We start from the raw sequence: 115,343 nt of genomic DNA on the forward strand, positions 1-115,343 counted from the left end.
CCAAACGCTTTAAATGGACATTGTTCTCTCCTGCAAACACGTTGATAACCTCGGCTCCTGCTTGAATCTCAACCATTTCATGGTCACTTCTTTGATATTCCCATAATTCACGCTCAAGCTTAAATGCCACACTTTCTGCACTCATGACAGAGCCTGTACCATCACAGACTGGACATTTAGTCTTAACTGCTTCCGCTAATGGAATGATTGTTTTTTTGCGGGTGATTTGTAGTATGCCAAGCTCTGTAAAGCCGACCACACGCGTTTGTCTGCTATCCTTCTGCAGCTCATTTTTGATGATTTCTTCAATTTTCTTTTGGTTTTCCTTTGGCATATCAATAAAATCTATTAAGATAATCCCTGAAAGATCCCTGATTTTCAGCTGTCTCGCCGCTTCTATTGCAGCAAAACGGTTTGCCTCAAAAGCCGTCTGCTCTAAATCATGCTTACCTTCAAATTTACCTGTATTGACATCTATAACTGTCGCTGCCTCTGTTTCATCAATAATAAGATAAGCACCTTTATCAAGCCATACAATTCTCTTCAGGGCATCTTGAATATCTTTGTCCACGTGAAAGGCAGAAAATAAACTTTCTTTATCAGCATGATAGTGGAACTTTAAGTGGGGAAATGCAGTGCTCCATGCTTTTGCTTCTTCTGGAACATCTACAAACACCTCTCCAGATTCCATCTGCTCAAAAACCCGAAACAGCTCTTTTGTAAAATCATCCTTTTCTAACAGCAATGCCGGCCTTTTTGTGCTGGCAGCTTTCTGCATTAAGCGGAGATGCTCCTGTCGTAGACTATCAACTTCTGCTGCAAGCTGGTCTTCTAGCATATCAGCAGCACTTGTTCGGAAAATGAGACCTTCTGGTGCTGATGTCAGTTTTTTGCCAATTGCCCGCATTTGCTTTTGCTTTTTGGGGTCAGCGATTTTTTTTGAAACAGCTATGTAACGTCCTTGCGGCATATAAACAAGATTTTCCTTCTGCAGTTCAATGATGCCTGTCAGCTTCGGCCCCTTCGTACCAGTCGCATCTTTGACAACTTGAACGAGCAGCTTTTCACCCTGTTTCACATATGCGGAGATGCTCCTGCCTTTTTTATCTTCTAATGCCCTATCGTCCGCAGAATAGGAGCTGAGCTTATCCTTTTGCAAATAGCAATTTTTTTCTTCTCCAATATCGACAAATGCAGCATTCATGCCAGGTATAACCTTTGTTACGAAGCCCGCATAAATATTGCCAACAGCTGACTTTTGCTGGGGCTGCTGAATATACAATCTTTCTAGTCTAGAATCAAGGAGATAAGCAAATCGCTTTTCCCTCGTTTTCATATTCACTAACACCTTTTTCAATACATTCATCCTTTTTTCCCATGATTCTTCTATTGTACCTGAAATAGCTAGATGAAAGGAAGCAGCATAAAGAGATGTCTGGATTGTACCAGACATCTCTTTATTTACCGGTAGAGCAAATCCCCGATTTTTGCCGTAACTAGCTTTTCTGCAAAATAAGCATGAAGCACTTCATTCTCATCTAAGGAGTGACTCACCTTGCCTTTTTTCAGAATAATCGGATGCTTGCAGCCGCGATGGAACCGTTCTAGCACATGAAATACTAGCTCCTCTTCCTTCACCTCTATCGGCATTAGCTTTCTAAGTTCATTTGTCTTGCCATAATATCTCTCCAGCAGAAACCGCAAGAATATATAGCGTCTTTGCTTCCATTCATAAAAAATAGAAAACCACAGAAACAAAAGGATGATCCAGGCATTAAGATTGACGGGCATAAATAAAAGGACGCAAACTAAAAACAGCATAGTGCCTGTAAGAGATAAAAGCAGCGTCCATTTATGAGCAGCAGGAAATGACTTCTTTAAAGATAAGAACAAAAACAGGATTTTCCCTCCGTCCAAAGGCCAGATCGGCAGCAAATTAAAACAGAAAATCATCAAGTTAAATTCTAGAAAGCTGTCAAAAAGATATTCAGACATTAAGCCTTGTTCATGAAGCAAATAACCTAAACCTACCATCCATATATGCTGGATTGGACCTGCTGCTGTAACGATTGCTTCCTCCTTCAACGGTCTGTTTCCATGCTCATCCATTTCTGCCACACCGCCAAAGGGGAGCAGGGCAATCCGTTTAATTCTCCAAGAGAAGGATGCAGCCGCCATTGCGTGTCCTAGTTCATGAACTAAAATGATGAACAGCAGCAAACATAATTCATAAAAATGGGCAGTTATGACGCCTATGCCAATAACAGCCCATAAGAATGGATGTATATAAATGGATTGAAATACTCGGAGGTACTTATTCAAACTCAATCACCTGTATAGGATCGATAAAATCATTGTCTTTTTTAATCGCAAAGTAGAACAAGCCTAATGTCTCATTTGTTCCATACCCGGAAGCTAACCCAACCTTGCTCCCCTTTTTGACAGATTGATAAATATTCACATCAACTTCTTCTAAGTTTCCATACCATGACTCACTTTTGTCACTATGCTGTATAACCACGGTGTTTCCGAACCCCTCTTTCTCGCCGATAAAAGTAACTGTTCCTTCATTCAAAGCCTGAACGCTTGTGTCAATGCCTGTTTCAATTGCCACTCTCTGCCCTGTGTCAGCAAAGTCCTCTAGGATTTTCCCAGACGCCGACAAGGCATACTGCTGTAATTGTTCTTCTCCGGTTGAGTCATCCTCTGCAGTTGACGGTAAAAAAGCAAGCGGCTTTCCAAACTGATCCTCATACCAATTAGAAACAAACGCAAAATTAAACTCCTGATTCATTGCCTGCCTTATTGATGTTTCAGCTTTTTGAAAGGAAGGAGATTGATTCCTCACGACAATTGCCACTATTAAAAACAGGACAGCAGCACCGAGGATTTTTAATAAAAATAAGTCCTTCCGAAACAGCGGATGAAAATCATCCTCTTTTTTATCGTTTTCAAAATAGAAAGTATTGTGGTCGCCAGATTCCTCCTCATCATTCCAAAGAACCCTTCTCTCCACATTTTTCTGCATTCTCTCTCGTTCTTTCTTTCTCTTTTCGATTCTTCTTCGGATTTCATCTGCCCGTGAACTCACAAATCTCTCCTCCCTAACACTTGTCCTAATACTCCCATTCTATGAAAAGGCTGAACAGAGTATGACAGGACAATCATAATTTTCTATAGCTAAAATCATGAAGTTATCTGTTAATGTTGGCATTATCACAAGCAATTTTGTTATTATTAATGTAACTGTTTATGGAATTCAATGGCTAAGGCAAGCGATTCGTAAATGTCTTACGTCAATTTACATAATCGTTAATTAGAAGGAGGTCTTTCATGGACAATTGGATTACACATACAATGGAGGAATTTGGTTACATCGGGATACTATTACTAATAACTTTGGAAAATATCTTTCCTCCAATTCCGTCCGAAATTATTCTGACATTCGGTGGTTTCATGACAACCTATACAGATATGACAGTATTAGGAGTTGTTGCAGTCTCCACAATCGGTTCCGTGCTTGGTGCTGTTATTCTTTATTGGGTTGGAACACTATTAAACATGGAAAAGATAGAGAGTATAGTAGATAAATGGGGACATATTATAAGACTGACAAAAGAAGACGTACATAAAGCAAACGGCTGGTTTGAAAAATACGGGTATTGGACTGTCTTTTTCTGCCGTTTTATCCCGCTGATTAGAAGCTTGATTTCTTTGCCGGCAGGAATGGCAAAAATGAACTTCGCCATCTTCCTTGTGTTGACTTCCCTCGGTACACTGATATGGAACTTTGTGCTGATTCGAATCGGAGCTGCTGTAGGTGATTCATGGGAAACAATTGTCGGCTATATGGACATTTACTCGAACATCATTTATGCCATTATTGCGATTGCAATCATTGCTTTCCTATTCTTGTATATTCGCAAACGCCTTGTAAAATCATAAGAAAGCAACAGCCCCCTGAGTAATAATAGGGGGCAAGCTTCATCCATTTAATTACATACTTTAGAGGAGGAATAGCATGGAGGTTTTCGCCGAATATTTAGCAAATATTGATAACCCGCAGCATCGGGAGCGCACAGAAGAAGTATTAAATTGGGTAGGAGAAAAATATCCAAATTTAGTGCCCAAAGTAGCATGGAAGCAGCCGATGTTTACGGATCATGAAACATTTATAATCGGCTTCAGCATTGCAAAGCATCATATGGCGGTAGCTCCTGAAAAGGTTGTTATCGAGCGGTTTACAAACGACATTAAAGAGTCTGGCTATGATCACACAAACCAATTAATACGCATGAAGTGGGATAGTCCAGTTGATTACTCATTGCTTGAAAAACTAATTGAATTTAATATTGCTGATAAAGCGGACTGCACAACTTTTTGGCGGAAATAATGAAACAGCTTTGAGTAAAGCTGTTTTTATTTTGCTCTTATTCGGATTCATAAAACGATAGCTTGAAGGTCATAATAATAGAATGTTTTGGAGGTGGGTTAATGGATAATAAAGACTTTCAACAAATTTATAAAGAATATAAACACCAAGGAGAAGAACAAGCCCAATTAGAAGTTGTTGAAGAGATTAATGCGGGAGTAGAACAAATAGTAGCTGTTCGGAAGAATGACGATGATGATATTATCGCTTTTAAAACAAGCAGCGGAAGAGAATTAGATTACCTTACTGCTCTGGATGAAGCAAAAGCAGGAAAGTTAGCTCATGTCGACGTGTTTCATAAGTATGGCAGGGATATTATACGCAGTGAACCTGATGGTATTAAAGAAAATAATTTAGATCAGTTACCTTCCTTTTAACAGCTGATGATTGTAAGTTGCTATTGTCTAAATAAAAAAACTGCCGACAAACTAAGTTTGTCGGCAAGCTTATTATTTTGCGCCAAAGAACATTTTAATGCGGGCAAATACACCTTTTGATTCTTCTTCTAAGTGCTGAAGCGGTACAGTTTCCCCTAAAATTCTTCTTGCGATACTGCGGTATGCAAGGGATGATTTGCTGTTCGGATTAAGTGCGATTGGCTCGCCGCTGTTTGAAGCTTTAATGACTTCATCATCATCTGCTACTATTCCAAGCAAATCAATGGAAAGATGTGAAGTTACTTCATCGATGTCAAGCATGTCACCGCTTTTCATCATATGATTTCTAATACGGTTAATAACAAGCATCGGTCTTTCAATATGATCTTCTTTTTCTAAAAGGCCAATAACCCTGTCAGCGTCACGGACAGACGATACTTCCGGTGTTGTAACAACGATCGCTTTATCCGCACCTGCAACGGCATTTTTATAGCCTTGTTCAATCCCTGCCGGACAATCGATGATTATATAATCATAATCCTGCTTTAATTTAAGGACAAGCTCCTTCATTTGCTTTGGCTGAACTGCTGTTTTATCACTTGTTTGCGCAGCAGGAAGCAAATAAAGCAAATCATCAAATCTTTTATCTTTAACCAGCGCTTGATGAATTTTGCATCTTTCCTCCACAACATCCACCAAGTCATAAATAATTCTATTTTCCAATCCCATTACAACATCAAGATTGCGAAGACCTATATCTGTATCTATTAAACACACTCTTTTTCCTTGCAATGCAAGAGCAGTTCCTATATTAGCTGATGTGGTGGTTTTTCCGACTCCACCCTTTCCAGACGTTACAACGATAGCTTCACCCATTATTTTGTCCCCCTTCCAATTTTGTCAAATTCGGCCTTAGGTGTGTCAACACTTGTAATCTATCAATCATTATTTCACTGTTATCGACATAAGCGCATTCCATATCCCGCTTTTCACCAGCAGGATACTCATCAGGAGCACGGGTAATTAAGTTATGAATTCGCAGCTGTGTGGGCCTCATGACAGATGCTGCGACAATCGCTTTCTCATTACCATTGACACCTGCATGTGCCACACCCTTCAAGCTTCCCATAATATAAATATTGCCTCCTGCTACTACTTTCCCGCCAGGATTGACATCACCTATCAGCAGTAAATCACCTGGAACCTCCAAAACTTGCCCCGACCGGACAATGCTGGCAACGGATACAATGTCCGACTCTTCAACCATTTTTTCCGCTTCCGATTTTGTGATAATATTGCTGTTTATATCTTGGACAGAGAGATTTTTCTTCGATTGAATCGCCTCAATCAGCTCTTCTTTCTGATCCTCTGTTATGTATCTATTGCCAAGCTCTACATTAACCGTAATGTTCTGCTTTTCCCCGTGCATGTTTGAGCTTTCACGAAGCTTGCCATCAAGCTCCCTCATCATGTCTTCATAGGAACAGTTATCATGGAGATGAAGGCTTAAGCCATTTTTTGTCCCCTTAATGGTTACTAACTGCTTTCTTTTCATTTCAAGATGTTCACCTCTGCTAGAAAAAGGAATGATCCTTATTAAGTCTATCTAAAAAAATTAGTCTTGTTCCTGCTATATATTCGACAAAACATTATAAAAATCCTCTTTTATGGTGAGGAAGAATTGAAAAATAGGCATTAAATGATGGCAATACTAGAAAAATCCCTTCCCATAAAGCAAAAAAACGCTTTATGAAAAAGGGTTATTTCCGTACCATTAACATGCAATATTAATCATTGCTTTCCCCAGCATACTTTTCAAAAATACGCTTATATGGGTATGCTGCAATCACAAGAAAAATCGCGTTTAATAATAACGTTGGGACAAGGCGTAATTTAAGAAAGTCAGCAAATTCCATGCTTGTCAAATGAATAAGAAAGTTCATTTCATATACAATCAGTTCTAATATGCTGATACCCAATAAAGATATCACGGAAACCACTAGCAAATTGGCATGCAGCACCTTCATTATTTTGCTGAGCAAATAGATGGTGAATGGAAATACAAAAAAATAGATTCCAAGTACTTCCGTATACACAACATCTACTAGCAACCCAAAAACAAATGCATAGATGATGGCCAAGTTGCGGTTTGCATAAATGGAGAAAAAGAAAATAGTAATAATTAAAAAGTGCGGCACTAAAATTTTATTTGATAAAATTTCCCCAGGCAGCAGCTCGACAAAGATGCTCTCGAGGATGAACATTAACGCAATTAGACATCCGATCCGAAACTTCCTCATTTGTCTTCCTCGCCGCTCTCCCGTTTTACGACAAGAACATGTTCAATATCATAAAAATCTGCTGACGGCTCAATATAAGCCTTTTTCGCTAAACCGTATTCGTCCGATTCAACCTTGACTACTTTCCCGATTGCTAAATCAGGTGGGAATACTCCGCCAAGACCTGATGTGGAGACGATTTGTCCCTTTTTCACTTTCAGACCGTCGGGAACTTCCTCCCATGTCATAATAAGGTTTTTCGATTCTTTATCATAATCTTCGATTAATCCAAATACAGATGTTTTTTTATTTTTATCTTTTGTGTTCTCATCCTTTTGTATATAGGCAGAGATTCTGTTTGAAGGGTCTTCCGAACTTAACAGCTGGACAGTGGCTGTATTAGCACTGACAGATTTCACCTTTCCGATTAAACCTGCAGATGTGATGACAGCCATATCGGCTTCCACGCCATCGTTTTTACCTCTGTTAATCGTAATCAGTTCATTCCATTGGTAAGGGTCTCTGCTGACGATTGTTGCCTTTAGGTAACCACTGTCATTTAAAGAAGGATATTCGTCGACAATCTTCTGCAATTCTTCATTATCCTTTTGCAAACCCTGCACCTGTGCTTTTAAAACTCCATACTCTTCTATCTTTGCTTTTAATTCTTTGTTTTCTTGATATGTATCTTGCAAGTCTTTTACATTATCAATGACACCTGCCACATAGTGGACAGGCCTTGAAACTAGGGTTTGCACCCAGCCGGTCGTGTCTTTAATAAACTGTTCCGGCCAGGTAAGCTTTGAACGGCTCAAAGAAAACCCTATCAATGCCACGAGAATAATAATGCTAACAAGCAAAATAATCAATCGTTTATTCATAAAAAACTGTGGCATGACAAAACACCTCTAAAGGAATTATCGTGAATCTTTTGCTTTGTTTTTGAACAGATGGATGTGATCAAGGGCTTTTCCAGTTCCGGTTGCCACACAATCTAGTGGATCCTCTGCAATAACGACAGGCATTTTTGTCTCTTCACTGATAATCTTATCCAAGTTGCGAAGAAGCGCACCGCCTCCAGTAAGGACGATACCTCTGTCCATAATATCAGCAGCAAGTTCTGGAGGAGTTTTCTCCAATGTTACCTTCACTGCGTCCACAATTGCTGCAACTGTGTCTTTTAAGGCAATCGCAATTTCTTCTGCCGTGATTTTGATTGTTTTTGGAAGACCTGTCAGCAAGTCTCGGCCGCGGATATCCATGTTTTCCATTTCTCCCGGGCTGCCTGCACTGCCGATTTCCACTTTGATGCTTTCTGATGTTCTTTCACCGATCATCAAGTTATATGTTTTGCGGATATAATTTACAATAGCATCGTCCATTTCATCACCGGCGATACGGATTGATTGGCTTGTTACGATACCACCCAATGAAATGATTGCCACTTCGGTTGTACCTCCACCAATGTCAACAACCATGCTACCTGTCGGCTCCCATACAGGAAGGTTAGCTCCAATCGCTGCTGCAAACGGCTCTTCGATTGTATATGCATCTCGGGCTCCCGCTTGGCGTGTCGCGTCGATAACAGCCCTTTCTTCTACTGCTGTGATGCCTGAAGGCACACAAACCATCACATAAGGTTTTCCAGAGAAATACCCTTTGTTTTTTGTAGCTTGTTTAATATAGTACTTCATCATTGTAGCTGTTGTTTCGTAATCAGCAATAACTCCATCTTTCATTGGTCGAAGTGCAACCACATTTCCAGGTGTTCTTCCGATCATGTTCTTTGCATCATTTCCGACTGCAACGATGCTTTTCGTATCTGTTTGCAGTGCGACAACAGATGGCTCTCTTACAACAATCCCCTTCCCTTTTACATAAACTAATGTGTTCGCTGTTCCTAAATCAATTCCAAGGTCTCTTGTTCCAATTCCAAACATATTGTATCTCCCTTTCTGAAACTAAATGCTATTTTTTAAGCAGGTAGATTTTCTCCTTGTTATCATAATCATATATTTTTTGTCATATTCAGACATATTTAGGCAAAAAAATCATAAACAATATTATATCTTAAATATGGATAAAAGAACAGTCTCATATATATCCTTTTTCCTTTAGACTAACAAATTTATTTTCCCCAATAATGATATGATCGAGCAAATCTATCCCGATGATTTTTCCGCTTTCCGCCAGTCTCCTTGTTACCTCCACATCCTCCCTGCTTGGAGAAGGATCACCGGATGGGTGGTTATGCAGGCAAATGACCGAAGCTGCTGAACGCTTAATTGCCTCCTTATATACCTCTCTAGGATGAACGATGCTCGCATTCAAGCTGCCAATAAAAATTGTCTGCTTATGCATGACAATGTTTTTCGTATTGAGGTACAAGCAGATAAAATGCTCCTGTGACAGGAATCTCATTTCATCCATCATGTATTTGGCGGCATCCTCAGGAGAGCGTATTGTATATCTCCCATTAAAGGCAAGCTTTGAAACACGCCCGCCCAGCTCCAAAGCCGCCAAAAGCTGCAACCCTTTGGCCGTTCCGATGCCCTTAATCGCCTTTAGCTCGTCCAATGTCGCATCCTTCAAGGTTCTTAAACCATTGAAGTGATGGAGCAGTCTGTTGGCAACATCCAAAGCTGATTCTTCCTTTGAACCAGTCTGAATAAGGATGGCAATCAGTTCATTATTGGACAGGCTTTCAGCCCCTTTAAGCATAAAACGTTCCCTGGGCCGCTCCTCTTCCGGATAGTCTTTCATTAATATAGAGTCCATGCTTATATTATCCTCCTATCACCTATTCTATGAAGAGAACAGAGATGGGGGTGTTAACCTTTTTAATGAGGCATGTCAAATCCAAGGGCCCGCAGCTCGCGGATGGTCCTGGATATCGGCAGTCCAACTACCGTAAAATAATCTCCTTTGATTTCTTTCACTAAAAGTCTGCCTACTCCTTGAATGCCATAGGCACCAGCCTTATCAAACGGTTCCCCGGTGTCGAGATATGCGTTTATTTCTGCATCTGTCAATTCCCAAAACAGAACATTTGTTTTTTCAAAAAAAGCAGTATGCTTTCCATTCACCGCGATGGATACACCTGTATAAACGGCGTGCTCCGCCCCGGACAATGCCTTTAAGGTCTGATACGCATCTTGTCTGGAAGCAGGTTTACCGAGAACATTCCCATTATGGTATACAATCGTATCCGCACCTAAACAATAGCTGTCTGGATTCGCCTTTGAGATAGCGTCCGCCTTTCTTCTGGCCAATTCCATCACTATTTCTCCAGGTGCAAGGGAGTTGTCAAAGCTTTCATCTGCGTCACTGCTGGAAACTTCAAAAGATATATGAAGATCTTCAAGGAGCGCTTTTCGTCGAGGAGAAGATGAGGCTAATATGAGGGTTTTCTTAATCATGATTCCACCAACCTAACATTTCATAATGGGAGATACAAACCTATCCTATCAAAGAATACATACAGATACAATTTTCAACGAGAATTTTTTAACAAATAGTAAATGAAATGTAACATGACGTAATATGTAGAAATATATCGAAAATTCCCTTTAGCTTCTCTTCCTAAATATGACGTAAACATCCTGCAATTAGTTTCAGGAGAGTTTCAAATTTCGCCAAGAAAAATAAAGGAAGCATTTTGCTCCCTTTATTATTTCCCAGGTAATATAAAGTTTATGAACCAATTTCGACATAGTTTGCCAAAAAAGCTAAAAGTGACTTTTGAACAGCTTCTTGATTGGCTGCGCTGCTGTCCTGTCCGAGGGCAGCTGCACCTTTTACTCCTGATGCAAGACCTTCGGCTGCTTTCTTGATGGAAGCTTCCTTAAATTCACTTATTTTCATCTCATCAAGAATCTTTTGCTGATCACTTAGTTTTTTCGCTGTATCTTCCTGGATTGTGCCGCCAGCATATGCAGCTGTTAAAGCGTCGCTTGCAGCACCGTATATTTCTGGTGCAGCATCAAGGAACTGCTTTTCTGTTGAAGTCACCTTACCTGCTTCGCCTCCCGGAAACACCATTTCCTTGGCAAATGCAGATGCTCCGTCTGCTTCTTTTTCTGTTTTCATGCTTTTCGCATTGTCTATATCAGCAGCTATGCCTAGGTAAATCGCAAACTTCCCATCTATCGGCACCTTTTGGGCAACAATGCCTTTCTCTGTAAGTCGGTCCACCTCTTTATCTGCTCCATCCTCTGCTGTGTAAATGTTATTCTGTACAACAAAGGTGCTGATTTCTGCTTTTGTTGCCGCAACTGTGCCTGCTGCAGCTTCACCGGTATTATCCGTGCCTGCTGATTGTGCAGGTGCACTTGCATTATTGCCTGCGATTGCTGCCTTATCTGTATCGACCATTTTCAGCAGCACGAAACCAAACCCCGTCCCTAGCACAATCGCAAAGAACACAGCAAAAAAAATCGATGCAACCATTCCTTTTGATAGATTTCTTTTGCTGCCTTTTTGCTTCATCTTTGCAAGCATATTGCCCTTGCTTTTCTGGTCAGTCTGCAATTGAAATTCCTTTATGTCGTCGGATTCCTCTTCATCAGCAGCATTAGGAAGAATCCAGTCAAAGCTCTCATCTTCCAGTGCCTCGCTGCCTGCCGCCACTTCCTCTGCAGAATTTTCCGGCAGAATAGAATCCTTGTTATTTACAAAAGCATCCTGCTGTTCATCTGATTTCATTTGATTTTCTTTGTTTTGGAACGGACGGTCTTTTCCGTTGATTTTGATAGTGATCGTTTTGCGGTTCTCCGGCTTTTCTGTCACTCGTCCTACCTCCATTTACTAGTTTTGTTCATCCTATCATACTAGCAAAAAAAAATAACAAGACTTTTGTCGTCTTGTTATAGAATGATTTCGTCAAATTCAGTTTTTATTAGACATAATCAGACTCACTTTTAAGTCCTTATATTGAATCGGCTGTTCCTCGCCTTCACTTGTGCAAAGATTTCGTTTTTCCCCTTTAATGCACACCGCAATCGTTTCATTATTATTTATCGTCACATAGCTGTCGGCAGAGAGCGGGAGGGGATCATCCGTATCTGGATCATTAAATGCACTCATATAACCGTTCTCAACAAGCTCTTCGTACGTAATCCGATCATTTGCACCATGACCGCTTGTGGTAGCTTCCTTGATATAGAAGTCTGCTGCTTCCTTCATATTCCATGCATTAGCAACAAATGACTTGTCTCTCATATCATGGATTACCTTTATGACAGATGGGACTGCAATTGCCGCAAGGATACCTATAATGACAATTACTGCAAGAAGCTCTACAAGGGTCAATCCTCGTTCATGGAGTCTAGTATATAGCAATCTATTCGTTTTACTCATCTTCCTCTGTAGACACCCCAGCAAATGGGTTCTTCCTGTCTGCTGAAGCAGGGCTTTCCATTGACGGCAAGTCATTGATCAAGTCTTCCAGCTCTGGATAGTAGTAAATGGATACAGTCATTTCAAATTCGATTTTCTGGTCATTGTCTTCCACTTCCATTACTTCCTTCGTTCCAGTAATTTTTAAGGAATCAATATCCATAATCCGTTTTGAGGACTGCAGCTCTTCCAGCAATTTCTCCAGGTCGAAATAGGTGTTAGCCTCTCCTAATATATTAATAGCTGTTTTCTTAATGCCATTTGGCAACGTTGTTTCAGAGGCTGCAGCATCATTTTCTGATTCGTCACCTGCTTGTTTATTGGCATCATCAATAGCTTTATCAGCTGTTGTTAAATCTTCCTCTGTCACCGTTTCGTCTGAATCTGTACCATTCAGCTTTATTTCAATAAGATTCGTGTCGGAAATAATTTCTGCTTTTTCTATTTCCAGGAGTGCCTGTTCAAGCAGTCTTTTAACAGGAACCTGCTGCTGTAGCTGAACAGTGCTTGTATTAGTGCTTTCTTTAGCTGCTTTAATTTTCGAATCAAGAATCGTGACCTGCTGCTCCACAAGCTGAAGCTCTGTCTCTTTTATGTCCACCTGGTTAGATAGCGGCTGTAAGTATGCAAAATAAACATAAGCACCAGCACCTAAAATAAGCAAAGCAGAAAGCAGGAACAAAAACAGCGATCTGTTTTCACCTAATCTCATGGGGACTCCTCCCCTTCTTCATTCTTTGCTGCTGCCGTTAAACCAGCAGTTGTAAACAATATTTCATAGGAAGCATAATATCTTGGTTCAATATCGCCTTCCTTCAGTGTTTCAATAGCCTCGTCTATCTCTTCACTCACTTTGCCTTCTAATATATCCGTAGATTTGCTGTCTACCAATATCGCTTCATCGACCCAGCTGTATTGCAGAATCGAATTCAAATAATACGCAGCATCACTTTTTGTATCGAACTGTACTTTAAGCGTAACTTTTTGCTTTTCACTCACTTCCAGTTCTTGAATAAATCCTCTATTAGGCAGAATAGCTGTGAGCTGTTTCAAAAGGAAAACATTGTCCACTTTTTGTTCATTCGCCCAAGTGATGGCATTCTTCAAGTCCTTTGCAGAATCTGATTCTTGATAGTTTTTCAAGCTGGCCTCTGAAGACTTTACAATATTATTGGAAAGTACAAGGCTATCCTCAACCGAATTCAGCTTTTTCTTGTCATTGGTGTACTGCCAAAAGAACAAGCCTGCAAGCAGGGCAGCAAGAGCTGCTGCTGCAAGAACCCAAACAAGCATGGCTGTTTTCTTAGGCTCTTTTTTAGGAAGGAGGTTAATTTCTACAAGCATGACCTACACCTCTTTTAATCCTAAACCAATGTTGACATGTACGCTCGTTGGTATAGGCTCATCATTCAAACTCGGGCCAAAATCCTTCATCTGTTCTGCATTATCAAATCTTTCCTTAATTTGCTCAACAATTGCAGGCAGCCAAGGATGGTCTCCGGTAATCACTATTTTTTTTACTTGTCTATCTCCCTTGTTGAGAGTATAACGGTAAAAGCTCATTACTTTTTCTATTTCTTTATAGATATCGTCAAGGCCGCTCCAAACTTCCGCTTTATCTCCCGTAAATGTAAGTCCTTCTGATGCATTTTTCTGCACCCACTGCTCATTGTCTACTTCAATAATCAAATGGCGCATAAAAAGCGGATGATGATTTTCAAAAATGCTCACATTTACTGTCTTTAAATCCACTTCAATAATCATCACCCCGTCATTGGACGGCGAGTTGCTTGTATGGTGATAATAACGATAAAGGGCAAGTGCGGAAATATCAGCAGCTGCTGGTTTCAGCTTCACTTCATCAAGAATCTCGGACAGCTCTGCAATATTGTCTTCTGGTGCAGCAAACAGAATGATTTGTTGCTTATTTTTATCTTTTTCTGCTAACAGATGGTAATCAAAAACAGGGTTTTCAAACGGCAAATGGATAGACGTCCCCAATTCCATGTATAAGTATCCTTTAATTTCATCAGGGGTTACATCTTCCGGAATGGAAATTTTTCGGATAACCACAGATGAATCAGGAACAAGGAAGCGGACTTGTTTTTTGGCAATTTTCCATTCTTGAATACACTCTTCCAATATCATGGAGAAGGTTTGCAAATCCTGGATTGCACCATCTTGAATCAAGCCTGCCGGCAAGAAACGCTCACCCCAGCTTTGGACAGATGTATCATGGCCGTGCTTCATTTCCACATAGCGGATACAATGGTCTTTCACTGTTAAGTTGACATATTTGCTTTTTCCTAAATTAAATCGTATAGCCATACCTCTGCTCCTTAAAGAAATACATTTAAATACCAATTGATTAAGTCATTGCCATAAAAATAACTCACAAGCGCACCAATCACGATAAACGGACCGAACGGAATCGGCTTGTTTTTTTTCACTTTACCTGCAGCCATGCCAATAAGGCCTCCTGCAGTTCCAAATATGGTGGAAAGGAAGAAGGTCAAAAGGACGAGCTTCATACCAAGCACCAATCCAATAACGGCAAACAGCTTTATATCTCCGCCTCCCATGCCGCCTTTTGAGACCACTGCAATCACATACAAAAGCACAAAACCGACAACTGCCCCAAGCAAGCTGTCCCACCAGGGATCCAACTGAATAAAAATTCGTTCTCCTAACAGCAAGATGCCAAAAAACAGCAGCACCTTATCTGGAATAATCATATATTCTATATCAGAAACAGTGATGATCATCAATAATGAGATGAACGTCCACGCTACAAACAGCTCTGCTTCCCAGCCAAGAATAACAGGGCATAAAACAAAAAGAACACCTGTCAAAAGCTCAAATATAGGATATAAGGGGGAAATCGATGCTTTGCAGCACCTGCATTTCCCCCTTACGAACATATAGCTTAAAACAGGTATTAATTCTAGCGGTGTTAAAGTATGCCCGCAATTCGTACAATGTGATCTTGGCCTAACAATCGATTTCTGCAATGGAACCCTGAGCCCGACAACGTTATAAAAGGAGCCTAGTGTTATTCCGTATAGGAAGATTAGTAGGTAGATCAATAGTTTTTACCTCAATTTTTTTTTTTTAGTTACCGATTGTTTCTACACCTTTTTTAGCACTATTAATCTCAGAAATTGTTGCATTATCGAATGCTATAGTTACATTTCCTTTAGAACCTGAACCAGTCAGTGAAAGTATTGTATTTTTATCAGTATCTGTTGTTACATTAACAGTAAAAGTTTGGAAAGTAGAAACATCATTCAGATAAGTGTCTAATTCATCTTGATCAATAGAAGTGTCAGATCCTTCTCCCGCAATATACATTTTAGCAGAGTTGATAATTTGAATAGCATCTGCTTTAATTGCATCTTCTCTCGATTTTTGAATAATATTCGCAATGCTAGGAATAGCAATCGCAGCAATAATACCTAAAATAACGATAACAGCCAAAAGCTCAATTAGCGTAAGACCCTTTTCGTTTTTAATATGTTTTTTTAATAATTGACCCATTTTTAGTTGCTCCTCTTTTAAAAAAGTTATTTATTTTGGTTGTGTACAACCTATTACTATTATACTAGATAAATAGACTCATTCATACAGTTATTTTAAGGAAAATGTCCTATATTTTTTATTGAACGTGGTTGAATATTTCAAACATCGGCACCATGATGGATGTGACGATTGTGCCGACAATTCCGGCAAGGAGCACGATCATAATCGGTTCGATTAAGGACTTCAGTCTGTCTGTGGCACTTTCGACTTCTCTTTCGTAAAAGTCAGCAACTTTTGAAAGCATCGCATCGAGTGAGCCTGTCTCTTCACCGATGGCAATCATTTGGGTCACAAGGGGCGGGAACACCCAGTGTGCTTTCATCGGTGTTGTTAATGATTGACCTTGTTCTAGTGCGCTTCTTGATTTTATAAGCACCTTTGACATCACTTCATTTTCAATGACGCTTTCGACAATCGCGATCGCCTGCAGAATCGGCACGGAACTGGAAAACAGCGAGCTTAATGTTCTTGTCATTCTTGCTAATGCTGCTTTTTGCAAAATTTTACCGAAAACAGGCAGCCGAAGCAGAAAATAATCTAAATAGTATTTTGAAGCTTTATTATTTCGTATCACAAGAATGCTGACAACAAATGCAATCATCAACAATACAATCAGCCACCAGTATACTTGCATGAATTCACTAGCATTCAGTACAAATTTGGTGATTGCAGGCAATTCACCGCCGAAATCCTTGAACATATCAACAAATGTCGGGACGATGCTTACGAGCAAAAAGATAACGACTATAATGGCAATAATAGCAATCGCGATTGGATAAGTAAGTGCCGAAATAATCTTTTGTTTCGTGAAATGCTGCTTCTCATAATGCACTGCAAGTCTTTCCAATGTCTCGTCCATGCTGCCGCTTGCTTCACCAGCACGTATCATGTTGACAAACATGCTGGAGAACACTTTGCGATGCTTGCTGGCTGCTTGCGAGAGCGGATTTCCGTCACGCAAATCTTGTTCGACAGACAGCAATGCTTTACGAAGGCCTTTGCTTTCTGTCTGCTGTGCAAGAATAGCTGTTGCTTCCACAACAGAAATACCTGCTTTCAGCAATGTGGCAAATTGACGTAAATAAATAACAAAATCCTGCAGCTTAACCGGACTGCCTAGTGTGATTTCCTTTGTAAGCAGTGTTTCGGGAATCTCATTGATTTCCATGACTCTGATTCCTTTTTCCTTCAGCTGCAGCATGGCATCTCTTTTTGACTGTGCTGTAACAATGCCTGTTTTTTTACCTCTGCGGTCTCTTCCTTCATATTTATAACGAGCCATTGCTTTGCTCCTTCTCTTGTAAATATGGAAGTGCAGCTTCTCTTAATACAGCTCCAGCCTGGACGAGCTCCTTCACATTGCTTTCTAATGTATGCATCCCAGCTGCTCTTGATGTCTGCATGATATTTTGAATTTGATGGATCTTTTCGTTGCGGATTAAATTCGCAACAGCTGCATTATTAATTAAGATTTCTGTTGCTGACACCCTGCCCGTCTTGTCTGGTGTTGGAAACAGCCTTTGGGACACGATGCTCACAAGCACAGATGCCAGCTGAATGCGGATTTGATCCTGCTGGGACGGCGGAAACACATCAATAATCCGGTTGATTGTCGCCGGCGCACTAGACGTATGAAGCGTTCCGAGCACAAGATGGCCTGTTTCTGCTGCTGTAATTGCGGTTTGAATTGTTTCTAAATCACGCATCTCGCCGACTAGAATAACATCCGGGTCCTGTCTTAACGAAGCCCGCAGCCCATTGGCGAAATTCTTCGTATCAAAGCCGACCTCTCGCTGATCAATAATGCATTTACCATGCTTATGCAAGTATTCAATCGGATCTTCCAATGTGATAATATGCTTTCTCATCGTCTCGTTCATATAGGAAATCATCGCAGCAAGTGTTGTTGATTTACCGCTTCCTGTCGGTCCTGTAACGAGTATTAATCCTTGCGGCTTTTCACTGATTTTTTTTAAGATTGGCGGCAGCTTCAAATCATCCAAATTGGGTATAGATGTTGGCACCACCCTGATTGCAAGAGCAACACACGCTCTTTGCTTATATGTGTTAACACGAAATCTGGAAACACCTTTTAGACTGTAGGAAAAGTCCAGCTCTCCTTTTTCCGTGAACACATCCCATAACTCCTTAGGAATCATCGCTTTTGCCATCGTTTCTGTATCTGCAGGGGTTAAGCTTTCCTTGCCGTATCGTCTCAGCTCTCCGTTTATACGCATGACAGGAGGCACTCCGACTGTCAAATGGATGTCAGAAGCTTTAAGCTCAAAGCCGACCCGCAGCAAATGGTCGATATTGTTGTACATATTAGCCCCTCCTAGTCAGGGATAGCTACACGAAGCACTTCTTCTGTTGTAGTAATTCCTTGTTTAACTTTCAAAAGACCGTCATCAATTAAGAAGATTGTTTTAGCTTTAATAGCAAGCTCCCGCAGCTTCGTGAAGGACTCGCCATTCATGATGACACTTTTCATCTCATCATTGATAACTAACACCTCATGGATAGCAACACGGCCTTTATAGCCTGTCATGTTGCAGGAAGCACAGCCCTTCCCTCTTGCCATCTTCTCGATGGACAACCCTCTTTTTGCGAAAATTTCTTTCTCTCGCGCCGAAGCAGGATGAACCTCTCCACAGTCTCTGCACACTTTTCTCACAAGCCGTTGTGCGACAATTCCGCTTAAGGAGGAAGCAACTAAAAATGGTTCCACTCCCATATCAAGCAATCGTGTAATAGAGCCCAAAGAATCATTCGTATGAAGAGTGCTAAGAACAAGATGTCCTGTCAACGACGCTCTGACAGCAACCTCGGCTGTTTCCTTATCTCGTATCTCCCCGACCATGATGACATTCGGGTCTTGTCTCAGGATAGCGCGCAATCCTGCTGCAAATGTCATGCCGACATTTCCGTTTACTTGAATTTGGTTAATGCCCTCTAATTGATATTCAACAGGGTCCTCGACCGTAATGATATTAACCTCTTCACTGTTTAAGCGATTAAGTGCAGCATATAAAGTGGAAGATTTACCTGAACCAGTCGGGCCTGTTATTAAAATAATCCCTGTCGGTTTTTCAATCATGTCAACGAAGCGGCCAAGATTAACTTTATTAAAGCCAAGCTTATTAAGGTCATTTAAGGTACTCCCTAAATCAAGAAGACGCATTACAACCTTTTCACCATATACTGTCGGCAATGTTGATACACGCAAATCAATCGGATGGAAATCCAGATTAATCTTAATTCTCCCATCCTGGGGAATGCGATGCTCTGTTATATCTAAATTGGCCATGATTTTCAGCCTGGCAATCAATACACTTTGCATATGCTTTGGCAGGACCCGTTCGACACGAAGTACGCCATCAATACGGTAGCGGATAACCACCTTCGTTTCCTGCGGGTCAATATGAATATCACTTGCTTTTAATGTTGCTGCATTCGTCAATATTTGGTTAACAAGTCTTACGATTGGAGAATCTTGCTCAATCATCCCATCGCTCTGGCTTTCACCAATCTCATTCGGATCTGACAGCAATTCTTCAAAGCCTTCGTCCATATCATAATATTTATTGATTGCCCGCAGGATATCATCTTTAGAAGCAATAGCTGTTTCTATTTGAAAGCCAGTAGCCAAGCGCAAATCATCAATTGTATAGAAGTCCATTGGATCAGCCATTGCGACATACAGTTTTTCTCCATCTTTCTTGAGCGGAATAATCAACTGTCTTTTCGCTGTTTCCTTGGAAACAATCGTAAATAATTTAGGGTCAAAAGGATAGCGGTACAAGCTTACATGGGGAATGCCTAACTGCAATTCCAATACTTCAATAAGCTGCTGCTCTGTAATAAATCCCTTTTGAAGCAAACTGTCGCCAAGCCTTTGATCCGGATGCTTATCTTGCAGCGCCTGCTGCAGCTGTTCTTCTGTCAGCAAACCAGCTTCCACCAACAAATCACCAAGTCGTTTTCGAATTTGTTTCATCCTTGCATCCCTCCCTTAAAATTATTTAGTGCTTTCCGTTGTTTCTTCCGTACTTGCAGCAGTCTTGTCCGCTTCTGTGCTGTCATTTGTTTTGCTATCCGTTTCCGTTGTTTCCGTATCTTTTGTATTGCTTGAGTCGTCTTCAGAAGCTTCTGTATCTGTCTTTGCTTCACTATTATCGCTATCTGTGTCTTCTGCAGCACTGTTATCAGCGTCGATTGTAACATCCTCTTCAACAAGCAGGCTGTGTGCAATGACTTTATTCACTGGTGGATAAAAGTCTTCACTGATTAGTTCTTTTTTTACAACTTCCCCGTTCTCATCCTTCGACTCTCTGTATACCTTGATCAACTGTCCGGCGGAGCCTTCTTCTACAATTCTCGTTTCATTTAAGCTCAGACTTGGATCAAACTGAAGAACTGTTTTTGGTGAAAATGTTTCTTTATCAGACAAAATCACTTTATAGTCATATAGCAAACTAGCTCCATTTAAACTTACATACAGTTTGTTATTAACCATTTGGAAGGACATAGTAAAGGTTTGTTCATTAGGATTATTGAACCGGTAATCCATTTTTTGATTCTTATTTATTCTTGCTTCATAGCCGATATCAGCAAAGTCTGGCAACGTATTGCTTGTATACCTTTCTGAAACAGTGAAGTTCGTTGGCAGGATTGCTGAATGAACAGCAGTAGCCACAATGCTTAGCACCTTATCCGAGTAAGCTTCCCCATTATTTTCGTTCATCCATTCAAGCAAAGAAATGGTTGCTTGCGGTTTAATCGTTAAAGTCGGGAATTGCTTTACCCATTTTTTCACACTGTTTTTCTGGTCGTCCGTATCCACTGTCGCCTCTGCTAATTTAGCGTTCTCTTCTTTTTTGCTTATTTTGTATTCATTCAAGTCGATTAATTGATTGCCAGATTGTAAGCTTGCTGCCATTCCTACTAAACTATCATTCAACTTAGACAAATAAAAAGCATTATCTGTCGTCAGCTCGGCTGATACAGATGTCAGGAAGCTTTCCATTTCCTGCAAGTCAAGGGACACAAGAACATTATTGTTCTCCCCTTGTTTAATGGAAGCAACAGCGTCCTTCAATTGAAATGCAAACTGGCTTAGATCAAAACTCACTGTCTTTTCTTTGAATTTCAATTGAATATTTGTGTTCTTCTCCCATTCTGTATGCTTTTCGCTTACTGCGCTTAAGGCCTCCTGTTGATTCATCCCAGAAACATCGATGCCGGCAATTGTTGTATGCTCCTCATATCCGTCATTACTCTGAAAAAAATTACTGTATGCCTTCGCCCCAAATTGAGAAAAGCTAAAAATAAAGGAAGTCGCGAACAAAATTGCGGCAAATAGCTTTGCAGCTTGGATGTTTTTCATGCAGTGTTTGCTCCTTTGTTATTAAGCTTCCACATTCATTGAAAGGTCAATTACTACACTTGGTCCTGCTAGCTGGGCATTTTCAATATCCGCTAATGTCAGAACAGTTCCTTTTGTCAGCAGTAGTTGACCTTCATTTGTGTATATATCATTAACTACTTTTTTATTCAGCAATAATTCTACTTGCTTTTCTTTTAATGCTTGCAGGCGTTCTGCTTCCTCTGCGTGATTAATGGCAGGAGCAGACAGCTCTTCTAATAATTCTTCCGTCTCCTCAGCTGTATCTAGTGTTGAAGCTTCTTCTTTTGCACCAAGCTCTCTAAGGCTGGCAGCTGTTTCTTCTTTAACAACAATGATGTCTTTTCCGTAAGTCAACACAAATTCAGCATCAATCAGCACTTCTTTGTTTTTCACATTAGCTTGAAGTGCCGTGATTGCACCGCCATTTTCGTCATCAACGACAAATTCGGAAACTTTGCCGATAAGTTCCCCTTTTCTAGTAATAACATTTGCATCGATAAGACCGATTTTTTTATTTACTAATTCACTGGCAATCGGAATTTCGTTCAAATCCATGATGGCATGGGCATTTTCAATCGTTACTGCATACTCGCCGACACCGACCACTTTTTTAAACGGAATAGCAAAATTGTTGTCCTGCCATTCTTCTTGTTCGATCGTCAAGAAATCTACCGTACCCTTTTCTGGGTTAATAATAAGTGATTGAACCTTTCCTTCCTGCTGTCCGTTTGAAATGCTAATGATTGGCAATCCTTTAATTTGTGTACTGTTTTTCATAAAATATCCTCACCTTATTCACATATTTAATTATTTAAGTAATTCTTCTCCATGAAGCTAAGCTGTTCTAAGATGATTGGTTCAAGTTGGTATTTAGTTTGCAATTGAACAAACAATGACCGCAGCTTGGAACTTTCGTTATGCTGAACATAATGCTCGATCAGTAAATTAGACAGAGCAAAGTATTCATGTAATGGCAATGTCTCTGTTAGGCATTTCAGCAGGATTGCTTCATATTCCTCTCTGCTGAGGCTGTTCTTCATCAGGTCAAGCTGCATTAACGTATTATTGATAACCTGATGCGCCACTCTATTGTCTTTAACTGTCACTTCGTCTTCTATGACGTCGACTTCTTCCATACTTTCTTCTTTAATATTTTCTTCTTCGCTGATTTTTTCTGTGCTTAGTTCTAATAACGGTTCTTTATGGGCTAGAATGTCTGGCAGCAAATCTTCTGCTACAGTGTCGACTTCTTCTCGTTCCAACAAGTCAGGGTTTATAACAAAATCATCCACTTCTTGTTCTTTTAAGCTCTCATCATTAGCAGCCGGTGTTACGGCATCTTGGTCATCCTCTACACTTGCCGCTGCTTGATCTGCATCTTCTAGTAAAGACATATCAAAATCAGCAAACTCGGCTGCTGTTTTGCTCTGCTTATTTTCTTGCTGTGTTTCATTTTCATCAGAGTTCATCAGCATTTCCAGCTCCTCCATATAAGAAAAGCTTTCAGCTGAATGTTCTGCTACCGCATTTTCAGTTGGCGATGTGAGACCTTCCATTGCTGGAATTTCCTCTGCATCCTCTAATTCCCCTATGATTATTTCGTCCGCAACAGCTGAATTGTTAACATCTTCTTTCGCAGAAAAATCACTTTTCATAAATTCTTCCTCGACAGAAACTGCCGGAATAATAATATCTTCCTCATCATTTGCTTTTTCAGCTGTTAAAACTGGCTCGACTTCTTTAACTTCAGCTGCTGCAGGCAGCTTTTCGCTTTTGATATCCCATGTGCTATTTCGCTGTGTCACCTGCTGAGCTGTAGCCATTTCCCAGTCATAATCTTCTTCATCCATTTCTTCCTCTGCTTCAAACATCATTTCTGGGGATTTTTTAATGAAGATATAAGTAAATATAATTAAAAATAAAAGCATTAAAAGCACTGTTTGCCACCATGCAAACAATCGCTGTGTCAATAACCCGCATACAGATGTAAGCAGTGCAGCACCAATAATCCACCATTTGCCCTTTTTCGTAAACCCTAATGGGAGAAAATACACAATTGGCACAATCAAAATTAGGGAGAAAAGAGCTAGAACATACGATATCATGGCACACCTCCTTATAACGATATCTAATTCCCTAAAAAAACGACATTTTTTTCTATTTTTCCAATACTTTAGCACTCTTTTTCGACTTTTTTAGTCAATTTACGACTAATAAATATTGTATAATAAGATTAGTAATTTTGAAAGCAGGGGAATATATGAAATTTTTTAAAGTTCTATCTAGTAATAAAGGCTTAACTTTGATTGAGGTTCTCGTTTCCCTTACTATACTCAGTCTAATTTTATTAGGTATAATGAACTTTTTTAATCAAGCTTATTCTTTTACAAACTCGAACCAAAAAAAGACTGCTGCCATTAATGTTGCTAGAAACGCTTTAACGTATATGGAACAGTCTTCAGGCAATAACTCGTTTATTGCGCTAAGAGACAGGCTGGAAAAAAATCCGGCCACAGAAGGTACATTAAGAATTTGTGATAATTCCTATCAAGTATTTTGGAATGATGAGATACAGGGTTGTGAGCCAATCACCATAAATAATGTAGCCTACAATGTTACTATTGTTCCTTCGCTGGATGAAAACAATACAGCTTATTTCATTCCCTTAACTGTTGAAGTGGCTTGGACGGTGAAGCAGCATGACTACACAACTTCAATGGAAGGGGCAATTAAAAGTGAAGATCTTAGATGAAAAAGGACTGACCTTGGTTGAGGTTCTTGCAGTGATTGCGATAACAGCTATCGTGCTGCCTGTTATATATGGTGTCTTTCATACAGGTATTAATCTGTACAATAAGATACAAGTAGAAGGGCAGCTCCGTGATGATGCTGATTATGCGGTGTCTGTGATGATGAATTCCTTTAACAGCATTCCGTTTGATTATGTCACACAAGATGGCGACAAAATCGTCCTTGTTAATTCAGAGCAGACAGCTATTAACGAAAATGAAAAAGAGAATTCAACCTTTTACTCCTACAGTAAAGAAGAAATTGATGAAGAGAACACAGAAACACGATCGATTGAATTTGTAGAAAAAACAGTAGGTGGCAAAGAAATTCAGTCTGTTTCCATTGATGGAAATACACTGGAAGGAAACGGCGATTACAGTGCATCCACTATTAATTTAATGTGCAGTGATACCGATAGAAATGATAACAACAAATGTTTACACGGCATTATTGCAGTGGATTTCACCATTCAAAATGCCAGAATAGAACGGCCACTAACATTAGAAAGTCGATTTGGCTTTTAAGGAGTATTATATGAAGAAACTGAATGAACAAGGAAATGCCCTCCTTACAGTCCTTTTAGTGTCGATTGTATTCACGACGATTGGTCTTGCCATTGTGGCATCTTCCATCAGTGGAGCAAAACGAGTGGAAACAAGGGAATCGGACATCACCGTAACGTTTGAGAGCAAAAAGGTGCTCGAGGAAATTACATCTGAAATTGCGGCAAGGCTGAATACATTAAATTTAGATATGGTGAAAAGAACAGATGGCACTTACCGAGTAAATGCATCATTTGAAGGAAATCTGCAAAATAGAGTGCTCGTTCCCAGTCTTGACCATATCCTTGAAAATACCAATTACGATGACTCTATTAAATGTTTAAGCATACAAGACTTAAGCAATACCAACGACATTCTATCTATCCAGCCTACTTCGGCACAAAACCAATGTGAGGCTGCAACGTTGGAAAATACAAGCTCTTATTCCATTAACAGAGATGATGATTACACAAGAGTGCTGGAGATTGTGCTTGTAACGAACAACCCGAATGAAAATGAGGGAGATGTCACGCGTACGTTGAAGAAAAAGATCATTCTGTCCCCACTTCCAAGCTTCCTTAAGTATGCTGCAGGGTCAGCTTCAGAAGATGATAAAGGCGGACTTTTCTTGAATGGTTCTTCTAATATTAACGGAAATGCCTTTGCTAATTATCTGACGATATCAGATGATGCAAAATATCAAGACCGGCAAGGAGGCGCAAGAACAGTACATTCTCTCCCGCCATCAGTTAATGGTGACTTCTACAGCACAGGAGCGCATATACTTCCGCTACTGAAGGAAAGCAATTTCTATCAGGAAGATGTACCTGATCTTAAGCATGATAGTCAATTTATCAATATTGAGTTTGATAAAACACTCAGAGACCGAATTAACACAATCCTTGGAAATAACAACTTAGCAGCAACTGTTTCAACAACAGAGGATATAAAGTATCTTCCAAGTGTATTAAAGCAGGAAATAAGCTCTAAGGTGACTACAAATGTTACCGAAAGTGAGATTGCAAAGACAGAAACACAGCAAGTCCCTCAATCTGTGCTAGGAGACTCCCTTGAGGAGCTGGAGGGCGGTTTCACGATTGACAGTAAAACTGGTCCAATTCAATTTAATAATACAGTACAAGTTAATGGAGATGTTGTTATAAACAGCAGCAACTATCCAATTACATTTAACAAAGATCTTATCGTTAATGGTGATTTATATGTTGTCAGCAATAAGGATATATCCCTTCAAGCTGTCAAGACAGCGGGCAATCTTCATCTTATTAACTTTGACGGCAGTGTCACAGTTGCGCAAGACATGGTGGCTGCCGGAAAAATCGTAATAGAGTCCAGTGCTGACAAAACGGTTAACACAGCAAACGGAGTGAAGCTGAATGGCGATATCTTTTCAGGAACAACACTCAGCATTCGCCCCCTTAATACAGAAATGGATTTAAACAGTAATATTATCAATCTTGGTTCTTTTACAGTCAAGGGCGATGAAACAGGGGAATCTGAACAAGAAAATGACATTGTGCGCTTTAATTCTGTTGTTTATTCGAATGCAGACAGCTTTATCTCCAACGTTAATATTATTGGCATGCCATACACAAATACTTTAGGTAACGCAACGGAAGGGCAGCTGATACTGCTTTCAAAAGACAGGCTTACGATTACAAGGATGAATGAATTTAACAATTATGCTGACATGAATGAGCCGAGCTATCCGTACTTGCCAATCGAGGAAATGAATATCAAGCCATTACAAGCATTTTTCTATACAGAAAGGGATGCAGAATTATATGGAGTAGGTTCGTTGTTTTATATTAAAGGAGGCATATTTGCCAGAGGTTCTCTTGAAATCAATGCGATCAGAGCGAACCGCTCATTTAAAGCAATCGAAAATGTTCCTGGGTCAACAGAAGGTTACATGTCCAGATTCATTGTTGATTATGACCAAGACGTATTATTGCAAGGAATAGATGCATTGCCGATAGTTGACCGCTTGCAGATTATTCCTGATGATTTTGTTATTCAATAACCATTCAAGGGTGCCCTATCTGGCACCCTTTTTAATTCTACAAAAAAAGGGATGCTTACATTTAGCATCCCTTCCTTATTACCATTTACCGTCCGTGCTGTTTCCAGAACCGCCGTTATCACCATCGTCTGTACTAGTATCCTCCACAACTTCAATCAAGGTGGATGCACTTGGACTTGTGCTATCTCTTTGTTCTTCTGCAGTTGCTGTCACATTTGAATAACCGACTTCTTTCCCTTTCAAGTAGTATTCGCCATCTTTATGAATGACTTCTACTTTATCTGGCTGATCTGCTACAACACTAATAATATCTTTGTCTGTTGCGTTGCTTGGGTTGAAGATTAAGTTATCTGTTACTGGCAGCTCTTCCCCAACCTCCACTTGGTAGGCTGGTTTCGTGAATTTAATTTCATCAAGGGCAATATACGGGTCCGTAACTGTCACCGGAATTCTTACCTCAAGATTAGAACCGTCTTTTGTCTTCACAATCAGCTCTGTTTCCCCTGCCTTATTTCCGTAAATGCTGTACTTTCCATCAAGGATACTAGCTATTGATGTGTCAGCAAGTTTAATATCCAAGTCTTTGTTTGTGGCATTTTCCGGGTTAAAGGTAACAGTGAAGTCAGTCGTGCTTCCTACGATAATATTTATAGGGTTAGGCGCAACCGAAATAGATTGTACTTTATCTTGTATTGTAATTGTCTTTGTGATTTCCTGGCTGTTAGCAAAACCACCTTCAGCCTTAACGTGAATCGTATTCTTGCCTGTCTTGTCTATTATGATTGCTTCAGTTGGATTAAATTTAATCCAACCTGTTGTCTCCTTGCCATTGTCCACTTTATAGGAGTAGACAACAGCATCTCCTGCAACTTTCTGGACAAGCCTTGCCTCTACCGTTTCTGATGCTGTTTCGCCACTTCCATATTTATCGCCTGTAGACTTTCCGGTCAAATCATAATCTGGCGTGAAATACAGATAGGCTTTACTGTCATCATTATACGTGATTTCTATTGCCTGATTGTTCGTCCCTTCTTTAAAAACCATATCTTTCACAGGCTTATTTTCAAGTCCATAATCTTCCTTGAAATCAGCAGTGCTTGCTATTTTCGTATTTGTTGCCTGATCTCTCTTTTCAATCGTTCCTGCAGCATCACCTGTGTATACATTCGCTGTGTTTTCTTTTAACTGTACCTTCATATTAATCATTTGCGATGATGCTGGAATCGTTGTTTGACTGCTGTATGAAAAACGAGAATCAGTAAAATATAAATTGGCGATTGGCATCGTCATATTAGTGACCGCCCAATCTACTTTCAGCGGCAAGGAAGCCGTAATTTCTGAGGGCGTAAAGCTGCCTTTTGCGTAGTTTGCCACATCACTTAATGACATCACTGCATAGTTTTTACCATTCCTTGACTCTACCTTCACATTATCCTTAGGAATAACCGTAATCCCAGCTGGCAATGGCTGTTCAATAACTAAATTCTGTAATTTGCCGCTGACAGTGCTGTTCACTAAATTAATAGGCTTTAAAGAATAATTGACATTAAAATAATTTGTTCTGTCATTCGAATTGCTAGTTTTGACTAAATTATTTAAGTCATTCACTACTTTTGACAATGTCATAGAGGACTGGAAGCCGGCAGGTGCATCATCTTTAACAACAATCGTTGCAGAGGTTGATTTCTCCTGAAGCTTTCCATCTAGATCGGTATATTCAAGCTTAATATTATCAAAATTATATGTCCCTTTTTGACTGAATGTCAAAGGCAGTGACACATCAATCGGAGTCGTAACATTTTGATTGATTGGGAACAATATGTCCTTTTTAATGATTATATTTCCTGAAGAATCCAATGTAGCATTGGCATTGTCTGCAAGTTTAACAGTATCCCCAAACTTAGCAATATTAATTTTAACAGTAGCCGTGATAGTTGGTGTGGATACCTTCTGTGATATATCTTCAAATATTTTCGCAATAGTATCTGTTGAAGCCTGCTGTGCTGTCACACCAGTCTTCTCTGATAACTTACTTAAATAGCTCATATCTACTTCACTATTTGTCCCAAAGCCGACGGAATACAGCTTAATGTTATTGGCAGCAAGTTCGTCGACCTCTTCATCAACATATGATTTAATGGCTGTTTGCACTGTTTTTAAGCTGTTGGAAACAACTGTCCCATTAGAACGGACAGCAGTCGCTGTATTATTTGTATAAACAGTGTATGTTACTGTATCCTGCACTTTTTTGTCATAGCAGAAGTACTTAGATTGACAAACTCTATCAGTAAATGTCTCTACGTTTTTAGAAGATGTCGGCTCTCCATCTGTCATAAAGATGATATACTTCTTCGCTTGGCTTGTTCCAGTTGTTAACATGCTCCTTGCTTTTTGGAAGGATTGTGTATAGTTTGTTCCGCCAACGGCAGAAAGCTCCTTCACTCGGTTGTTAATAGTCTGCAGGTTTGTTCTCACATTATCTGTCGTTGGCGTGGACACAACCGGAAAACTTACAACCTTATCTGTTTCCACATCTGTAGAAAAAGGAATAAGAGAAAACCTGTCATTTTTATTAGGATCTTGGCTAAAGAAAGCCGCCGCTTCAGCCATGGCATTTTTTGCACTCAAAAACTTATACGGGCTTTTGCCTAGCTCATCCATGGAGCCTGATTTATCAAAAACAAATGCAACATCTATTGGAGAACGATTTGCATTTGTTGCCTTCCCCTCAGGAGTTAAACGAATATCTAAACTTCCCTGTGCCGAACTGTTTGCCGGTTTAACGATAACACTTTGAGATGGTGTCACTGTAAAATTAACTGTCGGCGCTGATGCAGCCGCATTTGCTTGGAAGGGTATCAACAGCAATGACAGTATTGACAATATAATAAACTTACTGAAACGTAACGCTCTCCTCATTTCCCCACTCCGTTCTTACTACTGTTAAACTAGTATAATATCTTCATTATATCAAGGACTTTTGAACTAGGATAGTCTTTTCTGCTGGGAATATATTACGCTCTAGCCTCTTGTGTTATCGTCCTTTCCCCCTATTTTTTCAGCATGTTTCTCCGTGTTACTAAATCTTTGCAAAAAAAAAAGAAACTGCTAAATCAATAGAAGTTCCTTTGCACTTTATGAACTATTTCATATAACAAGCGACGCGATTCCTGCCTGCCCGCTTCGCCCCAACATACAGGGCTCTGTCAGCATGCCTTATCAGCGCCATTGCTTCATCAGCTTGTTCAGGAGCACATGCAAGTCCCAGTGATGCTGTGATGCTTACCTGCAATTCTTTTTGTTTTTCATCTATATTTTGTTTGATGAAAAACGGCCGGGTTTCAATCATTTTTCTTAAAAATTCTGCAAGCTCCTGTGCTTCCTCGATTTCCGTATTTTCAAGGAGAATCACAAACTCTTCTCCCCCGTATCTCGCTACCACTCCGTGTTTATCAATAAGCTTTGAGACTCTGTCTGCAAACTCTTTTAATATTTCATTTCCTGCTTGATGACCATACGTATCATTAATTGACTTAAAATGGTCAATATCAAGCATAATGACAGTTAAATTGTTAATAACATTATTGTTCATCTCTGTAAATTTTGCTGTTAAGTGCTTTTCGAAATAACGGTAATTGTATAGCTTTGTCAGCGCACAGCGCTCACTCTTTTCTTTCGTTTTTTCAAAGTATCGCGCATTATCAAGAGCAACTGCAAACTGGGTGCATAACAGATCCAATATCATCAGCTTTGTATGCGCGAATGCCTTTTTTTGCACACTTCCTAGCAGCAAGATACCAATCACACCATTGTTTTTGATGATTGGCATGCACAGCACACTTTCAATATAATCGGGCATAAAGCCTTTGTTAAGCTCTTCCCAATCTTTGCGCCTATGATAGACAGCTGGTTTTTTTGCGGCAAGTACTCGGCCAATAATTCCCTCATTTTCCTTCAGTACATCGGAAAAAATCGGGAGCTTCTTCTGCTTCTCTACCCTGGCAATCGACTCTAGCTCATTTTTGCTGTTTACTTGATCCACATACACAACATCAACCTTCATCAATTCAAATATGCTGTCGATAAACAAATTGATTGTTTCCTTTACAAATAAGGCTTGTGACAGCTGATGTCCAATTTCGGCAATTTTTTTCAAATAGTCATTGATTGATTGGCTTGAATGATACAGTCTCAATACAACAGACAGGCAGATGAAAGGAATTCCTATCAAAACGAGAGCCATTAACCCAATATCCAAGTACATAATATACAGCGCGAAGCCGACAGGATATGTAATAAGCGTAGTGAAAAACTCCCACAAAACATCCTTCGTGAGAAAATTTACTTTTCTTTTATATACTAGACGGTCAATGCAAAAAATGAAAAGCGCATTCAGAACAAAATAAATAAAAGGATAAAAAAGAATGAGCATAAAAGAGTCAAAGTGGAACAGAAGGTCCGCTCCATGGCTTCCGCCAAGACTGTAGTATATAATTCCGCTCAATACAGAAACGAGAAAGAACATTGCTGAATTCATCGGCAGCCGGAATAATGATTTTTTATCGAGACGCATCTGCAGCATTAAGGTGAACAATGCTATTTGCACAAGCACTGTCTCGATAAATAAACCAAATATCAAGAAAACGGAGATCGTTGCCCACTGCAGGAAGAAAACAGGAGTTCCATTAATCATCATTGGCATGCTTGCAACGATTGCCATAAATATTAAAAACGCAAGGACATCACCATATTCCCCCGTAATGTCTGGTGGATAGAAGTGATATGTCAGCAATAAGCCAATAGGGATAAGCACTATCCAAATTGCCCATATTATTTTTTTAGTAGATGATTTAACCAAATGCTCCACCTAATTTCTTTTCTAAAAAGATGCATTGCCTATTTGGCCTTGAACAGGCTATTATTTCATATTACGAAATTTCAAACTTTTTACCTATTAGTATTATACTATATTTTTTTATTGCAAAAATATATAAAAATTTGTAAAAAATTCTGTTACTTTCCTCCTAAATTTCGTTCTTTCCAAAAGGCAAGCACATTTGACAAGAAATACAAGGAGCCAGTGATGACCAGCAGCTCATCTTCATGAAGTCTTTCGAGTTTTTCTGTAATTAATTTTTTCCAATCATCAGTAAAGCGTTTATTTGAATGACTGCTTTCTCTAAACAGCGCTTCAGCTGCTGCTGCGCGGGGAAAGTCAAAGCTTGTGAAGGTGATGTCAGAAGCTGCTTGTCCTAACTTTTCAATCATTTTATCTGTTTTCTTATCAGATAATGCAGCAAACAAAACACTCTTCTTTTTATCTTTGTATCTTGTTTCTAAGACATCAACTAACGCCTCAACACCTTCCTGATTATGTGCACCGTCTACAAGCACATACGGGTGTTTAGAGAGAATCTCCAATCTGCCTGCCCACCGTGCTTGAAGCAATCCTGTTCTGATATCTTCTTCACTCAAGTGTAAGCTGTCTTTAAGAAGCAATGCAGCCATAACGGCAAGAGCAGCATTTTCTGCTTGATGCTCTCCTAGCATGCCAATCTGCAAATGTAGAAGTTTTGTTGCTGCTGTTTTAAAGGTGAAAACCTCTCCATCTTCATTCGATTGATAATCTTCCACCACAAAATGTTTGCCTAATAAATAGTAAGGAGCGTTTTCCTCTTTAGCTCTGCGTACAATTACTTCCTCTGATTCCTGTTGCTTGACTGCAGCAATTACCGGTGTGTTCTCTTTAATAATCCCAGCTTTTTCAAACGCAATTTCGCTGTATGTTTCTCCTAAAATAGCAGTATGGTCAAGACCGATACTTGTGATGACAGATAAGAGAGGTGTAATGATATTAGTAGAATCAAAACGACCACCTAAGCCGACTTCATACAGAACAACATCTGGTGGATGGACAAATGCAAAATAATAAAGAGACATTGCTGTAATAATCTCGAATTCTGTCGGTCCGCCTAATTCGTCTTTATCCATTTCCATAACTATCGGATAAAGAATATTAGCAAGCTCCTTAATTTCTTCGTCGGCAATCGGCACGCCATTGATGCTGATTCTTTCATTAAATTGTTCAATATATGGGGAAGTAAAGGTTCCAACTGTTAACCCGGCACTTTCCATTATATTGCGCAAATAGGCGACCGTTGAGCCTTTGCCATTTGTGCCGCCCACATGAACAGCTTTAATCTTTTTCTCTGGAAAACCAAGCTTCTCCATCATGATGTTCATTCTAGTGAGCCCAGGCTTAATTCCGAGCCTAAGCCGTCCATGTATCCACTTTAATGCCTCTTCATATGTCTGGAACATAATTTCCACCTCTTCTTGGTTTATCTTTAAATAGGGAAGACGAACCCTATGTAGGATAGGGTTCGTCTTAGTTTAAAAGGGAGGTTTTAAGCATCGCCCTTAAGTTCTTTAATTCGAGCTTCTACTGTTGCTCTTTTTTGCAGATAGTCTTGCTCTTTTGCTTTTTCTTCATTGATGACTTTCTCTGGTGCTTTGCTTACAAACCCTTGATTGCTTAGCTTCTTCTGAACTCGGTCTACTTCTTTCGTCCATTTCTCAAGCTCTTTAGTAAGACGGGCAATTTCTTCCTCCATATTGATGAGGCCTTCAAGTGGCAGAATAATTTCCACACCTGTAATAACAGAAGTCATCGCTTTATCAGGAATAGCAATATCTGTTGTGATTTCCAACTCTTCTGGATTACAGAAACGCTCAATATATGCTTTGTTGTCTTCCAATGTAGCTTTGATTGTATCATCTTGTGCTTTCAAGAGGATTTTAATCTTCTTGCTCATTGGTGTATTTACTTCCGCACGGCTGTTTCTTACTGAACGGATAATTTCTACAAGCAGCTTCATATCGTTAGCAGCTTTATTATCTGTAAATGCTGGATTTACCTCCGGCCATGCTGCAGTTGTAATAGACTCACCTGCATGCGGCAAGTTCTGCCAGATTTCTTCTGTAATAAATGGCATGAAAGGATGCAACAATCTCATTGTATTATCCAATACATATGCAAGAATAGAACGTGTTGTCAGCTTAGCAGCTTCGTCTTCGCCATAAAGCGGCAGCTTCGCCATCTCGATATACCAGTCACAGAAATCATCCCAGATGAAGTTGTAAAGGATGCGTCCTACTTCACCAAATTCATAGCGGTCAGACAGACGTGTCACTGTTTCGATTGTTTCGTTAAGACGTGTTAAAATCCATTTGTCTGCAACAGATTTTTCTCCAGACAAGTCAATTTCTTCATATGTTAAGCCGTTCATGTTCATTAAAGCAAAACGGGATGCATTCCAAATCTTGTTGGCGAAATTCCAAGTCGATTCTACCTTTTCCATGCTGAAGCGTAAGTCTTGGCCTGGCGAGCTGCCTGTTGACAAGAAGTAACGCAGGGAATCAGCACCATATTGTGCGATAACATCCATCGGATCAACACCGTTACCCAATGATTTACTCATTTTTCTGCCTTGCTCGTCACGAACAAGTCCATGGATTAATACATCATTAAACGGTCTTTCGCCAGTGAACTCAAGCCCTTGGAAAATCATGCGGGAAACCCAGAAGAAAATGATGTCATAGCCAGTAACAAGTGCAGCTGTCGGATAATAACGCTTAAAGTCAGGAGCATCTGTGTCAGGCCAATCCAATGTAGAGAACGGCCATAAGGCAGAGCTGAACCAAGTGTCTAAAACATCTGTATCTTGCTCCCAGTTTTCAATGTCACTTGGAGCCTCGTGGTTTACATACACTTCGCCTGTTTCTTTATGATACCAAGCTGGAATGCGATGACCCCACCACAGCTGACGAGAAATACACCAGTCGCGGATGTTTTCCATCCAGTGTAAATAAGTGTTTTCGAAGCGGTTCGGCACAAATTGTACTTTCTCTTCTTCGTTGTTTTGCAAAGCAACAGCTGCATCTGCTAATGGCTGCATCTTAACGAACCATTGTGTGGACAAGTATGGCTCAACAACTGCGCCGCTGCGCTCAGAATGTCCAACTGAATGCATATGCTCTTCAATTTTAAACAGAACACCTTGCTCCTCAAGATCTTTAACGATTTGCTTGCGGCATTCAAAGCGATCCATGCCTTCATATTTACCGGCACGTTCATTCATCGTTCCATCCTCATTCATTACAAGGATGCGTTCTAGATTATGACGGTTACCTACTTCAAAGTCATTCGGGTCATGTGCTGGTGTCATTTTAACAGCGCCAGAACCGAAGTCCATTTCTACATAATCATCTGCCACAATCGGAATTTCTCTTCCAACGATCGGCAGAATTACTGTTTTTCCGATTAAATGCTGGTATCTTTCATCCTTTGGATGTACAGCAACACCAGAATCACCAAGCATCGTTTCCGGACGAGTAGTAGCAACTTCAATATAGCCGGAGCCGTCAGCAAGCGGATATCTCATATGATAGAATGCACCTTGTACATCCTTGTAGATTACCTCAATATCTGACAGAGCCGTTTTTGTTGCCGGGTCCCAGTTAATGATATATTCACCACGGTAGATTAAACCTTTGTTATAAAGAGAAACGAATACTTCACGCACCGCTTTTGACAGCCCTTCATCAAGAGTGAAGCGTTCCCTTGAATAGTCTAATCCAAGTCCAAGCTTTGACCACTGTTCACGAATATGACTTGCATATTCTTCTTTCCACTTCCATGTCTCTTCAACAAACTTTTCTCTTCCTAGATCATATCTGCTGATATTGTTTGCACGCAGTTTTTCTTCCACCTTTGCTTGTGTGGCAATCCCTGCATGGTCCATTCCAGGCAGCCATAGAACATCATAGCCTTGCATTCTTTTCATTCTTGTTAAGATGTCTTGTAAAGTTGTATCCCAAGCATGACCTAAATGCAGCTTCCCTGTTACGTTTGGAGGCGGAATCACGATTGTATATGGCTGTTTTCCCTCATCTGACTTTGCCTCGAAAAATTTACCTTTCAGCCACCAGTCATAGCGTCCCTTTTCGATGGATTGGGGATCGTATTTAGTCGGCATTGATAACTCGTTTGTTTCCATACCCATTATCCTCCTTGTGAGAATTTTTTCAATACTTACATTTTGGCAAATAAAAAACTCCCTTCGTCATAAAAGGACGAAGGGAGTTTTTCGCGGTACCACCTTTTTTCCAATATAAAAATATTGGCTCTTTCAAAGATGATATCGGATGCTGTCCGTCTTTCACTAATAAGCTTTCCCGTTCGCAAAAGAAGCTCGAGGGCTACCTTCCAATGTGTTGAATGGAAATCTTTCAGCATGTGATTTCCTCTCTAAAAAACAACTGGCATTGTACTACTCCCTGTCATTGCCTTTTTTATTTATTTATATAGATAATACCGAATAAAAGTTATTTTCGTCAATAAGGATAACCTTATTTTTTAAAATTTATACATACTGGCCTTAAAAGCACAGCATAGTTAATTTGCAGTACTTAACAGGTTAACCGCGCCATATATTGATAGTAAGGTTAAAAAAGGAGGTTTGTGTTCCTTGAAAAAGAAGTTTAATCCCTACACATATCCACCATGGCTTAAAGGCGTCCGCAATGCATGTGCCCGTTTTATTATACCTTTTTGCATCTTTCAGGCTGTCAGAACAATGCTTTTACCGACAACCTTTGATGTGCTGTTTTTATCTCTTTTAATCGTGCTGGCTTTGTCTATTTATCTGGAAATTATTTAAGACCCAAGATGTTAAGAATCTTGGGTCTCTTTTTGTGCTTCCTGCTGCGCTTTTTTTTCCCGCTCCATTTCGTCAATACGCATGACAATATATTCGGTATTTTTCAGCAGCCAGTATTGCTTCAATAAGCTTTGCGCATATTTGCGCTCATTCTTTTTCTTATCGCTTTTATGGTATTTTTCACATATGCGGATTACAGGTCCAGGATGTGCTAAATAGCTCAAAAAAAGCAGCATCTCATCCGACTTGAGCGGATAATAATTGAAATAAGTATAAATCCATTCTAAGCAATCATTATTCTGCTTCGGAGTGGTTTTCAGAGACCTAGCAATAAACGGAAGCAGGTCATGGCTTGGAGAGCCAAACTTGGCATTTTCAAAGTTAGTGAAATACCCATACCCTTTCTCGTCATATAAAAAATGTTCTGGCGAGATTTTCCCATGAATGATCGATACCCTTGCCTTCTCATCATCCTTTGTCTCTTCATACCATTCCTTCAGCTTCGTTTCCGAATATTTCAGCGCTTGCCTCACATCATGGTAATACATGCAGAACATCCATTGGAACGGTGACATATATTCTGTGTTTTCACACTCTTCAATATAGCCATCCAAAAATTCTTGTTCCTTTTCCAGCTCCAATAGCGTATTTTCATAATGCTCTTCCCGATCTTCCTTTTCAATTTTCACTTCCTTAGAGGATAGGACATGCAGTCTTGCGAGCTCCCTGAACATTTGCTGATGCTTCTTGAAATAATTCTCCCGCTCTTCGTTCGGAAGCCACGGCATTAAATAATAGAGCTTATGCTCATACAAGACTGCATACCTTCCATCGACTGTCGGATAAATCGGCACAATTCTGTTATATCCTTTTTGGTACAATGTCCGAACGTGCCGGATAAAATCAGAGCCTTTATGGGGATCAATCGTTTTTAGTGCAAATGTGCCTTTGCTGGAATAAATTTTCACGATTCTGCCGAACTCCTCCACAAAATGCGGCTCCACTCCGTATGGCTCTAAAATGGGTGTATATTTTTTAATCGTGTTTTTTTCACTCATATGCGCCCACACTTTCTTATTAGGAAAAAGAGATTGACTAACATCTCCTTACATGTTGATTCGGGGCCCGCTTTACCCTTTTATGTGCACCTACAAAACTTACTTTTCAGCAATTTTACCTGGGATATATAAAACTTGCCCTTCTACAACATCCTGATTGACCTCAAGGTGGTTTTCCTTCAGCAGGTTATGAACATTAACATTATAACGTTCACTTAGCTTCTCAATCGTATCTCCCTGCTGAACAATAACTACCTTTACCTTTGTATGTGTTTCTTCTTCCTTACGGGCGAAGAACTCTGTAAAGGTCAATGATTTCTTTTTCGAGAAAATTCCTTTTTTCTTCTTCGGTCCATTATCATTCTCAGAAGAGGACTCTTCAGATTCATCCTTATCGTGTTCTGAGAATTCTGCTGTTGATTCATCAAGCTTTTGCTCAGAAGATTCTGGAACAGGCTTATCGAAAACATCCTCTGCAGGGAATGTCTCTTCTGATCTAAACAAGGAAACCTTTACTTCAGGTTTATGGTCTGCAACAGGTTCAACAACAGCTGCTGGAGGCTCTTCTAATACTTCAGCCTCAGCGAATAAAGGTACATCTGTCGTCGTGTCCTCTTCCCAATCATCGTCCTTTTGCGAAGGTGCTTTGCGGACTTCCAATTCAAACGGCTCATATTCCTCCAGACCAGACTCAGCGGAAATCCGTTCTTCCTCTTCCATCAATGGACTGATTCTTTGAAACGGCTGTACTTCAATTTTAACAGGTTCTAATTCCTCTTCACTGTCCCTAAACACAGGCTCATTCTCAATCTCTTCAGCCCCAAAGTTTACATCTTCTCTGCTAGAGCCTGCAGAAAGCTCGATTTCTTCAGGCTGCTGCCTTTGTTCGTAGCCCCTTGTTAATGCTTCTAGTTCATCCTCTTGATTATTTTCCTGTTGAACAAATATCTGCTCTGCCTCTGTGCTCTCTTCTCTTGCCGGATAATGGGAAGTCCATTCATCCTCCTCAGTTTCCTCTTCTGAGGCTTGCTCTTCATTCGTTAAGCCTGCAATAGATAATTCTGCTGTAAGATTCAGACAGCTTCTTTCTGGGAAGACATAATCAAATGTTTCAATTTCAACTTCAATATCTTCGATGCTGCGAACGCGTGAGAATGGAATCGTAATGTCGACAGGGAAATGATGAAGAAACTCATTAACTCCTTCTTCCCTCTCCAAAACGGAATGAACTAACTTAGGAGCCTTAAATACCTCCTCTTCTTCTAGCTGATTTGTCTGTGTTCGATTGTATTCACCTGTCAATTCTAATGATCCTTGAATGGTAATATACTGATCGTTTTCTTGGATGGTTATATTCGGGTCTAGTGAAATAGACAGCAGATCCTCTACTTCCTGTCCTTTTTGAAACCAGACTGACTCTTCCAACGAAAACCGTAAGATAGACGAATTTTCTTGAGACAAAGCGACTCCTCCCTTCATTCCTTTCACGTATAATCACTATGTCAATTACAATTTATGAACAGAAATGCCCTTTTATGAATATTTCTTTGTATAGAAAGTCTATGAATTTAAAAACAAAAAAATCCAAAGCGCCTGCAATAGCACTTTGGATTTTTATGGATAAATTATTTCAACTTAGAAAAAGCAATTTCTGCTGCTTTTATTGTGTGGTCAATATCTTCCTCGCTTAAAGCAGTTGATAGGAACAAACCTTCAAACTGAGATGGCGGCAGGAATACACCTTGCTCGAGCATTTCATTATAAAATGCAGCAAAGTAATCTAGATTGGAAGTTTTCGCACTTTCATAATCAACTACCTCTTCGTTTGTGAAGAAGAAGCCAATCATAGAACCGGCACGATTAACTGTAAATGGAATCTCGTATTTTTCAGCCGCAGCCTTTAGGCCTGCTTCAAGCTTATCTGCTTTAAGAATGAAATCTTTATAGCTTTCAGGCGTCAATTGGGACAATGTCTCGTAGCCTGCTGTCATTGCCAGCGGATTACCTGATAATGTACCTGCTTGATAAATCGGTCCGCTTGGAGCAACTTGATTCATGATTTCTGCTTTTCCGCCGTACGCGCCAACTGGGAGTCCTCCGCCAATAACCTTGCCAAGGCAAGTAAGATCAGGCGTAATACCGAAATAGCCTTGGGCACAGCCATAGTCTACACGGAAGCCTGTCATAACCTCATCAAAAATCAGCAATGCGCCGTATTGTTCTGTTATTTCACGCAGCCCTTGCAGGAAGCCATCCTTAGGAGGCACTACGCCCATATTACCAGCTACTGGCTCTACGATGATGCCGGCGATGTCATCTCCAAAGGTTTCGAAGGCATACTTAATGCTTTCTAGGTCATTGTAGGCTACTGTAATAGTGTTTGCTGCAACTCCTTCTGGAACGCCTGGGCTGTCTGGCAAGCCTAGTGTTGCAACTCCTGAACCTGCTTTAATTAAAAGAGAGTCGCCATGGCCGTGGTAGCAGCCCTCAAACTTGATGATTTTATTTCGGCCAGTATAGCCTCTAGCCAGCCTGATTGCACTCATTGTCGCCTCAGTTCCTGAGGATACCATGCGGATGATTTCAATGCTTGGCACTCTTTCCTTAACTAGCTTAGCAAGCTCAGTCTCGATTAAAGTTGGTGCTCCAAAGCTTGTCCCCTGCTCTGCAACTTTTTTTATTCCTTCGACTACCTGATCATTGGCATGCCCTAAGATAAGGGGACCCCATGACAGAACATAGTCAATGTATTCATTGCCATCAATATCGTAAATTTTTGAGCCTTTTCCTGAGTTCATAAACACAGGATTCCGCTTCACAGATTTAAAGGCACGAACAGGGCTGTTTACCCCGCCTGGCATTAATTCGACTGCTTCTTTGTATGCTTTCTCTGACTTTTCATATGAACGCATGCTATCCCTCTTTTCTTATTGTTCTTTCAACCAGCGAGCAACATCTTTCGCAAAATAAGTCATAATTAAATCTGCACCTGCACGCTTCATGCTTACCATCATTTCCATCACGATTCTTTCTTCATCTATCCAGCCATTTTGTGCTGCAGCTTTAACCATGCTGTATTCTCCACTTACATTATAAATCACGATTGGCATTTTCAACGTGTTTTTCATATCACGGACAATATCCAAATATGGCATACCAGGCTTAACAATCATGAAATCCGCGCCTTCTTCCACATCTGATTCAGCTTCTCTCAAAGCTTCCATACGGTTAGCAGGATCCATTTGATATGCTTTTCGGTCACCAAATTGCGGAGTGCTGTCAGCTGCTTCTCTGAATGGTCCGTAGAATGCAGATGAATATTTCACTCCGTATGACATGATTGGTGTATCTAAATAACCTGCTTCATCAAGACCTTTGCGAATCGCAGCGACAAAGCCGTCCATCATATTGGAAGGAGCGATAATGTCTGCACCTGCTTCAGCCTGGCTTACAGCTGTTTTCACAAGCAACTCTAATGATTCATCATTCAAGACACGGCCGCTCTCGACAATGCCGCAATGTCCATGACTTGTATATTCACAAAGACAAGTATCCGCGATGATAACAATCTCCGGATAGTTACTCTTAATAAACCGAATTCCTTCTTGCACGATACCGTGATCATGAAATGCCTGTGTTCCGCATTCATCCTTTTCTAACGGTATTCCAAACAAAAGCACTGATTTAATGCCAAGGCTTTGCACCTCGTCCATTTCCTCTTTCAAGCGGTCAATCGACAGGTTATAGATACCTGGCATTGATGAGATTTCCCGCTTAATGTTTTCACCCTCAGCAATGAAAATTGGATAAATCAAATCATCTACATGAACATGCGTTTCCCTTACTAAGGCTCTCATACTTGCAGATTGACGAAGTCTGCGGTGACGTTTAAATTGTAATGACATGTTTGTTCTCCCCTATTCTGTTAAATATTGAACTAATTGCTCCAGCATGCTGTCTACTGTAAAATTGTCGGGAAAAATGTGAACATTTATTCCATTATCAGCTAGTTTTTTCTTTGTTATCGGACCTATGCATCCGATGATGCAGTCCTTTATATAATCGTAAAGGTTGTATGTATGGACTACATCCATAAAATATTCCACTGTGGATGAACTTGTAAACAAAAGAACATCCAAACTTCTCTTCTTTAAAGCCTCTACTAATAGAGTCTCGCTCTCCTTTGGAAAGTAAGTTTCATAAATGATTGCTTCCTCTGCCGCAATCCCTGCCGCACAGAGGCTTTTGTAAAGAACGTTTCTTGCTAAGCTGCCCTTTATAATAAGAACCTGTTCATTTTTTGCTACTTCCTTTGCGAATTCCTGAGCAAATGTTTCAGCAACAAACGAGGACGGAATAAAAGCAGCCTTATGGCCATATTTGGCTAATGTTTCGGCTGTTTTATCCCCAATTACCGCAATCTTATATAAAGAGTCTTTAAGCTCCATTGTTGAAAAAAAAGCGTTCACTCCATTGCTGCTTGTAAATACTAGCCAATCATAAACGCCTTCTTTAAGCTTTGCTTGCATATTACTAGCTAATGGGAGGCTGCGAAAGGCAAGTAACGGTATCTCGACAGGCGCGCCTCCCAATTGCTTAATTGTTGCAGAAAGTTCAGTAGCTTGTTTTTTCGCGCGGGGAACCAGAATGCTTTTGCCGTGCAGCGGCTTAAGCATCAATAATATTCTCTTCTTTCAGACGATCAATTAATTTCTTTGCTCCGCGCTCTGTAAGAATTTCTGCAGCCTGTTCACCGAGTTCTACAGGGTTTGTACCTGTCAGTACCTCTTTAAAGACCGTTTTGCCATCTGGAGAGGTAACAAGGGCTGTCAATGTCAGCTCCTCGTTATTAACCATTGTGGCAAATCCGGCAATCGGAACTTGGCAGCCGCCATCCATTTTGTTTAAGAAGGCTCTTTCAGCATAAACTGTTTTCGTCGTTTCCTCAGATGATAGCTTGCTTAATAATTCGAGCACTTCCTTATCATCTTCTCTGCATTCAATAGATAATGCACCTTGACCTACTGCCGGCAAGCAGGTTTCTGGATCAAGAAACTCTGTAACAACATCGCTTGTCCAGCCCATTCTCGCTAACCCTGCAGCTGCAAGAATAATTGCATCATATTCCTCTGTTTCCAGCTTCTTTAATCTTGTATCAATATTTCCACGAATCCATTTGATTTCCAAATCCGGTCTTACAGCTAACAGCTGGGCACCGCGTCTTAAGCTGCTTGTCCCAATAATAGCGCCTTCCTTCAAGTCCTTTAATGGAATATGGCCTTTTGAGATAAGCGCGTCGCGATGGTCCTCTCTTTCTGGAATACAGCCGATTGTAAGTCCCGGCGGCAGTACTGCAGGCATATCTTTCATGCTGTGCACTGCGATGTCAATTTCCTTATCAAGCATCGCTTGCTCAATTTCTTTGACAAACAGTCCTTTTCCGCCAACCTTTGATAACGTAACATCAAGGACGACATCACCTTTTGTAACCATTTCCTTAATTTCAAATTCATATGACGGATCTAATCTTTTCAGTTGATTAATAACCCATTTCGTTTGTGTTATCGCTAATTTGCTTCGTCTTGAACCGACAATAATTTTTCGCATAAGTATGCCTCCAGCTTCAACTTTTAGCCGCTTTTCGTCGGCTTATGTAGCTTTATCACTTATAGTGAAACGTTGAAAAATTCCCTATTAAAAAGAAGTTAATCAACAATACTAAAAAACATGCAATATTAAAGAAAGCAATTCCTTTTCCTACTAGTTTGTGCGTTACCCTTATATATAAACAGCATCCGTAAATAAATAGGACTAAAAAGGAACCAAGAATTTTCGGATCATACCAGATAAACCCTGGCGCTTGAACACTTGCCCATTGAATTCCCAGTATCAAGGAAATCAGCAATGTAGGCACACTGAACACATTAAACAAATAGGAGAGGTTTTCTAACCTCGATAAGTCGGGAATGCGCCGCAGCCTTTTTCCCCATGCTTTCTTTTTTAAAAGATTATATTGAACACAATACAGTAAAGAAAAAATAAAAGATAATGAAAAGCCCCCGTACGCAAGCAACGCTGCTGTAATATGAATAAAAAGCAGCTCTGAAACAACTTGCTTGGCCATTTCTGTTCCCTCGCTCATCGGCGCAAACGTATGGATGGCCATAATAATAAACCCAAGTACATTTGTAAAAAAGACAATAAAGTCTATTTTCAGCAGCTTGTTAATTAAAAGCGAAAAGGAAACTAAGACCCATGTGTAGAAATACAGTCCTTCCATAATAGTCAGCACCGGAAACCGTTTTGTCTGCATCATGTAAATAAACAGAAACGAAGTCTGCAGGAGCCAAACAACGGAAAGTAACCAGAAAGCTGCTCTATTGGCTTTCTGGTTATTATGCATAAAATCAAAAAAGTATAAGAGCACAGATATTGCATAAAGAATAATCGTTAATTCATGAAGTCTTGTCAAATAAGCATCTGTCATATATGTGTTTCCCCTTTAACAATTAAGGCCTTGTGTAAAGATTGCTTCCATATACTATAATGCCAAAACTCTTATAAACAATCTAGCTTTCAGGTTGATTTTTTAACCTTGAAAGTTTGGCTGTAAAGAAGAAACTGTTTTCTTGTCTTCCTTCACAACTGTTGCTTGAGAATGGACATCCTGCTCTAAATTAAAAATTTTAACGAACAGCTCCATCGCCTTTTCCCGATCATCGGAAGAGGCAAGTTCTTTCGCATGAAGGATTGGATCCTTCAGCATTTGATTAATGATGCTTTTCGTATGTTTATTTAAGACTTTCTTATCACGGTCACTTAAATGAGGCAGTTTTCTTTCAATGCTCTTCATCGTTTCTCCCTGGATTGCCAAAGCTTTATCGCGAAGGGCAGAAATCACTGGAACGATTCCTAATAAATGAAGCCATTCATTAAACTCTACGATTTCTGTTTCAATCATAAGCATGATTTTTGCTGCTTCTTTTTGACGTTCTTGAAGGTTTGCTTCCACAATCCCTTCCAAGTCATCTATATCATATAAAAACACACTATCCAACTCTGCTAGTGCAGGGTCTAAATCACGAGGAACAGCAATATCAACCATAAATAACGGTTTACCTTTGCGAATCTTTTCCACTGTATTCATCATACTTTTCGTAATGACAAACGAGCTTGCACCAGTAGAGCTGATAAGAATGTCAGCATCAATCAATGCACATTGAAGCTCACTCAATGACTTCGCCTGACCTTCAAACCGGTCTGCAAGGCTTTGTGCCTTTTCAAAAGTGCGGTTAATGACCGTCACGTTTTTAGCTCCATTGCTGTACAGGTTCTGAATTGCCAGCTCGCCCATCTTCCCCGCACCTAATATGAGTACATTTTTGTTCTCTAAAGTTCCGAAAATCTTTTTCGCCAATTCTACAGCCGCATAGCTGACAGAAACTGCATTAGCACCGATATCTGTTTCTGTATGAGCCTTTTTCGCAAGCGTAATAGCCTGCTTGAACAACTGGTTAAAGACTGTGCCAGAAGACTGAATAGATTGGGCTTCTAGAAAACTTGCACGCACTTGCCCAAGAATTTGAGTTTCCCCTACCACCATAGAATTTAATCCGCACGCAACTTGAAAAAGATGGTTCATAGCTCCATCCTGTTCGTATACAAATATATATGGACTGAATTCTGACTGGTCAATCTCAAACCATTCAGACAAAAATTCTTTTATATAATAACGACCAGTATGCAATTGGTCGACAACAGCATAAATTTCTGTACGATTGCAAGTAGAAATGATGATATTCTCTAATATGCTTTTTTTCTTTTGCAACTGACTCATTGCTTCCCCTATTTTCGAAGAGTCAAATGTTAACCGTTCTCTAATTTCTACTGGGGCCGTTTTATAATTTAGTCCAACCACAACTATATGCATAAGTAAATGACACCCCCAAAGGATTTCAACCAAAAATCGATTCTTTATTTATAATAATTCTAAACATGTACTTATTATAACAAAAAAACACTAATTATGGGCAAGAAATATGCTTTTAATTGTGAACAAATTGTGAATTGATATGTTAACATATAGTATTATTGGCAAAGTCAGTTTTATACTATGTGTATTTACTAGTAATAGTGTATGCCAAAATCATCTATTAAAACAGCTTTTTTTGTTTTTTGCTGTTCAAAAAACAGCCTATCTAATACTATCTACTCAATGTACAGTAACAAAGATATCGGTTGTATTCAAGCTTGTATTACTGGAAACGGAGGAAATATGAAATCTTATAAATTATTTACTGGTGTTGTGCTAGTTGGATTCGGATTATACTTTTTACTAAATGAAATAAATATGTCTCCATTCCCTGACTTTTATTCTTGGCCTACATTGCTAATCATCGTTGGCCTTGCCTTTTTATGTCAAGGCTTTATAGGCAAGGATCATGGCTCTATCTTGCCTGGGGTGATTTTAACAGGGTTTGGCCTTCACTTTCACCTTGTTAATAAACTGGCGATTTGGCCGGATGATACGGGAACATTTTTATTGATTATCGCGTTAGGGTTTATTCTCTTCAATCAAAGAGCAGGTTCGGGCCTGGTAAATGGTGTGCTGTTTCTACTGTTGGCAGGCTTGCTGCTTTTTTACGAAGAAATAGTGGCTTCCATTACGTTCATCCATATCGGTGAAAGTACACTGAAATTCTTTACACCGCTTTTATTCCTGCTTATTGGCGGATATTTTCTGCTTTCGAAACGGAAATAAAGCAAAACAGATAGCTAAAGCTATCTGTTTTTTTATACTTCAATAATGATCGGCAGGATCATCGGTTTTCTTTTCGTTTGATGGAAGATATACTGGCCTGCAGCTTTGCGCACTTCCTGCTTAATGGCACCCCATTGATTTTTACCTCTTGCGTCAATGCTCATGACTGCTTCTTTAATAAGGCGGTTTACCTCCCGAAGGAGATCTTCGGCATCTCGTACGTATACAAAGCCTCTTGAAATAGTATCTGGCTCTGCAATCAGCTTTTTCTCATGCTTGCTCATTGTCAGCACGATTACAAGCATTCCATCCTCAGCAAGCTGCTTGCGGTCCCGAAGTACTACCTCGCCGACATCCCCTACACCAACACCATCAACATAGGTGTTGCCAGCATGGACATTTCTTGTAAATCTTGCTTTTTTATCTTGAATGTCGACAACGTCACCATTGCCGATAATAAAAGTGTTGCCCTCCTCTACACCGACTGATTCAGCAAGGCTACGGTGCTGGTTAAGCATTCTGTATTCACCGTGTATTGGGATGAAATAGTGCGGCCTCATCAATGTCAGCATAAGCTTTAAATCTTCTTGGTACCCATGTCCCGAAACATGCATGCCAGACATGCTGCCAGAACCGTAAATTACATTTGCTCCGATTGCAAAGAAGTTGTCCACAATTCGCGAAACATATCTTTCATTTCCTGGAATTGGACCGGCAGCAAAAATAACGGTATCACCGCGAAGCACTTCAACTCCCCGAAAATTTCCAGTCGATAATCTGGCAAGTGCAGCTAATGGTTCTCCCTGACTGCCTGTACAAAGTATCGCGACCTTTTCTGGAGGGAATAGTTCAATCTGGTCCTGGTCGATTAACAGACCTTCTGGAACTTGTAAGTAGCCACGAGTCATCGCAACCTCCACGACATTAAGCATGCTTCTGCCAAGAAGAGCAAGCTTGCGATTTGTATCGATTGCTGCATCCACAACTTGCTGTACCCTGTTAATATTGGAAGCAAATGTTGACAAAATCACTTTTCTTTCTGCTTTTCGGAAGGCTTCAAGAATATGGCTGCCTACTAAATGCTCAGATGGTGACAAACCTGGCCTTTCAGCGTTTGTGCTTTCAGATATAAGCAGCAAGACTCCCTCTGAACCTATTTGAGCCATTTTATGTATATCTGAATACTCCTTGTTTGCAGGTGTCAAATCAAACTTAAAGTCTCCTGTGTGCACAATATTACCTTGCGGAGTGCGGAATACGATACCGACACAGTCAGGAATACTATGGTTTACCTTGAAAAACTCTGCTTTAATATCAGCAAATGTTAATTGTGTGCTGTTATTTATCTCAATCAATTCTGTATCTGCTGCTAAACCGTGTTCCTTCAGTTTCAGTTCAATTAGTCCAAGCGTAAATTTTGTGCCATATACAGGGACATTTAATTGTTTCAGAAAATATGGAATGCCGCCAATATGATCCTCATGTCCATGTGTGACAATAAGTGCCTTCACTTTCTCCTTATTTTCTACTAAATAACTGATATCAGGGATTATTAAATCGATTCCAAGCAGACTTTCATCAGGAAATTTGTTTCCGCAGTCAATTGCTAAGATTGTGTCCCCATATTCCAGCACGTACATGTTTTTTCCAATTTCATTTAAACCGCCTAAAGCAAATATGGATATTGGTTTCTCACTTGTCACAAGTTACTCCTCCTACTAAGCCATGATTTGCTAATAGCTTTTCCTGTTTCCGCCCTTTTTATTATCCTTCTGGTGATTTTCCCTTAAATAAAAAAGCCAAATCGTTGTCCGATTTGGCTTTTTTGCATTTTAGTTTTTGGAAAGGTACTGCAGCAATGACCAGACTTTATCTTTCCCTTCTCCTGTTTCACTTGAGAAGAGGATAAGATGATCGTCTTTGCTAAGATCTAAAGTTTCCCGTGTGACTTTTAAATGCTTTTGCCATTGGGATTTAGAAATTTTGTCTGCTTTTGTTGCAATGATTACTGCCGGTATACCATAATGTTTGAGAAACTCATACATCGTGACATCATCTGCAGTTGGGGCATGTCTAATGTCTGTAATCAAGACAACTGCTTTAAGCTGCTCTCTTGTCGTAAAATATGTTTCGAGCATCTTGCCCCATGCTTCCCGCTCCTTCTTGGATACTTTTGCGTATCCGTAGCCAGGAACGTCTACAAAGTGAAGCATTTCGTTAATTAAGTAAAAATTTAATGTCTGCGTTTTCCCTGGCTTGGAGGAAATACGAGCAAGCGCCTTTCTGCCAAGCATTTTATTAATAAAGGAAGACTTTCCTACATTTGATCTGCCAGCTAACGCGAATTCAGGTAAATCTGTTTCCGGGTATTGATGTGGCTTTACTGCACTAATTACTATTTCTGCACTATTTACTTTCAAGAATTTACACTTCCGTTCAGAGCATGTTTTAACACTTCGTCCACATGAGAAACAAGAATAAAATTCAGTTCCTCTCGGACACTTTCTGGTATATCATCTAAGTCTTTCTCATTATCCTTCGGAGCAATGATGGTCGTCAAGCCTGCACGATGGGCGCTGAGTGACTTTTCCTTCAAACCGCCAATTGGCAGAACTCTGCCGCGCAACGTTACTTCCCCTGTCATGCCTACTTCTCTTTTAATCGGTCTACCAGACAGTGCGGAAACAAGAGCTGTCACCATCGTAATACCTGCGGACGGTCCATCTTTTGGCACCGCTCCTTCTGGGACGTGGATATGAATGTCATACTTCTCATGGAATTTCGAGTCAATGCCCAGCTCTTCCGCTTTAGAGCGAATATAGCTGAATGCTGCCTGTGCTGATTCCTTCATAACATCACCCAGTTTCCCTGTAAGGACAAGCTTACCTTTACCAGGAGCTAATGATACTTCTATTTGCAGCGTATCTCCGCCGACTGTCGTGTATGCAAGTCCTGTCGCAACACCAACTTGATCCTCAAGTTCTGCCTGACCATATCTAAAGATAGGCTTACCTAGAAATTCTACCACATTTTTGCTTGTTAAAATTACTTTTTTCTTTTCTTCTGATACAATCATTCTCGCTGTTTTGCGGCAAATCGTCGCGATTTGACGCTCCAAGCTTCTTACGCCTGCTTCTCGGGTATAATGGCGGACAATATTTTGAATGGCATCTTCCCTGATTTGCAGCTGTCCTTTTGTAAGCCCATGGTCTTTAATCTGTTTAAGCAGCAAATGATCTTTGGCAATATGGATTTTTTCCAGCTCTGTGTATCCGGAAATATTTATTATTTCCATACGGTCACGAAGCGGTCCTGGGATAGTTGCCAAATTATTAGCTGTTGCAATGAACATTACATTGGAAAGATCATAAGTTTCTTCAATATAATGATCGCTGAAGTTATGGTTTTGTTCTGGGTCTAGCACTTCCAGCATCGCAGAAGAAGGGTCTCCTCTAAAGTCGTTCGACATTTTATCGATTTCATCCAATAGGAATACTGGATTAATGGTTCCTGCCTTTTTCATCCCTTGAATGATGCGGCCAGGCATCGCCCCGACATATGTCCTTCTATGACCTCTAATCTCAGACTCGTCTCTGACTCCTCCGAGGGAGATGCGTACAAAGTTTCGGTTAAGAGATTTAGCAATGGAGCGTGCTAAGCTCGTTTTTCCGACTCCCGGAGGTCCTGCCAAGCAAAGGATTGGTCCTTTAAGGGAATTGGTTAAGCTTTGAACGGCCAAATATTCCAAAACCCGTTCCTTCACCTTTTCAAGACCGTAGTGATCTTGATCAAGGATTTTTTCAGCTTTTATTATATTTAAATCATCTTCTGTCGCATTGCTCCACGGTAATGCTAAGAGCCAGTCAATATAATTTCGGATAACAGAGCTTTCTGCTGATGTAGACGGAATCTTTTCATAACGGTCTAATTCTTTCAGCGCTGCAGCCTTAACATGCTCAGGCATTCCGGCCTGCTCTATCTTTTCGCTTAGCGTACTGACTTCTCCGCTTTTTCCATCTTTATCGCCAAGCTCTTTTTGGATCGCTTTCATTTGCTCACGCAAATAGTATTCCTTTTGCGTTCTTTCCATGGATTTCTTCACACGCTGTCCTATTTTCTTTTCTAAGTTAAGGACTTCTTTTTCATTATGAATGATATCAATCACATGATTCATGCGCTCTTTATTATCTAATGTTTCCAGAATCTGCTGTTTTTCCTTCAATTTAATCGGCAAGTGGGAGGCGATAATATCAGCCATTCTTCCCGGTTCCTCCATGTCAGAAACAGTTGCATACGTTTCACTGGAAATCTTTTTGGAGATTTTTATGTATTGCTCAAAGTACTGAAGCATTGTCCGCATTAATGCCTCGTCCTCTACATCCTTAGAAGTGTTCTCTTCCATCACTTTAAGAGATGCGGCATAATAGCCGTCCTCTTCCGACAACTCCACTAATTCAGCACGCTTCAGACCTTCCACTAAGACACGAATTGTACCGTTAGGAAGCTTCAGCATTTGCTTGACCTTAGTCAGTGTTCCAACCTTGTATAAATCCTCCTCAGCAGGATCATCAATATCAATATCCTTTTGCATTGTTAGAAAAATCAGGTGGTCTTCCACCATTGCTTTTTCAAGTGCCTGCACCGACTTTTCTCTACCAACATCCAAGTGTAATACCATTGTTGGATAAACAAGTAATCCTCGAAGCGGCAGGAGGGGTACTAATGTATTCTTTTTTTCCTCCATGACGTTGCACCTCCAGCATCGCATTTCATACTTTGTACAATTCTATCCTATTTAGGAAAAAGTGTCTATTAACTAGGGTTATTATAGGAAAAAAGGAAATAGAACTCACTTGCCCTCATTATTTTTACTTAAGAATTGTAAGCATGCTTGCCGATGTTCTTGTATTCGTATTGAAATATTGCATGATTGTATAAGTTGTAAGTTACCACTCTTACTTATGTCATAATGTTATTATTTTAACAAATGGGCTGTATTATGTCTCTTTTCTGTAAAAGAATTAGCAAACCTTCTGTCGCTTACATTATAAAGCATCTTTGCCTGCTGTTAAATTAATTGGCATTTACTCATATAAAAAAGCTCTGCACTTTTATTTGTTAGAATCAACAATTTTTAGTGCAGGGCTATTTATCAGTTATACACTTTCCTTTTTAGATATATTAATCGAAGCAGGTATTGCTTCCTCGTTATCTGGAGCTTCTTTCAGCAAAGCAAGCTCCAGCACTTGATTAAACGATGCAACTGGGATAATCGTTATACCCGAAATCTCCTTGAGAACAGATTGCATATTCTCTTCAGGGATAATGACAGTGCTGACACCGGCTTTCTGTGCTGCTTTCACTTTTGCAAACACACCGCCGACAGGCTTCACATTTCCATGGATGCTTATTTCGCCCGTCATTGCTACCTTTCTGTCAATCGGTTGTTTATAGATGGCTGAATAAATGCCTGCAGCCATTGAAATCCCTGCCGATGGACCATCTATTGGGACACCACCTGGAAAGTTGACGTGGATGTCATATTGGTCTGCTGGAACACCCATTGACCTTAGTACGGTTATGACATTTTCAATCGATCCTTTAGCCATGCTTTTCCGTCTTATTGATTTGCCTTGGCCGCCAATGCTTTCTTCTTCTACAATTCCCGTAATATTGATAGAGCCTTTATCCTTTTCTGCAGGTATAGCAGTCACTTCTATTTCAAGGAGTGCCCCCATATTTGGACCATGTACTGCCAGGCCGTTGACTATACCGACGTGGGATACATCGTTTATCTTACGCTCCATTCTTGGAGAAAGCTGGCTTGAATGGATAACCCATTCTAATTCATCGTCTTTAATGTATGTACGATCACCGCTTATCGCAAGGCCTGCTGATATTTGAATAATATTGACTGCTTCGCGCCCATTGCGTGCATATTCAGCCAATGTTTCTAAGCTTTTCTCGCTAATATCCAATCGCACTTTATCAGCGGCTTTTTTGCCGATTTTTACGACCTCGTCTGCTGTTAATTCACGGAAAAATACTTCCATACATCTCGAACGAATAGCAGGAGGAATTTCATTCGGTGTTCTAGTTGTCGCTCCAATCAGTCTAAAGTCTGCTGGAAGACCATTTTGGAAAATATCATGTATATGTGTTGGGATTTGGGTGTTTTCTTCATTGTAATACGCACTTTCAAGAAACACCTTTCTATCCTCCAGGACTTTGAGGAGCTTGTTCATTTGCGTTGGATGAAGTTCACCTATCTCATCAATAAATAGTACTCCTCCATGGGCATTCGTTACTGCACCTTGCTTAGGTTGAGGAATCCCAGCTTGTCCCATCGCTCCAGCCCCTTGGTATATTGGGTCATGAACTGATCCAATCAGCGGATCGGCAATACCTCTTTCATCAAATCTGGCAGTAGTTGCATCGAGCTCTACAAAAACAGAACTCTTTTTAAAAGGAGATTTTGAATTTCTTTTCGATTCTTCGAGCACAAGCCTCGCTGCAGCTGTCTTCCCGACTCCAGGCGGTCCATATATGATGACATGCTGCGGATTAGGACCACAAAGAGCAGCCTTCAATGCCTTGATGCCATCCTCTTGACCAACAATGTCTTCAAAGCTTGTCGGTCTAACCTTTTCCGATAACGGAGCTGTCAATGAGATAGAACGCATTTTTCTCAGTTGATCCATTTCCTTTTTTGATTCCCGATCAATTGATACTTTTTGTGTTCTTTGACTTTTTAAAAGGTTCCAAAAATACAGACCGATTATGATGCCAAAGAATAGTTGTACAAATAAAGCAATCTCTGTCCAACTCATATTATTACCTCCTGAATTATATCTTGCTGATAGGAAGTAGTATCTCCTTCCCAGAGTTGGAATAAACAAATTTTAATGGAAAAAATCACAGAATTGGTTAGATTATCTTAAAAGAATCAAATAAAGGGCTGGCATCCACGGAGGATTCCAGCCCTTAAGTTACAGCTAACTGTTGTTATGCAGATGTTTTCGTTTCTTTATCAACAACTGTTCCGTCTTCTAATACAAGTTTCGGAGCAGCGTTATCCGCGACTGTTTCTCTTGTGATAATGCATTTGACGATATCTTCACGTGAAGGAAGGTCAAACATCACATCAAGCATAATGCCTTCAATGATGGAACGAAGTCCGCGGGCACCTGTTTTTCTTTCAATTGCTTTTTTCGCAATTTCCCTTAGGGCATCCTCTTCGAAGTCCAATTCAACATTATCTAGTTCAAGCATCTTTTTGTACTGTTTCACTAAAGCGTTTTTCGGCTTTGTCAGTATTTCTACAAGCGCCTCTTCATCAAGCTGTCCTAAGCTTGAGATAACAGGAAGACGCCCGATGAATTCCGGAATAAGACCAAAACGAAGCAAGTCTTCTGGAAGTACTTTTGAAAGCAAGTCTTTGTCTTCCACTTCTTCCACTTTCGTTTCTCCGCCAAACCCAATTACCTTTTGACCAAGACGTCTTTTAATGATAGGCTCGATGCCATCAAATGCACCGCCGCAGATGAAAAGGATGTTTGTTGTATCAATTTGGATAAACTCCTGATGCGGATGTTTTCTCCCACCTTGAGGCGGAACACTTGCAACAGTTCCTTCAAGGATTTTCAACAATGCCTGCTGCACACCTTCACCAGAAACATCTCTTGTAATAGACGGGTTTTCTGATTTGCGGGCCACTTTATCAATCTCATCAATATAGATGATTCCTTTTTCTGCTTTTTCCACATCATAATCAGCAGACTGGATTAGCTTTAAAAGAATGTTCTCGACATCTTCCCCAACATAACCAGCTTCTGTTAATGATGTTGCGTCAGCAATTGCGAATGGAACATTCAGAATTCTTGCCAGTGTTTGTGCCAAAAGCGTTTTACCGCTTCCTGTCGGCCCGATCATAGCAATATTACTCTTAGACAGTTCAACATCATCAATTTTGCTGTTGGAATTGATACGTTTATAGTGGTTATATACGGCTACAGATAAGGATTTCTTTGCTTGCTCCTGTCCAATAACATACTCATCAAGTATATCGCGGATTTCTGCAGGCTTCGGAACATCCTTGAACTCCACTTCTTCTTCTGTTCCAAGCTCCTCTTCCACTATCTCTGTACATAATTCAATACATTCATCACATATGTACACACCTGGTCCTGCAACAAGCTTGCGGACTTGGTCCTGTGTCTTTCCACAGAAGGAGCATTTTAATTGACCTTTTTCATCATTAAATTTAAACATGTGTTCACCCCTTAAAACTCTTATATATATGTTTTACCGCACGGATTATAAAGTTAATCATCTATTTATCTTTTTTACAACAGTTATGTATTGCATTGTACCACATTAGCGATTGTACAGGAAATGATACAGCTTGGATAAATCTATCCATGTAATCCATTGCGGTAAAACGTATGTACTTCTTTTAAGCATAACCAGAATTGCCTGCTTTAAGTCTGGAAATATGCCACTCTTTTTATATGTATAAATTCCTGTACAAGAAAAGTGAGGGAATTAAAGTCTTGTGACTTTATTATATGTTGGTTATTACTAATATAAAACTAAGGCACGATACTTCGCGCCTTAGTTATTTTTATCTACTTCTATTATGCAACAGTTTTGCTGTTTTCTACAAGGAAATCGATTGCTTTTCTGATTTTTAGATCCATTTGCAGATTCTCAACGCCGCCTAGTGCTTGTTTAATAGCATCTGTGCTCATGTTGTACATTTCTGCCATTTTATCTAGTTCAGCTGTAACTTCTTCTTCAGAAACGGAAATGTTTTCTGCATTTACGATAGCTTCTAGAGTCAAGTTAACGCGAACACGTTGTCCTGCATCTTCTTTCATTTGTTCTTTAAGTGCAGCTTCGTCTTGACCTGAGAATTGGAAGTAAAGGTCAAGGTTCATTCCTTGCATTTGCAAGCGTTGTTCGAATTCGTTCATCATGCGGTCGATTTCTGTATCAACCATTGCAGATGGGATATCGATTGTAGCATTTGCAGCAGCTTTTTCCACTACAGTGTCACGAACTGCATGTTCAGCTTGATGCTTTCTGTCAGCTTCAAGGCGAGTTTTGATTTTTTCTTTAAGCTCTGCTAATGTTTCTGCTTCAGCATCTACATCTTTAGCGAACTCATCATCTAATTCTGGAAGCTCTTTTCCTTTAATTTCATGAAGAGTTACTTTGAAAGTAGCAGGTTTTCCAGCTAGCTCAGCAGCATGATACTCTTCTGGGAATGATACTTCTACTTCTTTCTTTTCTCCAGCTGCAAGACCAACTAATTGCTCTTCGAAGCCTGGGATGAATTGGCCTGAACCAAGTTCTAATGAGAAGTTTTCAGCAGTGCCGCCTTCGAAAGCAACTCCGTCTTGGAAACCTTCAAAATCGATAACAACTGTATCGCCTAATTCAGCTTTCCCATCTTCTTTAACAACTAATTCAGCTTGTTTTTCTTGCAATGCTTTGATTTCAGCATCTACATCTTCATCTGTAACATTCGTGTCAACAGCTTCTACTTCTAGGCCTTTGTAATCACCTAAAGTAACTTCTGGTTTAACAGTTACAGTTGCTTTGAAGATAAGTGTTTTTCCTTTTTCGATTTGCTCTACATCGATTTCTGGACGATCAACTGGCTCAATGCCTGTTTCATCGATTGCGTTAGCATAAGCTTCAGGCAATAGAATATCGATTGCATCTTGGTATAATGATTCAATACCGAAACGTTGTTCGAACATTCCACGAGGAATTTTCCCTTTACGGAATCCAGGAATATTAACTGTTTTTACTACTTTTTTGAATGCAAGATCTAAACCTTCGTTTAGCTTTTCAGCATCCAATTCAATTGTTAGAACACCACGGTTCCCTTCTAATGCTTCCCATTTTGCTGACATAACTATATTTCCCTCCAACAATCTATTCTACTTTTCAATACTTCTAACAGTTGTTTAGATAGTACTTTTATTTTAATAGAGAATTTTGATACGAACATCTCCGAATAACTCGGCAGATGTCAGCTCTATATAACTAAAAGCAGGTATCTACTAATGTTATACACGCTCGCATTTTAAGAATGCAACCATTACATTATATCATACGTTCATGTTGTTTCAACATCCAAGCTACATATTAGGATAAGAAATTTCCTCTAATCTATTAATTAGCGCTTTTGCATCTTCCACTTCATCAAAAGAAACATGATAAAGAGTAGGTAAATCCTCTCCCATTTCAGCACCCATTCCATAGTACTCTTGAACGATAGAATGGTAGGCAGCTGCCCATACAGCACTCGTTTTCCCTTCAAGTGTGAACGGAAAAAGCAGGAAGAAGTGACGTTCAAGCAATGCGTTAATATTCTCGAGCATTACTGGATTCTCATGCTCAAGTTGGTCTTTTAGAACACTCTTGATGTCAACAGCTTGCTTATGGAAACGGATATCGTCCAAACTTTCAGGGACAACAGTCATCTCTCTGCCCAATTTCCTTATACATATCGGTTTGTCATACTCCTGCTCTTTCAGGATATTTAAAAGCATAGACTGGAAAAATGGGTTCGCTTCAAGATTTTCCAAGTATTCATTTATTTCTTCTATGTATGGCCGTATATTTGCCTTCTCTAATTTGGCTGCAAGCAGCATCATCTCATTCTGATCATGAATGGCAGACAGTTCAAGCTTGTCTGTGCCTATGTCCTCAAATACATACTCCTCTTCAGCTGTGTCGCTTAATGCTGCCATCCTTCTGCTGAAATCGAGAAGTTTGGAGAAATGCTCCATTTTTCCGGCTGGGATATGTCCGTCCTCAAGCAGTATTTCAATAGTCGACACAATCTCATCATATTCATGGAGCTGAACAAGAATCATCATATATAGATCCAATACTTGCAGGTAATCGCCCTGCCCTTCCTCTAGCATGCTTTTCGCCATTAGTTTGGATTCCCGCAGCATGCCCAGCTCATAATAGCTTAAAACAAGCCCTGTTTTTATCTCACTGTTATCAGGATTGATTTCCATTGCCTTCTCTAAGAAGGAAACAGCCTCCTGGAAATCTCTGTCTTGAACAGCTTCCAAACCTTTTTCTAAATAACGTTGGTCCAAATCAGGGAAAAGGATGATATTGCCTTTTTTGGTCAAATCCCGTTTCTTCATGTCATAACACCCTAATTATTCTATTTTTTGCTAGTTTAGCATGGTTGCGGTTTTTATTGCAACATTGCCTAAAGATTCCAAAAAAGAAAAAGGAGCTTCCTGCGGTGTAAATACCTTGATTCTGCATGCAGCTCCATCTCTGCAATATCAAGCATCCACCGTTCGAAAACTCTTTTTCTGTTATTTCGCTAATTCAAATGTATTAATGTTGTTTTCATATGCTGTAATACTATCCTCATACTGCAAAGTAATTTGGATTTCATCCCAGCCATTAATCAGCATTTTCTTCCAGTATGGATGAATGGAAAATTTAGCGGTAAAGCCGCTCTCATCCTCTACCTGTTCTGCTTCTAAATTTATATGAAGGGTATATGGCTGATGCGCTGCCGCCTTTAACAAGTATTCTACTTCACCTGCTTCGAGCACTATAGGCAGCATGCCGTTCTTCAAGCAATTCTGATAAAAAATATCGGCAAATGACGGTGCAATTACAGCTTGGAAGCCGTAGTCATTCAACGCCCATGGAGCATGCTCCCTAGAAGATCCGCAGCCGAAGTTCTTGTTTGCAACCAAAATAGTCGCCCCTTGATTTTCAGGGAAATTCAACTCAAATTCAGGATTCGGTTCACCATTTTCCTTATAACGCCAGTCAAAGAAAGCAAAGCGTCCAAATCCAGTTTTTTCAATTCTTTTTAAGAATTGTTTAGGGATGATTTGATCTGTGTCCACATTTACACGATCCATCGCCACGGCCTTTCCGGCCAATTTCTTAAAACCGCCCATGGGACGTCCCTCCTTTTTCCTTATACAAGTTCTGCTACATTGCCTTTTCTTATATCGACAAAACGTCCATTCAACGCTGCTGCCGCTGCCATTGCCGGACTGACCAGATGTGTTCTTGCTCCTGCTCCTTGTCGTCCTTCAAAATTACGGTTAGAGGTAGATGCGCAATGCTCTCCACTTGGGACAACATCATTATTCATACTTAAGCACATACTGCAGCCTGCATCTCGCCATTCGAAGCCTGCTTCTGTAAAGATTTTATCCAGACCCTCTTCTTCTGCTTTCTTCTTTACTTGCTGTGAACCTGGTACGACTAATGCACGGACACCTGGATGCACCTTTTGACCGCTAATTACACTTGCTGCCTGACGTAGGTCTTCAATTCTAGAATTTGTGCAGGAACCGATGAAAACATGCTGGATTGCAATATCTTTAATGTTTTGTCCTTCTTTAAGTCCCATATAGTGAAGGGCACTCTTTAAAGCACGGCGGTCTGTTTCATCTGCAAAATCATTCTCTGTCGGGATTCTGTCATCAACTTTCGCTGTCATAGACGGGTTTGTTCCCCAGCTTACCATTGGTGCGATATCACTGCCGTCTATTTCAATGACATGATCATAAACAGCATCTTCATCTGACACAATTTCCTCCCACGCTTTTACTGCCTCTTCAAAGTTTTCAGGAGCATATTTTCTGCCTCGCAAATAGCTGAATGTTGTTTCGTCCGGACAAACCAACCCAGCTCTTGCTCCGCCTTCAATGGACATATTGCAAATAGTCATTCTTTCTTCCATGCTTAAATTTCTGATAACCTCACCAGTGTATTCAATAACATGACCTGTTCCAAAGTTCACTCCATGCTTGGAAAGAACATACAAAATGACATCCTTAGCGTTAACACCTTCAGCCAATTTACCGTTCACTTCTACTTTTAGAGTTTTCGGCTTTGTTTGCCATAAAGTTTGTGTCGCCAATACATGCTCTACCTCACTTGTGCCAATTCCGAATGCTAATGCACCGAATGCACCATGTGTTGATGTATGGCTGTCACCGCAAACAATCGTTTTTCCTGGCTGTGTAAGTCCTAACTCTGGACCAATGACATGGACAATACCTTGTTCGGGACTCTCCAAGTTTGCCAAGGGAACATTAAATTCAAGGCAGTTCTTTTCCAATGTTGTCATTTGATTCAATGCTACTTCATCATCCACTTTAAAGCGATTGATTGTTGGAACATTATGGTCCATTGTAGCAAAGGTGCGATCTGGTCTGCGGACTTTGCGGTTTTTCATCCTAAGCCCTGAAAATGCCTGTGGTGATGTCACTTCATGCACTAAATGAAGATCGATGTACAGCAGATCCGGTTTTCCCTCTTCCCGATGAACAATATGCTTTTCCCAGATTTTTTCAATAATGGACTTGCCCATTATGGTCCTCCCCTTTCTTTCGACTTTTTTCTTCTATATAATATTATCCTTTGTATCTCTCCAATTTTCTTACCATTCTCTCTATTTATCTTACTTCAACTGTTTGTAGGGTTTTAATAATTTCCACTTTTACTTGCTCCACCATTTGTGAAGTAGTAAGCAATGTAGTATCTGCAGATAGAATATCCTTCGTCCGGTAGCCTTGTGTCAGCACTTGGTCTACTGCATCTTCGATAGCCTGCGCTTCCTGCTCCATATGAAAAGACAGACGGAGCATCATTGCTGCAGACAAGATGGTTGCCAAGGGATTAGCAATATTCTGTCCAGCGATATCCGGAGCCGAACCGTGAATTGGTTCATAAAGGGATGGACCAGCTTGTGAAATACTCGCAGATGCAAGCATTCCCAATGATCCTGTCAACACACTTGCCTCATCACTTAATATATCTCCAAACATATTTTCCGTGACTACTACATCGAACTGTCTTGGATTGCTGATAAGCTGCATCGCTGCATTATCTACGAGCATATGCTCAAGCTTAATTTCAGGATATTTCGCTGCCATCTCATTCGCACACTCTCTCCAAAGTCTGCTTGACTCTAGCACGTTTGCCTTATCAACAGAGGTAACCTTTTTAGATCTAGTTTTCGCTATTTCAAATGCCTTTTCTAAAACGCGGTCGATTTCTTCTTTTGTATAAAGGAGTGTATCAACAGCTCCTGGTTCTCCGTTAATTGAGCTTCTTTCACTAGGAGTACCAAAATAAATACCGCCAGTCAGTTCTCTAACCATGATTAAGTCAACATTTTCAATGACATCCTGGCGCAGCGGAGAAGCAGCTGCTAAACTCTCAAAATATTTAGTTGGTCTTAAATTAGCAAAAAGGTTCAGCGCTTTCCTGATGCGAAGCAGACCTTGTTCTGGTCTTTGGGAAACAGGGAGATTATCCCACTTCGGACCACCAACTGCTCCAAGCATAATGGCATCACTAGATTTGCAGAGGGAAATCGTTGCGTCTGACAACGGAGTTCCTTCTTGTTCAAAGGCACAGCCGCCAATATTAGCATATTCATACTCAAATGAGTGACCAAATTTTTCTTCTATTAGTTGCAAGACGTCAATTGCACCTTGGATGATCTCTGGTCCGATACCATCTCCCGGCAATACGGCAATTTTCTTCTTCATTTATTGCGACCTCCTAGCCCATGGATGAACAGCCAGTGTTTGTTTTTTTGTAGAGAACGGTCCAGGGAATGAACCCTGCACCGTCTTTGTTTATGCTCAACTTAGAGCAAAACCAGTATAAATTTAGGTTTTACTTTTGGCCGCTGCCAACCACTTCTTTTTTACGTGAGCTTTTTACAAACGGCATCATTGAGCGAAGTTCTTTGCCGACTTTCTCAATCAAATGCTCGCTTTCTCTAGCATTAATTGCATTAAACTCCGGTCTGTTCGCTTGGTTTTCTAAGATCCAGCCTTTTGCAAACTTCCCTTCTTGGATGTCTGTCAATACAGCTTTCATTTCTTTCTTCACATCTTCTGTCACGATTCTTGGTCCTGTAACAAAATCGCCCCATTGTGCAGTATCTGAGATAGAGTATCTCATTCCAGCCATTCCATCTTCATACATCAAGTCAACAATCAATTTCAGCTCGTGTAAACACTCAAAGTATGCTAATTCAGGCTGGTAACCAGCTTCTACCAATGTTTCGAAACCAGCTTTTACTAGTGCAGTCAAACCACCGCATAATACTGCTTGCTCACCAAACAAATCTGTTTCTGTTTCTTCTTTAAATGTTGTTTCCAAAGCTCCAGCGCGCAATGATCCGATTGCTTTTGCGTAAGCTAATGCAAGCTCTCTAGCTTCACCAGTTACATCTTGGTAGATGGCAAATAATGCAGGTACTCCAGCTTCTTGTTCAAACGTTCTTCTTACTAAGTGACCTGGGCCTTTTGGCGCTACCAACAATACATCGCTGGAAGATGGCGGTACGATTTGGCTGAAATGAATATTGAAGCCGTGTGCAAACATCAATGCTTGATTTGTTAAGTTCGGTTTAATTTCTTCATTATAAACCTTTGTTTGCTGCTCATCTGGAAGCAAAATCATAACAACATCCGCTTTTGCAGTCGCTTCGCCTACTGAATATACATCAAAGCCGTCCTCTGCTGCTTTATCCCATGATTTTCCTTGTCGTAAACCGATGATAACATTTACTCCGCTGTCCTTCATATTTAAAGCATGTGCATGGCCTTGGGATCCATATCCAATTACAGCAACTGTTTTTCCTTCAAAATATCCTAAGCTTGCATCTCCGTTATAGTACATTTTCGCCATTTTAAATTTCTCCCTTATTAGTAGATTTGTTTTTATATAAATTTAATTAAACAATAGAGTAATGGTTTCTTTGACTAGTGTTTTTCTGAGACCCACGAGGGAATGCTGTTGTTCCTGTTCTGGCAATTTCTTTAATTCCATATGGTCTTATCAACTCAATGAATGCTTCAACCTTTGATGATTCGCCGGTTATCTGGATGACAAGGCTCTCTTTGCTCACATCAATTACAGATGCCCGGAAAGGTTCAATCAAGGAGTAAAGCTCATTTCGTGTTGAAGGCGTCGCAAGCACCTTAATTAGCGCAAGCTCCCTTTCAACGATAGCCTGGTCTGTAATATCAACGACCTTTAAAATATCGACTTGTTTGTTGAGCTGTTTCGTCACCTGTTCAATGACTCCTTCACTATCAACATGCACAACACATGTGATTCTTGAGACGCCTTCCTGCTCTGTATGACCCACAGAAATACTTTCAATATTATAGTTTCTCTTCGAAAATAGATTAGTAATCCGGTTTAAAACACCTGATTTATTCAGCACTGTTAAACTGATTATTCTTTTCATGGCTTCATCCCTACCATTTCGTGTAAACCTTTGCCTGGAGCAATCATTGGATAAACATTTTCATTTGGATCAATGCGGAAGTCTAAAACAACCGGCTCCCTGTCATGAAGCACTTCATCCAATATCTTGTCAGCATCCTCCACATTCGAAATTTGATACCCTTTAATTCCATATGCTTCAGCAAGCTTAACAAAGGATGGCTGAACTGATTCTTTACTGTGAGAGAATCGTGATTCATAAAAGAACTCCTGCCATTGTCTTACCATTCCTAATGCCTGATTATTGAAAATGATAATTTTGATTGGCAAATTCAACTCCCTAATAAGAGCCAATTCCTGACTGCACATTTGAAAACCGCCGTCACCGCTGATTGAAAGGACTGTTGCATCCTTATCGGCAATTTGCGCGCCGATACTTGACGGCAATCCGAAGCCCATTGTTCCTAGTCCGCCTGAAGTTACCCATTTGTTAGGGTCTTTAAAGCGGTAGTACTGAGCTGCCCACATTTGATGCTGGCCAACATCTGTTGTTACAATTGCCTCGCCGTTTGTTTTCTCATGAAGAAGTTCAAGCACCTGCTGTGGTTTCAACTTGTCGGAATTTTCGTAATAATAAGGATAGTCTTTTTTCCAATTTTCAATCTTTTCTAACCAGTCTTTATGCTCGGATTGCTTACCATTTTGGCTGATCAGCTCTGTTAAAGCCTCTTTTGCATCTGCAACAACAGGTATTTTTGTCGGGATGATTTTGCCAATTTCAGCTGGATCAATATCAATATGGGCCTTGATTGCATTTGGTGCAAAATGCTGCAAGTTACCCGTTAAACGGTCATCAAATCTCGCACCGACATTTATGAGCAAGTCACACTCATATAAAGCCATGTTTGCTGCATAACAGCCATGCATTCCACCCATTCCAACAAACAAGGAATTATCAGCAGGCAGCCCTCCTAAGCCAAGCAATGTGTGAACAACCGGTATTTGCTGCTGCTCAGCATAGCTTTTTAGCTCTTCTGACGCCTTAGAAAAGATAACACCTGCGCCAGCTAGGATAACTGGTTTTTTTGCTGAACTGACAGCCTCAGTCAGCTTTCGGATTTGCAGATAATTCGGCTTTGTTGTAGGCTGATAACCCGGCAAGTCCACTTCCTGCTCCCTCGGTTCCTCGGCCACAGTTGCAGCAATGTCTTTCGGCACATCGATAAGCACTGGACCTGGTCTTCCGCTTGTTGCGATATAAAAAGCTTCCTTTACAATTTTCGGAATGTCTTCCAAGTTTCTGATTTGGCAATTATATTTTGTAATCGGTGTTGTTATCCCAAGAATATCTGCTTCTTGGAAAGCATCTGTCCCGATTACTCCTGTAGCTACCTGTCCTGTAAAAACAACGAGTGGCAACGAATCCATCATTGCATCAGCAAGGCCTGTTACTATATTTGTAGCACCAGGTCCTGATGTAGCAATCACAACACCTGGTTTTCCAGAGATACGTGCATAGCCTTCGGCTGCGTGTATTCCGCCTTGTTCATGTCTAGGAAGAACATGAAATATTTTCGAGTCATATATTTTGTCATAAATAGGAAGTACTGCTCCTCCTGGATAGCCAAAAATACATTCCACATTTTCTTTTTCCAAAGCTTGCAGCAAAAGATCTGCCCCAGTTAATGGCTTCGTTTTAGCCTTCGTCTCTTCAAAGGCGGTTTTCTGTATCATCAATATAACCTCCTTATTAAAGTGGTTCCTTTTCTCCAATGATCAAACAGCGCGATTACGATGTTACAACAGCTAAAATAGACCTATATCATAAAAAAAGCCTTCACACCCCCAATGTATACTTTATAAGTAGACAAAGGGGTGAAAAGGCCATTTCAGCTTTCCACGGTACCACCCTCATTCATACATGAAACACATGTATGCACTCAATGAACAGTTCGTTCGTTTTTGGTAACGAGTGGCGTGTCACTCGGTCAGCTCTACTTCACTTTGTGTTTCAAGCTAACACTCAGAGGTGAGTTCATTTCTAATCGGCTTCACCGGTTCTCAGCAACCACCGGCTCTCTGTGGAATCCCAAAATTAGAAACTACTTATCCTCATCATCGTATTTTTCATTATCTTTTATTTAGGCTATTAGGATTTTTCTTAAACAGCATTTCAAATGGTTTCAACAAAGTTCAAAGCTGTATTTATCAGCTCCGTTTTGCTTTTGTTGAGGTTATCTTACGCCGATTTGAAACAAGAGTCAACACCCTTTTTAAGAATTGTTCGATAATTCAAACAAAAAATAATACTCAGTAAACGCTTACAATATTGATAAATAAATGATGCCTGTACTTTGAAAAATTACAAAAAATTTTTTTATTCCGAATACTTTGTTCTATTCTTACTTATTCTTTCTCTTCTTAGCCTGCCATTTTTGATTATGGAGAATTCATTATAATACGATAATGAGAGTGCTGTATATTATCTTGTCAGATTTCCTAACAGGTTTTTTACAAAAGAACCGCTCTCCAAGAGGAAAGCGGTTGCAAAAATATGTGTATTCAACCTGCTGTCGGTGTAATGTCATGTATCCATGATAGCTTTATCTGCAGGATATTTTCCTTTTCATCTTTTAAGCCAATTGTCTGCTCATGCAGATTCAGCATTTCTACATTGCCTTTGCATGTCTGCAAAAGGCCATTTTTATAGTAGTTAATGACTAGTTGACGATTTCTTGCCAGCTCCTTTAAGATCATTGCTTCTCCTCCTTTGCCTTATACTCCTATCTGTTTCATCTATTTTCACAAATAATTATCATAGTTAGAATTTACTATATGTATAGTATACACTAAAATTAGTAAGCGTTTGCAACTTTTTTATGAACAATTTGTGAACTTTTTTACAAAAACGATAGGGTTATACCTTCAATATATCCAATTCACCATTTCTTAACCGTTTACACTAGTTTATTTTTCCATTTTAACAATTATAGACGAAGCTCCCTTTTAGGAAAACTAACAAATGATGTAACAAAAGCACTGCGTCATACAATATCTATCACCTCCACAGAAATTAGCAGTTTAAAGAGGAAAAGAATGCAAAGTTATATTGGAATAAGGATTTTAGAATTTCTTAAAGGATAGCTAATCAAGGAGTACTTTGCCTTGCTAATTAGTGCTTTCACTATAAAATGACAACAGTAAAAACGATGAAATAATTAAATGAGGCCATAACTCCTATTACAGCTTTCACAAGTTTTCTGGTACGTTGGCCTTATACGATCAGCAAATTAAACATGCGAATATTTTGTTGATTGCTTGAAGTGGAAAAAATAGTGTAGGAGTAGCACATGCGGTTACAGATTTCAGCTATTGCTGCAATCTTACTGATTTAGAAAGGTTGGAATCGGCGAAACTTCTATTAAAACTTCTGCAATGTTATTTTGGAGAGGAAGTCGCTGTTATTCTCCTTGCATCACCTAGCGTAAATATCCTTTTATCTTCACGTCAGCGTTGAGAAGATTAACCGGCATCCTGGATAGCAAGAAAACGTTAAATCCCTATTACAGGGTTTTTATGCATTTTTCCTTCCTCTCATTCCTGGATAAGAAGCTGCGAGAATTGAATCCAGTTTAAAAATTCTAGGCTGTTTTCTGTGCAGACAAAAGGCTTTAATATAGTTACCCTTCACTTCCCGAACAAGAATTGTCCTTTTAGAGAAGATTTCATTGCCGCTCATATAAATAATTTCAATTTCTTTGTTTTCCTTTAACGCTCTTTCCAATTGACGATTCATCTAATAATTCACTCCCTTCTTGCATATATTATATACGAACAAACGTTCCAAATCAACCTTGATAAAGAACATTTGTTCTGGTATATTTTACTTAGAGCAAAAGGAGATGGATAACTTGATTAAAGACAAAGGAAGAATGAAATGGACTGCAATGATTACTCGGCAACTGCCGGAAAAGGAGGATACTGAGAATAGCGCAGAAACAGACGGAGGTTTCCCAGCAGACATCGACATGCTCATACATGAAGCAATGGAGTATAACTGGACGCTTGAATACAAGCTAACATTCGCTGACTCCATTCATTCGCTATATGGAACAACTGTTTTTATTGATTATCTAAAAAAAGAGCTGCGGATTAAGGATAAAGAGCATCATATTCATTTTGTGCCATTTGCTAGTCTCCTCTCAAGCAAGAGAGCGGAATAGGAGATTAGGGACATGACAGCAATACTTGATTCAGATCGAAGAATAATCAGCCAATCCGTACATCTTGCCCTCGTATTATCTGTATTGGAATATGATCGCAAAAAAATAGAGGGTACTTCTTTTAAAATCAAAAATGTTTATTTGAATCTGATTGAACATACGATGCTGAAGGTGCAAGCCGACTTGAAAGTAATCAAGGAGGATATGAAAAGGAATCAATTGAGAGTACAACGGGGCAAAAATGACGGATTTGCTACAGAATATGATTTTTACTGCAGGGGATATCATGAACCACACCGCTTTTATAATACAAACCTTAAGAATAATACACAGAAGCTGCTTATTTATTATTTGATGCGCAACAAAGAGTAAACTTGGCTGCGCATAGTTCAGGGGTTAATATGCCGATTATACGTTTGCTTATGCAACCCCTTTGAACATACAGGTTAATCTGATTCATTTCCATTCTTCGCTTAATATCGCATAATAGTATTCATCCCACCAGTTTTCCCCTGCCGGAATGCATTTTTTAAAATATCCCTCTCTGCGCATGCCAATCTTCTCCATCACTTTAAAGGAAGCAATATTTTCTGGCTGACATGTGGCGATAATCCGATGAAGCTGCATATGTTCAAATCCGTATCCAATCATAGCCTTGGCCGCTTCTGAAGCATAGCCCTTGTTACAGTAATCAGGATGGAACACCCAGCCGATTTCATAGGTATGATTGCCGAAGTACTTAAAAAAACCGAGATGACCAATCAGCTTATTTTCCACAGCTAATATGACAGGAAAATATTCAGCAGACTGACCTTGATTTTTCCGCACAAATTGTTTTGTTTTCTCTTCCGTCATCACACCTTCAGGGATATAATGCATTACATTACTGTTGGAAGTATAACGAAATACATCCTGCCAGTCATTATCGTTAAACTCGCGGATTAGCAGCCTAGATGTCTTTATTTTCATGATTTCCCCCACCATTCTCTATAACTTTTAAAAAAGCTCTTGTCTATATATTCCATCTATATCTCTTATCCCCTGTTATAAATTTACAAAAAATAATCAACAATAGATTAAAAAAATGAGTTCTAAGATAAATTTCCGCCCAATAAATAGGTTGAATCAAAAGTCACTCATTAGATGAAGTGATTTTTTATTTTGAATAAGCCAAGCAGTACAGCACATAATCTAAACGAGAAGGAGTGACGCAATTGGCTAAAAAAAAGGAACAGGTATTTCTTGTTGTTGTAATAGAAGGGTCTGTGATTAAAAGAATTATGATTCTCGATATAATAGTCGGTTCTGGCATTTATTATGCCTTGCAATGGATGTGTTCGAGTATAATCATCAGCATGATTGGCAGTATGGTTGGTACAGAAGGAATTAAAAAGGTGCAGAAGCAGCGAAAGAATCCTGATGTAAAGCTAGTACGAGTTTTAAAAACAGCGAAATAGACTTCGATCGCCCCCCTGAACAATATTCCTCGTTACTTATGAGGTTCCCCTTTTAAGAATCGGACATGTTTCCTTAATCCCCAGACGGCATATAGTAACCTATAACGAAGCAAGGAGATGATTAATTGTGCATTTATACTATGACTATGCATCATTTCAACAGCGTAGCAAAGAGCTCGCCGCAAAAATTGCAAAGGCAATAGATGAGGAGTATTCCGCTATTCACTGTTACAAACAATTAGAATCATTAGCACCAACTAAACGAGAAAGAAAGATAATTAACGAGATACGCAGAGACGAAATCAACCATTATAATATGTTCTCCTATATTTACACCGAGCTCACTGGTCAAAAGCACTCAGCTGCCATTACAGAAGCCTGCCCGCAAAATTATCATGCAGGAGTTAATTCTGCCTTTGGAGACGAACAAGAAGCTGTCGATTTTTATTTAGAAATCTCTGACAGCACAAATAATAATTTTATTAAAGAATCATTTAAAAGGGCAGCGATGGATAAACAAAACCATGCTGTTTGGTTTTTGTATTTCTTGACAGCCTTATCCAAAAGATAAAAAAAGCACCCGATGGATGCTTTTTTTTATGAAACTATTTTTTCACAGTTATTGGGGAAAAACTGCCGGAAACCTTCATCTTTTTATGCTTCTTATCATTTTCTAAAGTGTAAATTGACATAATTGTAATAACCAGTACAACAACACTTAAAATATAATATGTATTTTGGTAGCCGATAGTGGAGTACATACCTCCTGCCACACTGGAAAAAACCATAATGGAAATTTGCTTCGCAAAATTAAATGCTAGTAAATATACGGTAGCTGATAGTCTAATATCAAAGACAACTAAAATCACCATAAAAGTTTATAACAAAAAACCACTTACGAAAGAATTCATAAGTGGTTTTTGTTAGGACGTCCCAGGAGAGATTCGAACTCCCGACCGTACGCTTAGAAGGCGTATGCTCTATCCGGCTGAGCTACTGGGACATGGCTTTGAATATTCATTTAACGTCCTCATCAGGACAATATTTATTATATGTTCTAGGCGAAATAAAGTCAACATGTTTTTGAAAGTTTTTTTCCTGAAGAGGAAAATTATCTTTTTTCCTCTTCAGGAAGTTTTTACAGTGGGAACTCTGCTGTTAATTCAGAGAGCAGCCCTGAATTAAAATCGTATACTTCTGTTTTTAATGATTTATCTTCGACTGTGAGAATGACATATGTCTTTTCCATTCTTCCTCTTGGAAGACGAAGACTGCCTGGATTGATGAAGAGGACATCTTCAATCATTTCCATGCCAAGGTAGTGGCTGTGGCCGAAGCAGGCAATTTGCGCACCAACCTCTTTTGCTCTGTACAGCAATCTGCTGACAGATGATTTCACCCCATAGAGGTGGCCGTGAACCATTAAAAGTTTTTTTCCGTTCACTTCTTGTATTGTTTCTTCTGGATATTTTGCGTAATAATCGCAGTTTCCTTGAACTACGACATAGCCAGCGATGGCTTGGTCATCAGCTGGGAGCTCTGAGTCTCCGCAATGGAGAAACAGATCTGCTTCATCCTTATGCCTTTCCTTTAATTGCTGAAGCTCGTCCACAAGTCCATGGCTGTCACTGACGATTAGAACCTTCATTGTCCATTCCTCTCCTTAAAGAACATCTGGCAGCTGTTCTTTTAGTTTTTTCAGTGCATTCGCTCTGTGGCTGATGCTGTTTTTCTTTTCTGGCGGCAATTCAGCCATTGCTTTCCCTTCTTCTTTTACAAAGAAAATTGGATCATAGCCAAAGCCGTATTCTCCTCTTTTTTCCTCTAAAATAACGCCTTCGCAAGTTCCTGTGAAGGTTTGTGTTCTGTTTTCCGGATTAGCAATAGCTAAGGTACAGCAAAAGCGTGCTGTTCGCTTTTCATGCGGAACTCCTTCTAATTCTCTTAGAACTTTATCCATATTTGCCTGGTCATTTTTCTGCTCCCCTGCATAGCGAGCAGAATAGACACCTGGTCTGCCTTCTAATGCATCAACCATCAATCCGGAATCATCGGAAATAACGACCTTTCCTAACAGCTTAGACACTGTCTCTGCCTTTAATACCGCATTTTCCTCGAATGTAGTGCCTGTTTCTTCTACATCGTCTATTGCTGGGTAATCAAGCAATGTTTTGACAGAGTAGCCTAGTGGTTCAAACATTTCCACAAATTCTTTCGCTTTGCCTCGGTTTTTTGTTGCGATAATAACTTCTTTCATTTTGCTCCCACTTCCTGCTGCGTTTTTTAATTATGTAACTCTTGATTTTTCTTCTTACATTTTACTATCAAAAAATAGGACAGTCCAATCATATATGAAAAGTTCCTACAAACTAAAAAAGGCTGCATAAGCGCAGCCTTCTTATTAGAAACTTCCAGTATTAACTTTTTCAGGACGAGACACTGGTTCTGTGAGGCTTTTTCCTTCCTCATTAACAAGGTCTTGTTCACCGTTCACCGTAATAGCGACACTTTCAATTCCTTCCTGTTCTGTCAGTGACAGCACTAAGGAATTTAACAGATCATCAGAAACAGTTTTTTCTTCTCCATCTGCGCTGTTATAAATAGACTCATTGAAGTTTAATGTAACTTTTCCATCTGTGACAACAGGGTCATCCAACAGCGCTACATCTTGCTCCATAAATGTTGCCAAAGCAGATCCTGTTCCAGGGCCTTCCGCAAGCTCCCCTACTGCAGCAGCAATATTATTTTCTTCTGAATTGCTAACACGCTTTGTTACTGGTACATAGTAGTATTCGCCAGTCTCTCCGCCAACATAGTAAACCGTAAGCGGTTTTGTGTTTGTGATGTCGGCAACATCTTTCGTATCAATATTGATTCCGTCTGCTCTTGTCAAGGTACTTTGAAGCGGGGTTTTAGCTACAGGCATTTCTTTCAATTCTTTGCCATTAACTTGCAGTTTAACGGAATCAATTGTATCAAACTGAGTTAATGTCCATGTAATGGACTGCATAATTTTTGACTCATCACTTGCTTCGTAGTCATTAAACTCTTTTGAGAAATCAACTGTAGCAACTTTATCCTTAATATTAACACTAACACTTGTGCCAGCAGGAAGCACGCCTTGGAAGCCGTTTGGCAGCATTTCTGTGACAGGACCATCCTTCACTAAATACTCAAGGCTTTCCTTCGCAACACTGTTAGTTTTAGGGATATTTAAGGTTTGCGGAACAACAAATCCATCTTTATCGACTAAATAAAGCTCGATTGGCATGGAATCAGCTGCAGTTGCTTCTTCTCCAGCCTTGGCTGCCGTTTCCTCTGCCGCATTATCCGTATATGTAGTTTCTTGCGGCGGATCGACACTCTCTTTTCCACTATCTCCACCAAAAAGGCCACAGCCAGATAGCATAACTGTTGATACGAATGCAGCAGACAAAATCGTTAGCTTTTTATTCTTAGACATCATTAATCACTCCTAAGACAGTTTGTACTAATATGTATACGAGCTATTTCTAAATTTAGACCGAGCTCTCCAAATTTTTTTTAATCCATATAAAAAAGACTAAGCATAAGCTGCCTAGTCTTTAGGAGAGTTTAATCGTCTCTACTGCTTCAATTTTCTGGTCGAGCCAATCTGATGCAATTCTTGCAAAGATATCGCTGGAACCTGTTGTATAAAACTCATGCTCGTTCTTTTCCTGGGGTGATGCCAGCTGTTCACTGTGAGCAAGAATTGTACTTACTTCCCGCGCTGTCTCAGCACCGGAGCTGATCACCTTAACCTTGTCCCCCATTTCCTCTCTTATCACTTTTTCTAAAAGAGGATAGTGTGTACAACCAAGAATCAGTGTGTCAATGTCACTGCCTTTAAAAGGAGCAAGCGTTTGTCTGACGATGCGTTTCGCTACCGGTCCATCGTACTCTCCGCTTTCCACAAGGGGAACGAATTTAGGGCATGCAAGACTTTCCGTGCGGACTTTTTTGTTTATTTGCTTAAGAGCCTTTTCATATGCTTTACTTTTCACCGTACCGATAGTTCCAATCATGCCTATATAATTGTTCCTCGTCACTTTAATTGCAGTTCTAGCTCCGGGAACAATCACACCGATGACAGGAATGGACAGCTGCTCCTTTATTTCGTCAAGGGCAACAGCTGTTGCTGTATTACAGGCAATGACAAGCATCTTAATGTTTTTCTGCAACAGAAATCTTGTCAATTCCCATGTGAATGCTTTTACTTCTTCTCCAGATCTTGGTCCATATGGACATCTTGCTGTATCACCTAAATAAATAATCTTTTCATTTGGCAGCTGCCGCATGATTTCTTTTGCAACAGTCAAACCGCCAACTCCAGAATCTATAACACCTATTGGTCTATCCAAACTTACCGCCTCATTTTTCCCGCATTTCTTGATGTAGTCTAATAAAGTTGTCTTTCAAATGTCCAACTTCTTCTAGTGAGTAATTACCCAACACTTCTTGTAAATACATTTGTCTTTTTTTGATTACTTCGTCAATCAGCCTTTTTCCTTCATCTAATAAATGGATGCGCACGACACGGCGGTCATTCGGGTCTTTGACACGCTGCACCAATTCGTTCTTTTCCATCCGATCTACTAAATCAGTCGTTGTGCTGAAGGCAAGATACATTTTATTAGATAATTCGCCGATTGTCATGTCCCCATCTTCAAAAAGCCATTGCAATGCAACAAATTGAGGCGGAGTAATCGTATAATTACTTAGGATTTCCCGACCCTTCTGCTTAATGATTCCAGAAATGTATCTCATATCTTTTTCAATGATTGCTATCATATCTAAATACTCTTTTGAGTTTTTTTCTTCTACATTCATTGCTACATCTCCTATTATCTGTCCAATTTATCTATCATCCTCATTACTTAATAATAATTATAGTCTAGATTGGGCAAATCGTAAACGTATAGACTAAAATGCCTTTATATTGCTGTGACAACTAAAAAGAGGCTTGAACAATACAAAATATATCTTTAAAAATGAATAATAAATAATTTTCTCTTATAGCCGAGATATCGAGTACCTCCGTTCCACTCCGTTAAGGCCTTCAATCATTTTATCCAACAGAAAAAAACCAAACTATTATGAGCAAGTTTCATTAGAATATCGCATAATAATTCGGATTTGTTATTTTAAGTACTTTTGACACAGCTTCTTTTTGCAACTCATTATGTATTTTTTCAGGTAAAACTTTGAAAGGTGACATAAAAAGCCGTAAGTAATCCTTCCCATTGGTAGGATTCTTTTAGTCAGCTTTTTATAAAGTCACCTTTCGTTAGCTTATAGCTCTAGTTCTCCCATTCTTAGGAGTTCTACAACAGCCTGTGAACGCCCCTTAACGCCCAGCTTCTGCATCGCATTAGAAATATGGTTGCGAACTGTTTTTTCGCTGATGAACAAATCACTCGCGATTTCCTTGGTCGTTTTGTCTTGGACCAACAGTTCAAATACTTCTCTTTCCCTTTTTGTTAATAATGGCTTGTGAGTAAATTCATTCTCCTTCAAGTAGTGTAACCCTCCTTGCCTTTGCCAGCTATGAACTATGGGATGGGTATATTTTATAGTCTGAATATATTATGTGGGGAAAAGCATTGGAGTGACTGTATATCCTTAAAATGGACGGCATTTTTTATCGTTATACGCTTGATATACGCTTTCCCTTTAGTTCTGAATTTCCCTACAATTCGCAGGACAAGGCATTACTTTTCCAATCTATCGTGTCCTTTAATAACGGCCATTAGGATAATATGGCTGCTGCGTGCTGTAGGGATAATATCCGTGATTATAATAAGAAGTTTCATTATTTCGACTGTGCTGTGTTTGGACACATTCGTCTGTTGGTCCAATTACTATCGTTTCATTCTTTAATGGTGCAAGTGTTTTTTTTAATTGGACTGGGTCGAGACAATACGTGTGAGCGAGCACTTCGACTGGTGTTTTTGTAAGGATATCAGAACCAAATATATATTCAGGGTACGGAGCGTCAAAGATGGCAAGCAGATGAGTTCTATCTTCCGAGGCTATTTCCCAATGCCACCAGCCTTGGGGAATGTTGGCTACTTGACCTGGCTTAATGGGAATATTGGATACTTTATTGGTAAATGGATTGATAAGTGAGACAACTGCAGATCCAGATATACAGTAGACAAGTTCTGCAGCGTTCTGATGGTAATGAGGTTCGACCACTTTTTTATTGCTCAAGTAAATATCTAATAAAGAAACCTCACCGAGTGTGTTTAACACATCCCTGCCTAGTCGGTTAATATAATTATCAGCATTTCGAGTGTTTAGACGATTCCTATTAACGTCAGAAAAATAGCTGATATTAGGCTTTGTATAGTCCATATAGGAGGTTGGCATCGCATACAGTCCCCATTTCTTGTTAAAGTGCTACAACGTATTGTATGAAAAATGGCAAAAAGCGTGACACTCACCCTAATTTATAAAAAAAGAAGGATACCGTAAAAGGCACCCTCCTTCTCTATGATATGTTATCTAATGTCAGCAGGAATCGTTCAAAATATGGCTTTACGATGAAATCCTTCGCACCATGCTTTAAAGCAGCTGTAACATTCCTGCTTTGTCCCATCGCGGAACAAATAATGATTCTTGCAGCACAATCAAATTCCATAATCCTTTGCAATGCTGTCATCCCATCCATACAATCCATCGTTAAATCGAGGATAAGGATGTCCGGCTTCAGCTCTTTGTATACCGATACAGCCTCACAGCCGTCAGATGCTTCCCCGATGACTTTGTATTTGCTGTTATTTAATAGATTTTTTATGTAAGTTCTCATAAATAAAGAGTCGTCTGCAATAACAACCCTGACTTCCAATGTTACCACTCCTAATTCTAACTTTGGCAAACTTAAGAAAGGAGTAATTTGTATGTATGCAGGACTTAAGATTCCTGGCAGCCCGGCTGCCATTGCTGTTGCTTTAGGCCCGTGGCTTTGCGTCTTTTACTTTCGTAAAATTTGCCAATGATTTTATCATAGCACAGTATTTTTCAACTATATAGTTGTTTTTATAAGGAAATGAAAGAACATAAACAGCTTGTTAAATGAGCAACAAAAATCCTTTCACCTAAAAAAAAAATTGGAATACAATTAGACTATATCCCAGATTTTAATATGTATACTTGATTGCCTACTACCAACACGTACAAAGTAAGGTCTATTTTTTATGAGATCCTTTCTTTTCATTACAGAATCCAACAATTCTATCTCCCAACCTTCCATTTTCTTTAAATTTCAAATATACCCCAAAAATTAATCATTTTCTTTTTTGGTTAATTGTATGATTTATTATAATTTTTGTTCGGAATTTTACTGATATCTATAAAAATATACGTTTGCCCTATATCCCGGCATTGCAATTATAAATATAATGCCTAATTAATACATGCACAAAAAAGAGTCATTTACATAAATAGGCAGGTAACATAGTACATTGTCTTGCCCTGACACATATCATACATGGAAAACATAACTAGGAGGTTATTTGGAGATGAATAAAGAAGTATTACAGACATTAGTAGGTAAAACAATTAAAGTGGATAGGGGAGGCCCTGAGTCTCGTATCGGGAAATTATTAGGAGTTAGCGAAGACCATTTCACTCTTCTTACTGAAGCAGATGGTGTCGTTTATTATTTAACACATCACATCAAAAGCCTGACAGAGAACACAAAAAAGGGTCTTCCATTTGAACTTGAAATACCAGAATTATTCACATTTGTAACTGCTCCAACTCTTTTTGAAGTAATGGAAAGCTTAAAATACAATTGGGTAAAAATCAATCGCGGTGGCAAAGAGTCAGTTGAAGGCGTATTGGATGACATTAACCTAGAGTATATTACAATCGTTCATAATGAAGAGATTATCAGAATTGCTACATTCCACATCCACAATATCAGCTATGGACTCAAAATTGAAAAACCAAAGAAAGATGAGTCTGAGAAACAAGAAGAAAATAAGAATGATAAGAAGGAAGAAAAAACAGAAGAAAAGGGCAGTGAAAAATAATCATTATGATTAGTCGCTTCTTTTATAGAAGCGACTCTCATTTAGGAGGTGGTTCTTATGGGAGAATTCACTTTTTCCAATGCACTTGATAGACTGAAAAGATTCAAGATACGACTTTTCCTAAATAAAGATCAATATGTGGAAGGCACATTACTCGATGTAAAAGAGGATCATTTAATTCTAGAAACGAATGGAAACATCTACTATTTCGCATTAGACCAGATTCATGCTATTACAAAAAATGCAAAAGACAATAATCCATTACCTTTAGAATTTCCACTTGAGACTAAAAAAGACTTAAATGAATTATTAGAGGAATTACGTTACAGTTGGGTGACCATTACTTGCAACTCCAATCAGGTTTTTAAAGGGATGCTTAGTAAAGTGACCGACGACTTCTTAATTTTAATTAATAAGGAAGAACAAATGTATATCCTTAAAACCTCTATCATTAATATCTTTAATGGCCTGCAAGAGGATAATAGTCCTTCTTCTAATCAGGAGCAGTCGTCTAATAAAGAAGATGATTCTTCACAAATCCGTATGGAAGAAGTAGCAGAAAACAGCGAATCATCTAAGGAAACTGCTGCTGATTATGATACAGGAACAAGAAATGATGCTGACTCCGAACACAGCACAGAACCAGTTAAAAGTGAGGTCTACGATTTCAGCACAAACTCAGTTGAAGATACAGTTTCTGATTTCAACACAGATCCAGCTGAAGAGGCGGTCTCTGCTTTCAACACAGATCCAGCTGAAGATACGGTCTCTGCTTTCAACACGGAACCAGCTGAAGATACGGTCTCTGCTTTCAACACGGAACCAGTTGCAGATACGGTCTCTGCTTTCAACACGGAACCAGTTGCAGATGCGGTCTCTGCTTTCAACACGGAACCAGTTGCAGATGCGGTCTCAGTCGAATCAGACCCTATCATAAGTGGTGTTCGTGAAACAAACAACGGCTATGCTGATTTGCCACCAAGAAAGAACAAGAAACAAGATAATACACTGCATGACTTTTTGACAAATGTTCTATCACAAAAATACAAAGGAAGTGCTGACACTTTGGAAAAATCTCCTAAAGCTGAAAGTGATCAAGTTTCTCCAAAGAAAGAAGTGAAACCGACGGAGAACAATACAGCAGCAGATAGTATCTTTAAGCATCCTCTTAATCCCTTAGGCTCTTCTTTAAGAAGCAAAAAAAGCCACACTGAACAAGAAAAGAAAAAGGAAGCGGAAGTTCAGGAAGTTCCTTTAAATACTACAAATAATACAAAAACAGATGTAAAAACACAGATAATTAATGCAAAAGATCAAAAACTCGCACTGGAGAAGCAGTATTTTGCCTTAATGAAACATGCCGAATATATGTACAAGAAAATCAGAGAAGAACGACTAAAAAAATCAAAGAAATGATGGGAGTATTTTAATTACTTGCTTTTTTTAAGGAAGTGAATAGATGGATAGCATAAAAAAATTGCAAAATGAGTATGTAAAGGTTGAAATATCAGGAAAAACTGTGTTTTCCGGAGTTCTCTTGGACAACGGCCTAGATATTATCGTGATAAATGATGGCGAAAAGTACCTTTATATTCCGCTTAACCATGTCCATAATATAAAAAAATCGCTTAAAGGAGAATCGGAATTCACCATTGATACAACTGGCGGAGATTTGCCATTTCAAGATGCTAGTGAAAACATTTCATATCGCAAAATCCTAAATAATGCGAAGGGGCAGTTTATAGAATTATTTGTCACAGGAAATAAGTCCATTCATGGCTATATTACTAATATTTTGAATGACTATATTGTATTTTACTCACCAGTTTTTAAGACTATTTTCATTTCCATGCATCACATAAAATGGCTTATTCCCTATACTTCTAATTTAACACCCTATACTTTGAATAACGCAGATCTCCCCATTGTCCCCTCCACTATACCTTTAGCCCGCACTTTTGAAGAACAATTAAAAAAACATGCTGACCAATTACTTGTATTTGATTTAGGAGATGCTCCTGACAAGATTGGTTTAGTAAAAAATATTTCCAACAATATTATAGAGATAATTACAGCCGAGGGTATACCTGTTTATTGGAAGCTAGCCCATTTAAAATCGGTTCACTTACCATAATAAAGACAACTAAAAAACATCTCAGGGAAGATGTTTTTCTTTTGCCTTTCCTTTTATATTTTCTGTCTTTGATGAAAATAAAAAGGAGATGGCTTTTTTTCTCAGCCATCTCTTTTTTATTAAACACTATCACTGCCAAAAAAGCTCTTGAATGCTTCAAAGGTGGTATCTCTGTTCAATGCTGCAATGGAAGTGGTCAATGGAATTCCTTTTGGACAAGATTGAACACAGTTTTGGGAATTGCCGCAATTTGCAAGCCCTCCATCTCCCATAATTTGTTCAAGGCGCTCTGACTTATTCATCGCTCCTGTCGGATGGGCATTAAAGAGACGCACTTGGGATAATGGAGCTGGTCCAATAAAATCCGATTTGCTGTTCACATTCGGGCAAGCTTCTAAGCAAACACCGCATGTCATGCATTTAGACAGTTCATATGCCCATTGTCTTTTCTTTTCAGGCATTCTCGGTCCTGGTCCAAGATCATAAGTACCATCGATTGGAATCCATGCCTTCACCTTTTTCAAGCTGTCAAACATGCGGGTTCTGTCGACCTGCAAGTCTCTGACAACTGGGAATGTGCGCATCGGTTCCAAGCGGATCGGCTGTTCAAGCTGGTCGACTAATGCTGTGCATGACTGTCTTGGTCTTCCGTTGATGACCATCGAACAAGCTCCGCATACTTCCTCCAGGCAGTTCATATCCCAGGAAATTGGAGTTGTTTTTTCCCCTTTGCTGTTGACTGGATTTCTTCGTATTTCCATTAGGGCAGAGATAACATTCATGTTCGGTCTGTATGGCAATTTAAATTCTTCTGAATAGGGTGCTGAATCAGGATCATCTTGTCTTGTTATCAGAAATGTAACCGTACTTGCTTCCCCCATCTTATTTCACTCCTTCTTTTTGTTTCGAATAATCCCGTTTTCTAGGCGTAATTAGTGATGTATCAACATCCTCATAATGGAATTGAGGTGCTTCACTTTCTGATACGAACTTTGCCATTGTTGTCTTCAAGAAGTCTTCATCATTTCTGTCTGGATAATCAGGTTTATAGTGAGCGCCGCGGCTTTCATTACGGTTATATGCTCCAATTGTGATTACCCTTGCCAGCTGAAGCATATTTTGAAGCTGGCGTGTAAACACTGCTCCTTGATTGCTCCATTTCGCTGTATCATTAATATTGATGTTTTTATAGCGCTCCAGCAATTCCTGGATTTTGTTATCTGTATCTTGAAGTTTGTCATTATAACGAACTACTGTTACGTTATCTGTCATCCATTCCCCTAATTCCTTATGAAGCACATAGGCATTTTCCGTTCCGTCCAGCTTCATAATACTATCCCATTTTCCTTGTTCTTCTTTGACTGCTTGATCGTATAGGGTAGAGGATAGGTCTTCTGCACTTTTGCTCAAACCGTTAATGTATTTGACTGCATTCGGACCAACAACCATACCGCCGTAAATGGCAGACAGCAAGCTGTTCGCTCCTAACCGGTTTGCACCATGCTGAGAATAATCGCATTCCCCTGCAGCAAATAAGCCAGGGATGTTTGTCATTTGATCATAATCGACCCATAATCCGCCCATTGAATAATGAACTGCCGGGAATATTTTCATTGGCACTTTTCGAGGATCATCGCCCATGAATTTTTCATATATTTCAATGATACCGCCGAGTTTTATGTCAAGCTCCTTCGGATTCTTATGGGACAAGTCCAAATACACCATATTTTCTCCGTTGATGCCAAGCTTTTGGTCTACACAAACATGGAAGATTTCCCTTGTCGCAATATCCCTTGGCACAAGATTGCCGTATGCAGGATATTTTTCTTCAAGGAAGTACCATGGTTTTCCATCTTTATAGGTCCAGACCCTTCCGCCTTCACCCCTTGCTGATTCACTCATCAGGCGGAGTTTATCATCGCCAGGAATAGCAGTTGGATGAATTTGGATGAACTCCCCGTTTGCATAGTAAGCGCCCTGTTGATAAGTGATGGCAGCGGCAGATCCTGTATTGATAACAGAGTTTGTCGATTTACCAAAGATGATGCCAGGTCCGCCTGTTGCCATAATAACAGCATCACCAGGGAAAGCTTTAATCTCCATTGTTTTTAAGTCTTGCGCTCTTATACCGCGGCAGACACCTTCGTCATCAAGGACTGCTCCAAGGAATTCCCAGCCCTCATATTTAACAACTAGTCCATCTACCTCGTATCGGCGTACTTGCTCATCCAATGCATACAAAAGCTGCTGTCCAGTCGTTGCTCCAGCGAATGCTGTCCGGTGATACTGTGTTCCTCCAAAACGGCGGAAATCAAGAAGTCCTTCTGGTGTCCTGTTGAACATTACGCCCATGCGGTCCAACAAATGAATAATCCCTGGTGCAGCTTCTGCCATCGCTTTAACTGGCGGCTGGTTTGCTAAGAAATCCCCGCCGTATACAGTATCATCAAAATGCTCCCAAGGAGAATCCCCTTCCCCTTTCGTGTTTACCGCACCGTTTATGCCGCCTTGTGCACAAACAGAATGGGAACGCTTGACTGGCACAAGGGAAAACAATTCGACAGGTGTCCCAGTTTCCGCTACTTTGATTGTGGCCATTAATCCTGCTAAACCACCGCCTACAATAATGACTTTCCCTTTACTCATTTTATTCCACTCCCTTAATCTAGTGCTCTATCATTCTAGTTTCTATACAAAAGCTAACAGCGCTCGTACGCCGATTGTTGATAAGATAATGAAAATTCCAATCGTAACATATGTACTAATTCTTTGTGATTTAGGAGTAACTGTAATTCCCCAGCTGACACAGAATGACCATAACCCGTTAGAGAAATGGAATATAGTGGAGATTACACCAACTAAATAAAAGGCAAACATCCAAGGATTTCCTAAGATTTCCTCCATCATATTATAATTGACTTCTTTCCCCATTTGAGCAGCTACCCGTGTTTCCCAAACATGCCATACAATGAATATCAATGTTACAATTCCAGTAACCCTCTGGATATAAAACATCCAATTTCGGAAATATCCATATTTCTTCGTATTGTTCTTGGCTGTAAAAGCAATATAAATACCGTATACAGCGTGATAAATAATTGGTAAAAAAATCACGAAAATTTCTAAAAAGTATCGGAACGGCAAATGCTCCATAAAGGCAGCTGCCTTATTAAATGATTCCGGTCCCTTTGTAGCAAAATGATTGACAACCAAATGCTGGATCAAAAATACACCGACTGGGATAACCCCCAGTAAAGAATGTAATCTTCTGAATAGAAACTCTCGATTTTTTGCCATACTTTTCCCCCCCTAATGATGAAATAGTTCTTTTTCCTCATAAAAGCGATTACAAGATAGAAAACTTACAATTCTGTGACAATTTCATTGTACTCCCAATAAAAATCTCGGTCAAGAAAACGGATACAATTATTCCAGATTTCTTTATCCTTTTTTATTATATGATTTTGCTCTTGGAAAAATTTCTACTTTATTTTACCGCATAGAAACTTTGGACCTAAGGGAAAAATAATAGAAGCTGATAGAGCAGATGGCAGTAAGATTAAGCCTGCTTTTTCTCCTAGCTTTTTCTTGCTTGGCTTAAAGCTTTATATGATGTGTTATTTTGCCATACAGAACTAATAAAATAGACCTGATTTTCCTGTTATTATTCCCATATCGCTATGTTTTTTTCTAGATTTTAAAGTATACTATTAAAGCGATATATTTTTTGTCGAAATTTACGATGCATTTAATGAATTTAATAACATATATTTAATAGAATTGTAGAAAGAGGAGAGAGGCAATTGAGCGAGATTACAACAGAAGAAAGAATAACGAAAGTAGAGGAAGACTCTCTTACAGTACCTGCCTATGGATACGAATTGCTGCGTGAAATTTTAATACCTGACTTGCTTGGAAGAGATACTCCGGATATCCTTTATTGGGCTGGCAAAAGAATTGCCCGAACTTTCCCCCTTGACCACTTGGAAGGGGCAGCTGCTTTTTTTGAAAAAGCAGGCTGGGGTCAGCTTGAAATCATGAAAGCAAATAAAAATGAGATGGAATATAGCATTACAAGTCCATTAATTGAACAAAGGCTGAAGGAAAAGGGCAAATGCACATTCCAGTTGGAAGCAGGCTACCTTGCACAGCAGCACGAACAATTAAAAGAAGTAGTTGCAGAAGCGTTTGAAGATCCAAAACGACGCGGCAAAAAAATTACTATCACTGTCCGCTGGGACAGCAAAGATCCTGTATAAAAAAAGGTCCTCTTTCTTGAGGACCTTTTTATTGTTGTTATGCATTAATAACCGGTAAATTGCTCAAATCGAACGCATCATGAAGTGTTTCGACTGCTTTCACCATATTGCTTTTCTCAATAACAGTAGACACCTTAATTTCTGATGTGCTTACCATTTTTATCACAATATCTTGTTCTGCCAGCACTTTGAACATGTCTGCAGCAACACCTGGATTGGAAATCATGCCAGAGCCGACAATAGAGACTTTCGCAAGTCCTTGCTCTGACGCAACTCTATCATAGCCAAGCACTGCTTTGTTTTCTTCAAGGACCTTAACTGTTTCTCCTAAATCACTGTCCTTAATGGAGAAGGAAAGGTTCGTTCCTTTGCTTTCAGTCAAGCTTTGTATGATAATATCCACATTGATGTGATGTGAAGCCAATGTAGAAAAGATAGTGGAAAGGCTAGTTAGCGGATCTTTCAGCCCAAACACCGTTACACTCGTAATATTATCTTCAAAAGCGACTCCGCGTACTACTAAATTTTGTTCCATTGATACTTCCTCCTCGATGATAGTTCCTTCTTCTTGTTCCATGCTTGAACGGACCACAAGCGGCATTTGATAGTTTTTCGCATATTCAACTGCTCGTGGATGCAATACCCCTGCGCCAAGGTTTGCCAATTCTAGCATTTCATCATATGAAATGGACAGCAGTTTTCTTGCTTCTTTTACAAAGCGCGGATCTGTCGTATATACACCTGTAACATCCGTATAAATATCGCATTTATCTGCCTTTAACGCAGCTGCTAGAGCTACCGCAGTCGTATCAGAACCGCCGCGGCCAAGTGTTGTAATGTCTCCGCCTTCTGTGATTCCTTGGAAGCCTGCGACAATGACAACCTTGCCATCCATCAGATGTTCTTCGATTCTCTCTGTTTTTATATTTAATATGCGGGCATTGCCATGGACTGCTTCTGTCTCCATGCCTGCCTGCCAGCCTGTAAACGAAATGGCATCTATATTCTTTTCATTCAGAGCCATAGCAAGTAAACTGATTGTGATTTGTTCTCCTGTTGACAGGAGTACATCCATTTCTCGTTTGCTCGGCTTTTCTGTAATTTCACCAGCTAGTTTTACTAATGAATCCGTTGTTTTTCCCATTGCTGAAACGACGACAACGACGTCATTCCCACGATTTTTTTCTTCCATTACTCTTTCGGCAACATGTTTAATTCTCTCTGCACTTCCGACAGATGTTCCGCCAAATTTTTGAACTACTAATCCCACAGCTATTCCCTACCTTCTTTTCTCTTCTTAGAAGCTCTGTTCTATCACCTTTTTTTGCAAACAAAAAAGGCAATGAGAACATCTCATTGCCGTGCAGGTAAATACATATAAATGTGCACAAACAGCGAGATAGCTCTCCAAAACAGTTCCTTGTTTTGACAGTCTTACATTTATTCAATGCAAAACCAGCAAAGGAACGATGAGTTATCCCTTCACTTCGGCGATCTTCCCTTTCATAATTCTTCAATGAAGCTCATCCTTCTCCGAATTATTACTATTGAAGCTCGCACCTCTACCTTCACTTATTAAGTTATAAGTTGCCATCATTATAGCATATGGTTTTCAGCTTAACAACGCTATTTTTTATTTTTTTGCATAAAAATACAATCAATCTTTTAATTTTTCAAGAAGCTCCTCTGCAACAGCAGCTGGAATTCCGATATTTGTGAAGTCAGTAATCGATGCCTCTTTCATCTTTTTAACAGATCCAAATGTTTTTAACAGGAGCTTACGACGTTTTTCTCCAATCCCTGCAATGTCATCAAGCATAGACTGGAAGGCATTTTTCGAGCGCACTTGACGATGAAAGGTAATCGCAAACCGATGGACTTCGTCTTGAATACGCTGCAGGAGATAGAACTCCTGGCTGTTTCGTGCCAGCGGTATAATTTCAAGCGGATTTCCGTAAAGCAGCTGGGAAGTTCTGTGCTTATCGTCTTTCGCCAAGCCTGCAACCGGAATATCAAGTGCCAGTTCATCGAGGAGAATTTCTTTGACAGCCTCAATATGACCTTTCCCTCCATCAACAAGAATCAAATCTGGCATTGGCAGTCCATCTTTTAATACGCGCTGATATCTTCTGCGCACAACCTCCCGCATCGATTCATAATCATCCGGTCCTTGAACTGACTTTATCTTATACTTCCTGTATTCCTTTTTCGCCGGTTTTCCGTCAACAAACACAATCATGGCCGAAACTGGGTTTGTTCCTTGAATATTACTGTTATCAAAGGCTTCAATTCTGTGCGGCGTGTAAATCCCCATCTGGCTTCCTAAATTCTCTACTGCTTTGATTGTGCGCTCTTCGTCTCTGTCAATTAAAGCAAATTTTTCATGAAGAGCATTTTTGGCATTTTTATTTGCCAACAATACTAGGTCCTTTTTCTGACCTCTTTGCGGTTTAATCACTTTCACACCAAGAAGCTCTTCGACCATTTCCCCTTGAATAGAATCTGGTATTAAGATTTCTCTCGGTTTGAAATGATTAGCCTTTGAATAAAATTGTCCGAAATAGGTGAGCATCTCTTCTTCCGGCTCTTGATAAATTGGGAACATGCTAACATCTCGCTCAATCAGCTTTCCTTGTCTGATGAAAAACACTTGGACACACATCCAGCCTTTGTCAACTGAATATCCAAAAACATCTCTGTCGACAAGGTCTGTCATCATCATTTTTTGCTTTTCCATCGTAGCTTCAATATTAGCAATCTGGTCTCTGTATTCTTTTGCCCGCTCAAAATCAAGCTCCTCAGCAGCAGCTGACATTTTTGCTGTGAGCTCCTTTTTTATCTCCTTATAGCCGCCATTCAGAAACTTTGTAATCTCATCAACCATCTTGCGGTATTCTTCCTGAGGCACCTCATTTACACATGGAGCAAGGCATTGTCCAAGATGATAATAAAGACATACTCTGTCTGGCAATGTAGTGCATTTACGAAGAGGATAAAGCCTGTCAAGGAGCTTTTTCGTTTCATTAGCGGCCTGTACGTTAGGGTATGGACCGAAGTATTTGCCTTTATCCTTTTTCACATTACGTGTCGTAATTAACCGGGGATGTCTTTCTGCTGTCAGCTTAATAAATGGATAACTTTTGTCGTCCTTAAGCATAATATTGTATTTCGGATCATGCTTTTTAATTAGATTAATCTCTAAGATAAGTGCTTCTATATTAGATGAAGTGATAATATATTCAAAGTCCTCTATTTCATTCACAAGCCGCAAGGTTTTCCCGTCATGCGAACCAGTGAAATAAGAGCGGACGCGGTTTTTAAGTACCTTTGCTTTCCCTACATAGATGATCGTTCCTTGTCTGTCTTTCATCAGGTAGCATCCTGGCTGGTCAGGCAAAAGCATCAGTTTGTTTTTTATTGTATCGTTCATTGCAGTCCCTCCCTGAACGCACTTGTTTATACAGAACATAAGTACTATTATATATGATAGGGCAGAAGCTCGTTTTCAGCAACTATGAGTGTGTGTAAGTTGGAGGAAGGGAATGAGGATTTTTCCAAAAGTCCAACTAAAAGCTGATTAAAAGCCAAAAAAAGAACCCTAGGAAGTCCCAGGGTTTTGTTTTTGAGTCTTAAACGTGTTTAGCTAATAGCTCAGAAAGAGCTTCTTTTGGTTGGAAACCAACAACTTTATCGACTACTTCGCCGTCTTTGAATACCAACAATGTTGGGATGCTCATTACGCCGAATTTAGAAGCTGATTCTTGGTTTTCGTCAACATCGATTTTCACGATTTTAACTTTATCACCAATTTCTGAATCCAATTCTTCCAATACTGGTGCAATCATTTTACATGGTCCGCACCAAGGTGCCCAAAAATCTGCAAGGACTACGCCTGAACCTGTTTCTTCTGAAAAGTTTTGATCTGTTGCATGTGAAATTGCCATTTATATATGCCTCCTCTTAGTGTTAAACCTGATAATATCCCAAAGTATACCACCGTTTTACTATTGATGCTAATAATTTGTTTCGTCCATCATTTTTCCCATCTGTTCCTGCATCTATTCAGTCGTTTTGCCCACTTGACTTTCGTTATTGGCTGTCTTGAGATCTCAAGCCTTTCTCTAGTAATGGCAACACATCAAAAACATTCCCGACAATTCCATAATCTGATGCTTGAAAAATCGGTGCTTCTTCATCCTTGTTAATCGCAATAATTATATCTGCTGACGTAATGCCGACTAGATGCTGGATAGCTCCTGAAATTCCACATGCGATATATATTTTGGGGGCGACTGTTTCTCCTGTCTGGCCAATTTGATTGGATGCATCACACACGCCAAGTTCAACAGCCCCTCGTGACACGCCAACTTTACCTCCTAATGTCTCGGCAAGCTGTTTGACAAGAAGATAGCCACTTTCATTTCCAACACCTCTGCCTGCTGCAGCAATTATGTTGGCATTTGCCAGTTCTTCCTTGCCGCTGCTCTTTTTCTCAAGCCGGACAAGGGAAAAGTCAGGATTGTTTACAATTGGAGATTGTATCTCTTTAATTCCCTTTTTCTCCTCAAGCCTGTTATCAGCTTTCCAAGCTTTTTGCTTTATGCTTAAAATACAATGATTGTTTATCTGCACCTTGTTGATAATATTTCCAGATAAAATTTGTCTTGTTACAAACAAGCTATCTGGCCCCGTTTTTATTTCTACAATATTAGAAACTAGGGGGAGTTTAAGGGATTCGGAAAGACATGCTGCTAGTGTTTTGCCAAAGTCCGTCTGTCCTAATAACACGGCATAAGGCTGCTCTGCTTCTATGAATTGCTTTATGAGAGGAAGCAATGTATGAACATTAGGTCTGGAAAGCTTACTGTTTTTCATGAACACAACTCTGTCACAGTGATAATACATAAGATCATCAGCAATTGATTCATCATCGTCGTCGCCGACAAGCAAGACAACTATTTCGCTATCGCTGGATATTTTAGTAGCTGCCTCCATGCACTCTAATGTGACTGAATGTAATTTATCCTGTCTTTTTTCCGCAATAATCACTATTCGCTTTTTCAATTTCTCTCACTCCCGTCACTCTTGTATATGGCTTTGTATTATTTGCGCCAATTGTTTCACTTTGTCTTCCAGTTCCCCTTCCAACAGAATCTTTTTCCGATCATTTACGAAATAGCTGAAATCAACTGTTTGAATATCCTTTTGATTTTGATAGGCTGCTGTCTTTTTTTCGAGAGGCTTTTGTTTAGCCTTCATGATGCTTGAGAGCTTCGGCAAACGAGGTGTATGCAGGCCTTGCGGGATTGTGAGGAGAACTGGAAATTTCCCTTTATATGTCTCTAAATCTCCATTGCTCTCCTTCGTTATGAAAACAGCCTCTTTTTCTACTTCCAGCTTTGCCGCCTTTGAAAGGAAGGGAAGTCCTAATATTGTTGCCACTCTAGGTCCAACTTGTCCTGAGCCCCCATTTGTCGAAAAGTCTCCAGCTAAGATAAGATCATACGGCAGGCTGCTTAATTGCTCAGCAATAAGCTTAGCAATGACAGCCGGCTCTAAGTCTTCGTCTGTTTTTACGAATATGGCATTGTCTGCTCCCATCGCAAGTGCTCTTCTAAGATGTTTTTCAGCTTCCCGATGGTGAACAGTCAAGACTGTAACGCTGCCTCCGTAAGCTTCCTTTAAAAGCAGAGCTTCCTCTAATGCTGCTTCATCTGGCGGATTAACACTTTCTTTTAAATTGGTATGCTGTATCTTCCCGTTCTCAATCATAAGCTGCTGGTTTGCTTCCAGGACGATTGAAAGCAAGACGATGATATTCATCCCCATTATCTCCCTTCTTCCGTTTCCTTCTCCTTTAACTCTCTTCTCAATACTTTGCCGATCGCTGACTTTGGCAGCTCATCACGGAATTCATAAATTCTTGGCACCTTAAAGGTTGCCATCCTTGTTCGCATAAATGTATTCAGCTCATCGTCTGAAACCTGCTCTCCTTCTTTCAACACAATAAATGCCTTCACTGTTTCACCGCGGTAAGAGTCTTTCACACCGACAACTGCTGCTTCCTGAACGGCAGGATGCTCATACAGAACCTCTTCAACTTCTCGTGGATATATATTAAAGCCGCCGGCGATTATCGTATCCTTCTTCCTGTCAACAATATAGAAAAAGCCCTTTTCATCCATATAACAGAGGTCGCCTGTATACAGCCATCCGTCCTTTAGAACAAGCTCTGTCTCCTCTTGATTATTCCAATATCCCTTCATTACTTGTGGTCCTTTAACTGCCAGCTCACCAATTTCTCCAGGAGGGAGCATTTCACCCGTTTCCGGCGAGAAAACAGCAGCATCTGTACCAGGCCACGGTACACCTATGCTTCCTTTAACAATATCGTGATCCCATAAGAAGTTAACATGAGTCACTGGAGAGGCTTCTGTCAGTCCATAGCCCTCAACCAGCTTTCCGCCAGTCTTCTCTTCAAAGCGGTCGATAATCTCTTTAGGAAGCGGAGCAGAACCGCTTATAGCGGCAATGATTGAGGATAGGTCATATTTTTTAATATCTGGATGGTTCAACAAGCCGATATAAATGGTCGGCGCCCCAGGGAATACGGTAGGCTTTTGTTTATGAATCGTTTTAAGTGCAGTAGTCGCATCAAATTTTGGAAGCAAGATCATTTTGTATATCTCCATGACAGACAGGACAAGCACAGTCATCATCCCATACACATGGAAAAGGGGCATAATTGCAAGGAGCCTTTCTTTGCCTTTCTCCAGCTTATACAGCCACTGGCGGCACATAGCAGTGTTGGCAACAAGGTTTTGATGTGTTAGCATAACGCCTTTCGGGAATCCTGTTGTTCCTCCTGTGTACTGGATAATCGCCAAGTCTTCCTCAAAGTTAAGGCTGTGTTCTGTAAACTCTTCTACAGGCTTTTTCCAAATTTTTTTTAACAGATGGGTAGATCCCTCATGTTTGACGGAAGGAATAATGCCATGCTCTTTTTTCTGGATATATGGATAAACGAGATTTTTGGGGAATGGGAGGAATTCACTGATAGAGGTTACAAGTATTTGCTCTATACTTGTCATTTCTTGTACATTTTTTACGCGGTTGTAAAGGATATCGAGTGTAATAATGACTTTTGCGCCAGCGTCATTGAGGATAAATTCAATTTCTCTTTCTTTATAAAGAGGGTTTACTGGAACTACAATCGCTCCGGCAAGCATAATGGCATAAAAACTGATTACAGTTTGCGGGATATTTGGCAGCATTACTGCAACCCTGTCTCCCTTATTCACTCCGATGCTTTGCAAATAAGCTGCTAGTTTAGATGATTTTTGATACGTTTGCTTAAACGTTAATTCCTTTCCCATAAAGTGAACTGCCTTATGTTTCGGATATTCTTTTGCTGCATTGCGCAGCAGCTGGGGAAGGGTTTCTGCCTTATAATAAACATTTTTCGCTGTTTCCTTTGGATAAAGTTCAAGCCAAGGTTTCTCTGTTTCCAAACCTGCTCCTCCTAACATAGTTGAGATTGTACTAGCTTATTATATGGCGGGAAGGAGCTTTAGGACATTTAAAATAAGCCTAAATTATAAAAAGGGCATTTTTAAATAACAAAAGAGACCAGTTTCCTTGAAACTGGTCTCTGAATGTAGCCAAACTTCTATAAGGTTGTAGATCTGCAGCCAGTATACTTAAAAAACTGGTCTACCCCATTAGGAGATGCCTGCACCTATTATATAGGAAAGGCCGATTGAAATAATCATAGAGATAAGACCGACCGCTCTGTTATCATTTTTTATCTCTTCATCAATCTTAAATTTCGGTGTTAAAAACTCAAAAATAAAGTATCCTATCAGCAATAGGAAGAAACCGAATATTCCCCAGGCAATCATCGTCAGCAATGAGTCATTCTGCATGATGGAATGCCTGAATACATTCGCAATCCCGAATATTTTACCGCCTGTTGCCATCGCAACAGCAACATTCCCTTTTTTTATCTCTTCCCAGTTATTATATTTTGTAACTAATTCAAATATAGATAAAAAAACAACGATGCTCAGGATAACAACACTGTAATCGCCAGCGGTGTTCACATATTCATTGCTCCAAAATGCATTCATCTGGCATCTCCTCTCTCTTGTCTTGTTTCTATTATTTCAGTTCTACAACGGTAACGCCGCTGCCGCCTTCCCCAGCCTCACCGAAGCGAATACTTTTGACGGAACGATGGTTTTTCAAGTATTCTTGCACACCTGTTCGTAGTGCTCCAGTTCCTTTGCCATGAATGATGGATACTCTTGGATAGCCTGCTAACAGACTGTCATCAATATATTTCTCAACACGCGCCAAGGCATTTTCATACCTTTCCCCTCGAAGATCTAGTTCAAGACTTACATGGAAATCTTTGCCCCTGATTGTTGCAAGTGGTTTTGTTTCCACCACTTTAGGCGCTTTAATGAACTCCATATCACGCTCTTTCACTTTCATCTTCATAATGCCGATTTGAACTTGCCACTCTTTATTAGAGACCCTTTCAATCAGCTGGCCCTTCTGGTCAAATGTCAGTACTTTTACTTCATCCCCCAGCTGGAACTCATGATTTGTTTTCACTGCTTCTTTTCGCTTAATCGCTGATTTTGGAGCAGCATCCTCAAGGCGTTTTCTTGCATCAATTAATTCATGCTCTTTAATTTCCGCCCGTTTCTCCAGCTGCATTTTCCGTAAATCTGAAATGACTGTTTCCGCTTCTTGTTTCGCATTTTCAACGATATCTGCGGCTTTCTTTTTAGCCTTTTCTTCAAGCGCCTCTTTTTTCTCGTAATATTCCATTACTTGCTTTTGCAGGTCACGATGCAGCATTTCCGCCTGCTTCAGCAAATCAGCAGCTTCCTTATGCTCGGATTCTGCAGCTCTGCGGCTTTCTTCCAGGGAAGCAATCATATTTTCAATTTTGTTCGTTTCTGCACTCACATGAGATCTCGCTGTTTCAATAACATCCTCATTTAATCCGAGTCGTTTGGAAATCTCGAACGCATTGCTCCGTCCAGGAACACCAATCAGCAGTTTATAGGTAGGACTTAATGTCTCAACATCAAACTCTACACTGGCATTAACTACACCTTCTCGATTATACCCGTATGCTTTCAACTCAGGATAATGGGTTGTGGCAATTACTCTTGCTCCTCTTTTGTTTACTTCATCCAAAATAGAAATGGCAAGTGCTGCCCCTTCTTGAGGATCTGTTCCGGCACCAAGCTCATCAAACAGGACAAGGCTGCTGCTGTTAACTTCCTTCAATATGCTTACAATATTGACCATATGAGAAGAGAATGTACTTAATGATTGTTCAATAGACTGCTCATCGCCAATATCTGCATATACAGCCTCAAACACACCCATTTCTGATTCATCAAGAGCAGGAATTTGCAAACCGGATTGAGCCATTAATGTGCATAAGCCTACTGTTTTTAATGTTACTGTTTTACCGCCTGTATTCGGTCCTGTTATAACAATAGAAGAATAAGCATCTCCTAATGCGACATCATTAGCTACAACCTCGTCAATTGGAATCAAGGGATGTCTTGCCTTGAACAAGTTTATTTTTCTTTCATTATTTATGATTGGTTTTGTTCCTTTAATGCGATGACCATATTTCGCCTTAGCAAACATAAAGTCAATTTCCTTTAATATCTCCACAATTTCCAGCAGCTCTTCTCTATGCTCTGCCACAAGAACAGTCAGCTGTGCTAGAATTCGGTCTATTTCCTGCTGCTCTTTTACGCGTATGCCTTGCAGCTCATTATTTAATGTTACAACCGATTGAGGCTCAATAAATAATGTTTGACCTGAAGCACTTTGGTCATGGATGATTCCACCATAATGTCCTCTGTATTCTTGTTTAACAGGGATAACATAACGGTCATTCCGGATTGTGATGATTGTATCTGACAGCATCTTTGCTGCATTAGCGGAACGAATCATGCTTTCTAGTTTTTCCCGCACCTTCGATTCATTTCTTCTTAATTGGTTGCGAAGAGCGCGCAATGCTTCACTCGCACTATCCATAACTGTCCCTTGTTCATCAATGGCCATTTTAATTTCTTCTTCCACTTCAGCGAGCACAACAATGCCGTCAACCAGTTCCTGTAAAATAGGGATTGGATCTTCTTGATGGAATTCCTCTGTGAATCTTTTTATTTGTCTGCTCACATGGACTGTACTTGCTACTTGGTTCAATTCAACGGGACTTAACATCCCGCCGATGGATGAACGCTTCACATGCGGGCGGATATCATGTATTCCGCTTAACGGAATGTTTCCCCTCATTCGGAAAACTTTTGCCGCTTCATCTGTTTCCTCCTGCCATTGAACCACTTCTTCATAGCTTGTGGAAGGCATCAGCTCAGAAGCCTTTATCATTCCTAATGGAGAAGAAACATGCTCTAGCAGCTGGCTTTTAATCTTGTCGAATTCTAATGTCTTCAATACTCTTTCTTGCATGGAGTTATCTCCTTTATCTTTTTAATGCAAACGTAAATTTTTCTTTCCTAGTATTATAGAAAAAATTTTTCAGCTTTTATTACTTATGACGATTCTTTAGAAAATCCAACAGTTTTTCCGTATCCCACGTATTAATTACTGTATTTTTATTTATCCAGCCTTTTTTCGCTGTAGACACACCGATGCCCATATAAGCAAGCTCCTTCGTGTGATGAGCATCTGTATTGATGACAAGATGAACACCAGCATCCTGCGCTTTCTTAATATTTTCTGCATTCAAATCTAGACGGTTTGGATTGCTGTTCAGCTCAAGTACTGTATTTGTTTCTTTGGCAAGCCTGATTAAATCGTCCATATCCACTTCATAGCCGTCTCTGATTCCGATTTTTCTTCCTGTCGGATGGGCAATGATATCGACATGCTTATTGCGCAGTGCATTCTCGAGTCTTTCCATAATTTTATGCTTAGGCTGAGAGAAGGAAGAGTGGATGGATGCGATAACGATGTCCATTTGCTCAAGAAGCTCGTCATCATAATCAAGTGTTCCGTCCGGTAAAATATCCATTTCAACACCAGCTAAAATGGTAATATCATCGTATTTTTCATTAAGCGCTTTAATGATCTGAAGCTGTTCTTGCAAACGTTCCGGTGTTAAGCCGTTCGCCACCTTTAAATAGCGGGAGTGATCTGTAATTGCCATATATTTGTAGCCACGCTGTCTGTTTGCTTCGATCATTTCTTCGATGGAAAACGCACCATCACTCCAGGTTGTATGCATATGCAAATCACCTTTAATATCTTCAAGAGAGATGATATCCAATTCCTCTTTGTAATCCTCGACTTCCTTGCCATCTTCTCTCATTTCAGGAGGAATGAACGGCAAGCCGAAATAATGGTAGAATTCCTCTTCAGTCGAAAATGTTTCTACTTCCCCTGTTTCAGTGTCTTCCACACCATATTCGCTTATTTTTTTGCCTCGTTCCTTTGCAAGCTGCCTCATTCTGACATTGTGATCCTTGCTACCTGTGAAATGATGTAAGGTTGTTGCAAATTCCTTCGGCTTAACGAGGCGGAAATCAATGGAAACATCAAATTCCAATTCAAGCACAACACTTACCTTCGTATTGCCAGCACCAATGACTTCCTTTATGCCTGGTAGGGTCAGCAATTTGTCTTTTACGTCTGCTGGTGAATTGGTAGCAATAATAAAGTCCAAATCTTTAATCGTCTCCCGCATTCTTCTAATGCTACCTGCACGGGAAAACCTTTCAATCGCTTCTATTTTTTCTAACTCACCTTCAATGGAAAAAGCCACTCGAAGCATATAAGCAAGCGGAAGTCTATCTGGCCTTGAACCAAAGCTGTCAAGCGCCTCCAGTATTTTATCTTCTGTTTTTTTGCCAAAGCCGCTCAAGGATTGGACTTTCTTTTCCTGACACGCAAGCTTCAAGTCCTCTGCATTTTCAATGCCGAGTTCTTTGTAGAGTTTAGCAATCTTTTTGCCTCCAAGACCTGGCAGCTGAAGCAATGGTATTAACCCTTTAGGCACTTCTTCCTTTAGTTCCTTCAATACAGAGGATTCTCCTGTATGGATAAAGTCCTCTATGACAGCAGCAGTGCCCTTGCCGATGCCAGGAAACGCTGTGAAATCTTCTATTTCGTCTAATGTTTGTTCTGTTGTTTCCAACGCTTGTGCTGCTTTGCGAAATGCGGATATTTTAAAGGAGTTTTCCCCTTTTAATTCCATATATATTGCAATTTGTTCTAATTGGCGTACTACTTCTTTTTTTGTTGTCATTGTTATCACCTACATAATCCTGTCATTGATTAGTATGTTTCCCTTAATTCTGTCAAACAATAATATCATAACATGTTCTGCTATTTTTCTATAACAAGTTGCTACTATTTAAGCAAAAAGAAACCCCTCCAGCCTCATAGCCGGAAGAGTTCCTATTGCCTTTAGGAGGCTACGTATTCAAACCAAATTTCCTTGATCTTTTCCGAAAAGTATGGAGTGTTTTCGATAATACCTGCTGCTACAACCGAATTATTCAGATGTGTCTGAATGAACTCAGCAGGAAGCAATGCTGCAATATAAAGCAGGATAAACAGCACCAAATAGGTTTCAACAAAGCCTAAAATTGCTCCGGCCCAAGTGTTAAGCTGCTTCAAGACAGGAAGGCTTGCGACAAAATCGACCATGCTGCCGATGATTTGCCAGATTATTTTCACAGCAAAGAAAATCACTGCAAAAGCGACTGCACGGTAAAATACCTCTTCCAAGTTTGTGCTGCCAAAAAGTCCTTGAACGAAACTGTTCTCACTTGTATTTGTATAAGGTATCCATAAGTTTAATTTAGTTGAGAGCGGTATATAATATTTATTCGCAACAATAAATGCCACGATAAATCCTGTCAAATGAATGATCTGCAGGATAAAGCCCCGTTTCAGCCCTCTCAAGAGACCAAAAACGAGCAGAATGATGACGATTAAATCCAACATGAACTTTTTTTCAGTCCTTTTCTCTATTTAATTCATTTTCCAATTCTTCCACGCGATCTATTAGCTTAATATAGTCATTTACAATATTAACAGCTGTCAGCACTGCTAATTTATTTGTATCAAGGGATGGATTCTTCCCGTAAATCTCGCGCATTTTCTTGTCCACGATAGAGGCAACCAATCGAACATGACTGGAAGATTCTTGGCCGAGTATTACATATTCCGTTCCATATATTTTCACATTCGTACGGTTTTTTTGTGCATCTGACACTATCTTGCCTCCAATCCTTTAAGAATCCTAATCTATATCATACCATGAAGTGACTTTAAGTGGGAAGTCATTGCATGGTAAATACAGCAAGTTTTACAGCTTCTCCCGCTCTCCTCGCAAAAAAAGCTGGCCATACCGGCCAGCTTCCATCTATATTATCCTCTTAACACAGCTCCTGCTTTCTCTTTAACAGCTTCTAAAACTTTGTCATGCGACTTTGTAATCATGTCATCTGTCAATGTTTGTTCTGGATCGAAATATTTTAGAGAGTAAGCAATGGATTTTTTGCCTTCTTCCATTTTGTCTCCTTCATACAGGTCAAACACCTGTACTTCTTTCAGTAAGGAACCGCCTGCTTCAACGATAATTTTTTGGATTTCGCCAGCTGAAATTGTGGTATCAACAACAAGAGCAATATCTCTTGTTACGCTAGGGAATCTTGGAATTGTCGTGTATTGCAAGTCTGTAACTTCAGCAGCAAGCAGCTTGCTTAAATCTAATTCAAAGACATATGTTTCTTTCAAATCAAGCTCATTTTGAACTTGTGGATGCACCTGGCCAGCAAACCCGATTGATTCACCTTTGAACAAAATATCTGCTGTTCTTCCAGGATGCATGCCATCCATTGTTCCGCGCGTAAACTCGATTTCTTCAGAAACGCCAAGCTTCTGGAACAGCCCTTCAAGCACTCCCTTTAATACGAAGAAATCAACCGGTTTTTTCTCACCTTGCCAGATATGAGAAACCCATGATCCTGTAATAGCACCTGCAACATGCTCTTTTTCTTCCGGAAGCTCATTTTGTGCTGTCTCCAAGAATACAACGCCTGTTTCATAAACAGACAGGCTGTCATTTTGGCGGGCAGCATTATATTTTACTACCTCTAACAGCTGTGGAACGATGCTTTGTCTCAGCAATGCTCTTTCTTCACTCATTGGCATTGCCAGGCGGACTGGATTTCTTTTCTCTAGTGCAAATTGCTGAACTTTCTTTTCACTTGTTAATGCATAAGTGATGGCTTGATATAATCCTGCACCTTCTAAATATTTGCGGACAGCGCGACGCTTTTTCTGATATTCTGACAACGCGCCTGGGATAGCTGCACCGATAGGCAAGGTTGTTGGAATATGATCATAACCGAAAAGTCTTGCTACTTCTTCTGTTAAATCTTCTGGAATAGAAATATCATTTCTTCTAGTCGGCACTGTTACTGTGAAGCTGCCGTTTTCAACAGAAGTTTCAAATTGAAGCCTTTTGAAAATATCTGTCACTTCGCCTTCTGTTAAAGAAGTCCCTAATACATTGTTCAATTTCTCTAAAGTAATCGAAACAATTTTCGGCTCAGCTTTTAGGTTTTCTGCTGCCACTTCACCTTCCAAAACGTCTCCGCCTGCATAAATTTGAAGCAATTGCGCCGCTCTTTCAGCAGCTTGACGAACACGATTAGGATCGATTCCTTTTTCATATCTTGCGCTCGCTTCACTTCTTAAGCCTAGTGTTTTAGAGGATTTACGGATAACTCCAGCTTCGAAATAAGCAGATTCCAAAAGGACTGTTGTTGTATCGCTTTGAACCTCTGAATTTGCACCGCCCATTACACCAGCTACAGCAACTCCAGCTTCACCGTTTGTAATTAGCAAATTGTCTTCTGTCAGCGTTCTTTTTGCATCATCCAAAGTTACGATTGTTTCTCCAGCTTTTGCTCTTCTTACAAGAATTTCTTTTGAACCAAAACGATCATAGTCAAATGCATGCAGAGGCTGACCGTATTCTAACAGAATATAGTTTGTGATATCGACAACATTGTTATGTGGACGGATACCAGCAGCCATTAGTCTTCCTTGCATCCATAATGGTGATGGAGCGACTTTAACGTTTTTAATAATTTTTGCTGTGTATAGTGGTACATCCTCACTGTTTTCCACTTTTACGCTTACATAATCCGCAGCGTTTTCTGCTGTTTTTGGATAGTCAACAGCAGGAAGCTTTACGTCCTTGCCTAAAACAGCTGCAACTTCATAAGCAACTCCTAACATGCTTAAGCAATCTGATCTGTTTGGAGTCAGGCCAAGCTCAAGGACTGCATCATCTCTTTGTAAATACTCAAGTGCATCTCTGCCTACTTCCACATCACCTGGGAACACGAAAATGCCTTCTGAATAATCTTTTGCAACAACTTTTGCTTCAATGCCAAGCTCCTGCAGGGAACAAATCATTCCATTTGATTCCTCACCGCGCAGCTTCGCTTTTTTAATTTTGAAGTTCCCTGGAAGAACTGCTCCAACCTTAGCGACAGCTACTTTTTGGCCAGCATCAACATTTGGTGCTCCACAAATGATTTGAACTGGTTCGCCGTCGCCTACATCTACTAGACATTTGTTCAGTTTATCTGCATTTGGGTGCTGTTCACGCTCTAACACATGACCGATAACGACATTTTTCATGCCTTCATTTAGCACTTCCACACCTTCTACCTCAATACCGCTTCTCGTGATGCGATCAGCTAACTCCTCAGGTGTTATATCATTTAAATCTACATATTCTTGCAACCATTTATAAGAAACTAACATTTGCTATTCTCCTCCAACTCAATATTCTGGCACTGTAAACTGTTTTAAGAAACGGATATCATTTGTATAGAAATGGCGGATATCGTCAATTCCGTACTTCAGCATCGCAATACGTTCTGCACCAATTCCAAAGGCAAAACCAGAATATTTCTTCGAATCAAATCCTGCCATTTCCAGCACATTTGGATGAACCATACCTGCTCCAAGCACTTCAATCCAGCCTGTGCCTTTACATACACTGCAGCCTTTTCCTTTACAGATACTGCAAGAAATATCAACTTCTACAGAAGGCTCTGTGAATGGGAAGAAACTTGGACGAAGACGGATTTCTCTGTCATTGCCAAACATTTTCTTCGCGAACACTTCAAGTGTACCTTTAAGATCGCTCATGCGGATATTTTCATCAATGACAAGCCCTTCAATTTGCATGAATTGGTGGGAATGCGTAGCATCATCATTGTCACGGCGATACACTTTACCAGGACAGATAATTTTAACAGGACCTACGCCCTTATGCTTCTCCATCGTACGAGCTTGCACTGGTGAAGTATGTGTTCTAAGAAGCAGTTCCTCTGTAATGTAGAAAGAATCCTGCATGTCTCTTGCTGGGTGGTTTTTCGGCAAGTTCAAAGCCTCGAAATTATAATAGTCGACTTCCACTTCTGGACCTTCCTCGACTGTATAGCCCATTCCGATAAACAGATCCTCCACTTCCTCAATCACTCTCGTCAAGGAATGATGATTTCCAACCGCAACTGGGCGGCCTGGCAAAGTAACGTCAATTGTTTCTGCTGCAATTTTCTTTTGCACTTCTGCTTCTTCCAGCGTCTTTTGTTTTTCTTCAATATGGCTTGTAATTTCATCGCGGATGACATTAACTAAAGCTCCCATTTTCGGGCGTTCCTCTGCCGATAATTTGCCCATTCCCTTCAACACTTCTGTAATTGGGCCTTTTTTGCCTAAGTATGCAACTCTTATGTCATTTAACTCTTTTACGTTTTCACTGGCTGCTATTGCTGTTAAAGCTTCTGCTTGCAGTTCCTTCAATTTCGCTTCCAATCTCGTTTCCTCCTTTTAATTTTGCATGAATCGTACAAGCTTTCGTAAAACTACTGCTGCTTGAAACATAAAAAAACCCCATCCCAACAAAGGGACGAGGTTTATATATTCGCGGTACCACCCTAATTAACCTGAATTAAGCATTCAAGTTCACTTCATTTGGATAACGGCATAAATGCCGGAACATCTTTACAATTTCATTAATGAAACTGGTCCCGATGCCAACTCAGGAGGTGAACTTCATTTAAGCTGCCAGATAAAAATGCTTTCAGTCAAGGCATTTTCTCCCTAAATCAGCAGGGCTGTAAATTACTTTTCTCCATCAACGTTTATTCATCATGCAATTTGCCATTATTATAGTATATTTTCATGTTCATTTCAAATCCATTTTGCTGTAAGCTTGCAGATTAGGCGAAATGATAGATTAAAATGCCTGCAGCAACTGCTACATTTAAGGATTCACTTTTCCCATGTATCGGAATATACAGATTTTTATCCGTTGCAGCAAGCACTTCTTTGCTTACTCCGTTTCCTTCATTGCCGACAATTAAACAATAGGAGGATTCAGGTGTTACTTCTCGATAATTGACGCCGTTTTCCAAGCTTGTACCATAAACAGGTATTTCTTTTTCCTTTAATTCTGCAATAAATTGCGGCAAGTTCTGCTTAATAATAGGCAGATGAAAATGACTGCCTTGCGCTGAGCGAACAACTTTCGGATTATATATGTCAACAGTGCCGTCGCCGACTATTACGGCATCAATTCCGGCAGCATCGGCTGTGCGGATGATTGTTCCAAGGTTACCTGGATCCTGAATCTCATCAAGAGCAATAAAGGATTTTCCTGTGGAAAGCACTTGTTCATCAGCATACTGGGTGCATAAAGCCACAATTCCTTGCGGGGTCTCAGTATCTGTTAATTGCAGAATAATTTCCTTCGTTACAATGGTTACAGGAACATCACCGTAATCCCATTTTGGCATTTCTATTTCCTCAGAAATAATCAAGTGCTTAATTGCATTTGCTTTTAGCGCTTCCTCTACTAAATGAAAGCCTTCTACAAGAAAGGTGCCTGTTTTGTCCCTTTCTTTTTTTGTCAGGCATTTTTTCCACTCTTTTATTTGAGGGTTTTTGGCAGATAATATATGTTTCAAATTGTACGTCTCCTCACTTAAGCTAACCATTCTTTCATTTTTTATTATTATAGCGTAAAGAATATACATAATAAACGTTAAATGAGTAATGATATAGTATGGGTTTGTCATATTAGGAAAAAGGAGTGTTATCCATGAATTTAAATTTACGTAATGCGATTATCCATAATGTCTCTGGCAATACACAAGACGAGCTGAAGGCGACGATTGTAGATGCTATCCAAAATGGCGAAGAGAAAATGCTTCCTGGTCTCGGGGTCTTATTCGAAGTAATCTGGAAAAATTCTTCTGAGGATGAAAAGACAGAGATGCTGCAATCTTTAGAATCAGGATTGAAATAAAGAAAAATGGGGGGATGCTAATTCCTCCTTTTTTTTGCCCAAAAATTTTTATTAATAGTGAAACTTCTTTTATCGTCAATCGTATATCCATAAAGCATAACTGCAATGTTATAAACTTTGTATAGCAGGGTATAATTCAGATAGATTTATATGCTATACTACGTGTACTATACGTTTCTATTGGTTTTTTGTGCACATATACATAAAGTAATGTAACTAATAAAGAAAAAAGGTGAAGTTATCTTGACGAAGAAGAAGTTTCATTATTGGCTTTTGCAAGTATTATTAATTGTCGCAATCATTTATGTTTGCACAAAAATATCTTTTTTATTTCAGCCTGTAGCTGTACTGTTTTCTACTTTGTTTTTTCCTATTATTATCACAGGATTTTTGTACTTCCTGTTGAATCCGATTGTCAACTTCTTGCAAAAATATAAGGTACCGAAAACATTAGCTATTATTATTATTTATGTAGTAGTAATAGGTTTAATTATTTTAGCAATCGGCAGCGTTATTCCGATGATCAGCAAGCAGATTACAGAACTATTTAGCAATATACCGAACTATGCAGATCAAGCCATTAGGTTCTTCAATGACTTGAATGATACGAAACAGTATAAATGGCTGCTTAACCAGGAATATGTGACAATGAGCGACATCACAGCCAAGCTCAATGATTTTGCTCAGACAATTCCAAGCAGCATTACAAACAGCATAAGCACCATCATCAGCACAATGACAAATATTACAGTAACGATTGTCACCGTCCCATTTTTGCTGTTTTACAGCTTCAAGGACGGGAACAAATTCCCAGCAGCATTATCAAGGTTTTTCCCTGCTTCTTACCGCAAGGAAGCTACAAAAATACTAAAGGATACTGGTGAAACTTTAGCTGCTTATATTCAAGGACAAGTTATGGTTGCCCTTTTCGTTGGTACACTTGCCTTAATCGGTTACTGGATTATCGGTCTGGATTATGCTTTAGTCATGGCCTTGATTGTTGCTGTAACTAACATTATTCCATATGTCGGACCACTTATCGGCGGAGCGCCTGCTGTTATTATCGCATTGTTCACTTCACCGACTCAGGCTCTGCTCGTTATTATTGTCATCACCATTGCTCAGCAAATTGAAGGAAATATCTTGTCACCGCTTATTTTAGGCAAAAGGCTCGATACGCATCCTGCCACTATTATTGTCCTGCTTCTCGTCGCAGGAAACTTAGCAGGTATACTTGGAATGATTCTAGCGGTCCCAACATATGCTGTTGCAAAAACAATTGTTTTAAATATCAACCGATTCTTGAAAGCGCGAAAAGCGGCAATCTTAAACAATACCCCGCCGCCTCCGCCTATTGATTTACAATAGCAAAAAAAGTTTGCCCAAAATAGGGCAAACTTTTTTTATGTTTATCATTTGCATAATGTCTCGATATGGAGACGAACAGTTTGTTTCACTTCTTCACTCGTAATCACACCGAGTAAGCAATGGAAAGCAAGACCATCAATTAAGGCAAATAGACGCCTTCCTTCCGCTTCTGCAGAAAGCTCCTGCTTCGTGCTGCCGCTTACGATAAGACCTTCTACACATCTTCTTATTCCATGCTGCATTTCTTTTAACACTTCATTACGCTGCTCCACAAGCAATGGATCAGAAATCGACTTTTTCGTAAACTCAAAATAAACCTCCATTTCTTCTTGTTTCTCTTGATTTAACGGAAGCAGCTCGTACAAAATGGTGCAAACATCCTCGACTGGTTCCCCTGTCAGCGAAACGGCTGAGATTCTCTCCTTCACCCTTTCAGATGCTAAATTCATCGAGAATTGAAGCAATTCTGTTTGCGTTTTAAAGTAATAGCGGAGTGCGCCGACTGACAGGCCAGCTTCTTCTGCAATATTTCTGACAGAAGCTTTGTCCATGCCAACCTTTCTGATAACACTCCATGTTGCTTTTGCGATTTTTTCTTTTTGTAAAGTATGATTAACAATTTTAGGCATACCAATAGTATAACTCTATTGCTTTTTTAATACAACTGTGCTAATTTGTATTTAATACAGTTGTATTAAAAAAGGAGTGTTTCCATGATTGGCATCCTGATTATCATTTGCGAAATTTCTTTTTGGTTATTTGTATTGCTAGGATTGTTTAGCCGTTATGTTCTTGGAAAAAACAAGGTAGGTGCAACATTGCTGCTTGCAACACCAATTATTGATTTACTGTTAGTTATCTTTACTATTGCAGATATAAACAAAGGCAGCGAAATAACGGTTTTCCATGGGCTGGCAGCCGTTTATCTTGGCGTCACTATCGCCTTCGGACACAGTATGATCAAGTGGATGGATGCCCATTTCAGCTACCGGTTTGCTGCAGGAGAAAAGCCTGTAAAAAAATATGGACGGGCGCATGCTAAACAAGAAATTACTGGCTGGCTCCGCCACCTTGTGGCTTTTGCAATTGGTGCTGCATTGCTTTATATGATGACAATATTTATTCCAAAAGAAGATGCAAATACCTTGCTTCGTCTTATCCAAATCTGGTCTGTCGTCCTTGGGATTGATTTCCTCATTAGTTTCAGCTATTGCCTTTGGCCAAAGAAGCAGCGTACGGATGTGTCGAAATAAAAAGAGACCATTTCTGGTCTCTTAAAAACGGTTATTTAAATGTCAATTCCTTCACAGTATCACTGTCCAGCTTTTTAATTACCTCGATTATCAGCTTAACGGCATTTTCATAATCATCACGATGAAGCATTGCTGCATGTGAATGAATATAGCGTGTCGCAATTGTAATAGACAATGCCGGTACTCCATTATGTGTAAGATGGATAGCACCAGAATCTGTTCCGCCGCCAGGCACACTGTCGAATTGATATGGAATATTATTAGCATCTGCTGTATCTGTTACTAAATCTCTTAAGCCTTTATGAGAAACCATGCTTGCATCATAAAGAATAATTTGCGGACCTTTGCCCATTTTGCTCAGCGCTTCTTTTTCTGTTACTCCCGGTGTATCTCCCGCAATACCCACATCTACACCAAAGGCAATATCAGGCTGGATTTTTTGCGCTGCTGTTCTCGCACCGCGCAGACCAACTTCCTCCTGCACTGTTCCAACACCATATACAGTATTAGGATGTTCCGTATTTTTTAAGCCTTTTAAGACATCGATGGCAATCGCACAGCCAATGCGGTTATCCCAAGCTTTAGCAAGCAGCATCTTTTCATTGTTCATTACCGTGAATTCAAAATACGGTACGACCATATCGCCAGGTTTTACTCCCCATTCAAGCACTTCTTCTTTAGAAGCAGCACCGATATCAATAAACATATCTTTGATTTCAACAGGCTTTTTCCGTGCTTCTGGAGAGAGGATATGTGGCGGCTTTGAACCGATTACGCCAGTGATATCACCTTTGCTTGTCACGATTGTTACTCGCTGTGCAAGCATTACTTGTGACCACCAGCCTCCTACTGTCTGAAAGTATAAAAAGCCTTTATCATCAATTCTTGTAATCATGAAGCCAACTTCATCCAAGTGGCCAGCTACCATGATTTTCGGTCCGCCTTCTTTGCCTGTTTTTTTAGCAATAAGACTTCCTAAATTATCAGTAGTCACTTCATCTGCATATTCTGTTATGTATTTTTTCATTACTTCCCGTGGTTCTCTTTCATTTCCCGGTATACCTTTAGCGTCTGTCAGCTCTTTAAGCATCGTCAATGTTTCATCTAGCTTCACGTTACTTCGACTCCCTTATATTAATCATTCAAATCATTCTTATTATACTAATAAATTAAAATTCTTCCTAGCAATTTGTTGGCCTTCCTATAGGGTTCTCTAATAGTATGTTGGAAATCCACTATTTTAAAAGCATAATCTGCACTTTTTTATATTTTTTTTCATAAAATTGAAACCTTATATGTTTTCACACGTATAGAATTAGCTAAAGTTTTATCAAAAGATTTGGAGGCTTTTTATATGATGTGGCTATTGCGCTTGCTGTTATTGGCACTTATCATCTTTATCGTTTATCGCATCCTTTCATATGCTGCAAGTCCTGTACGCAGGCTTGAATTTGCCAAGAGAAGAAACAAGTTTTATATGATTGATGACAAAAAAAATATTAGAATGAACTTGGTTTTCACCTACAACGGCTTTTTATTCGAAGGGGAAAAATATGTAAATCCAAATGATCAGAAAACGGTGAGCAGTATTCTATTATGGCCTGCTGAACCATATGACACTAAACTGCTTGACGGAGATGTACACTTTCTCGAAGAAACACTGAAAGCTGTTTACCCAAATGCAAAGATAAGTTGGAAAAAGTCCTAAAATAAAAAACAAAAAGCTAAAACGAGTGTTTAGCTTTTTTTTCTTGTTTCTTATCTTTAAAAAATTCATGCCATTTTATAATAGTCATTTTCTCTCTCAATACATACACTAATACAGCTAAAGCAAACAGAATGACAATAATCATCGTCGGTGAAAACTGACTGATGAACTGGCCGAAAATCGTATAGAAAAATGCCAGCGGTATATTAGTCATTAACGAAAATTTCATATAATCCTTGAAATTCTTCGTACGTTCAAGCAAACAAAAATTCAATAAATGATAATGGATAAAAGGAATCAGCCTTAATACGGCCACCTGCCCAGTCGTTAGATTGCGATATTCTCCAAACCACTTTTTCTTCAAACCGCTAAGTCGTTGACGTGTTTTAGGCATTCTGTTGATAACAAGAAAGAAAAACAGGCAATTCACTGTCAGTCCTATGACCGAATAAATCGTACCGAATGTTACGCCAAAAAGCACTCCTCCAGCAATACATACAAGCATTGGCGGAATAAATAACACTTGCCTTAACGTATGGAAGAGAATAAACGCAATAGGTGCAAGCACCCCGCCTAATTCTACCATGACAAATAGCATTGATAATTGGTCTTCCATTCTATCACCTTCAATTGTAAGAGAATCATGCTGTTAGTAAAGTGTATAGCCAAACCTTCAAATTTATGCTAATTCCTTTAATATAAAAATAAAAGCTATTGTTTCGACAACAGCTAGCAGCGGCAATCCTACTTTAAAAGCAGCATGCTTTGTTTTATGGCGAAATTGCTTCATTCCCGCAGTCATTCCTAATGCACCGAAAAAAACGGCTATTGTCCACAAGTTTTGTTCACTTATACGATAAGCATGTCTTCTTGCTCTGTCTTTATCTATTTTCATCACAAGATACCCAGAAAGATTAATAAGAAGCCAATACAGACAAACGATTTTAATAGTCATTGCCCCTCTCCCTTTCCTTAAATCTATATAAATAAAAAGAAGGCATGAACCATGCCTTCTTTGTTAAGCTTAAAAAGCTTATTTAATGTTTTGTTTAGCAACAGTTGCTAATTCAGCAAATGCTTTTTCATCGCTTACAGCAAGCTCAGCAAGCATTTTGCGGTTTACTTCGATACCAGCAACTTTCAATCCGTGCATTAAACGGCTGTAAGAAAGACCGTTGATGCGTGCTGCTGCGTTGATACGAGTAATCCAAAGTTTGCGGAAGTCGCGTTTTTTCTGACGACGATCGCGGTATGCATACATTAGGGATTTCATAACCTGTTGGTTAGCAACTTTGTATAATGTATGTTTTGAACCGAAATAACCTTTAGCTAATTTAAGAACTTTTTTACGACGTTTGCGTGTAACTGTACCGCCTTTAACACGTGGCATATTATTTCCCTCCTATTTAGAAAAAATTACTTAATGTTGTCTAATAAATGACGAATGCGTTTGTAATCTCCTGAAGATACTAAAGAACCTTTACGAAGCTTACGTTTTTGTTTTGTAGATTTGTTAGCGAATAAATGGCTTGTGTAAGCATGTGAACGTTTTAATTTACCAGAGCCGGTTTTTTTGAAACGTTTTGCTGCTCCACGGTGAGTTTTCATTTTTGGCATTTCGTATTCCTCCTCGTTTACTTGTCGTTTTTAGGCGCTAAAGTCATGAACATGCTTCGGCCGTCCATTTTAGGATGTGATTCCACAGTGGCAACTTCTGTACAAGCTTCCGCAAAGCGAACTAGTACACGTTGACCGATTTCCTTATGTGTAATGGCACGTCCTTTAAAACGGATGGATGCCTTTACTTTATCGCCCTTTTCCAGGAACTTTATTGCATTGCGAAGCTTTGTATTAAAGTCATGCTCATCAATAGTCGGACTAAGGCGAACCTCTTTGATATTAATGATTTTTTGATTTTTACGTGCTTCTTTTTCCTTCTTTTGCTGTTCAAACTTATATTTCCCGTAGTCCATGATACGAGCTACTGGTGGTTTGGCATTTGGAGCAACAAGAACTACATCAAGATTCACACGTGTTGCAATTTCAAGAGCTTCAAATTTCGTTTTAATGCCAAGCTGTTCACCGTTTTGGTCAATAAGACGAACTTCTCGAGCACGAATACCTTCATTTAAAATCATATCTTTGCTAATAGTTAAACACCTCCAAGGTTAATTGACGAATACAACGTTCGGGTCAAGACCTTATCAAGAAAAGCTTCGCGTCCTTTTCTGTGCTAAGTACCAATTGACACTTGACTCCCCAGTTGAAATCGCAAATTTGGATTTGCATCCAAAATAAAAAGTGTGGGCGACTCAAATCACCCACACTTACGATAACCATAGTAAGACCTAAATTGTTTACGTAATACCTGTTAACTACTTGGAATCCGTGTCAATCAGGTGAGAAGCGGGTGCTTCTTCTTTTCCTCAGAACTTTATATTCAATTTACCTTAGTAACTATATCACAGTCGAAATGGATAAGTCAACGAAAGAATTATCACAACGAAAAAAATTTTATCAAAGTTCTTGCGTTATTGCAATACTTTTTGCATAATTTCCTGTTTTTTCGGTACATCACCGTTTTTTGGAAAGTACTTTTTATTTTTTTACTTCGTCCAAAAGACCTTGCAGGAAGGAATCGAAAGGAATAGTTTCAGACTTCTGCTCTCCGTATTTACGAACATTGACTGCATTTTCTTCCACTTCCTTGTCACCTACAACAAGCATATAAGGGATTTTTTGCATTTGTGCTTCCCTGATTTTGTAACCAATTTTTTCATCACGCTCATCAAGCTCCACACGGAACCCTTGATTTTGAAGCTGCTCTTGCACTTGCTTCGCATATTCAAAATGAACAGAAGGAGATACTGGAATCACTTGAACTTGTACAGGAGCAAGCCATGTTGGGAATGCACCTTTGTATTCTTCAATCAAGAATGCGATGAATCTTTCCATTGTCGATACAACACCTCTGTGGATAACAACAGGACGGTGTTGTTTGCCGTCTTCGCCGACATATGTTAAATCAAAACGCTCTGGCAATAAGAAGTCAAGCTGAACAGTAGACAAAGTCTCGTCTTTGCCAAGAGCAGTCTTAACCTGAACGTCAAGCTTCGGTCCATAGAATGCTGCTTCTCCTTCAGCTTCGTAGTAATCCAAGCCAAGATCATCCATCGCTTCTTTCAACATGCTTTGTGCTTTGTTCCACATTTCATCATCGTCGAAATATTTCTCTGTATCCTGCGGATCACGATAAGACAAACGGAAAGAATAATCTGTCAGATTGAAGTCTTTGTACACATCCAGCACAAGGTTTACAACGCGTTTGAATTCATCCTTAATTTGATCAGGACGGACAAAGATATGAGCATCATTCAAAGTCATCCCGCGGACACGCTGAAGTCCAGATAGGGCTCCAGACATTTCGTAGCGGTGCATTGTTCCAAGCTCGGCAATACGAATAGGAAGCTCTCTGTAGCTGTGAATATCATTTTTGTACACAACCATATGATGCGGGCAGTTCATCGGACGAAGAACTAGCTGCTCATTATCCATATCCATTACAGGGAACATATCCTCTTGGTAATGATCCCAGTGGCCGGAAGTCTTATAAAGATCAACACTACCCATGATTGGTGTATAGACATGCTGATAGCCTAATCTTTCTTCTTTATCGACAATGTATCTTTCCAAAATTCGTCTGATTGTTGCACCTTTAGGAAGCCATAATGGCAGGCCTTGTCCAACTTTTTGAGAAGTCATGAACAGATCAAGCTCTTTTCCGATTTTACGGTGATCTCTTTCCTTCGCTTCTTCCAATAGACGAAGATGCTCATTAAGATCTGCTTTCTTGAAGAAGGCAGTTCCATAAATACGCTGAAGCATTTTATTGTCACTATTGCCTCTCCAGTAAGCTCCTGCAATGTTCAATAGTTTGAATTCTTTCAGTTTACCTGTAGAAGGCACATGCACACCGCGGCAAAGGTCAATAAATTCACCTTGCTCATACAATGTAACTGTCTCATTTGCCGGAATTGCTTCAATCAGCTCCAGCTTGTACTCATCATCCATTTCTGTAAAGAGCTTAACTGCATCATCGCGGCTTACTTCTTTACGAACGATCTCCAAGTTCTCATTAATGATTTTAGACATTTCCTTTTCAATTAAAGGCAAATCTTCTGGTGTAAGTGATTTGTCCAAGTCGATATCATAATAAAAACCACCTTCAATAACAGGACCTACTCCAAGCTTTACATTACCATGCAGCCTTTTAATAGCTTGTGCCATCAAGTGGGCAGTACTGTGGCGAAGAATCTCCAATGCCTCTTCTCTCTCAGGTGTAATGATTTCAAAAGAAGCATCCTCAAGGATTGGTCTTCTTAAGTCATATAATCCACCGTTAACTTTACCGGCAAGAGCTTTTTTCTTTAGTCCAGGGCTGATGGATACTGCGATATCTTCAGTAGTTGTGCCTGCAGCAAACTCCTTTACTGCTCCATCTGGAAATGTAATTTTTATCATTTCTGACATGATATTTCCTCCTTCGTTATACTTGTTTATCTTTTCATGTTAAAGGACCAGAACGCAAAAAAACCCGTCCCTATAGAAAGGGACGAGTTATGTTTATATAATTCGTGGTTCCACCCTAATTCCCGCTCATCCCACTATGGGCATAAACGGCTTTAGTTAAGCAGATAACGGCTGCGGTCCGCCAAACCAATAATAAGGGGGTTTCCCTGTTCCTGGCTGAAGTTTAAAGGTGGTAAGCAATTCTCATCGTGTTAGGAAGCTCCCAGCTAATGCTTCCCTCTCTTAAAACCGTACAAGAAAACTATTGTCCTTATCATAACATGTATTCGATATAGTTATTTTATGTACGTTATTATATGCTTTATGTTTTATAATTGCAAGTAGCCGCGATTCATTTTTTTCTCAATAGTTATTAGAATGTGTGCGGTGTTCCTTGAAAAAATTCCTCCTTGTCCAGAACGCTGACTCTCTCTTCAAAGATGTTCATGATAGTGCGAACGATTGGCTGCTCGCGGTCTTCTGTGTACAGGTGAATCGTTTTTGGCGCAAGGGATAGAAGCGGACCGATTGAAAATGGATCAATATAGACAGATTGATAGGCAAACATCTTGCTGTCGAGTATTTTCATTAAATCCTGCTGAGAGAGTTCCCGATATTCTGAATCATAAAATTGAATTTCTAAGTCGACAAGCACATGAATCGTCTGGACCTTAGGTTTACGTTCTGCAAGAAAGTCCCTTAACGTCTGAATGAACACTTGATACTCCTGTTCCATCTTATATTCATCAATGGCGATTTCCACATAGCCATGCAGCTTTTGGGTATAGTCCTGCAGCCGGAATGTCACAAAGCTATCGAAAGAAAAAGAAAGATTTTCTTTCAGCAGGTCACCAATGGCATGATCGAGACACTCGTGTAAATGAAGCTTGCCAAGCAGGCTTGCTAAATCCTTTCTTTCTTTTTCAAGCAGACTGTGGAGAATCTCAAGAATATGGCGCTGCTCCGCTTCATCTGTATAATAGTATTGCTCTGTCAATACTTGCCTTGCCCACTCCTCTGATTTGTAGTGAAGAATAAACTCCCCTAAAACCATTTTAAGTGTTTCGATAAACAAATTATTTTGCTCAGCACTCCAGCTGAACTTCAAGCGAAATTCCTGTTCTTCTTGAATGGAACTGATGCCCCAATTCGGATATTTATGTTTAAGATTGATCAGCCTAAGCAATTTTTCTCCATCGCCTTTTTTTTGAAAAATGACTTCAATCAATCGTAACCCCCCTTTGTGAAAAAAATCCTTGTTAGAATGTATATGGGGAAACACAAAAAAATAGAAGTGGTGACGATAATCTTCACAAGAAAAAGGCAGGCTCAAATGTTTTAAGCCTGCCTTCATAAAGGTTATTTACGCTTATTTTCGCCTCTCAGATGAACTGGTTCTGCCAAGTATCTGATTCTTTCCATTACCCGCATCGCCTTCATTTTCTCCTCTTCACCGCGCTGTGAATAAGTGAGATGGTATTCTAAACCTGCAAAATCAAAGTTCGAGCTGAATAATGTCGGCAGATTTTCTAGCATTCTAAACTGCAAAATTGGTCCTAAAACTTCATCCCGTATCCAGCTTGACATCGTCTCTGCCCCAATATCATCAAGCATCAGGACTGGTTCTCTTTTAATGCTCTCAATTTTGTCATTTAATGAGTTATCAGCAATAGAACTCTTCATTTCCCTGAATAGTTCCGGCACATACACAATCATGGAAGAAACCTGCATTTGCGAAAGCTCATTAGCAATTGCGCCAAGCATATAGGATTTTCCTACACCAAACTCACCAAAGAAATACAGACCTTTCTGCCGAATTCCAGGTTCGTATTGTTTTACGAAATTAATTGCTGCCCTAACCGCCTGGGCACGCTCTTGGCCTATGTCCAGATTGTTGAATGATGCCTTGAGAATATCCTTAGGCACATGCAAGCTCCGAATAAGCTTTTCCTTTTTCTTTTGGCTGTCTTCCATTATCTTGCGCGGGCAGACATCATATTGAATGTCGATAGCTCCTCTGTTAATTACCAGCTTCGGATGATATCCCTGCATCATGTTAATGCACTCACCTAAACTAGGACAGCTTCGGCACTCTTTGCTTTGGTTTGCATACTCATACAGCTTCATCATGCCTGTTTCCAGCATACGCGGGGTGATAGAATCCTCCTGCTCTTCTAGGAATGATTTAACATCAGGGTGATTCAGCACCTGCTCCTTCATAGCCTTATACCTCTCTTGAAAGCCGCCGTTTGCTCCAAGCTTACGAAGAGTATCATTAATGCTTTCCATATTCGTTCACCACCTATTTCCTTAAGTTTTTTATTTCCTCTTCTAATTCTTTTAGAACGTCGTTATCTACATTCTCCGTATTTGCTTTTTCCGGGGCATCCACTTTTGCATCAGCGGTTTTGTCCACTCCAAACCATTCCGGAATTTTCTCTTTCCGAATGACTTTCCTCGCTGCTTTATTATTGCTGGTTGTATTTTTTCCATTTGCCCAATCTGAATACTGCTGATGCTCTCGTTTAGCGAGCTCCATCGCAGCCTTAACAGTTTGGATTTTCTTTCTCACCCATTGGCCAGCGATTTTTTCTACGTAGCCCTTCGTCAGCTTCATATCTGTTTTCAGCATGACATAATGTATCAAAACGTTAATGACACCAGGAGGGAGCTTTTGGGAAAACATAATTTCTTCAATAATTTGAAGGTCTGCTTTTGAGGGTTCCGCTCCGCCTCCAATATCTTTCAAGAACTGCCTTGGTGAAGTATTATCGAGATAATAAAGGAATTCTTCTTCTTTTGATTTTGGGGCTTCTGTCTGTGTCTGCCACTGAACTGGCTGCGTTCTGTCCACTAACAGCGGATATTTTCCTCCATGCTGAAATTGATACCAGTCTCTTGCGGCTATTCTCAGCTCTTCTATATCAATTTCATCGTTTGGATTAATGGCACTCATCACGATATTCTTCATTTCAATCGGATTAATTCCATACAAAAAGGATAATGTTTGAATGGCTTCCTTTACCTTAGTTGTTATCGCCTTTTTGGAAAGGAAGGATTCATTCAATCCTGCAAGAAGAAGATCAAAATCAAAATCGTTGTTCTCGATTTTAATGCTTTTCTGCTCTCTTTTGCCGATAAGGATGGTTTCCTCATCTAACATCTCGCCGCCTTCCCATTCATATGTCGATCGAACGACACTGGAATGATCAGACATGAATACATCCTGAAACGCCTTCGTGACCGGCTTGTACTCTTTCTCATCAAGCTTGCGTTCTTCTGCAAAGAAGTTCTTCAGCCTGTTATATTGGGCTTTCCCTATTTTTCGAAAAAGATAAACATTTAGTATGCCATCAAGAAAAAACTGTTCAGGTGTTAATGGCGGCTGTAACTCATAAATGAAGGAGCGATTTTCTCCTTCCTTTTTCATATATGTCTTAAGAAGTCCGATTCCTTCCAGCTTTGATCTTGCAGCATATATTTCCTTCAAGCCGCAATCCATAAAGTTCATGAGGCTGTGATGGGAATGATCAGTTGACCATAGACGGTTTTCCTCTACCTCTCCCCATAAGGTCATATACAGGCCAAGACAGGATGTCCCGATAAGCGGCTGATACAAAAAGGTGATTACCTTCCGGTCATACTCACTTAATAGTCCGTTTGTCGATACTTGATATCTGTCGATTGGAAGCAAGTCCTGCCAATGCTGTGACATAACCGTCACTCCTTTGCTATTATTGCTTAAAAAGGCTGTAAAGACTTAGCAGGTTAGAGCCTAAAACAAAGTCAAAAAAGAGCCAAAGAATCCTTCAGCTCCTTTTTCATTTTCAAGTGACCGCTCGAAGTGTCACCTGTGCAGCACCGGTTTGCCTTAATTCTTTTTTATCAGCTCTTTCAGTTCCTCTATAAAAACATTTATATCTTTAAATTGACGGTAAACAGATGCAAAGCGGACATATGCCACTTCATCGACTTCCGCCAAACGATCCATGACCATTTCACCGATGTCTTCACTATTAATCTCCGAAACGGCGTTGCTTCTAAGTTCCTTTTCAATTTCTGCCGTAATGTCTTCTAGCTGCTTTAAAGCAACAGGCCTTTTTTCGCATGCCCTAATGAGACCACGCAGAATCTTGTCACGGCTGAACTCTTCTCGAGTTCCTTCTTTTTTCACAACGATCAACGGTATTTCTTCTACTTTTTCGAAAGTAGTAAAGCGGTAACCGCACTCTTCGCATTCTCTTCTTCTGCGGATTGAGCGGCTGTCATCAACAGGTCGTGAATCAAGAACACGGTTATTATTATGTTGACATGAAGGACATCTCATCTATATCAGCTCCGAATTCATTGTTCGCAATGTATTGATTCCCATTAATATTATCTTATAAAAAAGTGCTAGTTTGTACAAGTGATAGAATGAATTAATTATTTCCTGCTTAAAACTTTATGTCCATTTTTTATGGAAACAATGGAAAATGCAGCATATTTCTTCATGAAAAACTGCCCCATTAAAGCTATGGGGCATCGTAACACATTTTTTAAAGGACCTTCCAGTCATGCAAAATCTGAAGAGCTTGAGCTTGGGAATCTTCAACAGTTCCATTATTGTCGATTATTCTATCTGCCAGCACTCGCTTCTCTTCTAAAGGCATTTGCGCTGCAACTCTTAATTGTGCCTGTTCAAGGCTTAGAGCGTTTCTGTCCATCAGCCGCTGTATTTGAGTATCTTTTTCCACATAGACAAGGACTGTTTTCTCAACTGTGGCATCCAGCTTATTTTCAAACAGTAAAGGTATATCAAGAATTACTGCCGGGCTGCCTGCTTTAACGGCCTCCTCTTGCTTGGCGTTCATTCGGTTTCTTACCTCTGGATGTACAATTCCATTAAGCACAGCCCGCTGTTTTTCATCGCTGAAGACGATTTCGCCGAGCCTAGCCCGATTTAGACTGCCGTCTTCGAGCAAAATTCCAGAGCCAAAATGGGCAACGATTTCACGGTATGCCGGCTCCCCCTTTTCTACAGCTAAACGGGCTTCAACATCAGCATCAATAACGACTAAGCCCAGAGAGCTGAAATAGTTGGATATGGTGCTTTTACCGCTGGCGATGCCGCCTGTCAAGCCTATAATTAAAGTCATTTGTTCTCCTGCCTTTTATTCAATGGTTTCTTTTTTACAGCTTAAAAATACCAATAATAATTAAAATAATTCCTGGGATAAAGGAGAATTTCTCCATATAGCTTTTTTTAGACA

111 protein-coding genes, 1 tRNA gene, 2 riboswitches and 4 other annotated features (2 of these 118 cut by a window edge) are annotated in these 115,343 nt (G+C 39.8%); of the genes, 20 read left to right on the forward strand and 92 right to left on the reverse strand.

What is annotated here, in order from left to right; all coding sequences use genetic code 11:
• The 3 genes in view from MKX82_RS14305 to MKX82_RS14315 are tightly spaced (at most 8 nt apart) and all read right to left on the reverse strand, a layout consistent with a single transcriptional unit that may run on beyond the window.
• A protein-coding gene (locus MKX82_RS14305; protein ID WP_341077968.1) for an Rne/Rng family ribonuclease crosses the window boundary here: on the reverse strand, nucleotides 1-1,453 show its 5' portion. 89 nt of this gene lie to the left of the window's left edge; the window shows 1,453 of its 1,542 coding nt (coding positions 1-1,453); its start codon is at nucleotides 1,451-1,453; the stop codon falls past the left edge of the window.
• An 8-nt stretch (nucleotides 1,454-1,461) separates the two neighbouring features.
• Nucleotides 1,462-2,322 carry a M50 family metallopeptidase gene (locus tag MKX82_RS14310; protein WP_237941753.1) on the reverse strand — a complete coding sequence of 287 codons (861 nt, stop codon included), beginning with the start codon at nucleotides 2,320-2,322 and terminating at the stop codon, nucleotides 1,462-1,464.
• Nucleotides 2,315-3,091, reverse strand: coding sequence for a M23 family metallopeptidase (locus MKX82_RS14315; protein ID WP_341077971.1), 777 nt, complete (start codon nucleotides 3,089-3,091; stop codon nucleotides 2,315-2,317). The genes MKX82_RS14310 and MKX82_RS14315 overlap by 8 nt, the downstream gene beginning before the upstream one ends.
• Before the next feature lie 242 nt (nucleotides 3,092-3,333).
• On the opposite strand from MKX82_RS14315, the gene MKX82_RS14320 reads away from it, so the two are divergent.
• From MKX82_RS14320 to MKX82_RS14330, 3 genes are all read left to right on the forward strand, one after another.
• Nucleotides 3,334-3,945, forward strand: coding sequence for a DedA family protein (locus MKX82_RS14320; RefSeq protein ID WP_233313010.1), 612 nt, complete (start codon nucleotides 3,334-3,336; stop codon nucleotides 3,943-3,945).
• 76 nt (nucleotides 3,946-4,021) lie between these two features.
• Complete coding sequence (locus tag MKX82_RS14325; protein ID WP_233313009.1) at nucleotides 4,022-4,393, forward strand: iron chaperone; 372 nt, start codon at nucleotides 4,022-4,024, stop codon at nucleotides 4,391-4,393.
• Between the two features lie 101 nt (nucleotides 4,394-4,494).
• Nucleotides 4,495-4,809 (forward strand): DUF3892 domain-containing protein, encoded by a 315-nt coding sequence (locus MKX82_RS14330; RefSeq protein ID WP_233313008.1) that lies wholly within the window; start codon nucleotides 4,495-4,497, stop codon nucleotides 4,807-4,809.
• Nucleotides 4,810-4,881: 72 nt separating this feature from the next.
• Here the strand turns inward: MKX82_RS14330 and minD are convergent, their stop codons facing one another.
• The 20 genes from minD to MKX82_RS14430 form a co-directional block, all read right to left on the reverse strand.
• A complete protein-coding gene (gene minD, locus MKX82_RS14335; RefSeq protein ID WP_233313007.1) occupies nucleotides 4,882-5,685 on the reverse strand; it encodes a septum site-determining protein MinD in 804 nt (267 codons plus the stop codon).
• Entirely contained in the window at nucleotides 5,678-6,364 is a 687-nt protein-coding gene (gene minC, locus MKX82_RS14340; protein ID WP_233313006.1) for a septum site-determining protein MinC, read from the reverse strand. Before minC ends, minD begins: the two co-directional genes overlap by 8 nt.
• Nucleotides 6,365-6,596: 232 nt before the next feature.
• A complete protein-coding gene (mreD, locus tag MKX82_RS14345) occupies nucleotides 6,597-7,109 on the reverse strand; it encodes a rod shape-determining protein MreD (RefSeq protein WP_233313005.1) in 513 nt (170 codons plus the stop codon).
• Nucleotides 7,106-7,984 (reverse strand): rod shape-determining protein MreC, encoded by an 879-nt coding sequence (gene mreC, locus MKX82_RS14350; RefSeq protein ID WP_233313004.1) that lies wholly within the window; start codon nucleotides 7,982-7,984, stop codon nucleotides 7,106-7,108. Before mreC ends, mreD begins: the two co-directional genes overlap by 4 nt.
• 21 nt (nucleotides 7,985-8,005) lie before the next feature.
• Nucleotides 8,006-9,028: a rod shape-determining protein gene (locus MKX82_RS14355; RefSeq protein WP_233313003.1), complete on the reverse strand. Its 1,023-nt coding sequence runs from the start codon at nucleotides 9,026-9,028 to the stop codon at nucleotides 8,006-8,008.
• A 154-nt stretch (nucleotides 9,029-9,182) separates the two neighbouring features.
• Nucleotides 9,183-9,866 carry a RadC family protein gene (radC, locus tag MKX82_RS14360; protein WP_237941755.1) on the reverse strand — a complete coding sequence of 228 codons (684 nt, stop codon included), beginning with the start codon at nucleotides 9,864-9,866 and terminating at the stop codon, nucleotides 9,183-9,185.
• 62 nt (nucleotides 9,867-9,928) lie between these two features.
• Nucleotides 9,929-10,507 carry a Maf family protein gene (locus tag MKX82_RS14365; protein WP_233318412.1) on the reverse strand — a complete coding sequence of 193 codons (579 nt, stop codon included), beginning with the start codon at nucleotides 10,505-10,507 and terminating at the stop codon, nucleotides 9,929-9,931.
• A 274-nt stretch (nucleotides 10,508-10,781) separates the two neighbouring features.
• Complete coding sequence (locus MKX82_RS14370; protein WP_341077976.1) at nucleotides 10,782-11,876, reverse strand: hypothetical protein; 1,095 nt, start codon at nucleotides 11,874-11,876, stop codon at nucleotides 10,782-10,784.
• A gap of 99 nt (nucleotides 11,877-11,975) precedes the next feature.
• A complete protein-coding gene (locus MKX82_RS14375; protein WP_341077978.1) occupies nucleotides 11,976-12,446 on the reverse strand; it encodes a type II secretion system protein in 471 nt (156 codons plus the stop codon).
• Nucleotides 12,439-13,197, reverse strand: coding sequence for a pilus assembly protein PilO (locus MKX82_RS14380; protein WP_341077979.1), 759 nt, complete (start codon nucleotides 13,195-13,197; stop codon nucleotides 12,439-12,441). Before MKX82_RS14380 ends, MKX82_RS14375 begins: the two co-directional genes overlap by 8 nt.
• Nucleotides 13,194-13,829: a fimbrial assembly protein gene (locus MKX82_RS14385; RefSeq protein ID WP_233318404.1), complete on the reverse strand. Its 636-nt coding sequence runs from the start codon at nucleotides 13,827-13,829 to the stop codon at nucleotides 13,194-13,196. The genes MKX82_RS14380 and MKX82_RS14385 overlap by 4 nt, the downstream gene beginning before the upstream one ends.
• Nucleotides 13,830-13,832: 3 nt before the next feature.
• Nucleotides 13,833-14,813 (reverse strand): type IV pilus biogenesis protein PilM, encoded by a 981-nt coding sequence (gene pilM / locus MKX82_RS14390; protein WP_341077982.1) that lies wholly within the window; start codon nucleotides 14,811-14,813, stop codon nucleotides 13,833-13,835.
• A gap of 11 nt (nucleotides 14,814-14,824) precedes the next feature.
• Complete coding sequence (locus MKX82_RS14395; protein WP_233318400.1) at nucleotides 14,825-15,571, reverse strand: prepilin peptidase; 747 nt, start codon at nucleotides 15,569-15,571, stop codon at nucleotides 14,825-14,827.
• A gap of 25 nt (nucleotides 15,572-15,596) precedes the next feature.
• A complete protein-coding gene (locus tag MKX82_RS14400) occupies nucleotides 15,597-16,022 on the reverse strand; it encodes a prepilin-type N-terminal cleavage/methylation domain-containing protein (protein WP_341077984.1) in 426 nt (141 codons plus the stop codon).
• Nucleotides 16,023-16,140: 118 nt separating this feature from the next.
• Nucleotides 16,141-17,346, reverse strand: coding sequence for a type II secretion system F family protein (locus tag MKX82_RS14405; protein ID WP_341077985.1), 1,206 nt, complete (start codon nucleotides 17,344-17,346; stop codon nucleotides 16,141-16,143).
• Nucleotides 17,333-18,388, reverse strand: coding sequence for a type IV pilus twitching motility protein PilT (locus MKX82_RS14410; RefSeq protein ID WP_233318394.1), 1,056 nt, complete (start codon nucleotides 18,386-18,388; stop codon nucleotides 17,333-17,335). The genes MKX82_RS14405 and MKX82_RS14410 overlap by 14 nt, the downstream gene beginning before the upstream one ends.
• Nucleotides 18,389-18,399: 11 nt before the next feature.
• Nucleotides 18,400-20,061 (reverse strand): GspE/PulE family protein, encoded by a 1,662-nt coding sequence (locus MKX82_RS14415; RefSeq protein WP_341077987.1) that lies wholly within the window; start codon nucleotides 20,059-20,061, stop codon nucleotides 18,400-18,402.
• A 21-nt stretch (nucleotides 20,062-20,082) separates the two neighbouring features.
• On the reverse strand, nucleotides 20,083-21,450 hold the full coding sequence (locus MKX82_RS14420; RefSeq protein ID WP_341077989.1) for a G5 domain-containing protein: 1,368 nt from the start codon (nucleotides 21,448-21,450) through the stop codon (nucleotides 20,083-20,085).
• A gap of 21 nt (nucleotides 21,451-21,471) precedes the next feature.
• Entirely contained in the window at nucleotides 21,472-22,248 is a 777-nt protein-coding gene (locus MKX82_RS14425) for a PRC-barrel domain-containing protein (protein WP_341077991.1), read from the reverse strand.
• Between the two features lie 26 nt (nucleotides 22,249-22,274).
• Nucleotides 22,275-23,576 (reverse strand): hypothetical protein, encoded by a 1,302-nt coding sequence (locus MKX82_RS14430; protein WP_341077993.1) that lies wholly within the window; start codon nucleotides 23,574-23,576, stop codon nucleotides 22,275-22,277.
• 155 nt (nucleotides 23,577-23,731) lie between these two features.
• On the opposite strand from MKX82_RS14430, the gene MKX82_RS14435 reads away from it, so the two are divergent.
• From MKX82_RS14435 to MKX82_RS14445, 3 genes are read left to right on the forward strand one after another with little or no spacing between them, the layout of a single operon-like run.
• Nucleotides 23,732-24,223 (forward strand): type IV pilus modification PilV family protein, encoded by a 492-nt coding sequence (locus MKX82_RS14435; RefSeq protein ID WP_251644881.1) that lies wholly within the window; start codon nucleotides 23,732-23,734, stop codon nucleotides 24,221-24,223.
• Nucleotides 24,207-24,785 carry a prepilin-type N-terminal cleavage/methylation domain-containing protein gene (locus MKX82_RS14440; RefSeq protein ID WP_341077996.1) on the forward strand — a complete coding sequence of 193 codons (579 nt, stop codon included), beginning with the start codon at nucleotides 24,207-24,209 and terminating at the stop codon, nucleotides 24,783-24,785. Before MKX82_RS14435 ends, MKX82_RS14440 begins: the two co-directional genes overlap by 17 nt.
• Nucleotides 24,786-24,795: 10 nt before the next feature.
• Nucleotides 24,796-26,844 (forward strand): hypothetical protein, encoded by a 2,049-nt coding sequence (locus tag MKX82_RS14445; RefSeq protein WP_341077997.1) that lies wholly within the window; start codon nucleotides 24,796-24,798, stop codon nucleotides 26,842-26,844.
• 78 nt (nucleotides 26,845-26,922) lie between these two features.
• On the opposite strand, the gene MKX82_RS14450 is transcribed toward MKX82_RS14445, so the two are convergent.
• The 4 genes from MKX82_RS14450 to MKX82_RS14465 all read right to left on the reverse strand — a co-directional run bounded on the left by MKX82_RS14450 (nucleotide 26,923) and on the right by MKX82_RS14465 (nucleotide 35,903).
• A complete protein-coding gene (locus tag MKX82_RS14450) occupies nucleotides 26,923-29,763 on the reverse strand; it encodes a vWA domain-containing protein (protein WP_341077998.1) in 2,841 nt (946 codons plus the stop codon).
• Nucleotides 29,764-29,986: 223 nt separating this feature from the next.
• On the reverse strand, nucleotides 29,987-31,702 hold the full coding sequence (locus MKX82_RS14455; RefSeq protein WP_341078000.1) for a sensor domain-containing diguanylate cyclase: 1,716 nt from the start codon (nucleotides 31,700-31,702) through the stop codon (nucleotides 29,987-29,989).
• A 155-nt stretch (nucleotides 31,703-31,857) separates the two neighbouring features.
• Complete coding sequence (locus MKX82_RS14460) at nucleotides 31,858-33,165, reverse strand: bifunctional folylpolyglutamate synthase/dihydrofolate synthase (protein WP_341078002.1); 1,308 nt, start codon at nucleotides 33,163-33,165, stop codon at nucleotides 31,858-31,860.
• An 86-nt stretch (nucleotides 33,166-33,251) separates the two neighbouring features.
• Entirely contained in the window at nucleotides 33,252-35,903 is a 2,652-nt protein-coding gene (locus tag MKX82_RS14465; protein WP_341078005.1) for a valine--tRNA ligase, read from the reverse strand.
• A gap of 69 nt (nucleotides 35,904-35,972) precedes the next feature.
• Nucleotides 35,973-36,199, reverse strand: a binding site (T-box leader).
• A gap of 175 nt (nucleotides 36,200-36,374) precedes the next feature.
• Between MKX82_RS14465 and MKX82_RS14470 the strand changes: the two genes are divergently transcribed.
• Entirely contained in the window at nucleotides 36,375-36,566 is a 192-nt protein-coding gene (locus tag MKX82_RS14470; RefSeq protein WP_233318357.1) for a hypothetical protein, read from the forward strand.
• A gap of 11 nt (nucleotides 36,567-36,577) precedes the next feature.
• On the opposite strand, the gene ysxE is transcribed toward MKX82_RS14470, so the two are convergent.
• The 8 genes from ysxE to hemA form a co-directional block, all read right to left on the reverse strand.
• The gene (gene ysxE, locus MKX82_RS14475; protein ID WP_233318356.1) at nucleotides 36,578-37,624 is read right to left on the reverse strand and encodes a spore coat protein YsxE; all 1,047 of its coding nucleotides are present in this window, start codon (nucleotides 37,622-37,624) and stop codon (nucleotides 36,578-36,580) included.
• A gap of 99 nt (nucleotides 37,625-37,723) precedes the next feature.
• Complete coding sequence (gene spoVID / locus MKX82_RS14480) at nucleotides 37,724-39,085, reverse strand: stage VI sporulation protein D (protein ID WP_341078009.1); 1,362 nt, start codon at nucleotides 39,083-39,085, stop codon at nucleotides 37,724-37,726.
• Nucleotides 39,086-39,249: 164 nt separating this feature from the next.
• Nucleotides 39,250-40,536, reverse strand: coding sequence for a glutamate-1-semialdehyde 2,1-aminomutase (gene hemL, locus MKX82_RS14485; protein WP_341078011.1), 1,287 nt, complete (start codon nucleotides 40,534-40,536; stop codon nucleotides 39,250-39,252).
• A 15-nt stretch (nucleotides 40,537-40,551) separates the two neighbouring features.
• Entirely contained in the window at nucleotides 40,552-41,529 is a 978-nt protein-coding gene (gene hemB, locus MKX82_RS14490) for a porphobilinogen synthase (RefSeq protein WP_233318341.1), read from the reverse strand.
• Between the two features lie 12 nt (nucleotides 41,530-41,541).
• Nucleotides 41,542-42,300 carry a uroporphyrinogen-III synthase gene (locus MKX82_RS14495; RefSeq protein WP_251645023.1) on the reverse strand — a complete coding sequence of 253 codons (759 nt, stop codon included), beginning with the start codon at nucleotides 42,298-42,300 and terminating at the stop codon, nucleotides 41,542-41,544.
• A complete protein-coding gene (gene hemC, locus MKX82_RS14500) occupies nucleotides 42,293-43,231 on the reverse strand; it encodes a hydroxymethylbilane synthase (RefSeq protein WP_233318339.1) in 939 nt (312 codons plus the stop codon). Before hemC ends, MKX82_RS14495 begins: the two co-directional genes overlap by 8 nt.
• A gap of 55 nt (nucleotides 43,232-43,286) precedes the next feature.
• On the reverse strand, nucleotides 43,287-44,111 hold the full coding sequence (locus MKX82_RS14505) for a cytochrome C assembly family protein (protein ID WP_233318338.1): 825 nt from the start codon (nucleotides 44,109-44,111) through the stop codon (nucleotides 43,287-43,289).
• A gap of 102 nt (nucleotides 44,112-44,213) precedes the next feature.
• Nucleotides 44,214-45,554 (reverse strand): glutamyl-tRNA reductase, encoded by a 1,341-nt coding sequence (gene hemA / locus MKX82_RS14510; protein WP_233318336.1) that lies wholly within the window; start codon nucleotides 45,552-45,554, stop codon nucleotides 44,214-44,216.
• Nucleotides 45,555-45,839: 285 nt separating this feature from the next.
• Here hemA and MKX82_RS14515 point away from each other — a divergent pair, with 285 nt between their 5' ends.
• The gene (locus MKX82_RS14515) at nucleotides 45,840-46,385 is read left to right on the forward strand and encodes a LiaI-LiaF-like domain-containing protein (protein ID WP_445738832.1); all 546 of its coding nucleotides are present in this window, start codon (nucleotides 45,840-45,842) and stop codon (nucleotides 46,383-46,385) included.
• Nucleotides 46,386-46,417: 32 nt separating this feature from the next.
• Here MKX82_RS14515 and MKX82_RS14520 read toward each other — a convergent pair whose 3' ends face one another.
• From MKX82_RS14520 to MKX82_RS14590, 15 genes are all read right to left on the reverse strand, one after another.
• Nucleotides 46,418-48,025 carry a ribonuclease J gene (locus tag MKX82_RS14520; protein ID WP_445738846.1) on the reverse strand — a complete coding sequence of 536 codons (1,608 nt, stop codon included), beginning with the start codon at nucleotides 48,023-48,025 and terminating at the stop codon, nucleotides 46,418-46,420.
• Between the two features lie 192 nt (nucleotides 48,026-48,217).
• Nucleotides 48,218-48,805, reverse strand: coding sequence for a ribosome biogenesis GTP-binding protein YihA/YsxC (gene yihA / locus MKX82_RS14525; protein ID WP_233318331.1), 588 nt, complete (start codon nucleotides 48,803-48,805; stop codon nucleotides 48,218-48,220).
• Entirely contained in the window at nucleotides 48,802-51,129 is a 2,328-nt protein-coding gene (lon, locus tag MKX82_RS14530; protein WP_233318329.1) for an endopeptidase La, read from the reverse strand. The genes yihA and lon overlap by 4 nt, the downstream gene beginning before the upstream one ends.
• A 412-nt stretch (nucleotides 51,130-51,541) precedes the next feature.
• Nucleotides 51,542-53,215, reverse strand: a complete 1,674-nt coding sequence (gene lonB / locus MKX82_RS14535) for an ATP-dependent protease LonB (RefSeq protein ID WP_233318327.1) — start codon at nucleotides 53,213-53,215, stop codon at nucleotides 51,542-51,544.
• Nucleotides 53,216-53,390: 175 nt separating this feature from the next.
• Complete coding sequence (gene clpX / locus MKX82_RS14540; RefSeq protein WP_341078020.1) at nucleotides 53,391-54,656, reverse strand: ATP-dependent protease ATP-binding subunit ClpX; 1,266 nt, start codon at nucleotides 54,654-54,656, stop codon at nucleotides 53,391-53,393.
• A 365-nt stretch (nucleotides 54,657-55,021) separates the two neighbouring features.
• Complete coding sequence (tig, locus tag MKX82_RS14545; RefSeq protein ID WP_233318323.1) at nucleotides 55,022-56,308, reverse strand: trigger factor; 1,287 nt, start codon at nucleotides 56,306-56,308, stop codon at nucleotides 55,022-55,024.
• A 228-nt stretch (nucleotides 56,309-56,536) separates the two neighbouring features.
• On the reverse strand, nucleotides 56,537-57,562 hold the full coding sequence (locus MKX82_RS14550; protein ID WP_251644876.1) for a tetratricopeptide repeat protein: 1,026 nt from the start codon (nucleotides 57,560-57,562) through the stop codon (nucleotides 56,537-56,539).
• 180 nt (nucleotides 57,563-57,742) lie between these two features.
• Complete coding sequence (gene leuD, locus MKX82_RS14555; protein WP_233318319.1) at nucleotides 57,743-58,345, reverse strand: 3-isopropylmalate dehydratase small subunit; 603 nt, start codon at nucleotides 58,343-58,345, stop codon at nucleotides 57,743-57,745.
• A gap of 20 nt (nucleotides 58,346-58,365) precedes the next feature.
• On the reverse strand, nucleotides 58,366-59,772 hold the full coding sequence (leuC, locus tag MKX82_RS14560) for a 3-isopropylmalate dehydratase large subunit (protein ID WP_233318317.1): 1,407 nt from the start codon (nucleotides 59,770-59,772) through the stop codon (nucleotides 58,366-58,368).
• An 85-nt stretch (nucleotides 59,773-59,857) separates the two neighbouring features.
• Nucleotides 59,858-60,958: a 3-isopropylmalate dehydrogenase gene (gene leuB, locus MKX82_RS14565; RefSeq protein WP_341078022.1), complete on the reverse strand. Its 1,101-nt coding sequence runs from the start codon at nucleotides 60,956-60,958 to the stop codon at nucleotides 59,858-59,860.
• A 130-nt stretch (nucleotides 60,959-61,088) separates the two neighbouring features.
• Nucleotides 61,089-62,111: a ketol-acid reductoisomerase gene (ilvC, locus tag MKX82_RS14570; RefSeq protein WP_233318313.1), complete on the reverse strand. Its 1,023-nt coding sequence runs from the start codon at nucleotides 62,109-62,111 to the stop codon at nucleotides 61,089-61,091.
• A 46-nt stretch (nucleotides 62,112-62,157) separates the two neighbouring features.
• Complete coding sequence (ilvN, locus tag MKX82_RS14575; protein WP_233318311.1) at nucleotides 62,158-62,676, reverse strand: acetolactate synthase small subunit; 519 nt, start codon at nucleotides 62,674-62,676, stop codon at nucleotides 62,158-62,160.
• Nucleotides 62,673-64,388, reverse strand: a complete 1,716-nt coding sequence (ilvB, locus tag MKX82_RS14580; protein WP_233318302.1) for an acetolactate synthase large subunit — start codon at nucleotides 64,386-64,388, stop codon at nucleotides 62,673-62,675. Before ilvB ends, ilvN begins: the two co-directional genes overlap by 4 nt.
• A gap of 134 nt (nucleotides 64,389-64,522) precedes the next feature.
• Nucleotides 64,523-64,782: a binding site (T-box leader), on the reverse strand.
• A 434-nt stretch (nucleotides 64,783-65,216) separates the two neighbouring features.
• Nucleotides 65,217-65,411, reverse strand: a complete 195-nt coding sequence (locus tag MKX82_RS14585; protein WP_233318300.1) for a YolD-like family protein — start codon at nucleotides 65,409-65,411, stop codon at nucleotides 65,217-65,219.
• Nucleotides 65,412-66,228: 817 nt separating this feature from the next.
• Entirely contained in the window at nucleotides 66,229-66,450 is a 222-nt protein-coding gene (locus tag MKX82_RS14590) for a WYL domain-containing protein (protein ID WP_233318299.1), read from the reverse strand.
• Between the two features lie 115 nt (nucleotides 66,451-66,565).
• Here MKX82_RS14590 and MKX82_RS14595 point away from each other — a divergent pair, with 115 nt between their 5' ends.
• Both MKX82_RS14595 and MKX82_RS14600 read left to right on the forward strand, forming a co-directional pair.
• On the forward strand, nucleotides 66,566-66,877 hold the full coding sequence (locus tag MKX82_RS14595) for a YolD-like family protein (protein ID WP_233318297.1): 312 nt from the start codon (nucleotides 66,566-66,568) through the stop codon (nucleotides 66,875-66,877).
• 12 nt (nucleotides 66,878-66,889) lie between these two features.
• Nucleotides 66,890-67,249 carry a hypothetical protein gene (locus MKX82_RS14600; RefSeq protein WP_341078028.1) on the forward strand — a complete coding sequence of 120 codons (360 nt, stop codon included), beginning with the start codon at nucleotides 66,890-66,892 and terminating at the stop codon, nucleotides 67,247-67,249.
• 84 nt (nucleotides 67,250-67,333) lie between these two features.
• Here MKX82_RS14600 and MKX82_RS14605 read toward each other — a convergent pair whose 3' ends face one another.
• Nucleotides 67,334-67,846 (reverse strand): GNAT family N-acetyltransferase, encoded by a 513-nt coding sequence (locus tag MKX82_RS14605; RefSeq protein WP_251644873.1) that lies wholly within the window; start codon nucleotides 67,844-67,846, stop codon nucleotides 67,334-67,336.
• A 245-nt stretch (nucleotides 67,847-68,091) separates the two neighbouring features.
• Here MKX82_RS14605 and MKX82_RS14610 point away from each other — a divergent pair, with 245 nt between their 5' ends.
• Complete coding sequence (locus tag MKX82_RS14610; RefSeq protein ID WP_233318290.1) at nucleotides 68,092-68,334, forward strand: hypothetical protein; 243 nt, start codon at nucleotides 68,092-68,094, stop codon at nucleotides 68,332-68,334.
• A gap of 127 nt (nucleotides 68,335-68,461) precedes the next feature.
• Nucleotides 68,462-68,905: a ferritin-like domain-containing protein gene (locus tag MKX82_RS14615; protein ID WP_341078034.1), complete on the forward strand. Its 444-nt coding sequence runs from the start codon at nucleotides 68,462-68,464 to the stop codon at nucleotides 68,903-68,905.
• 34 nt (nucleotides 68,906-68,939) lie between these two features.
• Here MKX82_RS14615 and MKX82_RS14620 read toward each other — a convergent pair whose 3' ends face one another.
• The 10 genes from MKX82_RS14620 to MKX82_RS14665 all read right to left on the reverse strand — a co-directional run bounded on the left by MKX82_RS14620 (nucleotide 68,940) and on the right by MKX82_RS14665 (nucleotide 75,205).
• The gene (locus tag MKX82_RS14620; protein WP_341078036.1) at nucleotides 68,940-69,206 is read right to left on the reverse strand and encodes an MFS transporter; all 267 of its coding nucleotides are present in this window, start codon (nucleotides 69,204-69,206) and stop codon (nucleotides 68,940-68,942) included.
• Nucleotides 69,207-69,263: 57 nt separating this feature from the next.
• Nucleotides 69,264-69,337 (reverse strand) — tRNA-Arg (locus MKX82_RS14625).
• Nucleotides 69,338-69,472: 135 nt separating this feature from the next.
• Entirely contained in the window at nucleotides 69,473-69,982 is a 510-nt protein-coding gene (locus MKX82_RS14630; protein ID WP_237941780.1) for a metallophosphoesterase family protein, read from the reverse strand.
• Between the two features lie 15 nt (nucleotides 69,983-69,997).
• Nucleotides 69,998-70,591 carry an XTP/dITP diphosphatase gene (locus MKX82_RS14635; protein WP_341078039.1) on the reverse strand — a complete coding sequence of 198 codons (594 nt, stop codon included), beginning with the start codon at nucleotides 70,589-70,591 and terminating at the stop codon, nucleotides 69,998-70,000.
• Between the two features lie 144 nt (nucleotides 70,592-70,735).
• The gene (locus tag MKX82_RS14640) at nucleotides 70,736-71,797 is read right to left on the reverse strand and encodes a GerMN domain-containing protein (RefSeq protein WP_341079562.1); all 1,062 of its coding nucleotides are present in this window, start codon (nucleotides 71,795-71,797) and stop codon (nucleotides 70,736-70,738) included.
• Nucleotides 71,798-71,918: 121 nt separating this feature from the next.
• On the reverse strand, nucleotides 71,919-72,716 hold the full coding sequence (racE, locus tag MKX82_RS14645) for a glutamate racemase (RefSeq protein WP_233318279.1): 798 nt from the start codon (nucleotides 72,714-72,716) through the stop codon (nucleotides 71,919-71,921).
• A gap of 10 nt (nucleotides 72,717-72,726) precedes the next feature.
• On the reverse strand, nucleotides 72,727-73,185 hold the full coding sequence (locus MKX82_RS14650) for a MarR family winged helix-turn-helix transcriptional regulator (protein WP_233318277.1): 459 nt from the start codon (nucleotides 73,183-73,185) through the stop codon (nucleotides 72,727-72,729).
• Between the two features lie 462 nt (nucleotides 73,186-73,647).
• Nucleotides 73,648-73,872: a spore germination transcription factor GerE gene (gerE, locus tag MKX82_RS14655; protein ID WP_016201768.1), complete on the reverse strand. Its 225-nt coding sequence runs from the start codon at nucleotides 73,870-73,872 to the stop codon at nucleotides 73,648-73,650.
• Between the two features lie 219 nt (nucleotides 73,873-74,091).
• Complete coding sequence (locus MKX82_RS14660) at nucleotides 74,092-74,727, reverse strand: cupin domain-containing protein (protein WP_341078052.1); 636 nt, start codon at nucleotides 74,725-74,727, stop codon at nucleotides 74,092-74,094.
• A gap of 121 nt (nucleotides 74,728-74,848) precedes the next feature.
• The gene (locus MKX82_RS14665; protein WP_251644869.1) at nucleotides 74,849-75,205 is read right to left on the reverse strand and encodes a response regulator; all 357 of its coding nucleotides are present in this window, start codon (nucleotides 75,203-75,205) and stop codon (nucleotides 74,849-74,851) included.
• A gap of 73 nt (nucleotides 75,206-75,278) precedes the next feature.
• Nucleotides 75,279-75,361: riboswitch (cyclic di-GMP riboswitch) on the reverse strand.
• Between the two features lie 517 nt (nucleotides 75,362-75,878).
• On the opposite strand from MKX82_RS14665, the gene MKX82_RS14670 reads away from it, so the two are divergent.
• The 3 genes from MKX82_RS14670 to MKX82_RS14680 are packed head-to-tail and all read left to right on the forward strand — an operon-like array spanning nucleotide 75,879 to nucleotide 78,528.
• On the forward strand, nucleotides 75,879-76,394 hold the full coding sequence (locus MKX82_RS14670; RefSeq protein WP_233318271.1) for a hypothetical protein: 516 nt from the start codon (nucleotides 75,879-75,881) through the stop codon (nucleotides 76,392-76,394).
• A 57-nt stretch (nucleotides 76,395-76,451) separates the two neighbouring features.
• Nucleotides 76,452-77,810 (forward strand): hypothetical protein, encoded by a 1,359-nt coding sequence (locus tag MKX82_RS14675; RefSeq protein WP_341078054.1) that lies wholly within the window; start codon nucleotides 76,452-76,454, stop codon nucleotides 77,808-77,810.
• Nucleotides 77,811-77,853: 43 nt separating this feature from the next.
• A complete protein-coding gene (locus MKX82_RS14680; RefSeq protein ID WP_233317553.1) occupies nucleotides 77,854-78,528 on the forward strand; it encodes a DUF2642 domain-containing protein in 675 nt (224 codons plus the stop codon).
• Nucleotides 78,529-78,647: 119 nt separating this feature from the next.
• On the opposite strand, the gene sdhB is transcribed toward MKX82_RS14680, so the two are convergent.
• From sdhB to MKX82_RS14695, 3 genes are read right to left on the reverse strand one after another with little or no spacing between them, the layout of a single operon-like run.
• The gene (gene sdhB / locus MKX82_RS14685) at nucleotides 78,648-79,409 is read right to left on the reverse strand and encodes a succinate dehydrogenase iron-sulfur subunit (RefSeq protein WP_233317551.1); all 762 of its coding nucleotides are present in this window, start codon (nucleotides 79,407-79,409) and stop codon (nucleotides 78,648-78,650) included.
• Between the two features lies 1 nt (nucleotide 79,410).
• Complete coding sequence (gene sdhA / locus MKX82_RS14690; RefSeq protein WP_233317549.1) at nucleotides 79,411-81,174, reverse strand: succinate dehydrogenase flavoprotein subunit; 1,764 nt, start codon at nucleotides 81,172-81,174, stop codon at nucleotides 79,411-79,413.
• A gap of 42 nt (nucleotides 81,175-81,216) precedes the next feature.
• Entirely contained in the window at nucleotides 81,217-81,825 is a 609-nt protein-coding gene (locus MKX82_RS14695) for a succinate dehydrogenase cytochrome b558 subunit (protein ID WP_233317547.1), read from the reverse strand.
• Between the two features lie 506 nt (nucleotides 81,826-82,331).
• Between MKX82_RS14695 and MKX82_RS14700 the strand changes: the two genes are divergently transcribed.
• Nucleotides 82,332-82,787: a YslB family protein gene (locus MKX82_RS14700; protein ID WP_341078058.1), complete on the forward strand. Its 456-nt coding sequence runs from the start codon at nucleotides 82,332-82,334 to the stop codon at nucleotides 82,785-82,787.
• A 37-nt stretch (nucleotides 82,788-82,824) separates the two neighbouring features.
• Here MKX82_RS14700 and MKX82_RS14705 read toward each other — a convergent pair whose 3' ends face one another.
• The 14 genes from MKX82_RS14705 to MKX82_RS14770 all read right to left on the reverse strand — a co-directional run bounded on the left by MKX82_RS14705 (nucleotide 82,825) and on the right by MKX82_RS14770 (nucleotide 100,852).
• Nucleotides 82,825-84,057, reverse strand: coding sequence for an aspartate kinase (locus tag MKX82_RS14705; protein ID WP_233317543.1), 1,233 nt, complete (start codon nucleotides 84,055-84,057; stop codon nucleotides 82,825-82,827).
• 122 nt (nucleotides 84,058-84,179) lie between these two features.
• Nucleotides 84,180-84,360: riboswitch (Lysine riboswitch) on the reverse strand.
• Nucleotides 84,361-84,444: 84 nt separating this feature from the next.
• The gene (uvrC, locus tag MKX82_RS14710) at nucleotides 84,445-86,217 is read right to left on the reverse strand and encodes an excinuclease ABC subunit UvrC (RefSeq protein ID WP_237941782.1); all 1,773 of its coding nucleotides are present in this window, start codon (nucleotides 86,215-86,217) and stop codon (nucleotides 84,445-84,447) included.
• Between the two features lie 199 nt (nucleotides 86,218-86,416).
• Nucleotides 86,417-86,731, reverse strand: coding sequence for a thioredoxin (gene trxA, locus MKX82_RS14715; RefSeq protein WP_144456514.1), 315 nt, complete (start codon nucleotides 86,729-86,731; stop codon nucleotides 86,417-86,419).
• Nucleotides 86,732-86,876: 145 nt separating this feature from the next.
• On the reverse strand, nucleotides 86,877-87,851 hold the full coding sequence (locus MKX82_RS14720) for an electron transfer flavoprotein subunit alpha/FixB family protein (RefSeq protein WP_237941783.1): 975 nt from the start codon (nucleotides 87,849-87,851) through the stop codon (nucleotides 86,877-86,879).
• Between the two features lie 15 nt (nucleotides 87,852-87,866).
• A complete protein-coding gene (locus MKX82_RS14725) occupies nucleotides 87,867-88,610 on the reverse strand; it encodes an electron transfer flavoprotein subunit beta/FixA family protein (protein WP_341078064.1) in 744 nt (247 codons plus the stop codon).
• A 5-nt stretch (nucleotides 88,611-88,615) separates the two neighbouring features.
• Nucleotides 88,616-90,298, reverse strand: a complete 1,683-nt coding sequence (locus MKX82_RS14730) for a long-chain-fatty-acid--CoA ligase (RefSeq protein WP_341078066.1) — start codon at nucleotides 90,296-90,298, stop codon at nucleotides 88,616-88,618.
• Nucleotides 90,299-90,508: 210 nt separating this feature from the next.
• Entirely contained in the window at nucleotides 90,509-90,916 is a 408-nt protein-coding gene (locus tag MKX82_RS14735) for a DUF350 domain-containing protein (protein WP_233317532.1), read from the reverse strand.
• A 31-nt stretch (nucleotides 90,917-90,947) separates the two neighbouring features.
• Nucleotides 90,948-93,296: an endonuclease MutS2 gene (locus tag MKX82_RS14740; RefSeq protein ID WP_341078069.1), complete on the reverse strand. Its 2,349-nt coding sequence runs from the start codon at nucleotides 93,294-93,296 to the stop codon at nucleotides 90,948-90,950.
• Nucleotides 93,297-93,375: 79 nt separating this feature from the next.
• A complete protein-coding gene (polX, locus tag MKX82_RS14745) occupies nucleotides 93,376-95,094 on the reverse strand; it encodes a DNA polymerase/3'-5' exonuclease PolX (protein ID WP_341078071.1) in 1,719 nt (572 codons plus the stop codon).
• Nucleotides 95,095-95,255: 161 nt separating this feature from the next.
• Complete coding sequence (locus MKX82_RS14750; protein WP_233317518.1) at nucleotides 95,256-95,798, reverse strand: CvpA family protein; 543 nt, start codon at nucleotides 95,796-95,798, stop codon at nucleotides 95,256-95,258.
• A 10-nt stretch (nucleotides 95,799-95,808) separates the two neighbouring features.
• The gene (gene zapA / locus MKX82_RS14755; RefSeq protein WP_233317516.1) at nucleotides 95,809-96,069 is read right to left on the reverse strand and encodes a cell division protein ZapA; all 261 of its coding nucleotides are present in this window, start codon (nucleotides 96,067-96,069) and stop codon (nucleotides 95,809-95,811) included.
• A gap of 155 nt (nucleotides 96,070-96,224) precedes the next feature.
• A complete protein-coding gene (gene pheT / locus MKX82_RS14760; RefSeq protein WP_341078075.1) occupies nucleotides 96,225-98,639 on the reverse strand; it encodes a phenylalanine--tRNA ligase subunit beta in 2,415 nt (804 codons plus the stop codon).
• Nucleotides 98,640-98,657: 18 nt separating this feature from the next.
• A complete protein-coding gene (gene pheS / locus MKX82_RS14765; protein ID WP_233317512.1) occupies nucleotides 98,658-99,698 on the reverse strand; it encodes a phenylalanine--tRNA ligase subunit alpha in 1,041 nt (346 codons plus the stop codon).
• An 87-nt stretch (nucleotides 99,699-99,785) separates the two neighbouring features.
• Nucleotides 99,786-100,033, reverse strand: a binding site (T-box leader).
• 72 nt (nucleotides 100,034-100,105) lie between these two features.
• Nucleotides 100,106-100,852, reverse strand: coding sequence for a TrmH family RNA methyltransferase (locus tag MKX82_RS14770; RefSeq protein WP_233317510.1), 747 nt, complete (start codon nucleotides 100,850-100,852; stop codon nucleotides 100,106-100,108).
• A gap of 134 nt (nucleotides 100,853-100,986) precedes the next feature.
• On the opposite strand from MKX82_RS14770, the gene sspI reads away from it, so the two are divergent.
• Both sspI and MKX82_RS14780 read left to right on the forward strand, forming a co-directional pair.
• Entirely contained in the window at nucleotides 100,987-101,193 is a 207-nt protein-coding gene (gene sspI, locus MKX82_RS14775; RefSeq protein ID WP_233317507.1) for a small acid-soluble spore protein SspI, read from the forward strand.
• 243 nt (nucleotides 101,194-101,436) lie between these two features.
• Nucleotides 101,437-102,561, forward strand: coding sequence for an AI-2E family transporter (locus MKX82_RS14780; RefSeq protein ID WP_237941788.1), 1,125 nt, complete (start codon nucleotides 101,437-101,439; stop codon nucleotides 102,559-102,561).
• Nucleotides 102,562-102,605: 44 nt separating this feature from the next.
• Here MKX82_RS14780 and MKX82_RS14785 read toward each other — a convergent pair whose 3' ends face one another.
• Entirely contained in the window at nucleotides 102,606-103,190 is a 585-nt protein-coding gene (locus MKX82_RS14785; protein WP_237941789.1) for a TetR/AcrR family transcriptional regulator, read from the reverse strand.
• A gap of 84 nt (nucleotides 103,191-103,274) precedes the next feature.
• On the opposite strand from MKX82_RS14785, the gene MKX82_RS14790 reads away from it, so the two are divergent.
• A complete protein-coding gene (locus MKX82_RS14790) occupies nucleotides 103,275-103,814 on the forward strand; it encodes a hypothetical protein (protein ID WP_233317494.1) in 540 nt (179 codons plus the stop codon).
• A 31-nt stretch (nucleotides 103,815-103,845) separates the two neighbouring features.
• On the opposite strand, the gene MKX82_RS14795 is transcribed toward MKX82_RS14790, so the two are convergent.
• A complete protein-coding gene (locus MKX82_RS14795; protein ID WP_233317564.1) occupies nucleotides 103,846-104,904 on the reverse strand; it encodes a M42 family metallopeptidase in 1,059 nt (352 codons plus the stop codon).
• Nucleotides 104,905-105,168: 264 nt separating this feature from the next.
• Between MKX82_RS14795 and MKX82_RS14800 the strand changes: the two genes are divergently transcribed.
• Nucleotides 105,169-105,522, forward strand: a complete 354-nt coding sequence (locus MKX82_RS14800; RefSeq protein WP_233317492.1) for a sigma-w pathway protein ysdB — start codon at nucleotides 105,169-105,171, stop codon at nucleotides 105,520-105,522.
• A 16-nt stretch (nucleotides 105,523-105,538) separates the two neighbouring features.
• On the opposite strand, the gene MKX82_RS14805 is transcribed toward MKX82_RS14800, so the two are convergent.
• The 12 genes from MKX82_RS14805 to ytaF all read right to left on the reverse strand — a co-directional run.
• On the reverse strand, nucleotides 105,539-106,138 hold the full coding sequence (locus MKX82_RS14805; RefSeq protein ID WP_233317490.1) for a TVP38/TMEM64 family protein: 600 nt from the start codon (nucleotides 106,136-106,138) through the stop codon (nucleotides 105,539-105,541).
• Nucleotides 106,139-106,201: 63 nt separating this feature from the next.
• Nucleotides 106,202-106,477, reverse strand: coding sequence for a DUF1294 domain-containing protein (locus MKX82_RS14810; RefSeq protein WP_233317488.1), 276 nt, complete (start codon nucleotides 106,475-106,477; stop codon nucleotides 106,202-106,204).
• A 78-nt stretch (nucleotides 106,478-106,555) separates the two neighbouring features.
• Nucleotides 106,556-106,912: a 50S ribosomal protein L20 gene (gene rplT / locus MKX82_RS14815; protein ID WP_127737091.1), complete on the reverse strand. Its 357-nt coding sequence runs from the start codon at nucleotides 106,910-106,912 to the stop codon at nucleotides 106,556-106,558.
• A 26-nt stretch (nucleotides 106,913-106,938) separates the two neighbouring features.
• Nucleotides 106,939-107,139, reverse strand: a complete 201-nt coding sequence (rpmI, locus tag MKX82_RS14820) for a 50S ribosomal protein L35 (RefSeq protein WP_101175729.1) — start codon at nucleotides 107,137-107,139, stop codon at nucleotides 106,939-106,941.
• A gap of 17 nt (nucleotides 107,140-107,156) precedes the next feature.
• Complete coding sequence (gene infC / locus MKX82_RS14825; RefSeq protein WP_233317485.1) at nucleotides 107,157-107,660, reverse strand: translation initiation factor IF-3; 504 nt, start codon at nucleotides 107,658-107,660, stop codon at nucleotides 107,157-107,159.
• Nucleotides 107,661-107,811: 151 nt separating this feature from the next.
• Nucleotides 107,812-107,950: a sequence feature (ribosomal protein L20 leader region), on the reverse strand.
• A gap of 170 nt (nucleotides 107,951-108,120) precedes the next feature.
• Nucleotides 108,121-110,052 carry a threonine--tRNA ligase gene (gene thrS / locus MKX82_RS14830; protein ID WP_341078094.1) on the reverse strand — a complete coding sequence of 644 codons (1,932 nt, stop codon included), beginning with the start codon at nucleotides 110,050-110,052 and terminating at the stop codon, nucleotides 108,121-108,123.
• Nucleotides 110,053-110,464: 412 nt separating this feature from the next.
• Nucleotides 110,465-111,319, reverse strand: coding sequence for a putative sporulation protein YtxC (gene ytxC / locus MKX82_RS14835; RefSeq protein ID WP_237941792.1), 855 nt, complete (start codon nucleotides 111,317-111,319; stop codon nucleotides 110,465-110,467).
• 131 nt (nucleotides 111,320-111,450) lie between these two features.
• Nucleotides 111,451-112,380, reverse strand: a complete 930-nt coding sequence (gene dnaI, locus MKX82_RS14840; RefSeq protein WP_233317480.1) for a primosomal protein DnaI — start codon at nucleotides 112,378-112,380, stop codon at nucleotides 111,451-111,453.
• A 13-nt stretch (nucleotides 112,381-112,393) separates the two neighbouring features.
• Complete coding sequence (locus tag MKX82_RS14845; protein WP_233317477.1) at nucleotides 112,394-113,806, reverse strand: replication initiation and membrane attachment family protein; 1,413 nt, start codon at nucleotides 113,804-113,806, stop codon at nucleotides 112,394-112,396.
• Nucleotides 113,807-113,962: 156 nt separating this feature from the next.
• Complete coding sequence (gene nrdR, locus MKX82_RS14850) at nucleotides 113,963-114,418, reverse strand: transcriptional regulator NrdR (protein ID WP_233317475.1); 456 nt, start codon at nucleotides 114,416-114,418, stop codon at nucleotides 113,963-113,965.
• A gap of 211 nt (nucleotides 114,419-114,629) precedes the next feature.
• Nucleotides 114,630-115,229: a dephospho-CoA kinase gene (gene coaE / locus MKX82_RS14855; protein WP_233317465.1), complete on the reverse strand. Its 600-nt coding sequence runs from the start codon at nucleotides 115,227-115,229 to the stop codon at nucleotides 114,630-114,632.
• A 34-nt stretch (nucleotides 115,230-115,263) separates the two neighbouring features.
• Nucleotides 115,264-115,343 carry the 3' end of a sporulation membrane protein YtaF gene (gene ytaF, locus MKX82_RS14860; protein ID WP_233317463.1) on the reverse strand. It continues 556 nt past the right edge of the window, so only the last 80 of its 636 coding nucleotides appear in the window; its start codon lies off the right edge, out of view; it ends in the stop codon at nucleotides 115,264-115,266.

This window comes from Niallia sp. FSL R7-0271 (assembly GCF_038005785.1).
Lineage (GTDB): Bacteria > Bacillota > Bacilli > Bacillales > Cytobacillaceae > Niallia.

Excerpts from the sequence above, each read along its gene's own strand:
- MKX82_RS14320 (WP_233313010.1), top strand. The coding sequence starts at position 3,334 with ATGGACAATTGGATTACACATACAATGGAGGAATTTGGTTACATCGGG.
- MKX82_RS14325 (WP_233313009.1), top strand. The coding sequence starts at position 4,022 with ATGGAGGTTTTCGCCGAATATTTAGCAAATATTGATAACCCGCAGCAT.
- MKX82_RS14330 (WP_233313008.1), top strand. The coding sequence starts at position 4,495 with ATGGATAATAAAGACTTTCAACAAATTTATAAAGAATATAAACACCAA.
- minD (WP_233313007.1), bottom strand. The coding sequence starts at position 5,685 with ATGGGTGAAGCTATCGTTGTAACGTCTGGAAAGGGTGGAGTCGGAAAA.
- minC (WP_233313006.1), bottom strand. The coding sequence starts at position 6,364 with ATGAAAAGAAAGCAGTTAGTAACCATTAAGGGGACAAAAAATGGCTTA.
- mreD (WP_233313005.1), bottom strand. The coding sequence starts at position 7,109 with ATGAGGAAGTTTCGGATCGGATGTCTAATTGCGTTAATGTTCATCCTC.
- mreC (WP_233313004.1), bottom strand. The coding sequence starts at position 7,984 with ATGCCACAGTTTTTTATGAATAAACGATTGATTATTTTGCTTGTTAGC.
- MKX82_RS14355 (WP_233313003.1), bottom strand. The coding sequence starts at position 9,028 with ATGTTTGGAATTGGAACAAGAGACCTTGGAATTGATTTAGGAACAGCG.
- radC (WP_237941755.1), bottom strand. The coding sequence starts at position 9,866 with ATGGACTCTATATTAATGAAAGACTATCCGGAAGAGGAGCGGCCCAGG.
- MKX82_RS14365 (WP_233318412.1), bottom strand. The coding sequence starts at position 10,507 with ATGATTAAGAAAACCCTCATATTAGCCTCATCTTCTCCTCGACGAAAA.
- MKX82_RS14375 (WP_341077978.1), bottom strand. The coding sequence starts at position 12,446 with ATGAGTAAAACGAATAGATTGCTATATACTAGACTCCATGAACGAGGA.
- MKX82_RS14380 (WP_341077979.1), bottom strand. The coding sequence starts at position 13,197 with ATGAGATTAGGTGAAAACAGATCGCTGTTTTTGTTCCTGCTTTCTGCT.
- MKX82_RS14385 (WP_233318404.1), bottom strand. The coding sequence starts at position 13,829 with ATGCTTGTAGAAATTAACCTCCTTCCTAAAAAAGAGCCTAAGAAAACA.
- pilM (WP_341077982.1), bottom strand. The coding sequence starts at position 14,813 with ATGGCTATACGATTTAATTTAGGAAAAAGCAAATATGTCAACTTAACA.
- MKX82_RS14400 (WP_341077984.1), bottom strand. The coding sequence starts at position 16,022 with ATGGGTCAATTATTAAAAAAACATATTAAAAACGAAAAGGGTCTTACG.
- MKX82_RS14405 (WP_341077985.1), bottom strand. The coding sequence starts at position 17,346 with ATGGCTCGTTATAAATATGAAGGAAGAGACCGCAGAGGTAAAAAAACA.
- MKX82_RS14410 (WP_233318394.1), bottom strand. The coding sequence starts at position 18,388 with ATGTACAACAATATCGACCATTTGCTGCGGGTCGGCTTTGAGCTTAAA.
- MKX82_RS14415 (WP_341077987.1), bottom strand. The coding sequence starts at position 20,061 with ATGAAACAAATTCGAAAACGACTTGGTGATTTGTTGGTGGAAGCTGGT.
- MKX82_RS14420 (WP_341077989.1), bottom strand. The coding sequence starts at position 21,450 with ATGAAAAACATCCAAGCTGCAAAGCTATTTGCCGCAATTTTGTTCGCG.
- MKX82_RS14425 (WP_341077991.1), bottom strand. The coding sequence starts at position 22,248 with ATGAAAAACAGTACACAAATTAAAGGATTGCCAATCATTAGCATTTCA.
- MKX82_RS14430 (WP_341077993.1), bottom strand. The coding sequence starts at position 23,576 with ATGATATCGTATGTTCTAGCTCTTTTCTCCCTAATTTTGATTGTGCCA.
- MKX82_RS14435 (WP_251644881.1), top strand. The coding sequence starts at position 23,732 with ATGAAATTTTTTAAAGTTCTATCTAGTAATAAAGGCTTAACTTTGATT.
- MKX82_RS14445 (WP_341077997.1), top strand. The coding sequence starts at position 24,796 with ATGAAGAAACTGAATGAACAAGGAAATGCCCTCCTTACAGTCCTTTTA.
- MKX82_RS14450 (WP_341077998.1), bottom strand. The coding sequence starts at position 29,763 with ATGAGGAGAGCGTTACGTTTCAGTAAGTTTATTATATTGTCAATACTG.
- MKX82_RS14460 (WP_341078002.1), bottom strand. The coding sequence starts at position 33,165 with ATGTTCCAGACATATGAAGAGGCATTAAAGTGGATACATGGACGGCTT.
- MKX82_RS14465 (WP_341078005.1), bottom strand. The coding sequence starts at position 35,903 with ATGGAAACAAACGAGTTATCAATGCCGACTAAATACGATCCCCAATCC.
- ysxE (WP_233318356.1), bottom strand. The coding sequence starts at position 37,624 with ATGAGTGAAAAAAACACGATTAAAAAATATACACCCATTTTAGAGCCA.
- hemL (WP_341078011.1), bottom strand. The coding sequence starts at position 40,536 with ATGCGTTCATATGAAAAGTCAGAGAAAGCATACAAAGAAGCAGTCGAA.
- hemB (WP_233318341.1), bottom strand. The coding sequence starts at position 41,529 with ATGTCATTACAATTTAAACGTCACCGCAGACTTCGTCAATCTGCAAGT.
- MKX82_RS14495 (WP_251645023.1), bottom strand. The coding sequence starts at position 42,300 with ATGCTTAAGCCGCTGCACGGCAAAAGCATTCTGGTTCCCCGCGCGAAA.
- hemC (WP_233318339.1), bottom strand. The coding sequence starts at position 43,231 with ATGCGAAAAATTATTGTCGGTTCAAGACGAAGCAAATTAGCGATAACA.
- MKX82_RS14505 (WP_233318338.1), bottom strand. The coding sequence starts at position 44,111 with ATGACAGATGCTTATTTGACAAGACTTCATGAATTAACGATTATTCTT.
- hemA (WP_233318336.1), bottom strand. The coding sequence starts at position 45,554 with ATGCATATAGTTGTGGTTGGACTAAATTATAAAACGGCCCCAGTAGAA.
- MKX82_RS14515 (WP_445738832.1), top strand. The coding sequence starts at position 45,840 with ATGTACAGTAACAAAGATATCGGTTGTATTCAAGCTTGTATTACTGGA.
- MKX82_RS14520 (WP_445738846.1), bottom strand. The coding sequence starts at position 48,025 with ATGTACGTGCTGGAATATGGGGACACAATCTTAGCAATTGACTGCGGA.
- lon (WP_233318329.1), bottom strand. The coding sequence starts at position 51,129 with ATGGAGGAAAAAAAGAATACATTAGTACCCCTCCTGCCGCTTCGAGGA.
- lonB (WP_233318327.1), bottom strand. The coding sequence starts at position 53,215 with ATGAGTTGGACAGAGATTGCTTTATTTGTACAACTATTCTTTGGCATC.
- clpX (WP_341078020.1), bottom strand. The coding sequence starts at position 54,656 with ATGTTTAAATTTAATGATGAAAAAGGTCAATTAAAATGCTCCTTCTGT.
- tig (WP_233318323.1), bottom strand. The coding sequence starts at position 56,308 with ATGTCAGCAAAATGGGAAGCATTAGAAGGGAACCGTGGTGTTCTAACA.
- MKX82_RS14550 (WP_251644876.1), bottom strand. The coding sequence starts at position 57,562 with ATGAAGAAACGGGATTTGACCAAAAAAGGCAATATCATCCTTTTCCCT.
- leuD (WP_233318319.1), bottom strand. The coding sequence starts at position 58,345 with ATGGGCGGTTTTAAGAAATTGGCCGGAAAGGCCGTGGCGATGGATCGT.
- leuC (WP_233318317.1), bottom strand. The coding sequence starts at position 59,772 with ATGGGCAAGTCCATTATTGAAAAAATCTGGGAAAAGCATATTGTTCAT.
- leuB (WP_341078022.1), bottom strand. The coding sequence starts at position 60,958 with ATGAAGAAGAAAATTGCCGTATTGCCGGGAGATGGTATCGGACCAGAG.
- ilvC (WP_233318313.1), bottom strand. The coding sequence starts at position 62,111 with ATGGCGAAAATGTACTATAACGGAGATGCAAGCTTAGGATATTTTGAA.
- ilvN (WP_233318311.1), bottom strand. The coding sequence starts at position 62,676 with ATGAAAAGAATAATCAGTTTAACAGTGCTGAATAAATCAGGTGTTTTA.
- ilvB (WP_233318302.1), bottom strand. The coding sequence starts at position 64,388 with ATGATACAGAAAACCGCCTTTGAAGAGACGAAGGCTAAAACGAAGCCA.
- MKX82_RS14585 (WP_233318300.1), bottom strand. The coding sequence starts at position 65,411 with ATGATCTTAAAGGAGCTGGCAAGAAATCGTCAACTAGTCATTAACTAC.
- MKX82_RS14590 (WP_233318299.1), bottom strand. The coding sequence starts at position 66,450 with ATGAATCGTCAATTGGAAAGAGCGTTAAAGGAAAACAAAGAAATTGAA.
- MKX82_RS14600 (WP_341078028.1), top strand. The coding sequence starts at position 66,890 with ATGACAGCAATACTTGATTCAGATCGAAGAATAATCAGCCAATCCGTA.
- MKX82_RS14605 (WP_251644873.1), bottom strand. The coding sequence starts at position 67,846 with ATGAAAATAAAGACATCTAGGCTGCTAATCCGCGAGTTTAACGATAAT.
- MKX82_RS14620 (WP_341078036.1), bottom strand. The coding sequence starts at position 69,206 with ATGGTGATTTTAGTTGTCTTTGATATTAGACTATCAGCTACCGTATAT.
- MKX82_RS14630 (WP_237941780.1), bottom strand. The coding sequence starts at position 69,982 with ATGAAGGTTCTAATCGTCAGTGACAGCCATGGACTTGTGGACGAGCTT.
- MKX82_RS14635 (WP_341078039.1), bottom strand. The coding sequence starts at position 70,591 with ATGAAAGAAGTTATTATCGCAACAAAAAACCGAGGCAAAGCGAAAGAA.
- MKX82_RS14640 (WP_341079562.1), bottom strand. The coding sequence starts at position 71,797 with ATGTCTAAGAATAAAAAGCTAACGATTTTGTCTGCTGCATTCGTATCA.
- MKX82_RS14650 (WP_233318277.1), bottom strand. The coding sequence starts at position 73,185 with ATGAATGTAGAAGAAAAAAACTCAAAAGAGTATTTAGATATGATAGCA.
- MKX82_RS14660 (WP_341078052.1), bottom strand. The coding sequence starts at position 74,727 with ATGCCAACCTCCTATATGGACTATACAAAGCCTAATATCAGCTATTTT.
- MKX82_RS14670 (WP_233318271.1), top strand. The coding sequence starts at position 75,879 with ATGAATAAAGAAGTATTACAGACATTAGTAGGTAAAACAATTAAAGTG.
- MKX82_RS14675 (WP_341078054.1), top strand. The coding sequence starts at position 76,452 with ATGGGAGAATTCACTTTTTCCAATGCACTTGATAGACTGAAAAGATTC.
- MKX82_RS14680 (WP_233317553.1), top strand. The coding sequence starts at position 77,854 with ATGGATAGCATAAAAAAATTGCAAAATGAGTATGTAAAGGTTGAAATA.
- sdhB (WP_233317551.1), bottom strand. The coding sequence starts at position 79,409 with ATGGGGGAAGCAAGTACGGTTACATTTCTGATAACAAGACAAGATGAT.
- sdhA (WP_233317549.1), bottom strand. The coding sequence starts at position 81,174 with ATGAGTAAAGGGAAAGTCATTATTGTAGGCGGTGGTTTAGCAGGATTA.
- MKX82_RS14695 (WP_233317547.1), bottom strand. The coding sequence starts at position 81,825 with ATGGCAAAAAATCGAGAGTTTCTATTCAGAAGATTACATTCTTTACTG.
- uvrC (WP_237941782.1), bottom strand. The coding sequence starts at position 86,217 with ATGAACGATACAATAAAAAACAAACTGATGCTTTTGCCTGACCAGCCA.
- trxA (WP_144456514.1), bottom strand. The coding sequence starts at position 86,731 with ATGGCAATTTCACATGCAACAGATCAAAACTTTTCAGAAGAAACAGGT.
- MKX82_RS14725 (WP_341078064.1), bottom strand. The coding sequence starts at position 88,610 with ATGAATATCATCGTCTTGCTTTCAATCGTCCTGGAAGCAAACCAGCAG.
- MKX82_RS14735 (WP_233317532.1), bottom strand. The coding sequence starts at position 90,916 with ATGAATGCATTTTGGAGCAATGAATATGTGAACACCGCTGGCGATTAC.
- MKX82_RS14740 (WP_341078069.1), bottom strand. The coding sequence starts at position 93,296 with ATGCAAGAAAGAGTATTGAAGACATTAGAATTCGACAAGATTAAAAGC.
- polX (WP_341078071.1), bottom strand. The coding sequence starts at position 95,094 with ATGACAACAAAAAAAGAAGTAGTACGCCAATTAGAACAAATTGCAATA.
- MKX82_RS14750 (WP_233317518.1), bottom strand. The coding sequence starts at position 95,798 with ATGTTGGATTTAATCGTCATCATTCTGCTCGTTTTTGGTCTCTTGAGA.
- pheT (WP_341078075.1), bottom strand. The coding sequence starts at position 98,639 with ATGTTAGTTTCTTATAAATGGTTGCAAGAATATGTAGATTTAAATGAT.
- sspI (WP_233317507.1), top strand. The coding sequence starts at position 100,987 with ATGAATTTAAATTTACGTAATGCGATTATCCATAATGTCTCTGGCAAT.
- MKX82_RS14785 (WP_237941789.1), bottom strand. The coding sequence starts at position 103,190 with ATGCCTAAAATTGTTAATCATACTTTACAAAAAGAAAAAATCGCAAAA.
- MKX82_RS14790 (WP_233317494.1), top strand. The coding sequence starts at position 103,275 with ATGATTGGCATCCTGATTATCATTTGCGAAATTTCTTTTTGGTTATTT.
- MKX82_RS14795 (WP_233317564.1), bottom strand. The coding sequence starts at position 104,904 with ATGCTTAAAGAGCTGACAGACGCTAAAGGTATACCGGGAAATGAAAGA.
- MKX82_RS14800 (WP_233317492.1), top strand. The coding sequence starts at position 105,169 with ATGATGTGGCTATTGCGCTTGCTGTTATTGGCACTTATCATCTTTATC.
- MKX82_RS14805 (WP_233317490.1), bottom strand. The coding sequence starts at position 106,138 with ATGGAAGACCAATTATCAATGCTATTTGTCATGGTAGAATTAGGCGGG.
- MKX82_RS14810 (WP_233317488.1), bottom strand. The coding sequence starts at position 106,477 with ATGACTATTAAAATCGTTTGTCTGTATTGGCTTCTTATTAATCTTTCT.
- rplT (WP_127737091.1), bottom strand. The coding sequence starts at position 106,912 with ATGCCACGTGTTAAAGGCGGTACAGTTACACGCAAACGTCGTAAAAAA.
- rpmI (WP_101175729.1), bottom strand. The coding sequence starts at position 107,139 with ATGCCAAAAATGAAAACTCACCGTGGAGCAGCAAAACGTTTCAAAAAA.
- infC (WP_233317485.1), bottom strand. The coding sequence starts at position 107,660 with ATGATTTTAAATGAAGGTATTCGTGCTCGAGAAGTTCGTCTTATTGAC.
- thrS (WP_341078094.1), bottom strand. The coding sequence starts at position 110,052 with ATGTCAGAAATGATAAAAATTACATTTCCAGATGGAGCAGTAAAGGAG.
- dnaI (WP_233317480.1), bottom strand. The coding sequence starts at position 112,380 with ATGGAAAGCATTAATGATACTCTTCGTAAGCTTGGAGCAAACGGCGGC.
- MKX82_RS14845 (WP_233317477.1), bottom strand. The coding sequence starts at position 113,806 with ATGTCACAGCATTGGCAGGACTTGCTTCCAATCGACAGATATCAAGTA.
- nrdR (WP_233317475.1), bottom strand. The coding sequence starts at position 114,418 with ATGAGATGTCCTTCATGTCAACATAATAATAACCGTGTTCTTGATTCA.
- coaE (WP_233317465.1), bottom strand. The coding sequence starts at position 115,229 with ATGACTTTAATTATAGGCTTGACAGGCGGCATCGCCAGCGGTAAAAGC.